This window comes from Parasphingorhabdus sp. NYA22 (assembly GCF_976973735.1).
Genome location: NZ_OZ333477.1, coordinates 3,206,340 through 3,321,682, shown reverse-complemented (window position 1 = coordinate 3,321,682; position 115,343 = coordinate 3,206,340). Strand labels below are relative to the sequence as shown.

Sequence of the window (115,343 nt, the reverse complement as noted above, 5' to 3'; positions counted from 1 at the left end):
TCCGTAACGAGGATATCAATCCTGCCCTTCTGGCGATGCAGGAAGCGGGCTTCATCATCACCGCGACCCCGCGCACCGATGCTACGGGTTCGGCGCAGGCGGATATAACGGTGAGGGCACCATGATCGACAATGCGAGAAACTGGTTTGCCGGACTCAGCCAGAGGGAAAGGATATTGGTCGGGATTGCCGGTCTGTTGCTGGCGGGACTGGTCGGCTATTATGGCATCACACGGCCGATGTTCGGAGCGATGACCGCTGCAGAAGAGCGCTATGTGGATGCGGTCGAGCGGCAGGCGCGGATTGAAGCCAAGGTTGCGGCGCTCCAGCAACCGATGGACGGGCAAGTGGCCAAGTTCAGCGGCGCTATCGACGCCTTTGTCAGTCAAAGCGCGGGTGAGACGGGTATTGCGGTGGCTTCTGTCACGCCGCAGTCGGATAACCGGGTGAACATGGTAGTCGAATCGGCCAAGCCGACGGCGCTCTTTGGCTGGCTGGCGCGGATCGAACGGGAAGGCATCGCGGTCGAATCTCTCAGCGTTAATCCTGCTGGCAATGGAGCGGTCTCGGCAACGCTGACCTTGCGATCACATTAGCCGAACGGTTTTAGACGAACCGTTTTTCGTCCGCTATTCAGCCGGTTCGATATGATGCTGCTTGGCTTTGGCCGGGAACATAATCCCACCGTCGTCGGCTGACATGGCTTCCGGTTCTGCCAAGCCTGGCATCGCGACCTTCGCCTTCTTAAGGACCCATTCGCCCTGTTCATTGCGAATATAGGCAGGCGCTCGCTGGACATTCCAGACCAGACCCATTTTCTCCCACGCATAGATGATCTGGCCGTTGAGATCGAATTCCCACCATGCGATTTTCGACGAAGCCGCGCGGGGGTGCTGGTGATGGTTGTTGTGCCAGCCGTCGCCAAAGGTCATCCACGCCATGAACCAGTTGTTGCGCGACCCGTCCTTGGTCTTGAACCGCTGCGAGCCAAAGACATGGCCGATGCTGTTCACGCCCATGACAAAGTTCAGGAAGAAGAAGTTGCGGAAAAAACCGCCGATCAGGATGGTGCCGATGATATACTCCGGCCCGCCGAATGCCAGCGCCCAGAGAGCCGGCAGGACGATGCTCGAGAAGATTGCGATCGACCAGCGATGCTTGTGACACCACAAGACCTGCGGATCGTCGATCAGGCCCTTGCCGTAGATATTCATGTCGGACGTCGCATTGTCAAACAACCAGCCGAAATGGGCAATGCCCAAACCTTTCAGCTTTCCCATTTTCTTGCCGTGGCCGTCGACATAGGGGCTGTGCACGTCACCGACATCGTCGGAAAAGGCGTGATGGCGGCGATGGTCGGCTGCCCATTTCAGGACCGAAGCCTGACAGGCCATTTGCGCCATGATACCCATGGCGAGACGCATTTTTGGCCCCGCTTCGAACGCACGGTGAGTGAAATAACGGTGATAGCCGATACCGACGCCCATGTTGATCAGGGCAAAGCCGAACAGGAACGCAGACCATTCTACCCAGCCGGTGGAATGTGTGAGGGTCCAGTACAAGGCGCCGAGAGAGCCCAGTACCATCGTCGAAAGCAATATGCCATATTCGATGCGCTTCGCCCGCGCAGCCGGTCCGCCAATGATGACGCCATGCTGTGGATGCTGTTCCGACGGTGTATATTCGTCGGGTTGAATGTCGCTAAATGCGGTCGCCATCGCCAAAATTCCTCGAAATTTTACTCGAGAATACAGGATATAGGCTATTTGCGATGATTACAATTCTATTAACTATTTGGCAGCACGGAGCGCGGCAACGCGCGTCGCCGGGCTAGTCGTCGTTGAGGGGTTTGCGCCCGTTGCCAGTGTTTTCCCGTGAATTGCGAGCAGGTTCCGTGCGCGGCGGTCTGGTGGCTCTATCCGCCCGAGCAGCCGGTTGTGGTCGGGATTGGGGCTGTTCGACCGCCCTTGTCGGGCGCCGGTCCGGACGGCCGGCTTGATCACCGCGACCGCGGGTTGGTGCTGCCCGGTCCGTCCGGTCCGGTCGTGTCGCTCTTGGCTCCGACCGATCGCCGCGTTCGTTGCGCGCGCCTCTATTGTCGCGCTCGTCGCCGCGTTGCTGGCTGCGGGTGTTGTCACGGCTCGAATCTCGCGATCCATCCCGGCGGTCATATCTCTGATCGCGGCGATCTCCGCGTCGATCGGAATTTACATTGCGATCTCTGCGATCTCTGGCGTGATGTCCGCCATATTCGGCGCGCTGGCGGGCCCAGTGGCGCCGGTGATTGTCGCGCATCGCGTGGCGCCGGCCGCCGCGATCAAAGATATAGATGCCATAGCCGGGATAATAATATTGATCATACCAGCCGCCTCCATATCCGATATTGGCAAAGCCATAGCCATAGTCGCAGGCGTAATAATCGTCGAACGGCGCATAGGGATCACAGTCATATCCGCGATTATTGACATAGCCGTCTCCATAAGCGCCGCCGCCATACATGCAGCCGCCGAGACTCCAGAGCGCGCCTGCGGCTACAGCAGACTTCAGGAGCCGGGGCGTTATAAAATTGGTCATGATCGTTCCTTTGAAACCGGTCCCGCGGCACCAGCCATACAGGGTTGCGATTGTTCATCTATTGCCCCCACCAGTAAGCCGCTGTCATTGAATAGCTTATGAATGGAGTGGCTTGCTGACATTGATGAAAGTAGCTACGATGGAATTCAAACACCAGTTCAGGAGCACTCCCGTGGCTACAATTGCAGCAAAACCGCATGGATATCCCTTTCAGGAATCGGCTAACCCGCATTGGGTGAAGCGGCCAAGTGAAGAGGATCTGGCGCATATTCCCGGCGAGAAAGGTTTGCCGGTTCTCGGTTGTACGCTGGACCTGCTCAAGGACCCGGCTGGTTTTGGGCGCCGGATGTTCGAGCAATATGGTTCGGTCTACCGTGCCTTCAGTTTCGGCGGATGGTCGGTCAACATGCTCGGTGCTGACGCGGCTGAATTGATATTGTTCAACAAGGACAAGATATTCTCGAGCGAACAGGGTTGGGGGCCGATACTCAACAATCTTTTCCCGCGCGGCTTGATGCTGATGGATTTCGAACGTCATCGGGCGGACCGCAAGGCGCTTTCAGTCGCTTTCAAACCCGGACCGATGAAGCATCACTGTCAGGTGCTGGGCGAGGGCATCTTGGATCGGGTTGCCGATTGGGGCGGGACTGAATTCAATTTTTACCCGGCGATCAAATCCCTGTCGCTCGATACCGCTGCCAGTGCCATTCTCGGCATCCCATGGGGGCCGGAAGCAGACAAGATCAACAAGGCTTTCGTTGATGAAGTGCAGGCATCGGTCGGGGTGGCACGCAAGCCCATTCCTTTTACCAAAATGTGGAAGGGCGTGAAGGCGCGCGAATATCTGCTCGAATATTTTACCCCGCAGGTAAAAGAGCGTCGCGCCAAGGGTGGCGAGGACATCTTCACGCAAATCTGTCTGGCGACCCATGAAAATGGCGAGCTGCTGACCGAGGGCGAAGTCGTCGATCATATGAATTTCCTGATGATGGCGGCGCATGACACGATTACCTCGTCGGCGACCAGCCTGATCTATCTGCTCGCCAAACATCCCGAATGGCAGGACAAGATTCGCGAAGAATGCTTGTCGGTGGCGCCTGCCGGGACGGCGCTGTCGATGGAACAATTGGGTAAGCTCGAACTGACCGAAATGGCCTTCAAGGAAGCGCTTCGGCTGATCCCTCCGGTGCCTTCGATGCCACGCCGGGCGGTGAAGGAATTTACTTTCCGCAATTACACGATTCCAGCCGGGACATCGGTCGGGGTCAGCCCCAGCTTTGTCCACAAAATGGAAAAGCACTGGCCCAATCCGGAGAAATTTGATCCGCTGCGCTTCACGCCGGAAAATTCGGTCGGTCGCCACAAATATGCATGGGTGCCCTTCGGCGGCGGCGCACATATGTGCCTCGGGCTGCATTTCGCCTATATGCAGATCAAAATTTTGATGCATGCGATGCTGACCCAGAACCGCGTCGTTTTGCAGGGAGGGCCGGATTACGAACCCAAATGGCAAGTCTTTCCGATCCCGCAGCCCAAAGACGGACTGCCGATAAGACTTGAGCCAATTTAGTCGTCGAGCTAGACGATATGCGTTCTCGGGGCTTCAAGTCTCTATGATATAGGACGTTTTCGCTTTGGAGAGAGCGGATGAATAGGGGGGATTAACATGAATATCTTACGCATTGTTACCATATTGGTCGGGCTGGTCCCGCTATTTCTGGGTATCACCGGGATTCTTTTCGGTGCCGCGGAACATAGTGGCGGGGAAGCGGTGAATAGCGCACTCGACAGCCAGTATCGCTATCTCGCCGGGGTCTATGTTGCGGTCGGTTTGATGACCCTCTGGTCGGCGGGCGATATCAGGGCGCGCGCGAGCTTTCTGCGCTTTGCGATGCTTGGCTGGTTCATTGGCGGGCTTGGCCGGGTCGTGTCATGGTTGACGGTTGGCGAGCCGGCAAGCTGGCAGGTCAGCGGCACGGCCGTCGAACTGGTAGTGCCGGTTTTGCTGCTGTTGTGGCAGCGGCGGGTTTTGAGGCGCTAGGAAAAATATTCCGGAAACCTGGCTTTGATGATTGCCACCAGATCAGGTTCCATAAATTTGTAATTGTCCGGTATGGCGAGATTGCGCACAGGCGTATGTCTTAGCTCTGTGCCAAATTTCCGGGTAATTTTCTTCTTGTGGGCGGTCTCCATCACATAGATGATATCCGCCCATTCGACCAGATCGCCGGATAGCGTCGTTTCAGCGTCGTTATTCGTACCTGCGGAAATGGCGCTCACTGTTTCCACACCATTTAGCACCGCTTCGGCGGTCGGACTGCGCAATCGGTTGCGGGAACAGACAAACAGAAGCCTTGCCGGTTCGCCGCTCACTTCGCCAGCATATCCTTCAGATAGCCGCCGGTGAAGCTGGCCTTGACCTTGGCCACCTCTTCCGGCGTACCTTGCGCGACAATTTCGCCGCCGCGGACGCCGCCTTCGGGGCCGAGGTCAATGATATGGTCGGCGGTCTTGATGACGTCGAGATTATGCTCGATCACGATCACGCTATTGCCTTGTTCAACCAGCCGTTGCAGCACTTGCAGCAGCTTGCGGACATCCTCGAAGTGCAGGCCGGTGGTCGGCTCGTCGAGAATGTAAAGCGTCTGCCCGGTTGACCGTTTTGACAGTTCCTTGGCCAGCTTGACCCGCTGGGCTTCGCCGCCCGAGAGTGTCGTCGCCTGCTGGCCGACCTTCACATAGCCGAGGCCCACTTCATAGAGCATTGCCATCTTGTCGCGGATCGGCGGCACCGCCTTGAAGAAGCTCACCGCATCCTCGACCGTCATGTCGAGAATATCGGCGATCGACTTGCCTTTGAACTTCACCTCCAGCGTTTCGCGATTATAGCGTTTGCCGTGGCATTCCTCGCAGGTGACGTAAACGTCGGGCAGGAAGTGCATCTCGATCTTGATCAGCCCGTCCCCGCGGCAGACTTCGCAGCGGCCGCCCTTGACGTTGAAGCTGAACCGGCCCGGCTTGTAACCGCGAACCTGCGCCTCGGGCAGGCCGGCAAACCAGTCGCGGATATTGGTGAAGGCACCGGTATAGGTCGCCGGGTTCGAACGCGGGGTGCGGCCGATCGGTGACTGGTCGATATCAATGACTTTGTCGCAATATTGCAGGCCGGTGATCTTGTCATGCTTGCCGGCAATCACCCGCGCGCCGTTGAGCGTCCGCGCCGCTGATGCGTAGAGCGTATCGATGGTCAGCGAGCTTTTTCCCGAGCCGCTGAGACCGGTGACGCAGGTAAATGTACCAAGCGGGAAGGATACGGTGACATTTTGCAGATTGTTGGCTGTGGCGCCGTGCACGGTCAGCTTCTTGCCATTGCCCTTGCGCCTTTTCTTCGGCACTTCGATTTCGCGCGTGCCGTTGAGATAGGCGGCGGTCAGCGATTTCTTCGATTTCAATATCTGCTTGAGTGTGCCTTCGGCAACGACCTCGCCGCCATGGACGCCGGCACCCGGCCCCATGTCGACGACCCAGTCCGCGGTGCGGATCGCGTCCTCGTCATGTTCGACCACGATCACCGTGTTGCCGAGGTCGCGCAGCCGCTTGAGCGTGGTCAGCAAGCGGTCATTGTCGCGTTGGTGCAGCCCGATGCTGGGCTCGTCGAGAACATAGAGCACGCCGGATAATCCCGATCCGATCTGGCTGGCCAGACGGATGCGCTGGCTTTCGCCGCCGGACAATGTGCCGCTGGTCCGGTCGAGATTGAGATAGTCGAGCCCGACATTGTTGAGGAAGCCCAGTCGCGCGATAATTTCCTTGAGGATCGGTTCGGCAATCTGGGTCTGCGTCTTGTCCAGCTTGGCACCCAATGTCTCGAAAAATTCGAGCGCATCGCCAACGCTCCGGCGGGTGGAGATACTGATATCCTCGCCAGCGATCTTGACCGCCAGCGCTTCCGGCTTGAGCCGCGCGCCGTGACAGGTTTCGCAAGGCGCAGCTGCCTGAAACTTGGCCAGTTCTTCCTGCATCCAGGCGCTTTCGGTCTGCAACATCCGCCGTTTGAGATTGCCGACAACACCCTCGAACGGTTTCTTTACTTCGTATGATTTGCGACCATCCTGGAAGCGGAGCGTGACCGGCAGGCCTTGCGTACCGTTGAGCACGATATCCTTATGATGTTCGCTCAATTCGTTCCACGGGGTCTCGAGATCAAATTCGAACTGCCGAGCGAGACTGCCAAGCACCTGCATATAATAAGGCGAGGGCGGGTTGGATTTCGCCCAGGGCACGACTGCGCCCTTCTTGATGCTGAGCGCCGGATTGGGCACGATCAATTGGGTATCGAAATGGAGTTTCTCGCCGAGACCGTCGCACGACGGGCAGGCGCCTTGCGGGGCGTTGAACGAGAACAGCCGTGGCGCGATTTCCTCGATCGTGAAGCCGCTGACCGGGCAGGCGAAGCGCTCGGAAAAGACGATCCGGTTCGGGGGAAGGCCGGTGCCTTTCATCTTCTTGCTCGTAGGTTCCGGTTTGAAATTCGCGCTGGCTTCCGCGACGCCTGGTGCTTCGACAAGCTCAGCACGAACGGGTTGCTTTGTCGCACTGGTATCTTCAGCACCCGTTCGTGCTGAGCTTGTCGAAGCACCATTGGCGAGCGCTTCCTCGACCGTACCATCAGCCAGATCGACAAAGGCCAGTCCGTCGGCCAGCCGCAGCGCGGTCTCGAAACTGTCGGCGAGCCGCTGCTCCATGCCTTCGCGCACGACCAACCGGTCAACCACGACCTCAATGTCATGCTTGTATTTTTTGTCGAGCTTCGGCGTTTCCTCGATATCGTAAAATTCGCCGTCGACCCGGACCCGGGTGAAGCCGGCCTTCTGCCACTCGAGCAATTCCTTGCGATACTCGCCCTTGCGGCCGCGCACGACCGGGGCGAGCAGGAAGAAGCGGGTCTTTTCGGGCAAGGTCATCACCCGGTCGACCATCTGCGAAACGGTCTGCGCGGTGATCGGAAGGCCGGTCGCCGGCGAATAAGGCACGCCGGCGCGCGCCCAGAGCAGGCGCATATAATCGTATATCTCGGTCACTGTCGCGACGGTCGAGCGCGGATTGCGGCTGGTGGTCTTCTGCTCGATCGAGATCGCGGGCGAAAGCCCTTCGATATGCTCGACATCGGGCTTCTGCATCATCTCGAGAAACTGCCGCGCATAGGCGCTGAGGCTCTCGACATAGCGCCGCTGCCCCTCGGCATAGATGGTATCGAACGCAAGGCTCGATTTGCCGCTGCCGGACAGGCCGGTGATCACGATCAGCTTCTCGCGCGGAAGCTCGATATCCACGCCCTTGAGATTATGCTCGCGGGCGCCTTTTACTTTGATGTGGGTCAGACTCATGCGGGTGCTTTGCAGAAGATGCCGGAGAGAGTCCAGCGGGCCAAAAGAACAGGGTGGTCCCCGTTATATGTTCAATGTTTGTTCTGTTTTCAAGGGGGAGTTTTTTGGGGAGCGTGATGGGGGTCACGGGTGTTGGAGAGACGTGTGGGGCATTGGGTATCTCATCTTAAAGAAACTCGAGGGGCAATATCATGAAAAAGCAAATCGTATCCATGTTGTTGGTTTCCAGCTTGCTAACAGGCTGTGCATTCAACGAACAGTTGCATGGTGTAGCCGTTAATCACAATAAGCTGGTAGCTGATACAGCAAATGAAATTACGCTGCTCAATATAGTTAGAGCCAAAAATCGCCAGCCAATGCACTATACCTCCATGAAGACGTTGCGCGGGAATATGTCGGTTAGCACAACTGCTTCTTTGGGCGCTGGAATTGTGGAGCAGACAATTGGATCAACCTTCACTGATCCGGGGACGCCGTTTTCGGGAAACCTTCGTGAAACATCTCGGACAATGAATAACGGACCAGAGACTTTTTCTCCGAGTTTGGCGGCAAATATTGCAACAAATCCTAATTTTGAAATTTCGATTTACGACAACAAAGCTTTTCAAAGCGGGATCATGACACCCGTATCTCTGGGCCTTTTCAAGTATTTCTTGTCGAACGGTTGGCCGGAAGACTACTTGGCTCAGTTGTTTGTTGAGCGCATCGACTTTTATGATTTGTCTAATGGTTCCAACATTGGTGACCTTGACAATGATCCTGACCAATACGAAAAACACGAAGCCTTTTTGGCATTTCTCCAGCAGTATAATCTAGCTATTGTATCGAAAAAAATTGACCCAACTGCGCTGTTCCCACTCAGTAAATTAGAAGGTGCATTGTCATTGAAAGACATCAGTGTTTTGGATGGGAAAAACTTTGATATTGGTTCAAGCGGCGGAGTAACCAGTGTACATCGTAAAAACGGATCGCAAGATCTAATCGGTTTCGTTCCAGAGGATCAGCTGAGTTTAATAGATCGGCCTGCTTATGTGTGCCTAGATGATAAAAATCTGAATCCAGATGATGAATTCCAGAAGCAAGTAATTTCTGAAGCGAAGGCGAAATCGGCAAACGGGAAATCAAAAAAAGAGCAAATTTTTCCATCGAGATCATTCGGCTTTTCTGACGTCGACGAGAAGGCGCGGTTTGTTACAATATCGGAACTTGGTCCGATTTGCTATTTTGATCGAAAAGGAGTTTACGTTGAGGTTAGCGCGCCGATTGTGACTATTCGTTCTCCAGATGGAATTTTATACTATCTTGGAGAATATATTCGCGAACAAGAATCACGTGGATCTCACGACGAAAAGGTTATTGCCGTTTACACGGAAGGATCGAATAAGAAGCCACTTATATCGACGGTATACCGGGGGCAGCGCCATTTTATTGCCGAGGACGCGTTGCATGTACCTGGAGCAAGCAGTAAGAAACCTAAAGACCGCAGCGCCCAAACATTGGGGTTAGTGCAACAACTCATTAATTTGCATAAAAGCGCTGAAGATTTGCCAGCCGCATCTTCTGTCGTGGTTGCGCAGTAATGAAGAACCTGTCCTGAAATTGAAACGCTATCTAAGTAACCGAAGTGCGACGCTATCCTGCACTCAATGAAGAGAGGTTCAAGCTTTGATGATTGAAGTCCTCCAAAGGTCCTAACCCCCGATCTCGTTCTGCTGCAGCAAACCTAAGGGCAAAGGTCGATTATGAAATAAGCGCACGGGGTACTCAATATTGGTGAATGGTTTTAACGTGTGGAAAATCAGAAAAATTCCATCGCGTCTAACCACCCCTAACCCGCCCAAAAACCTCCCGATAGCGCTCAAAAAACCCCACCATCTCGGGTGACCGCTTGCTCTTCATGTCGCAGAAGAACTTGCGGTTCCAGCCCTTGGCAGTCCCCAGATGGATCATCGCGTAGACGTAGGTGAGTAAGCCGCTGGAGAAGGCAAACGCCGCGTTCATGCCCGCCGCTGCCCAGACGATTGCCGCTACCAAAGGATAGGCCAGCACCGGAAAGCTGATCGCCTTGCGGTAATTGAAGATCTCCTTGCTCTCTCGTGTCGGCAGACCGAATTTCCCGACCAGCGTCGAGGTGAAGGGCAGGCGGTTGTGGATGATGGCTGCCGGTATCTTGACCCACCATGGCATGGGCGCGAGCAATATTGTGGCGAGTGCGAGCAGTTCGAAAAACGGGTAGCGGATGACCAGCAGAGCCAGCACTTTATAGTCGTGATATTGTTTTGCTGTGTGGGTGAGCAGCTCGCCGACGCCTTCCACTGCATAACGTCCGGTCTCGCGGAAGCGGAAAACGTTGTTCGGGAACATATAATATTTCATCAGGCCCTTTATGCCGGGCGTGTCGCTGCGTTTGGGGCGGATGCCGAGTAGCTTGGCGACCTCGTCGGTATAAGTGCCGTACCAGACCAGATGGTCGGTCTTTTTCGCCGGCCGGTTGGCATAATAGGTCGCATTATAGTCGCTGATCCGCTGGTCGATATTGGCGTTGATGCTGTCGCGGAATTCCGGCTCGGCGATCATCCGGTGGACCAGCAGGCATTGCATCTCGCTGATATTGTTCAGGCCGCCAGTGAACGGGCGGGTGAAGCCGATGGTGAAGATATTGTCGAGTCTGGGTGAAACCACGCCCAGAAATTGCTCGCGGGTTTTATAACTGAACGCTGCGGGTTCGCCATCACCATGCACCCGGATATCGGGGATCGCGGGTACTTCCTGATCGCCGTCGATGATCATATCGAAGGTCGCGCTCTCGGTGCCTTCGCTGATCAGCTTCGCGTCATGATCGATGGTGGCGACCGACTTGTCCCATAGTTTCACATGGCCGTGCTCGAGAAAGAAGGGCAGGTCGTTGATCAGATAGCCGGCGCTGATCTTCTGCTCCAGCGTTTCCTCGCAATAGAGCTTGTAAACATCGATCGGCCAATATTTGATCGCGATATGCCCGTTCTCGACCGGTGCCTTCGCTTTGAAAAAGCTGCGGATATCCTTGTGCGGCCGGACGCTTTTGGGATGGCGTACGCCCAGGCTGTTGCGATCGAACAGCTTCGCGAAGCCATGATGGATCAGGCCGTGGATATAGCCGCCATCGATGAAGGCGCGGTAGCTCCATTTGCTGGCTTCGGCAAAATTATGGCATTCCAGCTGGTCGAGCGGTACGAAGCGCGGGCCGTCGTCGAACGGCGAGAAGGTCGCGAACATCTTGTCGAGCATGATGAAGCCATTGGTCACCAGATGCACTTTCGCGCCATAAGCGACCAGCTTGGCGATCAGCAGGTTGGAGCTGTCGCCGGTCGAGGTGATTGCCACGCTCTTGCCGGCGAAACTCTCGTCGATGGTGAGTTGCTTCAAATTCGCGTTCATCTTCCGCCGGAAAGCGGTGGCAACGACGACATGCTTGGCGCGAAACTGCTCGCCGCTTTCGAGACGGACGATGCTGTGATCGGAATGATTGTCGATATTGTCGACGCGTCCGTTATGAATGTGATCGGCATAGCGGGAGGCATATTTCTTGTGGATCGCGTAAAATTCCCGGGCAGTCGGGAAGCCGTCGGTGAAATCCTCGCCCTGCTCCCGGAGCATGTCGACCAGTTCGAACGAATAGACGCTGCTCTGCAGGGAACTGACCAGATCGAAATCGAGCGCATCGGCCGCTTCCAGCTGCTGCCAGATCGGGGTCATCGGCGAAACCATCAGCCAGCCGATACCACTGGCGTCCAGTTCCCGGATCAGCGGCATGGTCGAAAAGCCGCCGCCGACGATCAGGACATCAATTTCCCGTGTTTCTGTCATATTGCCCCTTGCTGCGCTCCGCCGTTCCCGCCTTTGGTAACCGGTCGGGGCAGCAAAACCAACGCTCTTTTGCGGGTGATGGTCGGGAGTGAGCGAGCAGACCGTCCGGGCAGGTGCGCAGAACGCAGCGGACTCGCCTTTTCATCGATGGTCAATTGCCGTTGGTCGAACGGAAACCGGAGCAGCGCGCCGATATGCTATCCGGTTAGCAGCTGGGTGATGATCCTGAATAGCGCCATAAGCTATCGGGTCGCATCAGAGCTCAATCGGGGGATGGTGTCAGGATGCGGATTAGCAAAATGCTCGCCCGGGATATATTGCCTACCGCATGGGCAAGCTCCTATTCCCGGACAAGCCGGTCTCGCGCCCGCCCCCTATTGGGCGCGGCCAATGCAACGCTTCTGATGCCATCCCTTTTGATTGTGCCCGCCCATGGGTAGCAGACAACGACAGCCGCTTCGAAGCCCCCATCACCCTTTGCTTCTGATCATCGCGCGTTCAATTTCTGGATCGGGGTCTGGGATGTAAGCGCCGCAGGGCGGATCAGCCGACCGCGGTGAACAGCATAACGCGCGAACATGGCGGCAGCGTTCGGCAGCATTGGCAGGCATCATCCGATGATGGCGCAAGCTGGACGACGGTCTTCATTTCAGACAGGCTTCGCAGCCGGCAGCCTGATCACTCCGCCATCAAGTCCCGGACAAATCCGATCAGGCCGGTTTGCCGCGCACGGCGCATGCGCTCGGTGGCGAGAATCTGCTTCACCTTGGTAAAGCAGGCTTCGAGATCATCGTTGATCAGGACATAGTCATAGCCGTCCCAGTGGCTGATCTCGCTGGCTGCGCGCTGCATCCGGCTTTCGATGACGTCCGATGCGTCGGTATTGCGGCTTTCCAGACGGTTGCGCAACTCGCCAAGCGAAGGTGGCAGGATGAATACCCGCACGACGTCCTGACCGGCGCGCTGGTATAATTGCTGTGTGCCCTGCCAGTCGATGTCGAACAGGACATCCTGTCCTTCTTCCAGACTCTGGTTAACCGGCACCGATGGTGTGCCGTAACGGTTGCCGAATACGGTGGCATATTCGAGGAAGCTGTGGTCGGCGACCATTTCTTCAAATTGGTCGCCACTGACGAAATAATAGTCCTTGCCATGTTCCTCGCCAGGACGCTTGGGGCGGGTGGTGACGGAGACGGACATGGCGATCTCGTCGTCGGCTTCCAGCAACATTTTCGCCAATGTTGATTTGCCGGCTCCAGACGGAGAGGACAGCACGAACAGCAGGCCCCTGCGGTTCAGTTCGCGGTGATCATTGTCGATATTCTGGGAAGCTATATTGTCGGCCATAGCGGCTATTGGCCGAGAAGGGCGCATCGCGTCAAGATGCTTGTCCCGATGTTTTTGCACAGCGCCTGCATGATGCAATCATGCTGATGACAGTCCGGTATATTCCGGCTATCCCGAAATCATGATTCAGGGACGCGTCAGCACCATATTTTTTGCGATCGGCATTACGATCATGGTCGGCTGGCTGTTTTACGTCGGCAAGGACATCATATTGCCGATCGTGACCGCGATCATATTGCTACAGATTCTCTATGCCGCCAGCGCCACGGTTGCCCGTATTCCGGGACTGGGCCAAACGCCGTTGTGGCTGCGCGCGACGCTCGCCCTGATCGGGGTATTGGCGCTGCTTTTTGCGATGACCCGGATGCTGGTGGCCAGTTTGCAGAACCTGGTGCCATCGCTGCCCGTCTATCAGCGCAATCTGGAAAATCTGTTCGCCGCATGGTTCCCGATGCCGGGGAATGAAACGATCGGCCGGCCGGAAATGTCTGAGCTCATGGCTTCTCCGGCGGCGATATTCGACCGTGGCACCGAAGCGGTGGCCAAAGCGATCAGCGAATTTGCGACACGGTTTTTTACCGAGATCGATATCGCCGCGCTGGCGCAGTCGGTCCTGTCGTCGCTGACCAGCTTTGGTGGATTTGTCTTCATCACGATATTATATGCCTCCTTCCTGCTCAGCGAGATCACCGGCTTTCCTGAGAAGGTGCGCCGGGCTTTCGGGTCGGACAGCGATTCCACCGACACGCTGAACATGATCACCCGGATGAACCATGATATCGGCAGCTATCTGGCGACCAAGACACTGATCAACATCATCCTCGGCATCGTCTGCTGGGTGATATTGCTGATATTGGGCGTCGAATATGCCGCTCTCTGGGCGATCATCATCGGCCTGCTCAACTATATTCCCTATATCGGTTCTTTCGTCGGCGTTGCGTTTCCGGCGCTTTTTGCCGTGGCCCAGTTCGGCAATCTGACGATACCGCTGATCGCTACCGGACTGATGACGACGGCGCAGGTTATCATCGGCAATGTCGTGGAACCGAAGATGCTCAGCAGATCGGTCAATCTCAGTCCGATGGTGGTGCTGGTCTCGCTGGCGATCTGGAGCAGCCTCTGGGGTATTCCCGGCGCGATATTGGCGGTACCGTTCACGACCATATTGATGATTGTGCTGGCCCGCCGGCCGGGAACCAGACCGATTGCGGCGCTGCTCTCCAGCGACGGCAATATCTAGGAATTTGATCCTAGGCTGGCGCTAGCGGGGGCTTCATCAGAAAGGCGCCGATCAATCCGGCGACCAGCAGTCCGATCGCAATGGCAAAGGCGATATCATAGCTGCCGGTTGCCTCGAAAATATAGCCCGCTCCGGCCGGTGCCGCAGCGGCAAAGGGCAGCATCACCGGTGCCAGCACCGAATTGATGATCGGGAAGGCGCGCTCGCCGTAATAATTGCCCGTCACCACCGGCCCGAGCACGAGCAATCCCCCATAGCCAGCGCCGAATAACATGCCCATGATCGAGAGCAGTATGACGCCATGGCCGAGCCAAAAGCCTGTCATGCCGAACGCCATCAGCGCAATGAACCCGAACACCGTCCAGCGCAGCTCGAACTGGTCGCCCAGCCAGCCCGCAGGGATGCGCGCCAGGCCGCTGCCCAAAATCGCGAGGCCGAGGATCGAGGCGGCTTCGAGGCTGGAGAGACCGTTGTCGGTGAGGTGCAATATCCCGTGGTTGAGCAGGAAAAAGAATGTGCCCAGATAGCCGAGCGTGATCAGCATGACGAGATAGAGCGTCGGCGTTCGGACGATCTGTTTCATCGTCCAGTCATGGCCGGTCCGGTGGGTCCTGGGCCGCAAATTCCTGGCCAGCGGATCCTGCGCGGCCAGACCCGGATCGACATTGTCGGGAAACTGGCCAATGTCTTGCGGACGGTTGATGATGAACCGGGTCGCGATCAGCCCGATGATGACCATGGCACCGGCAATCAGCCAAGCGGCCCGCCAGCTATCATATTGGTCCATCATGGTCGAAAGCGCCGGCTGCGCCAAGGCGCCGCCCAGCGCGCCCCCGGTCATGACAATGCCGATAGTGGTCGATCTTTTGATGCTGAACCAGCTGATCATTGCGGTTTGCGAGCAAATCGGACCGGTGAGGGCAAAGGACAGGCCCATGACGCCGCCCCAGATCATGATCCATTGCCAGATTTCGGTTACTGCAAATACCAGTAGCATCAGACCGGAAAGCATGACCAGTAGCCCGATGGTGACCGTCTGGCGCACGCCGTATCGATTGAGCAGATAGCCGGTTAACGGATAGGCCAGGCCCAGCATGATCAGCGCGACCGTTTGTGCCAGAGATGCCGTGCCGCGGTTCCAGTCCATCGTCTCGACCATGACCGGGAAGACTACCGAATAGGCAAAATAGACGAAGCCGGATGCGGCAAATTGAATGAAGAAGAACAGGCTGACATTGGTCCAGCCATAGAATTTACGGGGAGAATGCCCCGTTTGCGCGGTCGTCGCCAATATGCTCTCCTGTACCGCTTGAAATCTGCGGCTTGGGCTCAGCTTACAGCAATGTCAGTTGCAATCAATATTGCAATTGGACGGATTTGCTGTTCTCACGCGATCACTGCGTGAGAGGAATTACATGATGAAATGGCCACTCAGGATCAGCAAAACCAGCGCGCTGATCGCCTTCATATTGTTCGTCGTCTTTGCGCTGATCCTGTTTGGCATGGGACGCCCTCCGATCTGTAGCTGTGGTACGGTCAAGCTGTGGCAGGGCGTGGTGCAATCATCGGAAAATAGCCAGCAGCTCGCCGACTGGTATTCGATGAGCCATATCATTCACGGTTTTGTTTTTTTCGGGCTGGGACATCTTTTGCGCCAGCGCTTTCCGAAGCTGTTTCCGCTCGGTGTGATCCTCGCGCTGTCAATATTGGTGGAGGGCGCGTGGGAAGTGTTGGAAAACTCCCCTGTCATCATCGACCGCTATCGCGAGGCGACCATTTCTTATGGCTATGAGGGGGACAGTATCATCAACTCGATGGCCGATATCGCGTGGATGATCGTAGGATTTTTCCTCGCCTCGCGCCTGCCGTGGAAGGCTACGCTAGCGATAGCCGTGATTTTCGAACTGTTTACCGGCTATATGATCCGCGACAATCTTGCGCTCAATATCCTGATGCTGACTGTACCAATCGAAGCGGTGAAGGATTGGCAGGCGGCTGGCACCGGTTACTGGTTAACCGGGAAGCCGTAGCGCCGGTTCGGCCGTGGTTTCGCTGTCTACAGGAACCGGTCGGCCTTCGATTTCGATAACTGCCTCGGATGCGGGCAGGGCTTCGGCCTCTTTTTTATCATCATAGAGTTTTTTCGCGATCAGCGCTCCGCCGACCAGTAGCGCGCCGGGGATCGACCGGGTGGCTATGCGAGCGGCGAGCATGCCGAGGCCAAAGTTGCGCAAGCCATGACCCCTAGTGTGCTTGCGCGCTTCGTAACCCACTGCGGTGGTGAATATATTTCTGATTATCGACATGTTCTTGTTCCCGGATCAGGAATGATTTCCGACCATATTCTCAGGCCTTACATGGGTATCGTAGGTTTCTGCGTCAACCAGACCAAGCTCCAGCGCGGATGCCCGCAGGGTCTGGCCGGTCTTATGGGCATATTTGGCAATCGCGGCGGCCTTGTCATAGCCGATCACCGGGGCGAGCGCGGTGACGAGCATCAGACTATTGTCGACCAGTTCCTTGATCCGCGCTTCATTAGCCTCCAAACCTTCCACGCAACGTTCGGAAAAGCTCGACATGCCGATGGAAATAATCTCGATCGAGCGCAGCACATTGGCGCCGATCAGCGGTTTGAATACATTGAGTTCGAGATGGCCCTGCAGCCCGCCAACGGTCACTGCCTGATTATTGCCGATAACCTGCGCGGCGACCATGGTCAGCATCTCGCATTGAGTCGGATTGACCTTGCCCGGCATGATCGAGCTGCCCGGTTCATTGGCGGGGAGGTCGAGTTCACCGAGACCGGAACGCGGGCCGGAGCCGAGCAGGCGGATATCGTTGGCGATCTTGGTCAGCGACACCGCCAGCGTGTTGAGCGCGCCGGACAATTCGACCATCGTGTCATGCGCCGCCAGTTCGGCGAATTTGTTCGGGGCGGAGGTAAATTTCAAGCCGGTAATCTTGGAGATTTCCTTGGCGATATTCTCGCCGAAATTCTCCGGTGCATTGAGACCGGTTCCCACCGCCGTGCCGCCCTGCGCCAGTTGGTGCAACCGAGGCAGGACGCTCTCGACCCGGTCGCGCGCGGCCACCAGTTGCGCGGCATAGCCGGAAAATTCCTGTCCGAGCGTCAGCGGCGTGGCGTCCTGCAAATGGGTGCGCCCGATCTTGACGATCGATTTCCACTTCTGCGCCTTCTCCGCCAACGCATCGTGCAATTGTTCGAGCGCCGGGAACAGCTCGACTTCCAGCGCCCGCGCCGCCGCGACATGCATGGCGGTCGGGAAGCTGTCATTGGACGATTGCCCGCGATTGACATGGTCGTTGGGATGGACCGGATATTTGCCACCGCGCGTGCCGTATATCGCCTCGTTGGCGACGCCGGCGATCACTTCGTTGACGTTCATGTTCGACTGGGTTCCGGACCCCGTCTGCCAAATGGTCAAGGGAAACTGGTTATCATATTCGCCGGTGCGCACGGCATTGGCCGCTTTCTCAATTGCCGCAGAAATTTCCGGTTCCAGACCATGGATGCCATTAACGCGTGCCGCCGCCTGCTTGACCGCCGCCAGCGCATGGATCAGCCGGATTGGCATGCGCTCCTGACGCGGGAAAGGAAAATTCTCGATACTGCGTTGGGTCTGTGCGCCCCAATAGGCATCGGCTGGCACTTCTATTTCGCCAAGGGAGTCGGTTTCGGTGCGGGTCCCGCTCACTTTTTCTTGCCGAAGTCCACCGTTACCACGTTGGATCCATCATCGACTATCTCGACTGCTTCCGTCTCGCCGTCATTTTCAGCGGGGTCATGGCTATTTATGTCGCCTTCGACCTCGTCAACGTGGAACTGCAGTGCAAAATCCACCGCCGGATCGACGAACGAGGTGATAGCCGCGAACGGGATATGCAGCATCGAACTGATCTGGTTGAAGCTCAGGCCGACTTCGAAACGGTCTTCGTCGACCTTCAGGTCCCAATAGCGGTTCTGGATGACAATGGTCATCTCGTCCGGGAATCGCGCGATAAGGTGATCGGGTATGTCGACGCCGGGCGCGCGGGTTTTGAAGGTGATATAGAAATGATGTTCGCCGGGCAGGCCATCTCTGACAACCTCTCCCAGCACCCGGCCCACCACGGCGCGCAGGGCTTCCTGTACGATCTCGTCATATGGAATCAGGCTATCGGGTGCATCATCACTCATTTGCACTAGGTGGCGCGTAGCGGGCATCGGGTCAAGAGCGTAAAATGAATTTCGCGTCGACCAAAGGCCGCGAAATTCTTGCCTGATTTGTCCAAGCCATTATAGGCCTGTTGCATGAGAACAGCGACAATCGAACGAAACACCAAGGAAACCGAGATTTTTGTCGAGTTGAACCTTGACGGAACCGGTCAATATGACGTGTCCACCGGCATCGGTTTTCTCGACCATATGATCGAGCAATTTTCGCGTCATTCGCTGATTGACCTGAAATTACGGATCAAGGGCGATCTTCACGTTGATCAGCATCACACCACCGAAGACAGCGCCATCGCGCTGGGCCAGGCGATCAACCAGGCGCTTGGCGACAAGGCCGGCATCGTTCGCTACGGCAGTGCCTATTCGCCGATGGACGAGACATTGAGCCGGGTCGCGCTGGATATCTCCGGCCGGCCCTATTTCGTCTGGAACGCCGGTTTCACGCAGGAGCGGCTCGGCGAAATGGATACCGAATTGTTCAAGCACTGGTTCCACAGCGTCGCCGATTCTGCGGGAATTACGCTGCATATCGAACTGCTCTATGGAGAGAATAACCATCATATTGCGGAAAGCATTTTCAAGGGCTTCGCCCGCGCGATGCGCCAGGCGGTAGAACGCGACCCGCGCAAGGGCGATGCGATTCCTTCGACCAAGGGGCAGTTGGGTGGTTGAGTTGTGCTTCCCGCGCCAGCGGGCTTTTTGTAATGAATTTATCACGCGAAGCCGCGAAGGCGCAAAGAAGGTGCGGCTTGCGGATAATCTTCGTGACTTCGCGGCTTCGCGTGAAACCGTTAGCGGGTTTCCTAATGTGAGCGCCTTCGGCGGTTGATTTGCACTATGTCTGAAACCATCGCTCTCATAGATTTCGGCGCCGGCAATTTGCACAGCGTCCACAATGCTCTGATGGCCGCAGGGGCCGGGGATGTCTCTGTGACTGCCGACCCGGAATTGGTGGCGCGAGCGGATCGTATCATATTGCCCGGTGTTGGCGCTTTTGGTGCCTGCCGCGACGCGTTATTTGCTATCGACGGTATGATCGATGCTCTTGAAGCACGGATCCGAAAGGAAGGCGTACCTTTCCTTGGCATCTGTGTGGGGATGCAGATGCTGGCGGACAAGGGCATTGAATTTGGCGCGCATGAAGGTCTCGGCTGGATCGGCGGGACGGTGAAGGCGATCGAACCAGCTGATGACACAATAAAGATTCCGCATATGGGCTGGAATGATGTGACCCCGACCGAGGGCCACGATCTGCTCGAGTCCGGCGAAGCTTATTATCTGCACGGCTATCATTTTGATGCCGCGAATGAAGCCGACATATTGGCGAAGACCAGCCACGGCGTGCCGCTGGTATCGGCGGTCGGTCGCGACAATATTGTCGGCGTGCAATTTCATCCGGAGAAAAGCCAGGCTTATGGACTGGCCTTTCTCAACCGTTTTCTGGAGTGGAAACCATGATCGTATTTCCCGCAATTGACCTCAAATCGGGCGAAGTCGTGCGCTTGGCTGAAGGCGATATGGATCGCGCCACCGTCTATGGCGATAATCCGGCAGAACAGGCCGGCATGTTTGCCGCCGCCGGAGCCGAGCACATCCATGTTGTTGATCTCGACGGTGCATTCGCCGGATCGCCGCAGAATGCGGAAGCGGTGGAAGCGATTGTCGCCAGCTTTCCCGGCTATATCCAGCTCGGCGGCGGTATCCGCAATCGCGAGACGGTCGAACGTTGGTTTGAGCTGGGCGTCGCCCGGCTGGTGATCGGGACCGCAGCGCTCAAGGACCCCGATTTCGTCAAGGATATGGCCAAGGAATATGAAGGCGGTATCGTCGTCGCTGTTGACGCGCGCGACGGCATGGTCGCGACCGAAGGCTGGGCCGATGTGTCGGATGTCAGCGTCCGTGATCTTGCGCGTAGGTTTGAAGACGCCGGCGTTGCCTCGATCCTGTTCACCGATGTCGGGCGTGACGGGATGCTTACCGGCTGCAACATCGAAGCGACAGTCGATCTGGCGCGCGGCGTCGATATTCCGGTGATCGCCAGCGGCGGCGTCAAGGGGCTGGATGATATCCATATGCTCAGCCAGTTTGCCAAGGACGGGATTGAAGGCGTAATTACCGGTCGGGCGCTTTATGACGGCCGGCTGGACCTGGCGACCGCGATTGCGTTGGCCAACCGTGGTTGAGCGGGTTTCGATATTGTCATCCCCGCGAAGGCTGGGACCTAAACCACATTTGCGGCATCCATTGATATTGGCTTGGGCCCCCGCCTTCGCTGGGGTGACAAGCTCATGACCGTCCGTATCCGCGTCATTCCCTGTCTTGATGTCGCCAATGGCCGTGTGGTCAAGGGCGTCAATTTCGTTGATCTGCAGGACGCCGGTGATCCGGTCGAGCAGGCTCAGGCTTATGATGCCGCTGGTGCCGACGAGCTTTGCTTCCTCGACATCACTGCCAGCCACGAGAATCGCGATACGATTATCGATGTTGTCCGGCGCACTGCAGAGGTCTGTTTCATGCCGGTCACCGTCGGTGGTGGTGTGCGCACTGCCGATGATGCAAGGGCGCTGCTTATGGCCGGAGCGGACAAGGTCGCGGTGAATAGCGCGGCTGTGTCCCGTCCCGAAGTGGTCAGCGATATCGCGACCCGTTTCGGTAGCCAGTGCATGGTTGCCTCGATCGACGCCCGCCGGGTGGCTGAAGGACGCTGGGAAATATTCACCCATGGCGGTCGCACGCCGACCGGCATTGATGCGCTGGAACACGCCGTCCGCATGGCCGATCTGGGGGCAGGGGAGTTGCTGGTCACCTCGATGGACCGCGACGGCACTCGCGACGGCTATGATTTGGAGCTGATTCGGACGATCGCTGATGCGGTCTCTGTTCCGGTAGTAGCCAGCGGCGGGGTCGGGAATCTCGATCATCTGGTAGAGGGTGTGACAAAAGGTCATGCCAATGCAGTGCTCGCGGCCTCGATATTTCACTTTGGCGAACATACAATAGCCGACGCCCATGCCGCCCTGCGGGCAGCAAGACTTCCCGCCCGGATCTGATCGTGGCCGCAATTGTAAGAATCGCCTGAATCCGGCCTGTGCTGCCGACGGTTAATGTCGGCTTCCTTTACATTCTGCAGATTCACGAAAAACCGTTAACCAAGCTGTCCGTCTGAATCCGCGGGCTTTGCCTTTCTGGCAGGAATATTGCGTAACTATATCCATAAGCTTTCGGGCATGAAAATGGAAAATGGTCGTGACGTTATTGAAAAGTGCAATTTTGCTAAGCGCCGCCGCAATGGCTGTTGCCAACGGCGTTCCCGCCGAAGGAGCAGGGAATTCGGACAATCCTGGATCCGTTCATGATCTCGTTAGCACCGACTGGGGATCATCCGGCAATGGCAGCACCGCCGGCACGCCGGAAGCGTCTGCGGTCAAGTCAAGCAGCTTGCATGGAACATCCGGCGGCAGAACGCAGGTGCCCGAACCGTCCAATCTCTTGATGCTTGGTCTTGGCGTGATTGGTCTGATTGTCGGCCGCATGGTAGCCAAGCGCCGTCAAAAAGCCTGAAATTCGTGATTCCGGGGCTGCCCGCCTTCCTTGTCTTGTGCAGCCGGAACCGGGCCGCCAGCGGGGGATCTGGCGGCCCTTTTTTATGGTCGGGCAAACTTCTATCGCTAGGGCTTGACGAACAGGTGATCTGTCGCGCAAACCGCCAGAGATGACCGATATTCTCAAATCCCTCGAACACACGATTTTGGCACGCCGCGAAGCGGAGCCTGAAACCAGCTATGTTGCCAGCCTGCGCGCTAAGGGCCGCGCCAAAATGGCCGAAAAGCTGGGGGAAGAGGCGACCGAAGCGGTGATTGCCGCAGTGCTTGATGACAAGGCGGCGATGACCGGAGAGGCAGCGGACTTGCTGTTTCATCTGATGGTGCTGCTCGCGGACATGGACCTGTCGCTGGACGATATAATCGCAGAACTGGCGCGCCGCGAAGGCCTGTCCGGCCTGGAAGAAAAAGCCGCAAGAGGAGCAAGCTGATGGCGATCGACCCGACCGTGCCATATGACGATGACAATATTTTTGCGAAAATCCTGCGCGGGGAAATTCCCAACAAAACCGTCTATGAAGACGAATGGGTGCTCGCCTTTCACGATATCAACCCGCAGGCGCCCGAGCATATCCTGGTGATCCCGAAGGGCCGCTATGTCAGCTGGGATGATTTCTCGGAAAAGGCGAGTGAGGCCGAAATCGCCGGATTTGTCCGCGCCGTCGGCCATGTTGCGCGCGAAGCCGGCATGGTCGAGCCCGGATATCGCCTGCTCGCCAATATCGGCAAACATGGCCATCAGGAAGTGGCCCATCTGCACGTTCATATTTTTGCCGGAAAACCGCTTGGCCCGATGTTGATGCGCAGCTAGTAACAAAAGTAACAAGGCCGCAACCGGCTCGAGATAACGGGGAGAATTATAAATGGCAGGCGCAGTAGCACCGGGGAGAGAGGGCTGGTCCTCGCGAACCGCATTTGTATTGGCCGCTATTGGTTCGGCAGTCGGGCTTGGCAATCTGGTCCGGTTTCCGGCTGAAGCCGGAGCGAATGGGGGCGGTGCCTTTGTCATATTCTACATTTTCTGCGTCTTGCTGATCGGTCTGCCGATTCTGCTTTCCGAAACGCTCATCGGCCGCCACGGTCAGGGTTCTGCTATCGAAAGCATGAAGCGGGTCGCGATTGAATCGCGCGCGTCGAGCTGGTGGTCGGTCGGTGCCGCTATCGGAATGCTAGGCGCTTTCCTGATCCTCACCTATTATAGCGTGCTGGCGGGGTGGATCGTGCACTTTATCGGCGTGTTCGCGGGCGACTTCGCCCATGCCATCGGTTCGGGCAATCTCACCCAAGGCGCCTTGCAAGGTTCGTCGGTCGATCAGGTCCAGGGGATATTGCCGGCCCTGCAAGCGAACAGCAGCGAGATGCTGGCGATGCACGCCATTTTCATGCTTCTTACGATAGTTGCCGTCGGCCGGGGCGTCAGCAGCGGTATCGAGAAAGTCGCTGTCTGGTTGATGCCGATCTTTTTCCTGTTGCTGATCGCTATCACCATTTACGGCGCGTTTACCGGATCATTCGGCGCGGCGCTCACTTTTCTGTTTGATTTCGAACCGGCGCGTTTGCTCGATCCGTCGGTGCAGCTGTCGGCGCTCGGTCAGGCCCTGTTTTCTCTGTCTCTCGGCTCTGCTCTTATGATCACTTATGGTGCCTATGCCGCACGCGACATAAATCTCGCGAAAACATCTGCCCAGATCGCCACCGCAGATACGTCGGTTGCCATCATCGCCGGTCTGGCGATCTTTCCCATCACCTTCGCCGCTCTGGCTCCCGCCAGTCTGACTGCGATCCTGGATGGTCAGGAACAGGTGCAAGGCGGGCTCGGCTTGTTGTTCGTCAATCTGCCGGTCGCTTTCCAAACGATGCCGGCCGGGTCACTGATTGGCTTGCTGTTCTTCATCATGGTATTCTTTGCCGCGCTGACCAGTTCGGTAGCGTTGCTGGAGGCTTCGGTCAGCTGGGCCATCGGCCGGTTCAAAAAGCCGCGCTGGCTGGTTACGATCATATTGGGCGGGCTTGCTTTCCTGATCGGTGCCTGGGCAAGTTTCTCGTTCAACAGCCAGGCAGATTTCCAGCCGTTCGACTTCATGATCTTTTCAGGACAGCCCGTCTTCGGGATCATCGACGAACTGACCGCAAAAATATTGCTGCCGGCGTCCGCGCTTCTCGTCTCGATTTTTATCGGCTGGATCGCCGACCGGCGGCTGATCGACAGTGAAAACGGGCTGGACGGCAATTTGCAACGCGTCTGGCTTTTCCTGGTTCGCTGGCTTTGTCCGCTTGTCATCTCCGCGATCCTGCTAACCGGGCTGTTCCCGGAAATTTTGGGGAAATAAGCCCTGATGGCCGGATCAAAACCCCCGAAATGTCCGGTTTGTCGCAAACCGGTAGCCGAAAAATGGGCGCCTTTCTGCAGCGCCGGCTGTAAGGATCGTGATCTGCTACAATGGCTGGGTGACGGTTATAAAATCCCCGGACAGGCGGTTTCGCCGGACGAGATAGCCGAACATTTCACCGGCGGCTCGGGCCGAAATGGAGAGGACTGAACAGCCGCAACAGAACCGCCATTTTTAGGCTGGACAAGCAGCAATAGCCCCGCCTATAGCGTCGCTTCCTAACGTGGCCAGCGCATCGCGCAGGCCCAGATGCCCGAGTAGCTCAGTTGGTAGAGCAAGCGACTGAAAATCGCTGTGTCGGTGGTTCGAATCCGCCCTCGGGCACCACTTTTTCTCGAAATTTTGGTGTTTCGCACGTAGCGAGTGGTTGCTCGGCTTTAGCCATTCGCCCCGGCCCATCGCCGGACTTGTCGCCAAATATCGTTTGCGGATGTAAGCGGCTGATCGGCAAATCGCCAATCATCCTGCATACGGATTAAGTTAAGGTCGCAAGCCCGGCGATCTAGTAAGCCACATCCACTGCAATCCGGATCGTTCGCGGACGGAGCGGCGTCAGATAGCCATCGCTGCCCGGAACGAAGGGAGTGCCTAGGGCAAAGCGATTGCCCCGCGAATCCAGCAGGTTGGTCATGGTCAGAGTCAGCCCTCGCGCATCATTGCCGATACGCGCTGCAATGCCGCTGTCGACATAATCTCCCTGCCCTTCGCCCAATTGCGGGCCGATACCGACGCGGGAACGCCCGACATAGCTGGCCCATCCCTGAATGCGGAAATCCTCGTCGCCAATGACGGTTTCATAATTGGCCGATCCGCGCACGGCGTGACTGGCGACATTGGGTATGCGACCCAGTCGTCCGACAGCGGGGACGGAAACTGGCGACAGGAAATCGGCCGGCGGACCGGCCAATGTCGCCTGAGCCAGCTGTAACCCTGCCGATAGCTGGGTGACGCGACTCTTGTTATATACCGCGCCCAGTTCCAGCGAGAGTCCGGTCACTGGCCTGACGGCCATAGAACCCGAAATGCTGGTTATTTTGCCGTCCCCGATATTGGCCGTGGTCGGGAAGCCATTGGCATCGATATAGTCTGCCTGAATATCACGCCAGCGGCTGTGCGAGATCGAGATCGTGGCATCGAACGGGGTCACGCCCTTCCTGCCGAAGCGCATGCCTGCATCATAAGTGGATACATGATCGTTGCGGAAGCGCTGGACAAAGCTGCCGTCTATCGACAGCCCGCCGGGGCGAAAGCCTTCCTGATAGCGGGCATAGAATGTTGCGTTCTTGCCCAAAGTCGCGAGCAGCGATGCTGACGGCAAGAGATCTTCTTCCTTCCGTTTGGCGGTGATCGCGCGACCGACTTGCGTCAGGGCCAGCAGTGTATTTACATCCTCGCCATCACCGCCAAGACGCGCATGGGTATAGCGCAGGCCTCCGGTTGCGAGAATATCGGGCAACAGTTCGAATGACGCTTCGCCGTAAGCGGTATATTCGGTGATCCGGTTGGTGACGCCGACAACCGCTGCGCGCATGTTTTCTCCGCCAAAGTCCCTTGTCTGGCGCGTCCGGTTGTCGACGAAGCTCGCGCCGATCACCCACCCCAGACCGTCCTGATAAGGGCGGGACAATCGTGTCTCGCTAGTCAACATCCGTGTTTCATTCTGCTGGTCAAAGATACGGGGCGTGTCGCTGACCACGCTGGCGTCGAACCGCTCTTCAAGGTTGTGATCAACATAGGCGTTGGACGACTGGAAATGGAGGTTGTCCCAGTCCTTCATGATCACCACCATTGCCGATCTGTAGCGCGCCTTTGCTCCTTGCTCGACAAGGCTGCTGCGGGTCAGCGGCGGTGCATTCTTGTCTGCATATTGTGCGTCTTCGGCCTTTATGGTCTGATAGATGCCGCCAAGGTCCACCGTCCAGCTGCTGCCGAGATCGAGGCGGAGCGTGCCGCGACCACCGCGGATATTGGTACGGTTCACATCATTCAGTCCAAGCAGCGGATTATCGATATAGCCGCCGTCGCTGATGGAATAGCCGACCAGCCGCAATGCATGACCAGTTTCGCCGATCGGAATATTGGCTGTCGCCGATATATCTCCACCGGGCGCGCCATGCTGGACCAGCGAAACGCCCGCCGACGCCACCAGCGTCGTCTCCGTGGGATCGGGTGTCTTCGGTATCATCCGGATGATACCGCCCAGCGATCCGGCGCCATATAATGTGCCTTGCGGTCCTTCAAGAATCTCGACCCGGTCGATATCATAAAGGCGCAAGTCGGGATCGGGTGCGTTATAGCTGAGACGGATGTCGCCGAGATATTGACCGACCGTCGCCTGTGTCGGTCCAGTAAAGCTGGAGTCGGCAATACCTCTTATGAACAGCTTGTTCCTGCCGCTGCCAAGATGGGTCGAGGATATGGTCGCCATGCGTGACAATATCGAATCCATGCCCCGCTCTCCGCCAAATTGCAAATCGGCGCCGTCCAATATGGTGACAACCCCCGCATAGTTGACGTAGGGCATGCTGATCTTGCTGGCGTTGACGATAATTTCTTCAACCGGACGGCTCTCGTCAGCCTTTGATCGAGATTCCGCGTTGGCTTGGGACCTTTTCCGGGGCGATTTGGATTTCCGACTGGCCAGCTGTGCACGGGACGGACGCCGCTGGATACGCCAGCTGGTTACGCCGACTTTTACTGCATGGGCATCGGTACCGGAAAGCATACGATCCAGGGCCGATTGCACGCTCATCCGTCCGCGTACCGGTTTTACCGCACTTTGCCAAAGCTTCGCGTCGGCCACACTGATGCTGATACCAGCCTGGCGTCCCAGCCGCGGGAGGCTTTGCAACAATGTCCCGCTCGGCAATTCAATCAAGCGCGATTCATCGCGCGCCGCGACGGGCATCGCGAACAAAAGCAACAACAGAGCGGAGAACAGGCGGGCGTTCATTTTAGCGGGTCAGCAACCATCCTTCAGTTTGTTTTTCTGCATTTATGCCGGCAAGCGCTGTGAGATCATCAATCACCCGCTGCTGGTCATCACTGATCAGCAGTGCGCCGCGGAACGGCAGCGATGCAACGTCGGGCGAAACAATGATTGTCAGGCCAGCCGTCCTGCCAAGATCCTCGGCGACTTGTGCGATGGACGTACCATTATAGACAAGCTGGCCTTTGCGCCAACTACCGACGCTGAGAGCGTCGATTGCCTGAACTTGCGGAGGGCCGCCTGCATCCGACGCTTCGATACCAAAACCGGCATCCAGCCGGATATTTTCGCGCTCCGGATTATAGAGGACCAGACCTTCCGAAACAGCGACGCTCAGCGCGTCACGCCGGCGAATGACATTGAAGGCGGTCCCCATGTCGACAAGCCTTGCCTTGCCAGCCTCCACCAGAAACGGATCGCCCTCGCGGTGAACCACATGAAACATCGCTTCACCACTTTCGAGCCGGGCGAAGCGTGGCCGGTCCTCGTCCAGTTCAATGACGGTTCCGCCATTGATCTCGATCCGTGAGCCATCTGCGAGCGCCACCGTCCGGTGCTCCCCGGCAGCGGTTTCGATGTGCGTAGCGCTATTGTTGAACATGGAGATACCGATAATACCGACCAGCGCAGCTGCCATAGCGCCGCCAAGCCATGTCCTGCGGTCAGCGAGAATTGGCCGCTTGGTAAACGCAATTTCCTCGGCAGGTTCGGGCAAATCGCCGGTATCCGCGTCGATGCTGGCAAGCCGGTCATAGATCGCGCTATGGTCCGTGCCCAGTTCCAGCCACGCGGTAAAATCTTCCCAATCGTCAAAGGCAGGATCGCGTTGCCGGATTATCCAGTCCAGCGCTTGCGCTTCAACCGCGAAAGGCGTGTGATCACTCATCGATTTGCCCTTTCATTGCGGCAAGCGCTTTATAGACTTTGCGCAAATCTGCCTCGACCGTGCTCAGGCTGACGCCGAGCCGGACTGCGATGTCACGCTGGCTTATGCCCTCGATGCGGAAATAGCGGAAGGCGGCGGCGGGACGTTCGCCGAGCCTGTTAATGGTTGCGTCCACGCGAGCTAGCTCCTCCCGCGAAATAAGCGATTGTTCAACCGATGGATGGACCCGGGCGCTATCATGTTCACCCCAGGCTTTCTCCCTTATCTCGGCAGCCCGTGCGGACCGGTAGCGGTCGAGCATCAAGTTGTTGGCGGCCCGGTAGAGGTAGGAAAGCGGGTGTGCCACCGGCCCGGTTTGAGACCGCGCAATCTGGACCCACAATTCCTGAAACACGTCTTCAGCGCTGTCTCCGGCACCACGGGCGACCAGAAAGCGGATCAGCTTTTCGCGATTGGCCAGAAGCACGGCCTCGATGCCACGCGCGGTCTCAACTTTTCTCTCCGCCATGCTCATGAATTGTTCGCTTCGGCCTTGGTGCTTGTTTTTCCCGACGAACCGTTGTCTGAATCGGCCATCGCGTGCGCCCCCCGCCGGCGCGATATATAGCAACCGCATTGCAGCACGCAATAGCAGCATGGACGGGCGAGCGCTGATCGAGGTAGGGGTAGCAAAAATGTCTTTCTCCATCTGCTTCTTGTTGGGAAGGTAAGGGAGGAATGGGAAATGGGGGTCTACCCTTCCTCCCTTGCGGTTTCGCCGGCGCGGTATTGTTATAGCCCGACTCGCAGACTGGCGCGCACCGCAACGGCGGCGTGGCTCTGCTGTTCTTCCACGGATATTTCTCCACCAATTTGAAAACCCGAATTTCCGGCAACGGCGCGCAAGCGTCCGATCCAGCCGCTCTTGCGTTCTTCGGGAACAAGAGTGAAGGGCGAGCCGTTTTCGAACTGCGCAACGGTAACGCCAAGCGAGCCACCGACTATCTCCCGGCGCCCGGCTTCCAGCTCAAGGCGATACCAACCGTCATATTGGTCAACTCCGCCGAGATCGAGCCCGATCGCGACTGTTCCCGAAACGGCAAGCTCGTCGCTCTTGCGGTCTGCGACAGTCAGGTCGAGCGCGTCACCGCCACCCTTTTCAGCATAGCCGTCTTCGCTCAACTTGAAATAGTCCACTGCAATTGTCGGGCGGATCGAGATATTGCCCGAGCGCATGTCACGGGCGACTGCACCGGATGCAGACCATAATGTGCCATCCCAATCAGCCGTCATCGTCTTGATGATCTCTTCGCCACTGAGTTCACCGATGAAATAGCGATAGCCGTCGAAGTCGATCTTCGCGCCGGATACACGGGCGTGCGCCAGCCAGTTTTCCGAGGTCAAACGCCAATAGCCCGCCAGTTCCCATTGTTCTGACCAGACTTCATTCCCATTGCTCTTGTTCTCGTTTTTGCCGTTGAGATAGCCGACAGAGGCACCGAAATTGCCGATGTCGGTCTTGTGTTCGGCGCCCGCCGATATGCCCCAGCCGCCGACGTCATAGCCAGCCGTGTCGCCAAGGCTTTTCGAACTACCCCAGCCAGCCTGCGCAACCCAGTAGCCCCATTTGCCTTCATCCTTGAACGGCCCTTTGGGGTCCGCAAGGAACCGTGCCATCGCGCGTGATCCCACCGTGACATTCTCGAAAATGCCGCCTTCGTGCTCTGGCAACATCTGGCGGAGCTGGCTGCGGAACTGTTCTTGGTCGGCGATCGCCAGGAAAATAGCTTCGACATCTTCATCGTCGACCAATGCCGCATATGCTGCGCCAAAGCCGCTGGCTTCGGACCGGTTGAGGCCGAGTTCTGTCGCATCCTTGCGGGCGACACTGACGATTAGCTGATTGGCGTTTGAGCTAAGCGAGCCTTTATAGAGGAAGGGCAGAAGCGTGGTGGAGGCGGTCAAATTGTCGACACCGGCAAGCGTGCCTGCCTGCACCACGACATGGTCGCCCTCGGCGCTTTGAACGTTGGACAGCTTGATCGCGAGTTTCGAGCCAGTCGCAAAGCTTGCGCCCCCCGATACCTGCAGGGCCGTGTCGTTGCTGCCGCCCAGAGTCACGCCGAGCACGCCATTGTCGGTAACCGCGAGTGAAGCGATTTGGGCAGAGCCGATCACGTCGAACGTGCCGCCTGATACTGTCACGCCGAGACCTTGTGCATTGGTAAGCGATCCGGAAAAACGGGACGTGTCGGACAGCGTCAACATGTCCGCACCGCCGCCAAAATCGGCGTTGCCGTTGAACACAGATGTCCCTGCAAGCGCCAGCGTGTCCGCGCCTGCGCCAAAGCTGGTATTGCCGGTATACACGGCATCACCCGACAAATTGAGCTGGTTGTCGCCCGTGCCGAAGCTGCTGTTGCCCTTTACGCTGCCATCGGCGATGTCGAATATGTCGTTTCCGCTGCCGAAGCGAACGTTACCGATAATCGAAGGAGCATTGGCTGTCGCGGCTACAGCGGTCTGGCGCACGGTAGCACCGGAGCCATTTGCCGACAGGTCGATAGCGACATTGCGGTCCGATGTCGCGAGCGCACCGGTGGCAGTGATTGTACCGCTGTTTTCGATGAGGCCCACGGTGCCGGATGTATCGAGAATCGCAATCGCAGTCGCATCATCGCCGCCTGCTTTGGCACCGATGGTACCGCTGTTGCGGAGGGTCTGGACGTCTGCGCCAGCGTCGATTGAAAGGGCCGTGCTGATGGATGTTGCGCTGCTGCCACCGGTCGCCTCGACGGTGCCGGCATTGCGGATTTCCGGTGTAGTGGCTCCGGAACCGAGTTGAATGGCAGTTGCCGAACCACCATTTGAGACAGCCTTGACCGAGCCAGTTGCGCCGATGCCGATGCCGCCCTCTATGGTGACCGCACCGCCAAGCCCACCGACTTGCAGACCGCTGGCGTTGATGCCGGAATAGACACCGCTGCCCAGAATGCCGCCATCGATGACCAGACCAAAGCCCGTGCCGGTTCCGGCAACCGCGCCAATTGTCACGGCGTTGCTGCTATCGCCGATACGCATCGCCGGCGCAGCGCCAAAGGAGCGGACGAGTGCGGAGCCTTCCTTGGAATCTTCGATGCCGTCATCATCTTCATCATTGTCCGTCGTGCTGTTATCCTTTGGCGGTACCGCGAGAATGATGCCGCCGGTGACATCACCTGCAATTGACAGTGCCGGACCACCTTGGAGCACGTCGTCGGCATCCAGTTTGGAGCTATCTGCAGGCGCGGTCACATAGCGGTAGCCAGAGGATTCGAGCTTGCCTTGTACAACCAGCGCGCCGTCAATATTTCCGTCGAGCCGCGCCGCTACCGCATCAACACCCTGCGCGCTGATTGTACCGGCGAGCCGGACATCGCCGTCAACATCTTGGATGCCGACGCCCAGTGCATTGTCACCCAGCACGCTTGTTGTACCGTCATGTACGAAATTACCAGTCAATGTGCCGCCCAGACGAATGCCGGCCGAGTCATTGCCTTCGATGGTGATGGCGCCGCTATTCGTGATATTGCCAGTAAAGGCGCCAGCGGTCGCAATGCCTGTCCGGCCGGTGCCGATCGCGAAAGCGCCATCAATGTCACCGTCATTGTCGGAATCGGTGGGGGCGTATGGCTCATCAAGAATGATTTTGCCGGTCGCTCTATTGGTAATCGTACCGGTGACGCCGGCATTTGCGAGAATACCGGTCGTATTGTCTGCATTGCTGATCTCTATCGTACCCTCGTTGACCAGCGTGTTGTCGCTGTCGACGGTAACGGCAACCCCCGACGTCGTCTTGACCGACCCGGCCGACGTGATCTTGATGTCGTCGGCGGCCCCGGCATCGATCGTCGAAGTGCGGACCGGTGCGGTAGTAGCCGTTTCGATGGTTGTTTCCGCCTGTGCGGGCATGGCGATGACAGCGACCAGGCAGGTCGACGCGAGTAGATATTTACGCATATAGATCCTCTTGCGATTATCGGGACGAATTTCCCTGTACAAACACAAGACGGAGTCACTCTGCCGCAGCCTTGGCCGGGACCGGTTTTTTTGTTTCAACGGGCAGCATCTGTTTCTGCGCGGAAGGTCAGGGGAGGATGACCGGCCTGTTCTGCTGGCCCACATGAGGTAAATCTGCTGAACAAGGATAGGTTATGTTTTCCTCGATTCACTAAATGCGTTACTACTCAGGGAACCCGAAGAAGGAGGCTGAATTGAAAGCGCTGATTGAAAAAGAACAGCTTTCCGCGATCTGCATAATCACTCTCAACGAACCGGAAAATTATAACGCATTATCTTCCGAGATGCTGGGCCAATTGGGACATGCGTTAAAAGGTGCTGCCGAAAACGAACAAGTCAGGGTCATTATCATACGTGCCAATGGCAAGGCATTCTGCGCAGGGCATGACCTTCGCGAGATGGCAAGGGCGACGAAAGATGCGGATGGCGGTCGCGCATTTCATCAGGAGCTGTTTTCCAATTGTTCGACTTTGATGCAATCAATCGTGGAACACCCCAAGCCGATAATCGCCCAGGTCCAGGGGGTGGCTACCGCGGCCGGATGCCAGCTGGTAGCGAGCTGCGATCTGGCGATCGCTGCCGATGTTGCGAAATTCGGCGTTAACGGCATTGATGTCGGCTTATTCTGTTCAACGCCGATGGTGGCTCTGACCCGGAATGTCGGGAAAAAGCAGGCGTTTGAATTGCTGGCAACCGGAGGCTTCATCAGTGCTGGACGAGCGGCGGAAATCGGGCTCGTCAATCGGGCTGTTCCAATGGAAGAGCTGGAAAATGAAACTTTGGCCATGGCTCGGATCATTGCGCGGAAATTGCCATCTGCAATCGCCTTGGGAAAGAAGGCATTCAACCATCAACAGGGCATGCATTTAAGTGACGCCTATGATTATACCGCCAAGGTCATGACCGAGAACATGCTCGAAGCCGACACGGTCGAAGGAATAAACGCGTTTCTCGAAAAACGGAAACCGAGCTGGTTGGCCGACGAATAGAGCACAGTCAAAGGATAGGGCTATCCACCACCTTGCGACTTTTTCTTTACCGTTGGAGAGGCCGGCCTCTCGCGTTATGTCAGTCCGCCTTAATCTTCGGGGCTGATTTGCCGGCGAAGGCCGCGAGACGTGCTTCTGACGCTTTCTGACCTTTGTAGATGCGTCCGGTCAGTATCTTTCACGAAATGGCTGGTGAAAGTTCCAGGTTTTGCTTGATTGACTCGACCAGAACATGGTCCGATCCGAATTTCCGCATCCAGTTGTCGCCAAGAACCAGCGCGATGGTTCGATCGTGCAAAAAACCCTCGAGCTGGATAGCGGAGACGCCTTTGGTCTGATGCGACCGCGGCGCAACGGTAATCCCCAGATTGGCGCGCACCATGGCGATGACTCGGTCATCATGAGGTGATCGCAGACTGAAGGGCGGGCGAGCGCCGTGCGAAGTGAAAAACTTGCTCGTTTCGGCCAGAAGTTCGCAAGAACGTCGGGCGATCATTGTCTCGCTGCTGACTTCCTCCGGTGATACGATTGGCCGGTCAGCAATCCTGTGCAAGCTCGACACCATCAACAAATAGGGTTCTTCGAACAGGGGAATTATGCGTCCTGTCGAGATGTTTGCCGGTGAAATGGTGATGGCGGCATCGATCCTTCCTTTTGCAAGAGCGTTTTGTAGTTCGGAGACATTGCCTTCCAATAGGGAAAGCGGATTATCATGCTCCTGGCTCTGGTAATCCGCGATTATCGGTTCCAATATGTGCGAAGCGATGCTCTCCAGAACCCCGAGCTTGATTGCCTTTTGCGGAGGACTGGATTTTACGGTCTCGTCTTCGGCAAGCCTGAACTCCCGCTGGATTTTGCGGGCGTGAACCAGAAACTTGGCTCCGGCTTCGGTCAATTGAATGCGCCGCTTTTCGCGAATGAAAAGCTTTGTACCAAGATGCTTTTCCAACTCGCCGACACCGGTAGATAATGTCGGTTGCGTGACATTGATCAGCGCGGCCGCTCGCGTGAAGCTACCGCCGTCGACGACAGCGAGGAATTGCCGAACCTGGGTGCGTGTGATCATAAAACTTTCCTATACCAAATTCTCATAAAATCAATTTTATGCATGGATAGATAAAGGGTATGTGAGGGACTCTGGAAATTGCCAGAATAACCAAAGGATGAGGATCCCATGCTCGCAACTCCCCAGTTTGATTTTCAGCTTGGCGAAATGGCCGATCACATCCGCGATACGGCGCGCCGGTTTGCCGAAGAGAAGATCATGCCGCTGGCGCAAAAAATGGACCGGGAGGACTGGTTTCCGCGCGAGCTATGGACGCAAATGGGTGATCTTGGCCTGCACGGGATCACGGTCGAGGAAGAAGACGGCGGGTTGGGTCTTGGCTATATAGAGCACGCAATTGCTGTGGAAGAAGTGAGCCGGGCCAGTGCTGCTCTGGGCCTGTCCTACGGAGCGCATAGTAATTTATGCGTCAATCAGATCCGTCGCTGGGCCTCGCCGGAACAGAAAGCCAAATATCTTCCGAAACTCATTTCCGGCGAGCATGTCGGCGCGCTGGCGATGTCGGAAGCGGGCGCGGGGTCGGATGTTGTTTCGATGAAACTCAAGGCCGAAGCCGTGCAGGGCGGCTATGTCCTGAACGGGACAAAATTCTGGATCACCAATAGCAGTTGTGCCGATACACTGGTTGTCTACGCCAAGACCCGCCCCGAAGCGGGGTCGGGCGGAATTACAGCATTTCTGATCGAAAAAGGCATGAAGGGGTTCTCCATCGGGCAAAAAATCCAGAAAGTCGGCATGAAAGGGAGTCCTACCGCAGAGCTGGTATTTGACGATTGCGAGGTTTCCGAAGAAAATGTCATGGGACCGATCAACGGCGGCGTTGGCGTGCTTATGTCGGGTCTCGACTATGAACGCGCCGTATTGGCCGCGATCCCGCTCGGGCTAATGCAGGCCTGTCTCGACACGGTCATTCCGTATGTTCGTGAACGCAAGCAATTTGGCAAACCCATCGGAGCATTCCAGCTGATGCAGGGCAAGATTGCCGACATGTATGTGCGGCTGAATAGCGCGCGCAGCTATGTATATAATGTCAACAAGGCCTGCGATGCCGGGCAAACCACACGCTTTGATGCGGCCGGTGCGGTGATGCTGGCGAGTGAAAATAGCGTTCGGGTGGCGGAGGAGGCCATTCAGGCCCTTGGCGGCGCCGGATATACCACCGACTGGCCGGTCGAACGTTATTGGCGCGACAGCAAGCTCATGGACATTGGCGCCGGCACAAATGAAATCCGCCGCATGCTGATCGGCCGCGAATTGATCGGGGGGGCATAGACGCCATGACTGCGCCGATCATCCCGACCAGAATAAGCGCTGAAAACGAGACTTTTCAGCAATATGCCGCGCATAACAAAGCGCTTGTCGAAGAGCTGCGCGCCAAGGTTGCGACCAATGCGCTGGGCGGTTCGGAAAAATCCCGCGACCGCCATGTTTCGCGCGGGAAGCTGTTGCCGCGGGATCGCGTAGAACGGTTACTGGATCCGGGCTCTGCATTTCTGGAAATCGGCCAGCTCACAGCCAATGGCCTTTATGATGACGCCGTTCCGGGGGCCGGAATGATTGCTGGCGTGGGGCAGGTGTCCGGTCGGCATGTGATGATCGTCTGCAATGACGCTACCGTTAAGGGTGGTACCTATTATCCGCTTACCGTGAAGAAACATTTGCGGGCACAGGAAATCGCGCTCGAGAACCGGCTGCCCTGTATATATCTTGTCGACAGCGGCGGTGCGAACCTGCCCAATCAGGCGGAAGTTTTTCCGGACCGGGACCATTTTGGTCGCATATTCTTCAACCAGGCCAATATGAGCGCGAAGCAAATTCCGCAGATTGCCTGTGTCATGGGGAGTTGTACCGCAGGCGGTGCCTATGTTCCAGCCATGTCGGAAGAGACCGTCATTGTCCGCAATCAAGGCACGATTTTCCTCGCCGGCCCGCCGCTTGTGAAAGCGGCTACTGGAGAAGAGATCAGTGCCGAGGATCTGGGTGGTGGCGATATGCACGGCAAGAAGTCCGGCGTCGTCGATCATGTTGCCGATAGCGATGAACATGCCCTGACGATCGTCCGTGATATTATTTCCACTCTGCCGGAAAACCGTGCACCCGACATCTCGTTGAAGGATAGTCGAGCGCCAAAATATGAAGCGTCTGATTTATATGGCATCATCCCCGACGATGTCCGCGCGCCTTATGAAGTGCGGGAGGTGATCGCTCGCCTGGTGGATGGCAGCGAGTTTCACGAGTTCAAGGCACTCTATGGTACAACCCTGGTGTGCGGCTTTGCCCATATCCACGGTATGCCGGTTGCCATCCTCGCTAACAACGGCATTTTGTTCAGCGAAAGCGCCCAAAAAGGCGCGCATTTCATCGAACTGGCCTGTCAGCGTAAAATCCCGCTGCTGTTCCTGCAAAATATATCCGGCTTCATGGTCGGGGGTAAATATGAACAGGAAGGTATCGCCAAACATGGTGCGAAACTGGTTACTGCGGTGGCGACGGCCCAGGTTCCAAAAATCACCATCATGATCGGCGGCAGTTTCGGAGCCGGCAATTACGGCATGTGCGGCCGCGCCTATTCTCCCCGCTTCCTGTTCAGCTGGCCCAATAGCCGGATCAGCGTGATGGGTGGTGAACAGGCCGCCAGCGTGCTCGCCACCGTCCACAGGGATGCCAGCAAATGGTCCGAAGAGGAAGTCGAGGCCTTCAAAGCGCCTGTGCGGCAGACCTATGAAGATGAAGGCAATCCCTATTTTGCAACGGCCCGGCTCTGGGATGACGGCATTATCGATCCGGCACAAACCCGGGACGTACTGGGTCTGGCCTTCGCCGCAACCTTAAACGCGCCAATAGAGGACAGGGCGCAATTCGGCCTGTTCCGGATGTAGAGGCCAGACATGATCAAATCTCTTCTCATTGCCAATCGCGGCGAAATTGCTTGCCGGATAATCAAAACCGCCCGCAAAATGGGCGTCCGCACGGTTGCGGTCTATTCCGATGCGGATGCCAGTGCATTGCATGTGCGCCAGGCCGATGAGGCGGTTCATATTGGGCCGTCACCGGCGGCAGAATCCTATCTGATCGGCGAAAAGATCATCGCTGCAGCTATGCAAAGCGGCGCAGAAGCCATCCATCCCGGCTATGGCTTCCTCAGCGAGAATGCCGACTTTGCAAAGTCAGTGATCGATGCCGGTATGATCTGGGTGGGACCGAAGCCCGACAGCATTCGCGCCATGGGCCTTAAAGATGCTGCCAAAAAACTGATGGACGAAGCCGGCGTGCCGATAACGCCCGGCTATATGGGTGATAATCAGGACCCGGACCATCTCGCACAGGAGGCCAAGAAAATCGGCTATCCGGTGCTGATCAAGGCGGTTGCGGGCGGCGGCGGAAAAGGCATGCGCAAAGTCGATGCCGCCGACAGCTTTGCCGACGATTTATTGTCCTGCCAGCGCGAGGCTAAGGCGAGCTTTGGCAACGATATCGTGCTTATCGAGAAATGGATTGAAAGTCCGCGGCATATAGAAGTGCAGGTCTTCGGTGATGGCCATGGCAATGTTGTACATCTGTTCGAGCGTGACTGCTCGTTGCAACGGCGCCATCAAAAAGTGATCGAAGAAGCGCCGGCACCCGGCATGGATGAGTTAACGCGGGCGGCGGTCTGCGGTGCAGCGGTCCGGGCAGCGCAAGCGGTTGACTATGAGGGCGCCGGCACGATCGAATTTATCGCCGATGGCCGTGAAGGCCTGCGTGCCGATAAAATCTGGTTCATGGAAATGAATACCCGTTTGCAGGTCGAGCATCCGGTGACGGAAGAAATTACCGGCGTTGATCTGGTGGAATGGCAATTGCGTGTAGCTGCCGGTGAAACACTCCCGAAAACGCAGGATGAACTATCAATAACCGGCCATGCCGTCGAGGCGCGCCTCTATGCGGAAGATCCGCTGAACGGTTTTCTTCCCAGCACCGGGCGATTGGAATTGTTGAGCTTTGCAAGCGGTGATGCGGGTTCGCGCATGCGCGTTGAAACGGGAGTCGAGCAAGGCGATGAAGTTTCGCCTTTCTATGATCCGATGATCGCAAAGCTGGTAACGTATGGGGATGACCGGGATGCCGCTTTGGATGCGCTGTCGGAATGTCTGGATGGACTCAGGATTTGGCCGGTCAAATCCAACGCCGGCTTTCTGATAAATTACTGCAATCATCCGGTATTTCGCAGAGGGGAGATGACTACAGGCTTTATCGAGCAATGCGCCGATGATCTGCACCCACCTGTTTTGGCATCGGACGATTCATGGCTTGCTGCGGCGAAAGCGCTGGCACTGGACAAGCATTCTGACAATTTGTCCTTGTTTGGTAGTCTGTCCGGGTTCCGGTTAAATGCCTCGCCTAAATCGGCGATCATGATTTCCGATCAAACAGATCGTCGACTGGTGGATATTTCCAACGAGGCCTCGTTGGAAACTTTTGCAGTAAGTGCAGGGCATCTGGTTTTTCAAAACGGACAGCCGTTTCTTTTCACTATTCCCCGATTTGACAATGATAGCGAGGCCGAAGCGGGCGCAGGGGAGATATTCTCTCCGATGCCGGGACAGGTAATCTCCATCGAAATCGCCTTGGATGAGACCGTAGCATCTGGACAAAAGCTGATGGTGCTGGAAGCGATGAAGATGGAGCATAGCATCACCGCTCCCTTCGATGGCATTGTGCGCGAAATAGGCCCGGCCCTTGGCGATCAAGTGTCCCATGATGCTCTGCTTGTCCGCATCGAGGCTCCGGAGAAGGCGCCGGAGGAGTAAAGGTCACTGGGTGCTTTTCTGGATTACCGATCCCGTCAAGCGCAATCGAAGCGCGAGGATATGGTCTCCTTCAGAAATCAACGCATCGCTGCGGCGACGATGGCATCGCAATTCAGCGACTTCGGTTTTTGAATGAAAGCCTTTTTCTGTTCGTCGCTGTCGCCGATCCCGAGGGCGCTGCCGATAGACTTTGTCGCGACTTTCAGAACATCGCCGAGTGACGGCTTTTCGGCATCCTTGGCCTTGCCAAGCCCGGCTACGGAAACGTCCGGAGCGTTGAGGGTTCCGGAAATCCTGATCGGGTCGACAATCCGCAATGCGCTTTTTCCCTTCGCGCCGCCGCGCAATATCAGAGAAATGGTTTCGCCTTTCAAAGTGATCCGCCCTTCGCCGCGTCCGATCGATACTTTCGTATCAATAGCCAGAGGTGACGGGGTCAGAATCCCGTTGCGTGCGTCGAAATTGGCAACCAGACAACGCAAAGGAACCCTCGCTTTCGGATCGCCGATGATTTCCTCGACGGCACCTCCAAGATTCTGTCCAAGAACATGCGCGACAGTGGCGCGGACACTGCCGTCCGAGGCGACCATCGCGGCTTTGCCGTCGGCTTTTTCCAAAGCCTCCCTGAAGGTGTCGCCGGTACCGGATAATTTGATCCGGCCCCGCATGGTTGCCGTTATGATGTCGCCATTGCCGATAAGGTCGGAGATGGAAGCGCCCGTCAGCGTCAGATCCGTCGACAATTTCGGTGCGCCGCTGCGGTGATCGACCTGGACGCTGCCGGTCATTCGACCGCTTTTCAGCCCGATAACCAGATTTGTGATATTGATAAGCTTGTGATCCAGTGACAATTTGCCCTGCACGCGCCGAAATACAGTATCTCGCCGGGAGAGCAGGCGGTCGACCGCGAAGACCATCTGCCCGTCAGTCGGCCCCATTTTCGATAGATTGATACGGGTGTTGGGAAGCACCCGGGGACCGATGCGCCGGGTCAGAGCCGCCGCTTTTGCGAGGCCGGCATCATCGGCCAGATCGTCGAAATCCAGCGTGGCGAATTTTATATTGGCGTCAATCTTGGTCCGGCCATCGCGTTTGAAAATATCTGCTTTGCCAGACAGGTTCGAGTGCCCGATCGACCCGCTCAATTTATCGACAAACCAGTCCTTGTCTTTGTGACGGATATCGGCGCGCAGATCGATCTTCTGGGTCCCGAACAGGCCTGCTTCGATAATCCGGTCAAGATTTTTGAGCGTTGGCGCTCGGGCAGATAGCGAGGCGGAGAAAAGGTCGGTGTTCAATACGCCCTGCATGTTGCCCTTGGCCGTCAGTTTCAGGGCTGGTGATTGTAGTGAAACCGCAAAGGGATAATCAGCCTCGGGATCAATACCGGCAATGGCGCCACCGGTGAACAACATGGTTGCTTTCGATTTCAAGAATGTCCCGCTGCCCTCGGCGCGCAGGCCGTGTTTTAAACTGACGGAGATTGGACCATCAAGCGACAGGTCGCGTTTGTGGTCTGTAAAACTGAAATGAGAATTGGTAACATCGAGATCGGTTAAGACGGGGCCGCGATCATTTTTGTCGTCATCGCTATCCTCATCATTCCAGTTGCTGCGGCCCTCCTTGTCCCGGATTAGCGCTATCTCGAGCCCGTTGACCTGAAGACGATCAGGCCTTGCGCTACCCGTGAGCATATCCAGCACGGAAACCCGCGCCGATATGGATTTCAATTTGAGAAAATCGCCTTCTCCCGCCCAAGCCGGTTGCGCGACCCGCACATCGTGGACGGTGATGACGGGGGTGTAGGAGAAAAAACTGTCCCTGCTGACAGAGCCGATTGCGACTTCGCGATCCGAGGCGCCCTGCAGTTTTTCGCTGATCACGGTTTTGAATATGCTCGCTGGAACGGCGCCCAGCAGCAATGTTGCCAAGATCAGGATGACGAGGATTACTGCGACAATATTGCGCATTCGCCGATAGGGAGATGCGGGAGATCCCTGTGCCGTATCGTTCATGGATTAAAGATCCGCCGATTTTGCACGGAAGCAATAGTTCGCGACTATATCAATGTTTGCCGGTTTGTCCGACGTTCGCGATATGGATTTATTATGCTTCATGCCCACCCGTTTGATGCCTGCATCTATGGCCGATTGTTGGCACATAGTCCTGCATTGTGTGAATTACGTCCTGAACAGGCAAAGGTTGCGTAAAGCCCGATTGCTCCAGATTGTCCCGCTGTTCAATCGACCGCTGCTCGAGTATCGGGCGCTCCGCCGACTGCCTGATACAGGCCGATTATCGCATTGATCTGGTCGGCTTCCAGTTGAACCAGAGACAGCTCAACGCCAAGCAGGCTGCGCTGCGCATCAACTTGCTCGATATAGGGCGTGTAGCCGGCCCGGTAGCGGTTCCGTGCGTGCCGCAGGGCATCGGCCACCGCGGCGCGCTGGGCTTCCACGGCGCGTTGCTGGTCGCCGAGGCGGGCGACGACTGCTAGCCGGTCTTCGACTTCGCGAAAGGCGTTCAACACGGTCGAGCGATAGGCGAAGGCGGCCTGGTCGCGCCGTGCGGTTGCGGCGTCAAACTGTCCCTGTAGCCGGCCGGCATTGAAGATTGGCGCGAGCAGGCTGCCACCGATCGACCATATCGAGATCGGGTCGCCCAAGAGATCGGAGATTGCCGCGCCAGCCGATGCGCTGAGTCCAAGGCTCGGCATGAAGCCTGCCCGCGCCGCTCGCATTTGTGCGTCAGATGCCGCCAGTTGATATTCCGCCGCCGCGATATCGGGGCGCAGCCGCAAGAGCTGAGATGGGATGACATCGGGAGCGGATGGTTGCTGCAAGTCGGCAAGCGAGCCACCGCGAATGATGTCACCGGGCATCTCACCGGTCAGCACAGACAAGGCGTTTTCCTGCCGCGCGATTTGCGCCTCGATCTGCGGCACCAACTGCGCGGTCGCCTGATATTCCGCCTGCGCCTGGCGCCATTCGAGCTGCGATGTATAGCCCACTTCCGCCCGGTCTCGGGCGAATTTCAGTGCCTGTGCGCGCAGTTCCAGCGTATCACTCAGGACCTTGCGGCGGGCATCGAGCGCCAGCAAACTGACATAGCTGCTCGCCGTCGCGGCACTGACCGACAGCAATGCAGCTTCCCGGGCTGCCTCGCTTGCAGCGACACCCGCCTGCGCCGCATCTATATTTGCGCGGTTTTTGCCGAACAGATCCACTTCATAGGATGCGCGGAAGGCGGGCTCTGCGACCAGCGAGTTCTGGCCTTGGCCAAAGGCCGACACTTCACGTTGCGCGCCTCCCGCCACTCCGGCTTCAAGTGTCGGCAATAACAGTGAGCGTGACACGGCTTCCGTCGCCCGGGCTTCCTCCACCCTTGCGGCGGCCAGTAGAATGTCGGGATTATTCTCTCGCGCTTTCTCGACCAGCGCCACCATCCGGGCATCGCCAAATCTCTGCCACCAACTATGCTCGAGCTTTTCTGTGGCCGGTAGTTCGGTCCGCCATTCGAGAGCCGGTTGCACGGCGGCTGACGCGGGCACAGGACTCAGAGTGGGCGCACAGCCGCCGAGCGCGAGTGCACCAGCCAGCGTGGCTGCAGCCAGAACGAGACGAGATGACAGGATCATCGGGTCACTTCCCTTTTTGCGTATGCACTGTGGCGATGACCGACATTCCGGGCCCCAGTCGCTTGACCAGATCCTGATCAGGATCGAACTTTATCCGCACTGCAATACGCTGCGGGACCTTGACGAAATTGCCAGCGCCGGTGTCGGGCTTGACCAGGCTGAACTCGCTGCCCGCGGCGGGCGCGATGCTTTGCACCGTGCCGGTCAGCTCCTCTCCGCCGAGCGCATCGACCGTCAATGTAGCCCGTTGGCCAACAGCCATTTTGGCGGTCTGGGTTTCCTTGAAATTGGCGGTGACCCAGAGATCGTCGGGGACGAGATACATCAACTGGGTGCCGCCGGTTACCAACTGACCCAGACGGGCTGAAATTTCGCTCAGTCGACCATCGCGGGGTGCCCGGATATTGGTGCGGGACAGTTCGATTTCCGCCAGCTCGACCGATGCATCAGCGCCTTGAACCTGCGCTTCGAGCGCGCCGCGCCCGACCTGAACCGATCGCACCTGCTCGGCCGCAATCGCGCGCTGTGCTTTGGCCTGCAGAACGCCCGCTTCTGCCTGCTTCAGCGCTGCCCACGCCTGATCCCTTTCGCGGAGCGACACTGATCCTTCACCAACCAGTTCTTCGATCCGCCGCATATCGGCCTGTGCTTTCTGCAGACCTGCCTGGGCGGCGGCAACAGAGGCATCTTGCAGACGCATCTGTGCTTGACCCGAGCGCAGGCTCTGCTGGCTGTTGGCAAGATTGGCGGCCTGGGCTGCGGTATTTGCTCGCCCCTGCTGCAGACGCTGACGATAGGGCGCCGGATCGATCCGGGCGAGCAATTGCCCTTTCTTCACCCGCTGGAAATCCTTCACCGGCACTTCAGTGAGATAGCCGGAGACCTGCGGACTGATCACTGTGGTCATACCGCGGACATAGGCATTGTTGGTCGTTTGATTGCCGCTGTTGAATGGGGTCAGTCCCCAGGCAAAGAGCGCTATCAATACGCCCGCGAATATCACGAATATGCCCAGCGCGAGTTTTTTTCGGGAGACGTTGGGTTTCCAGCCACCCTCTTCTTCGGGAGCAGATTCGGGCACGTTGTCCGTAGCGGGACTATTTTCCATCTCCGGATCCCCGGCGCCAGGATGGCCGTTATTTTCTTGCTGATTCATCGTTTGCTCCTGGCGGTCATATTCTCGAGAAAAACGAGTTCCTTGCTTAGTGGGTTTCGTCCGCGGACGCGATTGATCACCCAGGGCACTAGCACCACAACAAAGGCGATGGAAGCGAGGCTCCCGATCAGGAAAAAGACATCGTTAAACGCCAATACCGCTGCCTCACGGCCGACTTCCTGGGTGATGCGCGAAGCAGCCGCCTGCTGCTGTAGCACCGGATCAGAAATAGTCGCTGCAAAACCTGTCGATAATTGCCCGATTTCACCGGCAAGCTGCTGGTTCGTCGCAGTAAGCGTCGCACCGGCGTCGATCAGGTGCGTCTTGAGCCGGATCGTGTGGAAGGCCGAGAGCGCAGATACGCCCGCCAGACCACCCAAGGTCTGCGAGAGGGAAAATACCGCGATAAAGCTGATGACATAGGCCGGGCCAGCCGCAAGGGCGCGCAACATGCCTTCCATCATCACCGGACCCATGGCGAAAACCGCAGCGAAACCGATGGCGGCCTGGGTCCAGTAAAGGTCGCTGGGACGGGACATGATACCGGTTCGCGTATCCGCAAATGCGGCGATCGCGATGACCATTATGGCAAACAGGATCGGCCGGGTCAGGTCTTTTGGATCCAGGCGGACGAGCGAAAGGATGCTGCCGGCAACGGTCGCTCCGGCCAGTATAAAATAATAGCCGGTCAGTTGCTCGTTGCCATAGCCGAGCGCCGAGAACAGCCCGCTCGCGCCAAAGCTCTGCTCGGCAACAAGTACCCGCACTCCCGCGCCGGTGATCGCAAGGGACAAGATTGCCCGGCTCGAAAGCCAGCTCGTGTTGAGCATCGGGCTTCGCCGGTTCATCTCGATCATCAGGCAACCGCCCAGACACAGGATGGCGACCGCAAGTGCCCAACCGAGCCAGCTGGCGTCCCACCACTGAATGCGTCCCTGAATCAGGAAGGCCAGCAATGCTGCCACGCCGATCAAGAATAATGTGATGCTGGGAAAATCAAGCTTCTCGAATGTCTGCTTCCGGAAACCAATGGGAAGGCGCAACAGGTAGACCGCGCCAAGCGAAATTATCGACAGGCCGAATTGCAGCTGGAAAGCGCGGCTGATATTGCCGTCAACGAGCAAATAGGGGGATATGGCGCGCGCTAGCGGGAAGGCCGTCTGGACAAGCCCGATACCGAGAATGAGTGAGCCGATCCGGGCAGATGCCGGCAACCCCTGCATCAGATAATAGATCGACAACGCGGAGAGGCCGCTAGCGGCGATCCCGGCCATCGCTCGTGCGCCAATTTCGGGATAATAGCCGAGCTCCAGCACCTGAACGAAATTGGCCGCGACCAAACCGATCATGGCATATTTGACAAACGGCTGGATGCCGAATTCCTGCCGGACGCGGAACAGCAACATACTCATACAGGCATAGGTCGAATAAAAAGCCACGCTAATCCACCCGGCTTGCACCGGGGTCAGCGCCATTTCGCCCTGAAGTGCGGCGGTGTTGGCCAGCAGGAAGCCGTTCTGGGCTCCTCCGACGAGCCCCAGAAAAAGACCTATGACCAGATAGGCCAGTTTGCGACGTGCGGGATGGTCCGGGTTGGCAGGCGACCCCGGCAGGATCGGCAATTCGTGCTGCTTGAACTTATAGCCCGCACTATCGTCCGTCAGACCCGGGTTGTCAGACACCGACCTAGACAGACTGCATCAGCAGGGCCTTGCCGGTCCATTCACTATCGTCCACCGCATTTGCCAGCACAGCAGCAACATCGCCGCGCGCTGCCTTCCCCTTTGGATCGACGTCATCGCCAAACAGCATATCGCGGTTGCCGTCATCGTCGGTCAGGCTGACAGGGCGAACGATGGCATAGCTGAGGCCGGAGGCTTTCAGATGCTCGTCTGCCTCGTGCTTGGCTTGCAGATAATGCGCAAGGTCGCTTTCGGGATCCGGATTGTCCGCGCCGACACTGCTCAGCATGACAAAGCGCGAAACACCCGCGTCGGCGGCCAGATCAATCAGCCGTTTGGCTCCATCGCGGTCGACCTTGTCGGTCATTTCAGGGCCGGTGGAACCGCCCGATCCGGCAGCGAAGATCACTGCGTCACAACCATCGCAGACGCCGCTTTGCAGGTCGGTCAGGTCGCCCTGGCGTTGCGCTACGTCCGCAGGCAAGGAACTGGTGTCCGAGGATTCGCGGACCAGCGCGATTGGGGAATGGCCTTTGGCTTTCAATTGTTCGACAAGCCGTAGCCCGGTGTTGCCGGTCGCACCGGCGATAAGAATATTCATAAGTCGCTCCGTTTATTTCGGTTTATAGCAGGTCAAGCAGCTTGCGCGCGGCTTCTGCCGATGATGCCGGGTTCTGGCCGGTCACGAGCTTGCCATCGACGACAACGAAAGAGGCCCAGTCATCACCCTTGCGGTAGTCGCCGCCATTTTCTTTCAGCATGTCCTCGACCAAAAATGGCACGACATCGGTCAGGCCAACGCCTTCTTCTTCGGTATTGGTAAAGCCGGTCACTGTCTTCCCGGATACCAGCGGCTTGCCGTCTGCATTTTTAGTATGTTTGAAAATCGCCGGCGCATGACAGACCGCACCGAACGGACGGTCGCTTTCGGCAAATGCCTCGATCAACGCCTTGCTGTCTTCATCTTCCGCCAGGTCCCAGAGCGGTCCGTGACCGCCGGGATAGAATAGCGCGTCAAATCCGTCAGCAGAGACAGCAGACAGCACCGCCGTATTAGCAAGTTCTTCCTGCGCGGCTTCGTCCGATTTGAACCGTTTTGTGTCGTCGGTCTGGGCGTCGTCGGTGTCGCTGGACGGATCGAGCGGCGGCTGGCCACCCTTGGGAGAGGCCAGTGTGACATCGGCGCCGGCATCCTTGAACACATAATATGGCGCGGCGAATTCCTCGAGCCAGAAACCGGTCTTTTTTCCGGTGTCGCCAAGCTGATCGTGCGATGTGAGAACCATTAGGATTTTCATGATTTTTGCCTTATTTTTTTGTTTTGATCGCTCTTCTGGCAGACAACGCACTTCTAGCGGTTAAGTTGCGCGGCCGGGAGTCTGTTGATCGTTCCTAGGTTCCGGGCCGCGCATCATATCGAACCTGTCTATTACGAATAGGCGCCGTCGGAATAGGTCAGTTCATAGCTGTGGGTGTAAATTTCGAACACGATACCGAACGGGTCCTCGACATAGCACATGCGATAGGGTTTCTCTCCGGGAAAATATTCGCGAACCGGCATGCGTTGTTTTCCTCCGGCGGCGACAATTTTCTCGATCAGTCCTTCAACGTCCGGATCCTGAATGCAAAAATGGAAGGTCCCATGCCGCTTGTGATCCAGATTATTGTCAGGCGCGTGGTTTTCCGGAAATTCGAATATCTCGATTCCAACACGATCGGCGGTGGCGAGGTGGGCGATGCGCAGGCTACCCCATCCAGGACCGAAAACATCGGTGCACATGACGCCGACTGCACTGTCGTCTTCGGTAACATCGGTCGGTTGCATTATTGTGTAGAGACCGAGTACCTCGGTGTAGAATTTAACTGCGGCATCAAGGTCAGGGACGGATAAGCCAATATGGGAAAAAGCGCGGGGTGTAGGTAGCATGGTGGGGTTCCTTTCATTCTCTGTGGTGATGAAAATAGGGCGACCATTTCATTATGTGAAATAATCATTTCAATATTTAATCATAACAGATAGTAATGAACAATGTTGAATTCTCAATGGCTGGAAAGCTTTGTTGTACTTTGTGAAACCGGTCATTTTACCAAGGCCGCGAGCCTGCTGAATATGACTCAGCCGGGCGTTTCCCAGCATCTGCGGAAGCTTGAGGCGCAAGTCGGTCAATCGCTGATCTCGCGTCAGGGCAAGAGCTTTAGCCCCACGCCGGCAGGCGAAGCTGTTCTTGCCGTCGGACGGGCAAGGCGCGACGAGGAACAGATGCTACAAGAGACGGTCCTGCGCGACGATCCTGAAGTCGGAGAGGTGAGCATCGCTTGCTCCGGCAGTTTTGCGATGCTGCTATATCCCCACATCCTGTCGGCGATGCAGGCCTCCCCGAGCCTGACCATTAGGCTTGAGGCAGCCCCGCAGGACAAGGTACTGGCCGGTGTGCTGGAGGGGCGCTTTGATCTTGGTGTTGCGGATCATGATCCGCGCCATCCGCGGCTTGAGGCCGCGCATTTGGGGCAAGAGGAACTGTGCCTCGTGATTCCGAAGGGGGCGATGACATCGCCGATCAGCTTCCAGGCGCTCGAAGAGCTCGGCTTCATCGCGCATCCTGACGGGTTTGCCTATGCTGATGATCTGTTCTCGATGAATTTTCCGGAAGAGTTCCGCGGATCCGATCGTCTGCGCATCCGTAGCTTTGTCAACCAGATCAGCCAGATTCCTTCACCGGTGGCGCATGGTATCGGATATACTCTGCTGCCACGCAGCGGCGTCGACAGCTATCCTGATGCAGACAAGCTTCGCGTCGCTCCGCTTCGCCAAGGGCTGCATCACGATCTATGGATGATTTCTCGACGAGGTCGTATGCTGCCCGCTCGAGTTGTGCGCATCGCGGAACTCTTTCAATCCGTTTCCGGAAATCTTGAGAGCGAATGAACGGCTGCGGGGCGACGGGTATATTCAGTCAAGCTCGTATCTGTCTTTATAGTCGCTCACTAGCGCCTTGTTTTGCTGATCTTTGGTCAGAACAAGATTGCCGATTACCAGCATGTCCAGCCCCGTGCCCATCAAACAGTAGAACGCATCTTCGGGAGTGCAGACGATCGGTTCACCGCGCACATTGAAAGAGGTGTTGATCAGGACAGGACAGTCGGTCAAATCATGGAAGGCAGACAAAAGGGCATGGAAATCCGGGTTGGATCGTGCGTCTACGGTCTGGACGCGGGCGCTATAGTCAATATGGGTCACCGCCGGGATATCCGAGCGTTTCGCATATAGTCTCGCCAGGCCAGAGTCGCTCTTGCTTTTCGTCTCCGGTTTATGCCGCCGCGCTTTCGTAACATCTGCGGTAAACAGCATATAGGGGCTTTCGCCATCCAGATCGAAATAGTCCTGAGCGTGTTCGATCAGCACACTGGGGGCGAAGGGGCGAAAGGATTCGCGGAATTTGACCTTCAGATTGAGCTGTTTCTGCATCTCGGGACGGCGCGGGTCAGCCAATATGCTGCGCGCCCCCAAGGCTCTCGGACCAAATTCCATGCGCCCGTTCATCCAACCGATGCATTGGCCCTCTGACAGCGCCTGCGCCGTGCGCGTGATCCGCTCTTCCGGCGACAGGATTTCGAATTTCGCACCTATGGCTTGCAGTCGTGAGGCTGCATCTTGATCTGCGAAGTCGGGCCCAAGATATGCGCCTGACATGCTGTCCTGCCCCAGCGTCACCGCGCGCGGATTCTGCAAATGCATATGATGACAGACGAGAGCGGCACCCAGCGCGCCGCCGGCGTCGCCCGCAGCAGGCTGCACCCAGATATTTTCAAAGAGATCCGCTTCGCGCAATTTGCCATTGGCTACACAGTTCAAAGCCACGCCCCCGGCGAGGCAGAGGTTCTTTTGGCCTGTCTCACGAGCGATTTCGGTACAGATTTTGAGGACGATCTCTTCGGTCACCGACTGGATAGAGGCTGCAATGTCCATGTCGCGTTGGCTTGGTTCGCTTTCCGCCTGGCTCGGCGGCCCGCCAAACAGGGTATGGAAATGCCGGTTGGTCATGGTCATCCCTGTGCAATATGAAAAATATTTCATATCCAGCCGGAAAGAGCCGTCGTCCTTGATGTCGACCAAAGTGGATTTTATAAGCTCGGCAAATCTCGGCTCGCCATAAGGCGCGAGACCCATTAATTTATACTCCCCCGAATTGACCTTGAAGCCAGCATAGCTGGTGAATGCGGAATAGAGTAAGCCCAGCGAATGCGGGAAGTGAATTTCCCTTTCGACCGAGATGGAAGCGCCTCGCCCGATCGCGACTGAACTGGTGGCCCATTCGCCGACCCCGTCCATCGTCAAAATGGCGGCTTCTTCAAACGGGGAGGGGAAGAAAGCACTGGCGGCGTGGCTGAGATGATGCTCCGAAAACAAAAGCCTGTCCCGCCAGCAAATTTCAGACGTCAGAGTCTCGGCCAAAGCTTCACACAGCATTTTTTTCTGGAATAATTTGTCTTTGACCCAGAGCGGCATGGAGGCTGCGAAGCTCTTAAATCCACGCGGCGCGAAGGCCAGATAGGTTTCGATAAGCCGTTCAAATTTCAAAAACGGTTTTTCATAGAAAGTGACATGATCAACCTGTGAAGGTGATATCCCTGCCTCGGCGAGGCAATATCGGATAGCATTTTGCGGGAAAGCGTCGTCATGTTTGATCCGCGTAAAGCGCTCTTCCTGCGCTGCAGCTACAATCACCCCGTCTTTCAGCAGGCAGGCCGCGCTGTCGTGATAAAAAGCAGATATTCCCAGAGAATACATGTGTCGCTAAAATAGCGTGTAGATAAATGGAGCAATCACAGAGCCCTGGGCCAGATTCATCAGCCCACCCAGAATGACCATCACCAGTATGATTGGTACCAGCCACAGTTTTTTCCGTACCTTCAGAAACGTCCAAAGCTCTTTCAAAAAATCCATGTCCGGACCTAAAACTGGTTCTTGAATCCGTGCATGTCCAGATCTTCCGGACTGCGCGGTTTCCAATAGGTTGTCGATGAAGGCGAGTCCCTCAACGATAGTTCGTCACGTCCGAATAGCCGCAAAACGAGGGCAAGGGGAGTGAAAACCAGTAGGAAGATTAGACCCAGAACAATCGGGCTGACAATTTTACCGAGCCACAAGCCAAGCGTCATCCATGCCACGTTAAACGGTCGCAACGCTTTTGGGTATAGCCAGGCCAGGCCGATCATGAGCAGCGCGAGCGACGCGAAAATATATGCTGCCGGGGTCAGGCTTTGTGCCCTGTAAAAAGCAATAATGGCAACGAGCGCAAACAGGCCAGAAAATATGGTTCCGAATTTTCGGTCCGAAGGCAATATTAGGTCCGGCTTGTGCGGTTGGATACTGGAATGAGAGTTCCCGTTTTGCATATATACCACCCAGATCGTTAATATTGGAAGATTGGAGCTTGCCTGTCGCAATTCACAACGGCTCGAATCCAGAAGAGTAAGTCTATGCTATTCTCTTCATATCATGCGGCAACGCTGCCGTATAGCAAGCTGGAAAACTGACTATCGCAGTCAAAATCTGGTGCTGGAACCATTCTGCTCTCGCCTAAGCAGGCGTTACATCCTAAGCGTAATCCATGAATGGAAATAGCGAGGCACTTCTAATATCTTTGAGCAGATATTTGCGTCCTGCCCTATCATTACCGCCGGTGAGTGGTTCCGAACCGATCAGCGAGGAGCTCGCAACTTTTGCAGATAGCCGGCATCGGGTAGGCCCGTTGTTACATATAGCGAGGCAAAGCTGCTCCGGTATAACGGCAGAAGCCAATGCTTCTTCGATATTGAAGTCAGCATATCAGCAAAATGTATATGCCGGCCTAAGGCAAAAAGCTGCCGAAAAAAAAATATCGACTTTGCTGACAACCCATTCTGTCCCTTTCTCTTTTCTGAAGGGGCGAGGGCTGGCGGAGCAGCTGCACGATGATTCAACGGCCCGGCAATCTAAAGATGTCGACATCCTCATCCCGACGGATCAATCTCGGCAAACCATAGAGCTAATGAATCAGGAAGGATATATCTTCAAGGCCAATACATTAAAACGCAGAGAAAAGCCTGAGCTGGCGCGTCAGGATATGGAACTCAAGCGTTTCAAGGACATTACCTTTGTGGATCCGGCCTATTCGGTGCCGATAGAATTGCATCATAGATTGTTCAAATTTGAACCGAAAACTCTGACAACTGCTTTTAACGAATCCGTCCAATTCAATGCGATCCCGTCGCTTTCAAACAGTTTCTATTGCCTTTATCTTGTCTTGCACGGCGCTCTTGCAATGTGGCCGAGATTGAAATGGGTGGTCGATTTGTCAGTCATGGCAAGACATATGCCTGCGCATATTCGACTGGAAATGATGGACATCGCGACATCATATGGCTGTGACAAGGCAGTCGCCGCGAGCTTGCTGATGACCGAAGAAGTCTTTCCTGACAGCCTGGACGATGAATGGCATCTTCTTCTCAATCCCTATCGAAAAGACAAACAGGTGAAAGAGATGGCAGCCCTGTTCTATGAAACTCTGACTGCCAATGCCAATGGCAGACCTTCTTTGCCGGTGAAGAGTTTCATACTCTCGGGCTCTGCGGATATCGTGTTTTCAGGAAAAATAGGTGTGATTGACATCGTGCTTGCGCGTTTCCTGAACTCTGTATTCGTCCGGATATGATAATTATCATTGGTCGAAATCAATCGACTCGAACAGAGCCACTTTCGTTCCGGAAATCATAACCGGTTCGCCATTTTTGGTTTTTGATCCAGAGTATAGCCGGCCTGGCACTGAACCATTTTGCGCTCGAATGGCAATTGCCAGGGCTGGCAGGGCGACAGACGCCTTTCGATTGATTAGTTTAGGACTTCTACTAAACGGTCATCATGCTGATTCTGACTTATCTGAAAATGATGTGGCGATTTTCGCGGTCGCGCTCGCTGCTTTTTGCCGGACTTTTGGTTCTGTCGAGCGTTACCCAAAGCATCGGGCTGGTGCTCCTGGTTCCACTTCTGGCAGCGCTGCAGAAATCCCAGACTGAAACGTCGGGTGTCGTCGGTATGATTGTCGACGCTCTATCCTTCGTCGGTATTCCCATCACCCTTATCGGGCTTTTGAGCACATTTCTCGCACTGAATATTCTTCGCGCGCTTATAAACTATAGCCAAACGATCGTTTCTGAACGTTTCCGGCTGGAGTTGCTGGACGATCTTCGCACGAAAAGTTTCAATGCGATGCTCGAGGCGCGCTGGGAATGGCTGACAACCCAGAAAAAGTCCGACATGTCCAATCTGCTGGTAACCGAGATCGGTCGATTGGGAAGCGCTTTGATGTTTTCGGTTCGCTTCATCGTGTCGACCTTTTCGATCGCAGCCTATATCATAGTCGCCTTCAGCCTCTCCTTTCCGCTCACGCTTGCAGCAATGGTTCTGGGCGGCGGCCTGTTCTTCGCCATGCGGCGACAGCATAAGCTTGCCCATGACCAGGGGAAGCTCTTGAGCATCGCCAACCGGCAGGTGCAGCAGACGGTTGAGGAAGGTTTGTCCGGGATCAAGCTGATCAAGATTCTAAGAAGCGAGAACCGCCAGAGTCAGCTGATGCTGGAAATCCGCAGCCTCTTGCGCAAACGGTCATTGCAATTCACCCATCTGAATGCGGCGATGACCTTTATTTTCCAGATTCTGGTCGCTGTGTTCATGGTGACGCTTCTCTATATCGGGGTTACGTCATTCGATCTGACATTGCCCACCTTGCTTATTCTGGTTCTGATATTTTCGCGGCTATCCCCCCAGATTCGGGAGGTTCAGACCCAGATCAACAATATCCTCCATTCAGATTCCGTCTTGTCAAATTATACGAATTTGATGCGCGACGCCGGTGCCGCGCGGGAAGAAACGTTATCCCAGAATCTGGGCGATAAAATCCAGTTTAACAAGTCCATCAAATTGTCCGGCGTCTCGTTCAGTTACAGGACTCGCGGCATACCTTCGCTCCGTGACATCGACATCGAAATCCCGAGCCGGCAAACCACTGCAATAATGGGGACATCGGGATCAGGGAAATCGACCTTGGCCGATCTGATCATGGGGCTGCTGACCCCAGACGCGGGCACCATCGAGATTGACGGGGTTTTGCTCGACGAGGAAAATCGTCTGAACTGGCGCAAATCCATCGCCTATATGCCGCAAGATGTGTTCCTGTTTCATGACACGATCCGCAATAATCTTTTGTGGGCAGACGAGAATGCCACGGATGAGGAACTTCAAAAGGCGTTGAAATTTGCATCTGCAGATTTCGTTTTCAACCTGCCCGAACAGCTTGATACTGTGGTCGGCGATGCCGGACAACGCCTGTCGGGTGGCGAAAAACAGCGGATTGCCTTGGCGAGGGCGATGATCCAGAAGCCGGAACTCATTATCCTCGACGAGGCAACCAGCGCGCTCGATATCGAGAATGAGGCCCGCATCCGCGATACGATTGACAAGCTTCACGATGCCATCACTGTCATCGTGATCGGTCACCGGCTCCCAACGCTGGAAAATTCCGATCAGCTGATCATATTGGAAGACGGGCGCGTCAAAAAAGCCGGGAAATGGGCGGATATCATGGACACCAACGGTTAAAGGCCCGGCGAACGATACGCCAGTGAATATCGCTCCAAAAAGAACCTAACCCTTCCAGAGCACCCGATAGAGATCGAAACGCCGGTCTTTGAGATTCTGCACAGCGCCCGATTGTCGGCTGGTCAGCAGGCTGGACATAGACAGGTCGGCAATAGCGATAGTCTCGGTATTGGGCGCGGTATCTGCCGCGACGCCGTCCCGCGCAAACGGGAAGTCGGATGGCGTCAAGATCGCGCTTTCGGCATAGTGGATGTCCATATTTTCCACATTGGGCAAGTTGCCGACCACGCCTGACATCACAACATAGCACTGGTTTTCCACCGCCCGTGCCTGGCAGCAATAGCGCACCCGCAAATAGCCACGCCGTTCATCGGTGCAGAAGGGCACGAACAATATCATCGCGCCCTGATCGACCAGATGGCGCGCCATTTCCGGGAATTCGCTGTCATAGCAGATCATCACGCCGATTGGCCCGCAGTCGGTCGGAATGGCTTCCGCGCCATAGCCGCCCTTGATATTCCACCAGCGCACTTCGCTAGGCGTCGGATGTAGTTTGTCCTGCGTGTAGATTGCGCCGTTGCGCAGGAAGACATAGGATATGTTGCGAATATCGCCATTTTCCATGCGCGTCGGGTGGGAGCCGCCGATGATGTTGATATGATAGGAAACCGCCAGCTTCTCCATCACTTCCTTGAACCGGTCGGTATATTCGGCGATTTTTTCTATCGCCTGCGCCGGATCCAGTTTCTCGCCCTCCAGCGACAGCAATTGCAGCGTGAACAATTCCGGGAAGGTCACGAAGTCCGCACCATAATCGGCTGCGACATCGACAAAATATTCGACCTGTTCTTCAAATTCGGTCTGCGAGGCAATCTTGCGCATCTGGAATTGCACGGTCGCGACGCGCACCGACTGGGGCAGGCGGTCATGCGGCGTCTGCGTCACCAGCTTGGCTTCGGCTGCCAGCGGATTTTCCCAGAACATATGAACCGCATTACCGCCGGAAGGCTTGTCGGTCGGCATATAGTCTTTCAAAATCCCCAGAGGGACAAAGCCCTGATTAAGCTGAAAATTGATCACCGGGTCGCGGAACTGCTTGTCGACCACCGCCGCCAGATAATCCGCAGGATCAGGATATTTGCGCTTGCGCCGGGCATAGCCGGGCAGCCGCCCGCCGAAGATGATCCCTTTCAGTCCGAGATGCTGGCAAAGCTCGCGGCGGACCTTGTAGAAACGCAGCCCGATGCGCAGACGCCGGTAATCCGGATCGACGCTGACTTCCATGCCGTAGAGTATCTCGCCGTTCGGATCATGCCGCGCGGCAAAACCGCCGCCGGTGATTTCAGCCCAGCTATGTGCAGCACGAGCGGTTTTCTCGGAGATCTGGAAGGTCGCGCAGTGGCCGACAATCTTGCCTTCATATTCCGCGACCAGCTGGCCATCAGCAAAATTGTTGATCTGGCCGCGCACTTCCTCCGCAGTATAGCCTTCGCCCTTGCCATATACCTTGCGTGACAGGGTCGATATTTTCCTGGCGTCTTCCAGTTCCGCCATGCGGATGATGAGCTTTGGTTTTTCTGCGGTCATCCGCGCCCATTAGCGGGCTTTTAAATCTTGGGAAACAATTGTTGTGCACCTCGCCTGTAATTGACCGCGAATATGCTGGTTTCAGAAACCTTGTACCGAGCCCCCATCGACCTGAATCGACGTTCCCGTCATATAGCTGGCAGCTTCCGATCCCAGAAACACCGCCAGATTGGCTATCTCTTCGGGCTGGCCGATCCGCTGCATGGGGATTTGCGCGGCCAGGGTAGCGGAAATTTCCTCGATGCTCTTGCCGGAGGCTGCGGATTGCTGCTCGAAAATCTGCGCGATGCGATCGGTCTGTGTAAATCCCGGGCACACCGTATTCACCAGCACATTGTCAGCCGCCACCTGATTGGCGAGTGTCTTGGCCCATCCCAGCACCGCCATCCGGATGCTATTGGACAGGGTCAGTCCGGGAACAGGCTGCTTCACGCCGGTCGACGAGATATTGATGATCCGGCCCCATTTCTGGGCTCGCATATGTGGCAGTACAAGGCGGGTTGCGCGGATGACGGATTTCAGCGTCAACTCGACGGCTTTGTCCCAGTCCTCGTCCGACAGATCGACAAACAGGCCGGGCGGCGGTCCACCTGCATTGTTCACCAATATGTCGATACCGCCGAATTCTTGAGCCGCTGCTGCAACGACCCGTTCAATGTCCTCCGCTCTGGATACATCTCCGGTCAGCGCCAGGCATCCCGGCATCTGCGCAGCTGCAGCGTCGAGCGCATCCTGCGATCTTCCACAAATCGTGACCTTCGCGCCGCATTTGTGAAATCCCGACGCGGTTGCCAGTCCGATGCCCTTGCTGCCGGCCGTAACCAGCACATTCTTGTTTTCGAGTTTCAGTTCCATAGCGGGAATGTGGCGGACCAAGGCGCAGATGTATACTATCATTGAAGCTAGACGATATCGGATGTCGGCGCATCAGCAATCGCGATTTGACCATTCCAGGCGCGAATAATGCAGCGCGTACCTGCAGCGTTTGCCAGAATTCGCTTCCTGTAAGGAGGAAGTGAATTCTGGCAAAGTCATAGTAGCTGCGGCATTGGGCCAAACCAATCTAGTTACGCGATGGATATATCCCGACAGTTGCGACGCACCAGCGGATCACCAGATAGGGTGACTGCTTTTGGACCATTTGATTGCCGCCGGTGTTGTTTATGGTAACCGTGCCGACATCCATATTCACCGCCGGCGATCCGGTATGATATATCTTTTCTGCGCCCGTTGTTGCCAAACTATTGTCATTCGGATTTGCTGTGTCGCCCGGCATATTGCTCGCTCTCGACGCACCGATATGATTATGATTGGGCAAATTATTGGTGGTCAGCGTAAATTCGGCCGAACCAGCTTTTTCGCCAATGGTATAATTGCCAATTCCCGGACCGTTGCCGACACTGACCGGACGCCGTCCGCGAAGATCGGGCAAAGCAAAGGTGCTGGTTCCGTTGCCTCCGTAAAATGTTCCATATAGCGAAAACAGAGCGGTGTGTGAACTGATGGGCAGCAAGGTGCCATCCGCCCCCATCCAGCCTCTTGGACAATAATTGCCAGCAAATGCTGATACTTGTCCAACATATTGGGTGCCCGCTTGGGCATTGGCAGGCGCTGTTGACACCAGCGATATGCCGCCAATTGTCAAGGCGACCGAGATCGTTTTATATAAATTCATGAGGAATTTCCTTTCACTCGAAAAAAACATAAGGTCATCAAAACCTTCTGTATTAGTTGCGTGAAGGGAACACACCTTGCATGGCTACGCACCAGCGCATCACCAGATAGGGCGATAGCTTGTTAACCGGGATATTGCCGCCAGTATTACCAAGAATAACGGTGCCGATATCCATGTTTACCGCCGGAGCACCGGTATGGTATATATTTTCACCTGCGGTTGTTGCCAGGCTATTGTCGTTCGGATTCGCCGTGTCTCCCGGCAAATTGCTGGCTCTCATCGTGCCGACATGGGTGTGGCTTGGCATGGTGGCACTGGTCAGCGTAAAGCTCGTCGAACCGCCTTTGGCACCCTGAGTGGGATAGGACGGCAGCCCTGGCCCTGCGCCCATGCTGATTGGCGCGCGACCGCGCAGATCAGGCAAGGCGAATGTGGTACGTCCGTCACCGCCATACATGGTGCCCAGCAATGAAAATAATGCCGAATATTGGCTGATGGAAAGCAACGTTCCGGAAGCATCTCCCCAACCGCGTGGGCAGAAATTACCACCAAAAAGCATCATTTGACCGAGTAACGGGTCGGCTTGTGCATGAGCCGGCGCCGAAACGGTGTATGTGGATGCTATGGCGACCGCGCTTGCTGCTAATAGTTTCAATCTTTTCATGATTAACCCCTCCAATAGTCTGTTGACAACAATGCGACCCCATCGCGGTTGATATAGTATATTGGAAGATTCTCCAAATATAGGAGATACATATTTACATCGATATAAGCGCGTTTACATTAATATAGACGCATTGTTTACAGTGATTTATCACATTAAGATATTGTAAGCGTATGTATCACGCTGGCAAATATTGGGCTATGCTGCCCGGACAAGTGTGAGGATTTTGGCGCCCTGTTTGGCGGCGTATTTATTCTATAGAAGAAGCGCTGGCTGACGGGCGCCCTGGCGCTGAAGGTGCCGCCATCTGGCTATATTGACCTCCAAGGAAAACGCCCTGGCTAGCCCATTGCTGTCGGTAGCTTTAGCGGGTCGCTGCTGTCAATCGACCGTTAAAGTCGGTAGCATCGCTGATAAAGTTACGGACTTCTGCTGCAAGATTGCCTTGCGCCAGGCCTTGGTCAGCAACGATGATCCGCGTCATATAGGGACGACCATCTTCCAATATTCCACTATTTACAAATAAATGACTGCGCTGAAACTGCGGCATCATATCCTGCAAATCTACTTCCCGGCCTTCCAGACTCCAGCTGGTCAAAAGTTGCAGCGCTTTGCATTGGACAGGTTCCTGTTCATTACATTGACGAAAATGGACGGTGAATTGCAGGCCATTTGGCGCGAAGGCGGTTATGATATTTTCGCCTGAGGGCATGACGGTAGCAAGATGGTTGCCGGTGACGGTCTTGAGCGTTGCATCGACCGTATCCGCATTAAAATGGGGAAGGATTTTTGCTGAATCGATGGTTTGATCCGGCAATGGCTGCGCGGCAAGCGGTGTTATGTTTGCAATACCAAGTACCAATATTGTTGAAATCAGGACTTTCCGCATGCAAATTTCCAATCTTCTATTCGAATTGATCGACTTCTTTATAACGGGTTCAAGGTTGAACCTAGTCTGTTGATCTGATGAATGGAATAGGTCTGTCTAACTATTCCAAGCTGTTGGTAACCGAGCAACTATAAAAAGCTGTGATATGCCCTGGCTGGTTTACGAAGAAGAAAAGGTGGATTGGTACTTTGTATCGCGCTGATTAACTGATTGCACCGTTTCCTGTCGATGCTGTTTGGTTCGACATCGCCCAGTTCTGCAGCGAAGTTTTCAAATTGTCGAACATTACCGGTTTGGCAATATGACCCTGCATGCCAGCTTGCAGGCAACGTGCGATATCTTCGGGATATGCATTTGCCGTTATTGCCAATATCGGTAACTGTTCCTTCGGATAGCCCTTCTTCCGGATAGATTCCGTCGCTTCATAGCCGTCCATAACCGGCATTTGAACATCCATAAGCACTAGATCAAAAGGCGTATTTCCTTCTGCGGCCGCTTCCACCTTTGCAATGGCGTCCTCACCGTTGACCGCCAGCACCGGCTGATAACCGAGCTTCTTGATCATCTCGGCTATCAGGATCTGATTGATGTCATGGTCTTCGGCGATCAAAATCTTGCCGTTATCGGCTTGAGCTAAAGGTGTCTCGATCGGATTATTTATAGAGGGCATTGGTTGTGTTCCTGTTGTTTTTCCGGTGCTGGCGGAGGGGGCTAATACTATTCCCGCCGGGAACTGGATGGAGAAAGTGGTGCCTTCCCCTTCGATACTCTCGACTTCGATCGTTCCGCCCATGAGCGAGGCCAGCTGTTTGCTGATTGTTAATCCCAGGCCGCTTCCTCCGAACATCGTCGACGTTTGCGGATACGCTTGTTCAAACGGAGAAAATATGGCCTCAAGACGATTGGATGGGATGCCGATTCCGGTATCCTTGACCATCACCTGCATTTGGATCGTCTCGGCACCGGTCAGGCTGGCGCTGGCCGAAACCGTGACCGCACCGTTGCTGGTGAATTTGATGGCGTTGCCCAGAAGATTTAATACGATCTGACGCAAATGATTTGCGTCTGCCATCACCATTGCGGGTACATTATCCATAACTTCGAGCTTGAGATCGAGCCGCTTTTGATCGGCGATCGGGGCCATCAGATACACACAACTCTGCAGCACATGCTGCGTGGACATGGGGGCAATGTTGCAATTCTCCTGACCAGCCTCGACCTTGGAAATATCAAGAATATCGTTGAGCAGCCGCATCATGGCTTTGCCGGAATCCAATATCATCTTGGCGTGGCTGTCCTGCTCCGGAGGGAGATCGGCGTCGAGCAGCAACTGGGTGAACCCCAATACTCCGTTCATCGGCGTCCGTATTTCGTGACTCATATTGGCAAGAAAGCGCGTTTTGGCATCTGCCGCCTCTTCGGCGCCTACTCTGGCGGCAACCAGATTTTGTTCCATTTGCTTGCGTTCGGTTATGTCTCTGATGCTCCCGACAATGCCGAGAAAGCTTCCATTCTTTCCAGCCAATCTGGAAAAGCTCAACTCGACGGCGAGGATAGAACCATCTTCATGAGAGATGGAGCCTTCAAATCGAGCGCGCTGGATCGCGCCGGATTGGACGGGCCCAAGCTGTGTTTTAAGAGCCTCAAAATCGTCGACAGCAAATATCTCGCCCATATCCCGTCCCAAACTGTCTTCGATCGAGCGGCCCGTCAGCTTCTGCCAGGCGGGGTTCAGAAACAACCACTGCAGATCGCTATTTGTCCGAAAGAGAACCTCGGTCATATTTTCCAGCATGGAGTTGGAGACTTCGCGGTGGACGCTAAGGGAACGCCGGATCGACGCCTTCTCGGTCAGCATTGCCGCTGTGGGCATCCCCACTGCAAAACAGCTCAGCAGAAAAAATTGCAGGATGAACAATTTCGCGGTCAACGTTAGGTCTACGGAATAAAATGGACCAGTCTCGAAGGCCGCGCAAATAACCACGACGATAGCAATCAATACGATGGAAACCGAGGTGCCGGGTGTCCCCAGTCTAAAGGCATTGAGCAGCACCAAAGGCGCGACCAGGAAGAAGACCGGAAAGCTGAGAAGCTAGAAAATTGTAGCTGCGGCAACCAAGGTAAATGCCTGAATTGCCAGCCACTCCCAGCGGTTGGCATTAAACAGCAACACGCTTCGCCGACCACCTGGCTTGTCTGCGGGCTTGATCGCATCTATCGCCACCATGACCGCCGGCCCGAGCAAAATCATACCAAGGCCGTTGGTCGCGGTCCACTGAAGCCACGACATTAAAAATAATTGCAGGGTGCCAGCAGAGAATAGCAATCCGGCTAGCAGCCCGGATGCCAGCGGAGCCACAAGCCCGCCAACCAGACAGAATTTGCCCAGGTCCCAAATCCTCTGCATGTCCGGTTTGGCTGCGCCGAGCCGTTGCATGAGGAACCAGATCAGGATCATCTCGAACTGGTTGATGGCGGCCAATGCTGTCCCACGGATCGCCGTATCTCCTGTCAGGAGATTTGCGGCAATATTCGCGATAAACGCGCCAGCGAGATAATAAGGTACATGCCTTTTGGCTGACCGCAGAATGACGGCTACCAGAAAGGCATTGGCCAGCCAGACGACCGCAATTCTGCTTTCGTCTTGTGTGAGACTGACGCCACCCCAGGCAAGCAATCCGAAAATTGCCGACACCAGAAGAATGGTCGACACAGAAGGGAAGCGCCTCTGCCGGGCTATGCGGGCTGTCATAGGCAGCCGAAGATAATTAGTTTGTCCATCTTAGCGTAAACGGAGCAAAGTCTGATTAACTAAGAAAAAACTGGCTCATCGGCTGAATTTTCGCTTCGGTTACCTTTCAAGTCCGGTTCCAAAACCGGGCGCTGGCTAAAAAAACATGCCTGACTACCCGATCAGATTGGGCATTCGCATCAGTGACAAATCGTCCCGGTCATTTCGATCCGCTGCATGCTTTCGCCACATCATGGCGTAAATCGAAGTTTCAAGGGCTGTCCCAACTTGCGAATTGCCTGTTGCCCACGAAGCCGACTTCTTCAACGCCGGCTCGTTTGATCATCGCCACGAGTTGATCAAATCGTTCGTACCGGGCCCGGGCATCGCTTTCGAAATGTAGTTGCGGCTTTGCCGGATCCTTCGCCATTATTTCCAGCCGACCGCGCAAACGGTCGCTGTCCATCGGTATGCCGTTCCAGATCGCCGTGCCAGCCGCATTCAGGAACAGTTTGTTGACTATAGGAGCGCTGGTTCCCGGAGCTCCGCTTGGCAGATCGACTGCGACTTTGTGGGTGACAGCGGGGATCGACAGCATCATCATCACCAAAAGAACCAGCAACACATCTATCAGCGGCGTGATGTTGAGTTCCGCAAATGGCTTGTCCACAGTGACGGTGGCGGCTTTTTGACGAAGAAAGTGCTTCCTGCTGCGCATTTTTTCTCTCCTGATTTATGATACGATATAACATCTAGCATAACATCGGGCGGATTACAAAAAGCCGCTTGCCTTATTGACGGAATGGGCCAAAACTGCGGCTTATGTCGGAAGAACTGGAAGCCATGGGAACCGCCATCGAAGGCGGCTTGATAGCCAAGGCGGTGGAAGATGAAAACACCGGCGCATCGGGGGGCAAGGGCGGAACATGCCTTAATTGCACTGCGGTCGTAACCGGTCGTTATTGCGGCAATTGCGGCCAGGCGCTGCATGTCCACCGCTCGATCGGCGCTTTCTGGCATGATATCTTGCATGGCGTTTTGCATTTCGAGGGCAAATTCTGGCGCACTTTGCCCTTGCTGGTCTGGAAGCCGGGTGATCTGACCCGGCGCTATATTCATGGGGAGCGAGCCAAATTTATCTCGCCAATGGCGCTGTTCCTGTTTTCCGTTTTCATGATGTTTGCGGTCTTTTCCTTTCTGGGAGATCCCTTTACCAGTGCTGATGTCAGCATCGCGGACGATGAAGTCAGCGCGGGGGTGGTTGTTCAGGCCGGGCAGATGGATGGCCAGATAAAGGCGAAAGCCGCGCAACTCTCGCAAGCAACGGGGGACGATAAGGTCCGGCTGGAACAGGAAATTCTGGACCTGAAAAAGAGCCGTAACTTGATGTCGACCTTCACCGATGAGAAAACGCCTTATCCGGATGTCAATCTGAGCGATGGCGATCCCGTCGGCAATTTCACCGAAGGGGATCTGGATCAAATTGAAACTGGTCTGGAAGATATCAAGAAAGGCACCGCGCTCACCGAGGGCAGTAGTGTCAGCACCGGATCGTCCGCGGCGGACAAATGGATCCGCGACGGGTTCAAAAAGATCAAGGGCAACCCCGATCTGCTGATCTACAAGCTCAAAGCCAATGGCTATAAATTTGCCTGGTTGCTTATTCCAATCTCGCTGCCGTTCGTCTGGCTGGCAACTGTCGGCAGGCGCGGTTATCATTTTTATGATCATGCGGTTTTTGCCACCTATTCGATCAGCTTCATGTCTCTCCTGTTTATCACCTGCGCGATACTGATGGCGGTCGGGGTGCCGGAATCAATATGGCTGATGCTAGCGATATTCTACCCGCCATTTCACATGTATAGGCAATTGCGGCACGCCTATGGTCTCACCCGGGTAGAGGCTTTTTTCCGGTTGATCGCGTTGCTCATCTTCACTGTCATCAGCCTGTCTCTATTCTTCGCTATTTTGCTCGCACTAGGCATTTTGGGATAAAATCATGACCATGAATATCGATCGCCGCCAGTTAATGGCTCTGGGAACCTTTGGGCTTGGAGCGCTGAGCGTGCCGGCTTCGGCGTCGCTGATGGGCGCAAAGGGATTTACCCATGGGGTTGCCAGCGGTGAACCTGCGCCGGACTCGGTGCTGTTGTGGACCCGCTATGTCGGCAGTGGTGATGCCAAGCTGTCCGTCGAGATATCGGGTAATGCGGATTTCACCGATGCCAAAACGGTCGGGGAAGTGCAGGCAAAAGCCGAGCGGGATTTTACTGCCAAAATCACGGTGCAAGGCCTCAACCCCAACCAATGGTATTTCTTTCGCTTCATCGGACCTAACGGCACGAAATCCGTGGTCGGCCGGACCCGGACTTTGCCGCAGGGCCCGGTGCAAAAGTTCAATATCGGTGTTGTCGGATGTTCCAACATGCCCTTCGGTTATTTTAATGCTTATGCCCACGCCGCGCAAAATCGCGATCTTGATCTGATCATTCATACTGGCGATTATCTCTACGAATATCCGATCGGAACCTATCCGTCGAAAGAAGAAACAGTGGCCGGTCGGGTGATTGATCCCGCCCATGAAATGGTCCAGCTTGCCGATTACCGCTTGCGCTATGCCGCCTACCGCAGCGATCCCGACCTGCAACGCATCCATCAGGTATTGCCGATGATCCCGTCGTGGGACGATCATGAATTTGCCAATGATGCCTATAAGGACGGTGCGCAAAATCATGATGCAAGCGAAGGTGACTGGGAGGTACGCAAGCGCGTTGCTGAGCGCGTCTATCGGGAGTGGATGCCGGTTCGGGATATGAAGTTCGGCAACCCGCGCTGGCGGGAATATCAGATCGGTGATCTGGCGACCCTGTTCTTTACCGAAAGCCGGATTGGCGGCCGTGACAAGCCGGTAGATCTGGCGGAATCGATCGAGGGGAAGCAAGATGTCGCAGCGGCGCTCACGGCGTTTCGCGATGATGTCTGGCAGGACCCAACGCGTTCGATGCTGGGCTCCGTTCAGGAGCAATGGTTCGGCGATGCGCTGCAGAAATCCAAAGCTTCTGGAACCAAGTGGCAGGTCTGGTCACAGCAGTGCGTGATGGGCGAGCTGGTGCTGCCACAGGACGCGAAAAACTGGGTGCCCGAAGATGCTCCTCCTATAGCGCAGGCACGTGTAGCGGTGGGTGCATTGGCAGCAAAAATCGGACTGCCGATCAATTTTGACAGCTGGGACGGCTATCCTCAGGCTCGCGCCCGCTCGCTGGCTGCCGCGCAACAGGCTGATGCAGATTTGATCGTCCTGTCGGGTGACAGTCACAATGCCTGGGCGTTCGACCTCGAGACCCAGGATGGCGCCGCCGGCGTGGAATTCGCTGGCCATAGCGTCAGCTCGCCGGGCTTTGAAGCCTATACCAAAGGCGTCAATCCCGATCTGGTCGCCAAGGCCGTCGTCGGGGCCAACAAACAACTGCAATGGGCAGACACCGAGCATCGCGGCTATATGACCGTGGCGCTTACCCCTCAAAAAGCGACTTCGACCTGGCATTTCCTGGATACGATCCGGGCGAAGTCCATTGTAATGACTGGCAGCAAGAGCCAGACGGTTTTCCGAGGGGTGAATCGGCTTCAAGCGTAATCGACTGGTGCTTATAGGCACTGCCGATGGAGAGCGGGGCCGATTGCTATCAGCACTCCACGGCAGGTGTTGTGCACAAATTGCGGAAACCACCTGCTAGCCCTCGACATTGATGATAAAATTACGCAAAGCAGGGGCCCTTTAACATTTAACGCAAGAAACGATCCATAATGTCCGAAGAGTTTTACCGCATTAAGCGCCTGCCACCCTATGTGATTGCTGAAGTCAATAACATGCGGGCAGCGGCGCGAGCGGCCGGCGAAGACATTATCGATCTCGGTATGGGCAATCCCGATCTGCCACCGCCGCAGCATGTCATCGACAAGCTGTGCGAAGTGGCGCAGAAACCCGATGCGCACGGCTATTCCGCATCCAAAGGAATTCCCGGTCTGCGTAAGGCACAAGCCAATTATTATGGCCGCCGCTTTGGCGTGGATCTAGATCCCGAAACGGAGGTGGTCGTAACACTCGGGTCGAAGGAAGGCCTGGCCAGTCTGGCGACGGCGATTACAGCGCCAGGCGATTGCATCCTTGCGCCCAATCCGAGCTACCCTATCCATACGTTCGGCTTCATCATTGCCGGAGCGACCATCCGCAGCGTGCCGACAACGCCCGATGAACATTATTGGGAATCGCTGGAACGGGCGATGGCCTTTACCGTGCCGCGCCCGACGCTTCTCGTGGTCAACTATCCGTCTAACCCGACCGCCGAAGTCGTCGATCTCGCCTTCTACGAGCGGCTGGTAGCCTGGGCGAAGGAAAACAAGGTCTGGCTATTGTCCGATCTCGCTTATTCCGAACTCTATTACGACGGCAATCCGACGCCTTCGATTTTGCAAGTGCCGGGCGCGAAAGATGTCGCGGTAGAATTTACCTCGCTCAGCAAGACTTATTCCATGGCCGGCTGGCGGGTCGGTTTCGCGGTCGGCAACAAGACGCTGATCGGAGCCCTGACCCGGGTGAAGAGCTATATTGATTACGGCGGCTTTACCCCGATCCAGGCAGCTGCCTGTGCGGCGCTCAATGGTCCGCAGGATCAGGTCGCCAAGAACCGTGAACTCTATCACAAACGGCGCGATGTGCTGGTGGAAAGCTTTGGTCGGGCAGGCTGGGAAATCCCGCCACCGGCCGCATCGATGTTCGCCTGGGCTCCCTTGCCGCCGCAGCTCGCGCATATGGGCAGTCTCGAATTTTCCAAGCAGTTGCTGACCCAAGCCGGTGTCGCGGTCGCGCCCGGTGTTGGCTATGGCGAGGACGGCGAGGGCTTTGTCCGGATTGCGATGGTCGAGAATGAGCAACGCATTCGTCAGGCGGCGCGCAACGTGAAGAAATATCTCCAGAAAATGGGTGTGAATACGCCGGGACAGAGCGAAGCGATTTGATCGATCTCTATTTTGCTCCGACACCGAACGGGTGGAAAATCTCGGTCATGCTCGAGGAGAGCGGGCTCGACTATGATATCAAATGGGTGAACATCGGGGCAGGGCAGCAGTTCGAGCCGGATTTTCTCGCTATAAGCCCGAACAACCGGATCCCAGCGATTGTCGACCATGATCCTGCCGATGGCGGGGAACCTGTCTCCGTCTTCGAAACCGGTGCGATCCTGCTCTACCTTGCAGACAAAGCGGAGCAATTTTTGCCGCATGACCTGCGCGGACAGATTGCCGCGACCGAATGGCTGATGTGGCAGATGGGCGGGCTGGGTCCGATGATGGGGCAGCACGGCCATTTCAAACTCTATTCACCGGAACGGATCGAATATGCCACCGAACGCTATCGCAGGGAAGTGTTACGGCTGTTCGGGGTAATGGATCGGCGGCTGGCGGATCATGACTATCTTGCCGGTGAAGATTACAGCATCGCCGATATGTCCTGCTTTCCCTGGGTGCAGACCTACAAACGTCAGGAAATCGATCTCGACGAGTTCCCCCATGTGAAGCGCTGGTACGAGACGCTGAAGCAGCGCGAAGGATTGCGGCGCGGGATGGCCGTCGGTCGCGACAAGATCAATCGCAACCCGCAGGATGATGCGCAGACACGCAAGACATTGTTCGGGCTGAAGGAATAGTGCACCTGCGCAGGCGGGTGCCCATCTCCTGGAATTGCGTCGGCATCCGGTGTTAGCCAAGGAATTTGATCTTGCGTGCAGCGCCGAACATGACCGATGCTTGTTAGTGATGATTCAGGAGATGGACTCCCGGCCTTCGCCGGGGCACAGGAAGGATTAATACATGCCACTAACAGTAGAATTCTATTTCGACCTCTCCTCCCCATGGACGTGTCTCGCATTCCACAATATTCAGCCAATCATCAAGGACAATGGCGCCGCAATCATCTGGAAACCGTTTCTTGTCGGCGGCGTGTTCAACGCGGTCAATCAGGATGTCTATGCGGCGCGGGAAAATCCGGATAATCGCAAATTCGTCCACAGTTTTCGCGTGCTCAAGGACTGGGCAAAACTGGCCGGGCTACCGATGAATTTTCCGAGCGAACATCATCCGGTAAAGTCGGTGCATGCGATGCGGGTCTGTTGTGCGCTGGAGGATGATCAGGCGGCATTGCACAAGTTCGCTACCGCTGCGTTCGACGCCTATTATGGGGAGCAGCGTAATCTGGACAACCCGGAAGTGTTGATAGCGATTGCCAATGAGGTCGGCCTGGACGGTGCCGCGCTGGCTGCGCGGACGCAGGAGCAGGAGATCAAGGACCGACTACGCGCCAATACCGAAGAGGCCATTGCCCGCGGTGCTTATGGGTCCCCCAGCATTTTCGTACCTTTTGGAGAGGGCGAAAGAATGTATTTCGGCAATGACCAGTTGCCGCTGGTTAACTGGGCGATTAAACAAGGTTCATAACTGCCCTTCGAATCGAGAAAACCGGAGCCTCGCCATGTCAGAACGCGTTACTATCACCGTCAAAGATCATATCGCCGACGTCCGGTTCAACCGGCCGGAGAAGATGAACGCGCTCGATGCGGAGCAGATTGATGCAATCGTCGAAGCCGGCGAAAAGCTGGCAGCGATGGAGGGCATTCGTGCCATCGTTCTTTCCGGTGAAGGCAAGGCTTTCTGCGCCGGCCTTGACATGGGTAGCTTTGCGGCGTCGGCCGCTGCTGCCTCTGAGCCAGGCAAGGATGGCGACAAGTCACCACTCGCCAACACCCTGACCGAGCGAACCTTTGGCAACGCCAATAAATATCAGCATATTGTGTTGCTTTGGCGGAAGCTGAAAGCGCCAGTTATTGCCGCCATCCACGGTCCGTGCATTGGCGGCGGTCTGCAATTTGCCAGCGCCGCCGACATTCGTGTGGTCGCGCCGGATGCGAAAATGTCGATCATGGAAATGCGCTGGGGTCTGATTCCGGATATGGGAAGCTACACCACCTGGCGCAGCTTTGTTCGCGACGATATCTTGCGGGAACTCACCTATACCAACCGCATTTTTACCGGCGAAGAAGGCAAGGATCTGGGCTTTGTTACCCATTTGTCCGACGATCCGCACGCGAAAGCCATGGAAATCGCCGACGAGATCGCAAGCAAACATCCGCAAGCGGTGCAGATCGCCAAAGACCTGATCAACAAGCTGCCCGATATGAACGAAGACGAAATACTGATGATGGAATCGGTCGGTCAGGACAAGGTCAGCCGCACACCCAATCAAGTGGAAGCGGTCATGGCGTTCATGCAGAAACGGAAAGCTAATTTCACGGACTAATTCGCTGCTTTCGGATTAGCGCCGTTCGTCCTGAGCTTGCCGAAGGACCTTCCAATGCTTCCAAAGATTTTGCCCGAACGGCAAGGCTGACGCGAAGTCAGCAAGTGGTTCGCATCTTCTCGAGCTCATCAACCACTGCCTGACGCAGCGGCTTGCCTTCGCCATCGGTGCGGCAGACGATGATGGAATCGCAGGTGGCGATACAGTGACCGTTCTGGAACATGGCCTGCGCGATCACATAGCTTGATATGCCGATCCTGCTGACGCCGGAGCTGACTTCGACGTCATCGGGATAATGGCCTTCGCGGAGATAGTTGATCGTCACCGCGGCGACCATACTCCGCTCGTTCCTGGGGCGGTCGCCCCAAGGCCTTAGCGCACGGTTCAGCCGAACCCTCGCATTCTCGAACATTGCCGCAAAGGCGACATTGTTGAGATGCCGGTTGGGATCAATATCCTGAAAGCGTGTCTGCATGACGACGGATACGGGATAATTTTCGGCAAGCAATTGCCATGGTTCAGGGCGGGCCATATTGCTTCAGCTCATCTTCGCGACAAGGTCTTTTTGCAGCGTCTTGCAGGCAAAGATATAGAGGCCGCCCGCGATGAAGAATATACCGACGATGTATATCATCGACCAGCGCAGCCCTTCCGCGCTTGCCGTCAAGCAGGCCCCGGCCTTGGCTGCACCGAGGGTTGCTATCAGGTCTTCTGGCCTGCCTTTGCAGATCTGGCCGGTCAGTTCTGCGGCGAACTGCGAACTGGAAAGATTGGCGTTCATCAGCATGTCGCTGGCAATGCCCATTACCAGTGGACCGCAGCCATAGCCGATGAGGTTGACGATGAACAGAAACAGGGCAACGGCGGTTGCCCGCGACTGCGGGCTCGCAACGCCTTGGCAGATTGTATATTGCGCACCAAGATATCCATAGTGAAGGACGGCAGCGAACAGCAACGCCGTCAAGGCGAAGGGGACGCTATCTGTGGTGAAACCGAGCCAGTAAAGCGGCACGCAAATGATCAGCATGACGCCCGGTAACCAGGCCACCACATTGGGATGGCGACCGCTCATCTTCTCGGTCAGATATCCCGTAAAGAAAGCGCCGACAGATGCGGCCAGCCCCAGCGGGACGGCAATCTGCAGCGTCACTTCCGAGATCGACATTTCGTGCACACGCTGGAAAAAGGCGACCTGAAAATTGCTGACACCATAGCCGACAAAGGCGACCAAAGCGGCTGCGATCATGTTGATCCAGAAGCTGCGCTTGGCCGACAATTCCCTGACCGTTTCGCCGATACCCATTTTCTTCGGTTTGGTTGCGGTCGGCGGGTCAGCATAGCCGCGCGGAGGCTCCTCGACGGTGAAGAGGAAAATTACGCCGAAAATCACGCCCGGTACACCCAAGGCCAAAAACGCCTCGCGCCAGGAAAACAATTCGGTGATCGGCCCGCCGAAGGCATTGGCCAGGACGCCGCCCAATGTGATGCCCATGGTATAGATGGCGATTGCCCTGGCGCGGCTGCGAGGCGGGAAATAGTCGGAAATGATCGAATTGGCCGCGGGTGTTAGGCCCGCTTCCCCGATGCCGACGCCGATGCGGAAAACCAGCAGTGCGATGAAGCTGCCAGCTATCCCGCACAATGCGGTCATGAGTGACCACAGGATGACACTGGCGGCGATGATTTTAACACGGTTCATGCGCTCGGCAAGCCGGGCGATCGGTATGCCCATTACCGTATACATCAGGGCAAAGCCGAAGCCGGACAGCAAGCCAAATTGCCAGTCCTGCAGCTTGAATTCTTCGATGATCGGCTGGGCGACGACGCCGATCAATATGCGATCGATGAAGTTCAATGTGTAGAGAAGCATCAACGAGATTATCACATAGTTCCGATACCCATCGGATCGATATGCCAGTCCGGTATTCGTCAGCGGCCCTGCCTGTGTCGCGGTCATGCTCTCTCCATCGTTTTCTTTGATTGATGGCCTGAACCTGTGGTCAAGTCCAGCATACTTTGTGTTTCAAGCTATGCTCCGTGATCCAGAAATTTTCTCTGGAGCCAAGCTGTTGGCTCAGCTTTCAATAATATTTCAAAATTATCCAAGTATCTGTTAATGGTCATACAGAAAACCATGGAGCTAATTGAAAAATTAGGGGGCCTCAATGGCAATAGGGTGGTCAATTTCGACCATATTTGAACAAGACTGGTCACGTTGTTATTCGTGTTTGGGAACTTGCGGGTTTCCCCAATGCCGATTCGATTGGTTTTCTTCGAGATGACGGCTGGCAATATTGACAAGTTGAATGACGGGCAGCGCGATTGTTTGCGGCTTGTGCTTGCGCATCTCAATTCCAAGGAAATTGCGCGCGAACTCGGCGTGTCTCCGCACACTGTGGATCAGAGATTGCGCACGGCCATGCGCATTTTGAATGCACAGTCGCGTTTTGAGGCGGCACGAAAATTTGCCGCTGAAGATCAGCAACAAGCGTATCAACCATTGATATATCAACCGTCGACGGTTGAGCCGGTCCGGGAAAACAGGGAACAGGAACCGTCATCCGGGAGAACCAGAAACAAAAGAACTGGTAAAACGGATGATGGTGCGAATGCGGATAGCGGCAGTGCTATCATGGCTTTGGAGCAATCCGAAATCCGGCATCGGCCGCTTCCCGTTCCACGCTTTCGTGGCGAGAAAAACAGTCTTGCTACGGTCGAGCGGTTGGTGTGGATATTGGCCATTGCGATTGGGTCCGCTTTATCTTTCGGCGGACTTGTAGCAGGACTGGAAGCGCTTTCCCGGCTAAAAGGATAAGCGACACCCCCTCCGGCCAACGCATTCGCCCGTTGACGATATTACACGAATGCACGTGTGATGTTGCAGCCTTAGGAAAGGAACGATGATGCTAAAGCAACGACGAGACGCAGCCGAGAATGTGGCGAAAAGACTGTTTGCGGCGGAACAGGCCATTGATGATGCAATATATAAAGTGTCTGATTTGGCGGGATATATGCCGATTGCACGGACGAACGCCAAACTCTCGGCCGTTGTCGGCCAGGATGCGATTGTTCAGGCAGCGGAGACATTATCTGCATTGGTTGCGGCCAGAGGACATCTGGTCGCAACCCACAACCGGCTGGCAGAAGTGCGCGATCAAATTGGATTGCGGGAAATGGCTATGGGAAGCACTGGTGCAAAGCCATCGGAACTTGCCCAGAAGCAGGATGAGACCATAGTCAATATGGCCGACCATGCGGCTTAGGTACCCTCGAGCTTGATTGTCACGATCACGAATGAACCAGAGCCAGAATTGGGGGTGATGCCGTGATCTTCCACACGATCTGGGCTTATCTATACTATATATTCCTGTTCGCTTGTTGTGGATATGCAATTTTTCGTGGCGCTCGTTCGGAGTATTTCGGGGTGATGATTATGATATTGGGATCGTTATCTACTCTGGTGGTTGCCCGTTCGTTCGGAACCTCATGGGCTAGATTAGAAGTCGGCATTTTTGCCATCGATATTGTTGCGCTCCTTGCGTTGATTTCGCTGTCGCTCAAATCCGATCGCTTCTGGCCGATATGGGCGACCGCCTTCCACCTACTGGCGGTAACCATTCATGCGGCGATGATGGTGGCGCCGCAGATCAATCCATGGGCATTTGGCACAGGAGCGGTGTTCTGGGCCTATCCGATGCTGTTGGCGCTGGCGATCGGATCCCGTGAAAACCAACCTTTGCTAACGGAGCGCAAAATAAAGTCTGGTTAACGTCGGCGCGCAGCGAACTATTTGTATTTTAGTCATTCTAGAAAATATTTCGCAGAAGTCCGCTTCTGCACACACCCGGAGTATGTTCATGGCGAGCGATCAAATTTTGCCGTTTCTCGACTTCATCCAGAAGGAATTGCTGCTGTTCGCCAGCTTGTCCTTTCTGATCGGGTCAGCCGACGATCTGTTGTTCGACGGCTTGTGGCTTTTTCACCGCCTGAAACGCAGACTGTTTGTTTATTCACGCTACGAGCGGGCAACCGTCGAAAGCCTCGACAGTCCGTCACCCGAATGCCGCATGGCGATATTCGTGCCGGCCTGGAAAGAGGCGGATGTCATTGGCGCGATGCTGCAGCGCTGTTTACGGCAATGGACCGCGAGCGAATACCGAATTTACGTGGGTTGTTACCCCAATGATGCCGAAACGATTGCGGCTGTGGCAGCGGCATCCGCCGGTAGCGCGAAAATCAGGCTCGTTATATGTCAACGAGACGGACCGACCACCAAGGCGGATTGCCTCAATCATCTCTGGGATGCCCTCTGTCGCGACGAGATCGAGGAAAATCGTAATTATGCTGCAATCATATTGCACGATGCGGAGGATATTGTGCATCCCGAGGCATTGAGACTTTTCAAACATCTGATTGGACGCGCTGCATTGGTTCAATTGCCGGTCATCCCCCGACGGGCGAAAGGATCGCGCTGGATCGCCGGCCATTATGGCGATGAGTTTGCCGAATTGCATGGCAAGCAAATGGTGCTGCGAGAAGCGCTCGGCGCGTCCATACCCTCCGCCGGTGTCGGCTGTGCCTTCGCCCGGGATGGTCTGCAAAAACTGTCGGTCAAAACCCGGGGGAAACCGTTCGATGCGGGCAGCTTGACCGAAGATTATGAACTGGGGCTCCATCTGACTGGCGGAGAGGCTCGCGGCATTTTTGCCCGGTTGCGAGACCAGTACGGCCAGCTGGTTGCAACCCAGGAATTTTTCCCGGACAAACTGGAAGATGCCATTCGTCAGAAAAGCCGGTGGATGGCCGGTATTTCCTTGTCCGGATGGGACCGGCTGGGCTGGAAGAACAGCTGGCGGGAGAACTGGATGCGCCTGCGTGATCGCAAGGCCAGCTTTGCCGCCATTATCGTGGCAATCGCCTATGTAGCCGTAATTTTGATGGGCATATTGCTTCTTGCTGAATTGATCGGGATTTACCGTGCCCAGCCGGTTTCCCGTTTTCTAAAGCTATTGCTGTTTCTCAACGGCGGATTTCTGATGTGGCGGCTGTTGATGAAATTCTATTTCGTTTTTGCTCTATACGGCCTGCGCGAAGCATCGTTGTCGATACCCCGAACAGTTGTCGCCAATCTGATCAACATCATGGCGGTCTGGCGCGCCCTCAGCCAATATATTGGTCAACTGGCCGGACAACCTGCCCATTGGGAAAAGACCAGTCATTTTTATCCGGACGCCCGGAATATCAAGCAACTCAGGCCGCAAAATACAGCGGGCGGCAGGGGCTGACCTTTTGCCGGCGACCCCTGCCGGTGCGCCGTTACGGGCAATGGCCAGCCTGACGGCGGTCTGGATATTGGTGCGCGTCATTTCATGGCACAGCTCGCCAGATCTCATGCCCAGGCCGCCGGAGCCGGTCCTCACCAACACGGCGCATCAAGTTGTGAACAACCAAGTGCAAGTGGGCCTCGGCCAGTCCTTGATTCCCCCAACCGAAGAGCGGCAGGACGTAGGAGAAATACACCGATATCAGTTAGTCCGTATTGCGGAGCGCAGAGCGGGCCACGTACCCATTGCGGATCAGCGAGCAGCAATTGTGCCCGACCGGTCCCGATTGCAGTGGCAGGACTCCGACGAAGTTCGCAACTTTTTTCTGCAGACATCCTTCACCCGGTCTGGCGCTATTTCAAATGATGACGCCAGAACAGGCCCGCCTGTTCCAAATCCGCCCGACTTGTACAAAAGCAACAGGGTAGCCGCCTATTTCTGGATTTTCGCGCGGCAAAATTCCAGCGCCAATGAACGGGCTCGGAATGATGGAGGGCGATCGGTATCCAACGGCCAATATGGTGGCAGTCAGGCTGGAGCAATATTATCCTATCAAATACTGGACAGGCCGGTGCCGGCGATTTCGGTTTATGGCCGTCTCTCAACTGCGCTGGATCCGTGGAGCCAAAGGGAGGTCGCATTGGGCACCCGTATCCAGCCGGTTCGGAACCTTCCTCTCGCTCTGCACGCGGAACAAAGGTTTGATATAAGCCCGGGAGGCGCTTCCGGAACGGCTTTTTATGCGACTGGCGGGACCGGCCCGGATCAGATCGTAGAAAAATTCAAGCTCGAGACTTATGCGCAGGGGGGCTATGTCCTTGGTCCGAATGAAACCTATTTCTTTGACGGGTCAGCGACCTTGCAGCGCCCGGTAGCGGAACTGGGGCGGACCAAACTCTCCGTCGGTCCGGGAGCCTGGGCCGGTGGCCAACGCAAGGTCAGCCGAATGGATATCGGACCGCGGGCAGATTTGATTGTTCCGCTAGGTACTATGTCAGCGCGCATCGCCCTTGACTGGCGGGTGCGGGTAGCTGGTGACGCAAGGCCCGGAAACGGAGCAGCCATAACCGTTTCTACCGGCTTTTGAAGGGCCGGAGATTTGATCCTGTTCGGTGACCGGAATTATTTCATAGCTTCGAGACAGCAACGCCCTTTATCCCGTAACAAAAAGAGATTAGTCCGTTGGCTATATGGACATATATCTGCCAATCGCCAATTTATCGGTTAATGCGTTTGTCATCATCCTTCTCGGCGGGCTGGTGGGCATATTATCCGGTATGTTCGGCGTCGGTGGCGGGTTCCTGACCACGCCGCTGCTAATTTTCTACGGAATACCGCCAACCGTCGCCGCCGCATCAGCATCTACGCAGGTTACCGGAGCCAGCATTTCGGGTGTCGCCGCCCATATGCGCCGCAAGGGAGTCGATTTCCGGATGGGCGCGATACTAGTGGCCGGTGGCATCGTCGGCACGATAATCGGCACCGGGCTCTTCCAGATTTTGCAAACCTGGGGTCAGATCGATACTGTCATCAACGTTCTTTACGTCTTGATGCTGTCCAGTATCGGTGGTTTGATGTTCAAGGAATCTCTGCAGAGCGTGCGTGCGCTGCGCGCCGGCAAGCCGATGCCTGCCCGCAAGAGACGTCATCATCCGCTGGTCGCCAATCTACCCTTTCGCTGGCGCTTCTACCGGTCCGGCCTCTATATTTCACCGATTGCTCCATTCATCCTCGGCCTTCTCACCGGCATATTGACCATGTTGCTGGGTGTCGGCGGCGGCTTCATCATGGTGCCGGCAATGTTATATCTGCTCGGCATGGGCGCGCAGGTGGTGGTCGGAACCTCGTTATTCCAGATCCTGTTCGTCACCATTGCATCGACGATGATGCATAGCATGACCACGCGGGCAGTTGATATCGTTCTGGCTTCGCTGTTGCTGCTTGGCAGCGTCACCGGGGCGCAACTCGGCGCAAAATTTGCGCAGCGGATGCGACCAGAGTATCTGCGGCTGGCACTGGCATCCATGGTGCTGCTGGTTGCTATACGCATGGCATTGGGATTGGGATTCCAGCCAGCCGAAATCTATACGGTGCAACTCCTGTGAGGCAGCGTCACAGTCTTTTGACCCGCTTGCTAGCAGTTTTCGGCATTGCTCTGCTGACGGTGGCCGCGACCCCGGTGTTGGTTCCCGAAGTATCGCAGGATCGGATCAGTATCAAAGGCGATTTTAACGGCGCACAATTGCTGCTTTTTGGTGCTATCACCTACCCTCCGGGTACCCGAAATACCGATCAGGCTGATATCGTGGTTGTACTGAAAGGACCGGTTGAATCGATAGTCGTGCGCGAGAAGCAGCAGATCGCCGGTATCTGGATTAACGCGGCGAGTAGCGAATTTCGCTCCGCCCCCGGCTTTTACGCGATTGCTTCCTCCAAGCCGATTGACGAGATCGTCGATGGCAAAACTGCAGACATTTACGAATTGGGGCTGCACCATTTACAGCTTTCTCCAGCCGGTGCGATTGACAGCCGCGAACTCGATCGTTTCGTTGACGGACTCGTCGACCTGAACTCCCGGGGAAATCTGTTCAAGAACCTGCCCAATAGCGTCAAGATCACCAATAGCGTGCTGTATCAGGCACGGATCAACCTGCCGGCCAGCGTGCCCGTTGGTGATTATACCGCGGAAACATTTCTTGTTATCGATGGCCGTGTGGAGGCTGCCGAAGTCAAGGAGATTACCATCGAAAAGACCGGAATGGGACGGTTCATTACAAATCTTTCCCAGAATAACGGCTTTCTATATGGCCTTATCGCCGTGTTTATTTCGGTATTTCTGGGCTGGTCAGCGGGCTATCTGTTCCGCAAGATGTGACGCTGATAGACGGCGACCAGCTTCGGGTTGGCTTTCTGGAGCCCCAGTAAATCTTCCTTAACCATGATCGACTAGTCCGGTGCCCTGACCAGCAAAACAGGAAAAACGCCAATGTCCGATATGGGTTCTCATGATTTCCCCGCCGCAAGGCCTCTCGCGGATACCGAAATTGAACCGCAAGAGGATGAGAACCGGGGGGCCGTTTCAAGGCGTAGCGAAGGCCACAAAATTGGCGAAGTCATCGAAATTGCCGGTTCCGGTTCCAAAATTGTTATGGACACGGCAATTCTCGGGGCACTACTCGACCATGTCGATCCGACTGTCAAAATGGCCGGCCAAGTGGGCAGTCAGGTTAAAATCCGTGTCGGCCAAACCTGGTTGCTGGCCAATATCCGGACCCAGCGGCTTTATGAAGGTCAGTCTGGACTGGTGGTTGCCGAGATTGATTTTCTCGGTGAAGGCGACGAGGAAAAGCTGACCGGCCAGATTTACAATTTTCGCCGCGGCGTAACCCGATACCCGACACCGGCATCGGTGGTCTATGCCGTGACGACAGCCGACCTCAAACAAATTTACGCTTCGGATGGCCGCGCCAATGTCGAAGTCGGTACAGTCTATCCAACCAACGATATTCGCGGTGCGCTCTATGTCGACGCGATGCTCGGCAAGCATTTCGCTCTTTTGGGATCGACCGGTACCGGCAAGTCGACCGCAGCAGCGCTGATTCTCCATAAAATCTGCGATCTTGCGCCCGAAGGCCATATCCTGATGATCGATCCGCACGGTGAATATTCTGCTGCTTTCAAGGATAATGGCAAATTGTTCGACGTGAATAATCTCAACCTGCCATATTGGCTGATGAACTTTCGCGAGCATTGCGAAGTGTTTGTTCAGTCCAAAGGCGATGCCAAGCAGATGGACTGCGATATTCTCGCCAAATGCCTGCTTGCGGCAAAAGCCAAAAACCAGGGTTCTGCCAATGTCTCGAAGCTGACCGTGGATTCGCCGGTGCCCTATTTGCTTTCGGATCTGACAACGATCCTGCAGAATGAAATGGGCAAGCTCGACAAGGCAACCAACAGCGCGCCTTATCAGCGGCTGAAATCGAAAATTGACGAGATCAAGGCCGATCCGCGTTACAGCTTCATGTTTTCCGGCATGTTGGTCGGTGACACTATGGCGGCTTTTCTAACCAAGATTTTCAGACTGCCGTCCGAGGGCAGGCCGATTTCAATTATCGATGTCTCGGCGATGCCGTCAGAGATCACGCCGACCGTGGTTTCCGTACTCAGCCGGCTGGTGTTCGATTATGCAATCTGGGCCCGCAACGAACCGCAACGGCCTATGCTGCTGGTTTGCGAGGAAGCGCACCGCTACATCCCCAATGATGATGTTGCCGAGGAAAGCGCCGTCCGCGATATCCTTAGCCGGATCGCCAAGGAAGGCCGGAAATATGGTGTTTCGCTGGGGCTCATCACGCAACGACCATCCGATCTTGCCGAAGGTGTGCTCTCGCAATGCGGTACGATCCTGTCGATGCGTCTCAACAATGACCGCGATCAAGCCTTTGTGAAGGCGGCGATGCCGGAAGGCGCGCGGGGGTTTCTCGATTCCATCCCCGCCTTGCGCAACCGCGAAGTGATCTGCTGTGGTGAAGGCGTTGCGATACCTATCCGCGTCTCGCTGGATACGCTGGCCGAGGAACGCCGTCCGGCATCGGAAGATCCGATATTCTCAGATCTGTGGCGCGAAAATGGTGGCGAGGAAGAGATTGTCCAGCGGGTTATCAAGCGCTGGAGAGCGCAGGGCCGGTAATTATCGGCCGGACCGCTGGTTCATATTCCGCGGCTGTTGATCGGGTGGCGGCATATAAAATGCCGTGCGGGGTTAACGATTAATCGACATAGCAAAAGCTGGGCTCCTGCCTGAACCGAGGGCTTATCATCCCAACCGATCAATGGCTTCCTGCAACCGTTCTGCTTCCGCTTCTTTTTCCGCCAGATCAGCGCGGGCTTTCTCGACCGCTTCCGGTTTGGCCTTTTCTACGAAATTTGGATTGCCTAGGCGGCCGGCAAGCGACTTGGCTTCCTTCTGAGAGGCGTCGCGCGCTTTGCTTAACCGTGCCTTTTCTGCTTCGAAATCGACCGCACCGGCCAGTGGCAGTACATAAGTTGCACCATCGACGACGATTTGGGCCGTCGCGCCTTCCGGGGCAGCATCAAAGGAAAAGCTTTCCAATCTGCCAACGCGTTCCAGCGCAGAGCTTTGCCGGTTGATACGCTCTGCCAGCGCATCATCGCCATCGCGCACATGGGCGGACATTTTGGTTCCGGGCGGAATGTTAAGTTCGACTTTTGCCGTGCGGGTTGCCGAGATCAGACGAATGAGCCAGTCGACTTCGGCTTTGGCGTCCTTGTCGATTTCCGCTTTCGGTTCCGGCCATTTGGCGACGATCAGATCATAGGTTCTGTCGCCCATGCTATGCCAGAGTTCTTCGGTGATAAACGGCATGAACGGGTGGAGCATGACGATAATCTGGTCGAGTACCCAGCCGGCAACGATACGGGTCTCGTCCGCCGCGCTGGCATCCTCACCCTGCAAAACAGGTTTGATGAGTTCGAGATACCAGTCGCAGAAGCGATCCCAAGTGAAGTGATAGATGGTATTTGCCGCTGCATCGAAACGCAGGTCGGCCAGCGCCTTGTCAAGCGCCTGCTGAGTTTCGATCACTTCGGAAATGATCCAGCGATTGACGGGCAGCGTAGCTTCCGGCGCAGCCAGCGTTTTGCTTGCGCCGATGCCGTTTACTTCACAGAATCGCGAGGCATTCCACAGCTTGGTCGCGAAATTGCGATAACCTTCGACGCGCTTGTCGTCCATCTTGATGTCGCGACCCTGGCTTTCCATTGCCGCCATGAAGAAGCGCAGCGCATCGGCACCATATTGGTCGATCAGGCCGAGCGGATCGACAACATTGCCCTTGGACTTGGACATCTTGGAACCATCTTCTGCTCGCACCAGCCCGTGCAGATAAAGCCGCTTCCACGGCACTTCACCCATCATCTTGATGCCCTGCATTGCCATCCGCGCATCCCAGAAGAACAGGATGTCAAAGCCGGAGATCAGCAGGTCGTTGGGGTAGTGGCGTTCAAGGTCTTTGGTCTTCTCCGGCCAGCCGAGCGTGCCGAAAGGCCAGAGCGCCGAAGAGAACCATGTGTCGAGAACGTCGGGGTCCCGAGTGAGCGCGACACCTGCGCCAGCTTGCGCCTGTGCCGATGCTTCATCCATCGCTACGTAGATCTTGCCGTTTTCGTCAAACCATGCGGGAATACGGTGTCCCCACCAAAGCTGCCGCGAGACACACCAGGGCTGGATATTCTCCATCCAGTTGAAATAGGTTTTTTCCCAGGTCTTGGGCACAATCTCGATACTGCCATCGCGCACCGCTTGGATAGCGGGCTGTGCCAGCGTTTCCGCATCGACATACCATTGATCGGTCAGCCATGGCTCAATCACCACGCCGCCGCGATCGCCAAATGGTGTGGCGATGGTGCGAGGCTCCGCATCATGTTCGACTTCTTCGCCGTCTTTGTTCTTGCTGACATGAGGGATCAGGAAACCCTGTTCCTTCAGCCGTTGCACGACCAGCTCCCTGGCGCCGTTAACGCCATCGCGTTTGAACCGGTGGAGCCCGATATATTCGTCCGGCACCAGCCCGTCGGCGGTCTGGCAGACATTGGCTTCACCATCGAGCATATTGAGCATCTCGCTGGCCGCAAAGCCCGCGCGCTTGCCGACTTCGAAATCGTTAAAGTCATGGCCGGGCGTGATTTTCACCGCGCCGGAACCCAGCTCGGGATCGGCATGTTCATCGGCGACGATTGGAACGCGCCGTCCGGTAATCGGCAGGACAACTTCCTTGCCGATCACGCTTTTATAGCGTTCATCGCTCGGATGCACGGCAACCGCCATATCGGCCAGCATCGTTTCCGGCCGGGTCGTGGCGACTTCGATATAGTCCTGCCCGTTATCCAGCGTGACGCCATCGGCCAACGGATATTTGAAATGCCAGAAGCTGCCTTTTGTATCGACGGTTTCGACTTCCAGATCGGAAATCGCGGTTTTCAACGCCGGGTCCCAGTTCACCAGGCGTTTGTCGCGATAAATCAGACCGTCATTATAGAGATCGACAAAGACCTTGAGCACGGCCTCGTTCATGCCCTCGTCCATGGTGAAGCGTTCGTTCGACCAGTCCATCGAACAACCGAGACGACGGAGTTGTCCGGTAATCGTCCCGCCGCTTTCCTCTTTCCACGCCCAGACTTTCTCGACAAATTCCTCGCGCGTGAAGTCGGTGCGCTTTTCCTGGCGCTCGTTCATCTGGCGCTCGACCACCATCTGGGTGGCGATGCCGGCGTGATCCATGCCGACAACCCACAGTGCATCCTTGCCCTTCAGCCGTTCGTGGCGGATGATGATATCCTGCAGCGTATTGTCGAGTGCATGGCCGATATGCAGGCTGCCGGTGACGTTGGGCGGCGGATTGACGATGGTAAACGGCTCGCGATCATCGCGCTCCGGACGGAAAAGGCCCTTGGTTTCCCAATGCTCATACCAGCGCGTTTCGATGGCGGCGGGGTCGAAATTTTTATCTAATGTCATGGGTCGTCTTTGGCAGCGGTTTGACAGCGGTTCAAGGCGCAAACCGCGATATCGTCATCCTGAACTTGATTCAGGATCCAGCGAAGGGGAGGGATGCCTTGGCTGAATCCAGTTCAGCGGGACGCTCAAGAAGCCAATATAGCATCAATCTCGGCATTTGCCTTGGCCCGCAATTGCCGTTTGCAGGCTTTGAAACCCGGTTGTGCCGCCAGTTCCTGAGCGCACGCGACGGCCTTGTCCAGCAATTGAGCTGGATCCGCCAATTCGTCAGCCAATCCGGCGCTCAACGCTTCTATTGGCGTCAGCAAATGCGAAGACAGAGCGAGCCGCCGTCGCCAGACAGGGTCGAGCCAGTGATCGAGGATCGCTTGTGGAACGGGAGGGAAGGGCAGCCCAGCCTTGGCTTCCGGCAGGCCGATTTTGTAGTCGCCTTGCGCGGCGACAATCCAGTCGGCTGCGAGCGCCATGATTCCGCCCGCGCCAATCGTATTGCCGTTCAGCGCAACCACCACCGCGCAGGGCAGGCGATGCAGCGCCGCCGCAAAGGCGTCAATCGCCGCTGCTGCTTGTTTCTGGCCCGTTTTGTCCAGCGTCGCTGCGATTTTTGTGTCCATGCCGCAGGTAAAATGTTCGCCGGCACCAGTCAGAACAATGCCGTTTTCGGGCGGATTCTTGGCCAATGTCTGCAAGGCCGCTATCCCTTCTTCCAGTAGCGCCGGATGGAGCGTGTTGCGTTCGCCGTTCGTCAGCGTGATGATGATAGTGCCATCACGGTCTTCGGTCGGGAAATAGCTCACTAGTCTTCACCCTCCTGGCCGCCGGCCGCTGTCCATTTTCCCATCCAGTCAAACACCGTCCGATACCATTGTACGCTGTTCTTGCCTTTCAGCACCCAGTGGTTTTCATCCGGGAAGATCAGCAATTTGGAAGGAATCTCCATTTCCTGTGCAACGGTGAACGGCATGATGCTCTGTGTGTAGGGGATGCGGAAATCCTTCTCGCCGTGGATGAACAGCGTCGGTGTCTTCCAGTTTGCGATCTTGTTTACAGGGTTCCATTTTTCCGGATTGGGCCGTGTCCACCAGTTGCCGCCATGGTCCCATTGGTCGAACCAGAGTTCTTCGGTGCTCAGCGCCATCGCGCGCAGGTCAAAAACACCGGCATGGTTGATCAGGCAATCGAACCGGTCGGGCCAGTTGCCCGCGATCCAGTTCATCATATAACCACCGTAGGAGCCGCCCAGAGCACAGGAACGTTCGCCGTCAATCTGCTGGTCTACCCTAAGCGCCGCCGCATAGCCGAGCTTCAGGTCTTCCAGCGGCTTGCCGCCCCAGTCCTGGTTGATGCTGTCGGTAAATTTTTGCCCGTAGCCGGTAGAGCCATGAAAATCGACGGTGACGACTGCATAGCCCGGTGCTGCCATTAATTTGGGATTCCAGCGGGTAGACCAGCTGTTGCCGAAACTGCCCTGTGGTCCGCCGTGCACCAGAAAGGCCATTGGCAGCTTGCCGGTTGCGCCTTCCGGTTTGATGATCTGTCCCCAGACTGTGTCGCCATTCGCTCCGGCAAAGTTGAAGCGCCGGATATCGACCTTGTCTATTGCAGCCAGTTCGCGGCCATTGATGTTGGTCAGCTGCGTGACCGTGCCATCCGCCGCGCGGCGATACAGGTCTGTCGGTGCCTGCAGGCTGTTCATCGTGTAAATCAGCGAGCCGTCGCGCAACGGAATGGTTGTCCCGACATTACCGCCCGCCGTCAGTCGCGTGACCTTCCCTGTCTCGACTTCCACCGCGAAGGCCGGATGATCGAGCACGTCCTGTGCGGTTACGATGAGATATTTATCGTCAGGCGTCCAGACGATCGAGCCTGCCGAGCGATCCCAGTCCTCGGTCAATGCAATCGCTTCGCTCTCATCGCTGCCTTGTTTGCGCAATTTCACGACAAGCCGATCAGCCTCATAGCCCGGCCGCTCCATCGCTGCCCAGGCCAGCCATTCTCCATCTGAGGAGAAAGCCGGCAATGTGTCTGTAGCTTTGTTTTCGCTGGTGAAATTTACGGTTTTCTTACTATCAATCTTGGTGCCGTATATATCAATATTGGTCGACTTGGGCTCATTGCTGTCCGCGATCCTCAGCGCGAAGAACACACCGTCTTCTCCGGGTACCCAGGTGATTTCCTCACCTCCGCCAAATGGTTTGGACGGACTGTCGCCGACCAGATCGCCGTCCAGCGCCGTGCCGTCTCCAGCGATTTTACCGTCCTTCAGTCCGAAGGCGAATATCCGGCTGTAATTTCCCGGTGTTTCCCAGCTCGACCAGTGGCGGATGAAAAGCTCGTCATATTCGCGACCGGTTCCCGGTCCGGGCTCGGCCCGGTTTCCATCTACCTCACAGCCAAAAGTCGGGCAGTCTCTGGCAATGTCTCCCCAGAGGGCAATCTGCTCGCTGGTCGGCGACAGCTTGAAGCCGGCAATATCGGCTTTCAAATCGCTCGCCTGCACAGGTGCTCCGATATCATCGCCGGTTTTTAAATCCGCATGCCAAAGCTGTTCTGAACCGCTGGCGTCGCTCAGATAATAGAGGCTGCCATCCGGCGCGAACGCCGGGCTGTGTTCGCTTTTTCCAGCCTTGTCGACAATACGACGGGGAACGGCATTGTCTATATGGACGTCCAATAGATAAATTGCGCTGGACCGCTCATAGCTTTCAGGATCGGTTTCCGTGACGTCAAAGGCTGCCCATTTCTCGTCCGGAGAAACCGCAACCGAGCCCATGCGTTTCAGCGTGGCCAGGTCTTCCACTGTCATCGGTTTTGCCGAGGCGATGGTTGGAACTATAATCCCTGAAGCGAGCAGGGCGGTGGTGAGTGTTTTGAAAAATTTTGTCATGGTCAGCAGTCTAGCACGGCTGTCCGACAAGGCAATTGGGATTAGGTCGGCGGGTTTATTTCTCGTTCAGCCGCTGAATTTCGCGCGCCACCAGTTCTTCGACCAGATCCGGCAAATTTGCATCCAGCCATTGCTTGATCATCGGTCGCATCAAGTCGCGGGTCATGTCTTCCAGCGAAGTGCCGCCGCTTGCTAGCGCTGCTGGTCGACGCTCCATCGCTTCTTTCTCGACCAGGGCCGAGAGCGACTGGCGCATGCTGTCCAGCTTGTTGTCGTCGATCAGCCGTTCTTCCTTGCGGCGGTCGCCAAACACGCCGCTCGCGGACGACTGTTGATGCTCCGGCAATTCATCAGTCAGTTCTAGTATTTCTTCATTCCGGTCTGCCGGCGTTATGTCGGGAACGGCCTGCAGAGCCGGTTTCAAAGGGGTTTTACGGCGAGGCAAAGGGCGATCCTCATCGATCGCCTTGTCTTCGGCGATGATGCGTTTGATCGAGGAGAGGATTTCCTCCATCGATGATTCCCTGTTCTGTTCAGCCATGTGCGAAACCCCCCAAACTTATACTCGGTTGCCGGAACTGATCGATGCCATTCATTCTACTTGCGCGTCGGTGTCGCGGGCAACGGCTCTATCTCCGCTTTTTGCGCTTGTGTGTCAACGGTTCTGGTAGCTTGTGGTTGCGGATTGGGATCACTCTGATAGTCGTAGAATATACCGTCGACCCGATCATAATTGAGGTCGGGATCATAAAGCGGTCCGCCTTCCAGCCCGAGATCGCGCGCTTCCGCCCGGCCCATGGCGGCGAGTAGGGAAAAACCCGCGACATAGCTATTGCGGCGAGCGGTCACCAGCTGCACTTGGGCGTTGAGCAATTCCTGTTCGGCGTTCAAAATGTCCAAGATCGTGCGGTTGCCGACCGAATTTTCCGCGCGCACACCTTCCAGCGACAGGCTTGCGGCAGCCACGGCCCGCTCGGAAGACTGTATCACCCGTTCCGACGCGCGCCAGCTGGAATAGGCCGCGCGGGTTTGCGAGATTACATCACGCTCGATCGCGATCAGTTGTTCATAAGCTTGGCCAGAAAGTGCTTGTGCCTGACGAATTTGCGCCGCTGGACGACCGCCTTGATAGATCGGCATGGTCGCCCGAATCCCGACTTCTGCAGTGGATTGCTCTTGGACAAAAACGCTGCCCGGGACATTTCCGCCGAGTGTGCCGTGATAATTTAGATAACGCCCCTGGGCGTAAGTGCTGACCTTGGGCTTGTTGCCCGCGCGCGCGGTCTTGATATCAAATTCGGCGGCATCGCTGCGTTCCTTGGCGGCGAGCAAATCCGGGTTATAGGTCAGCGCCAGATCAACGGCCTGATCTGGCGTTTCCGGCAAGTTCGGCAAAGGTGGAGGCGGCTCCAGATCACCGGGCTCGTGTCCGACGAGAGCGATATAATTTTCCTTGCTGCGGATCAGGCTCGCGCGGACGGTTTCCAGATCGCCTTTTGCAACTTCCAGACGTGATTCGGACTGGGCGACATCGGTCCGCGTCAAATCGCCGATTTCGAACCGGTCACCGGTTGCTTCCAGATTGACAGAAAGCACGCCGACATTGGCGCGGTTGAGTTTGACAATCGCTGTGTCGCGAATGACGTCCATATAAGTGGCGACGACATTGCTGAAGATGCTCGCCTCGGTGGCACGGAGGTCATATTGGCCTGCTTCCACTCTGGTGCGAGCGGCACGGATAGCATTTTTTACAGCTCCGCCGGAATAGATCGGAACATCTACCGAGCCTCCCGCCGTAGACTGGCGGAGCGGTGCGGTAAAACTGTTGGCGCTGCGCAGGAAATTTTCCTGGAAGCCGAAATCGGTGGTGGCACTGGGGCGCCCGTCGGCTTTGGCAATGGCAACGGATTCGTCGGTTGCCCGCTGGGCTGCACGCGCGCCGGACAGGGTCGGGTTGGTCTGATAGGCGGCTTCGAGCGCATCACGCAGGGTGTCGGCTTGCACTGGTGCAGACAGCAACGCCACGATAGCTGTTCCGAGGAAAAGGCGGCGTCTACTCATCTCATCACTCTCCCGGACGGCTTAAAATTTGAAGCTTTTTGCTTTTTCAAAGCCGGGCAGGGGACAGGCCCCGCAATCGGCAAAATATTGATAGCCAATATGTTCTCCTGCCGTGCGGCCCAATGCAAGGCGGGACACGCCGTCATTCATGACAGCTGCGACAATGCGGCCATCGGGCGCGAGTTGATCAACCAGAGCTTGTGGGATCTCGTCTACCAGTCCGTCGACGACGATCGCGGAATAAGGTGCCGATTGAGCCCAGCCGTCCGCATGATTGCCGGTTTCAATCTGGACATTGTCAAACTCCGCCAGATTTTTAACAGCCGTTGCCGCCAGCTTCGCATTTTGTTCGATCGCCACAACAGACCCGGCGAGTTGCGCCAGCGCCGCTGCCGTATAACCGGTAGCCGCGCCGATTAGCAGGACATTGTCCTCCTTCTTCGCATGCGCCACATTCAGCAGTCGCCCGGTGGTAAGCGGCGGGTTCAGGGCCCGGCCTTCGCCAATTTGTACGCCGCGGTCGGCATAAGCAAAACTGCGCTGGGCAGCGGGGACAAAATCTTCACGAGCAATGTGGCTCATCGCCGCGATAACCCGCGGATCGCTGACTTCGGTCGTGCGCAACTGGCTGACAACCATGGCTTTGCGCATTTGTTTGAAATTTTCCTGGCCCAAGCGTTGATCCTCGCAATGAATGTTCTGCGTCCATGCCATTTCTGTATTATGAATACAATACACTATGGCGGAGATTTTGTCGCTTCTAGACCGGCTTGCGCCTTGCGCCAAGATGGATTCCGGTGATTTTCTGCTGACTGCGTCTTTTGCGCGACATACGGGCATTTTCGCCCTATCTATGGCATTAGAAATAGAGGACGCAACTTTGGGTTGACTTTCGCCGCAAAGCGAAGCAATTCGCGCCCTCTCTCCGGCCCGATGGCGGAGTGGTGACGCAGCGGATTGCAAATCCGCGCACCCCGGTTCGATTCCGGGTCGGGCCTCCAGAGACTATCCCAATCCTCTATCATCGATTCAATCGTCAACGAGTCGCGTGCGTTTAGGCATGTGCAATGGTCCTGTGCGTCAGTACCCGCCCCGAAACATACTGAAAAGGTCGGACAACAGCCGCGTAGCACCGCAGCGACTGAATATTACAGTTTTGTTGCAGTTATGTTGCATTCATCGTCATATAAGTGTAACAATACGATATTGGTAGAGGAGAATATGCTATGATAACCGCTAAAATACTGGGATCTGCAGCTGGAATAATCTTGATGGGCAGCGCCGCTGTTGCCCAACCCTCCGGCGAAATTGGCTATGCGCAAGGTGCGCTGGGCTACGACGCGCTGGTGTCCGGCAACAATGAACTGGCTCTGCAGCAATTGCAGGCTTCCGAAGAGGCCCATGCAACGGATCCGGCCCGCCTGATCAATCTTGGCCAGACCTATGCCCGACTGGGTCGCACAGGCGACGCCGCACGGATGTTCACGGCTGCCATGCAAAGCAACCGCAATTTTGACCTGGTGCTCGCCAATGGCAAAGTAATCAATTCCCGCGATGCCGCTGAACTGGCTTTGCAGAATCTGAACCATCAGATTGCCGCCCGCTAACCGGAAGCAAGTTCGGGGAGCTATTCCCGCACGCTATAGATTTTTGAAAGGTGGCCGTTTTCGCGGCCATCTTTTTTTATGCATCCTGTAAATCTGTTGGGTTTAAAATTCGGGCAAGCCCTGCAAAGCTGCTAGCCCGGAGGCGTTGAACAATATTCGTCATAATTGAGTCTTCAAACCGTCATGCAAACAGCATCGCGGGGTCATTTCCTGTCCCTAGTGCCCTTCCCTGAGGGCGATGGGGGCCGGTTGATTCGAACCGCATCGTTTGATTCGAAAGTATCAAATCAGTTTTTTGCGGAGACCAATCCCATGTTGAATAAGCAATTTCGTTCCTTTCTGTTTGCAGGCGCTGCAGCTGTCGCGGTAACCGCTTGTGGCGCCGACGATGTCGCATCGCCGGGAGAAGGCAATATCGTTGTGCTGCCGGCACCGACGCCAACGCCAACGCCTACTCCGACGCCAACTCCAACGCCGGGCACGCCAGCTGATGACTGCCCAACAGGCTTCACCAATGCCGGTGTTCTGGCGAACAACCGGGTCTGCCAGATCCCTAACAGCATTCAGACCGCTTTGACGGTCCCGGAACGTGCCGGTACTATTTATTCGATGAGCGGACGTGTCGAGGTCGGCACCGACGTTGGCGGTAACGGCGCAGCAGCTGGTGGCGTATCCAGCAGTCTCACAGTGGAGCCGGGAGTGGTTGTCTTTGCCCAGAGCGCAACAACATTCCTGATCGTCAATCGCGGATCGACATTCAATGCGCCCGGTTCGGCAAACAACCCGATCATTTTCACCTCGCGGCAGAATATCGAAGGCACAACAACCGATACTGACTCGAACCAGTGGGGCGGCATTCTGGTTCTTGGCCGCGCGCCGATCAGCAACTGCATTGGTGCAGTGGTGGGCGGCACGGCAGGATGCCAGCAACTGGCGGAAGGTGCTGGCCCATCCGATTTCTATGGCGGAGACCAAGCTGCCGACAATAGCGGTACCATCAGCTACCTGCAGGTTCGCTATACCGGACGCGCTGCGTCAGCCAATCAAGAACTTCAGGGTCTTACCCTGGGTGGCGTTGGTGCGGGTACCAATATTTCCTATGTCCAGATTCACAATAGTGGTGATGACGGTGTGGAAATCTTTGGTGGTACGGTAAATCTGAACCACCTGATAATCACAGGTGCCGACGATGATTCTCTTGACACCGATGTGGGTTACAAGGGTGCTATCCAGTTCGTTATCGGTGTTCAGAACACCACTGGTGGCGACACGTTGTGGGAAGTTGACTCCGACGATGACAGCGGCTTCGATTTCACCCCGCGTCAGGACGTCAAGCTGGCCAATTTCACCTTTATCCAGCGGAAGACAGGCGACAAGGTCATTCACCTTCGCGGCGGACCGGACGCAGCGATCCTCAACGGCGTTCTGGTTGGACCAGGAACCTGCATAGACATCGATCAGGCCGAAACGGTTCAAGCTGCGAATGCTGCGCTTGACGAGCTTGGGCCCCCACGGATTCAGTCGGTTGTTGGCAGCTGTGCAACGGGCGATTTTGACGCGGACGCTGATACGTTTGAAGCCACTGCAGTGAATGCAGCGGGCAATGTGAACAATGACTTCAACTTCGTTTCCAGTCTCGTCTCCCTGTTCATCAATGGCGCAAACGAGGCAGCGGTGACGCCGGTTGCGAATATCACAAGCTTCAGCCCGGACTTCGTGCAGGTCGATTATATCGGTGCCGTACGCGACATCAACGATCTCTGGTACCAGAGCTGGTCCTGCAACGCGACTTACGCCGATTTCGGTGCGCTCCGCAATTGCGCCAGTTCGCCGGTCTCCTGATCGCTCAGACAAGTTCAGGAGGTGGCGGCGCATGCCGCCACCTCCCTTTCTTTATTTTCGAGGGATTATAAATGTCCAAATCTGTTCCACTCGCTAGCCTTCTTCTCCTTTCCACCGCCCTCAGCCCGTTTCCGGCTTTGGCGCAGGCAACCCCGGCCGATACGGATCAGCCTGCTGAGACAGATCCGGCTGAAGACAGCAATGTTGAAGATGACGTCGACATTTCTGCGCCAGGCGGGGGTTTTAGCGGCGAGATTATCGTCCGCGGGCGTTATATTCCCAATTCCATACGCAATAATTCGAGCGTGATTTCCGTTCTTTCAACGGAAGATATTGCCAGATCGGGCGATGGCGATATCGCTGGCGCACTGGAACGGGTTACCGGCCTTTCGGTCGATAGCGGCGGCTTCGTTTATGTTCGCGGTCTCGGCGACCGCTATTCACAGGCCTTGCTGAATGGTACACCCATTCCTTCACCCGAACCACTCAAGCGCGTTGTACCGCTTGATATTTTTCCTGCTTCGGTGCTGGCCAGTGCCACGGTTCAGAAAAGCTATTCGGTGAACTATCCCGGTGAATTTGGTGGTGGCCTGATCAATTTGACCACTGCCGCCATTCCCGATGAGAGCTATTTCGATTTTGGAATGGGCATCGGCATGAATAGCGAAACAACCGGAAAGCTTGGCTATACCCATTTCGGCAGCGATAGTGACTGGACGGGTTTTGACGACGGTACCCGCGACGTGCCGGCCGGACTGGCCGCGGCATTTAACGCCGGGTCCCGCATCGAACTGGGTCCTGATTTCACCCAGGAACAATTGCAGGATTTCACTGCCAGCCTGATCAACGCACCGACCACATTGGTTCAGAGCAATAACGATATTCCGGTCAACTGGAGCGCCGATATGAGCGCAGGTCTGGTCCAGGATATCGGTGCCAGCCGTCTGGGCGTGATTTTCAACGCGTCCTACAGCAACAAGTTTTTTACCCGCGATTCCATCGAACAGGGCGGTACCACCAGTATCGTTGCTGATGACGGGCGCAACGTGCGTACCGATCACAATATCGTGGTTAGCGGACTTCTCGGTCTGGGTCTCGAGGTGGACGAGCATGTAATCCGCTGGACCAATCTCTACATTCGGGACACTCTCAAACAGACGAGCCTCAAGGCGGCGGACAATATCAATACCGGCGAAATTGATCCGACGACGCCGGCTGATGAAATGCGGCAGCGAACCAACTGGATCGAGCGTCAGCTGATTGACACTGTGTTGGTTGGCGAATTCAAATTTGGCGATATATCGCTTGATGTTCGCGGTGGTTATGCGAATTCACAGCGCGAAGCGCCCTACGAACGCTCATTTACATATTTCTATGACCCGGTTGCGGAGGATTATGTGAATAACCTGCTGACCAACCCGCAGTCGGCCACTATCGCATTTAGTGATCTGAACGAGAATGTGTGGAACGGTGGCGTCGATCTGGCCTATGCCCTGCCAACGTCGCGCAACATAACATTGTCGACCGGCTATAGCTATGTGAACACGAGCCGGAATGCATTCCGGCGCGACTTCCGTTATTTCCCGACAAGTAGTTTGCCATTTGCAGTGAGCCAGGAGCGCCCTGATTATCTCGTTTCCGATTTCAATGTCTATGGCGGTTACACACAAGGCATCACCACTGACGGCATTTTCCTGCAGGAAGACCAAACCAATGCAGGGTCGCAGGCCTATGATGCAGAGCTGACGGTTCACGGTGCTTATGTAAAAGCGGATGTGGAGTTGCTTGACTTCGTTCAGGCCGAATTGGGTGTTCGCTATGAATCGGCAGAGCAGTCGATAACGGCGCTGGATATCTACAATGACGGTACGCTGGTGCAGACGGCGCCGCTCGAAAATGACTATTGGTTGCCCGCTGGCACGCTAACGTGGAATTTTGCGGATGACATGCAGTTCCGCGCTAGCGCTTCGAAAACCATTGCTCGTCCGCAATTTCGCGAATTGGCCCGCCCGCAATATCTTGACCCGGATTCCGGTCGGGTATTTTCGGGTAATCCGTTTCTTCAGGATAGCGAACTGTTCAATGCCGAAGCGCGCGTGGAATATTATTTCGGCGATGGTGAACGTGTATTGCTTGCGGGCTTTTACAAGAAGATCGACAATCCGATCGAACCGGTTGCATTCATCCCTGCCGGCAGTTCGGATTTCCAGACCACATTTGCCAATGCTCCGGAAGCCCAGCTTTATGGTGCTGAAATCGAGCTGCTGAAATATTTCCCGATGGACGGGCTGGGGGATTCAGACTTTTTTGCGGATAGAAGGTTCGTTGCGATTGCCAACTATACCTATACCGACTCCAAGCTGAAGGTTGGCGCGAATGATACGACTATATTGGACGATACGCTTGGCGTTCGTCCGGCAAATCAGGTTTTCATTGATGGCGCGCCATTGACCGGACAATCGAAGCATCTGGCGAATTTTCAATTCGGTATAGAAAATACAGAACGGCTTTCGCAATATACCTTCCTGCTCAGCTATGCGAGCGACCGGGTGACGACGCGCGGCCCGATTACGGGCGGCCAGCCTGATCCTGATCTGGTGCAGGATGCCAGTCTGAAGCTCGACTTTGTCGCAAGGGAGGCTGTCACCATTGCTGGTCAGGAACTGGAAATCAAATTCGAGGCCCGCAATCTGACCAATGAAAGTTTCCGGGAAACCCAGTCCGGCAACGTCCTTATTATCAACCAGCAATATGATCTGGGTCGCAGCTTTTCTCTCGGCATCAAGGCGAAATTCTAGTTTGCGGTGTGAGCGTAACCTATATGTCACCTAAGAGTCGCGGAGGCGTCACCATAGCGATCTAGCCAGTGTAACGGGCAAGATAGGACGGGGACTTCGTGATACTTGGATTTCTGATACTGGGCTGTGAGAATATGTCAGAACAGATCGCGTGTTGCGCTCGATCCAGTCGCGGATACATGGCATGAATGTGCCTGATCTGGCCGAGGGGGTAGCCATCGGGCAATCGTCTCGGTCGTTTCATGGCAGTGAAGCGCCGCTGCTCGACCTTCCTTACAACTATGCCCGTGATCAAGGCGTGTTAATCTGTTCGATGGAAGGCGATCGCGCTTCGATCGCGATGCGCACGGGATCCGACCCATCCGCATTGCTGGAAGTGCGGCGCTATCTGGCGTTGCCTTTCGATGTGGATATGGTGGATGATCCGGCATTCGAGAAGCTGCTCAGCGCCCATTATCCGATGGACGGCTCCGCTGCCACCATGGCCAGCGATATGGCGCTGGCTGGCGGGGGGCTGGACGATATTGCCGGTGATATCCCGAGCGCAGAAGATTTGCTGGACAGCGCCGATGATGTTCCGACGATCCGGTTGATCAACGGGATCATTGCAGAGGCCGCAAGACAGGGTGCCTCGGACATCCATATCGAGTCCTATGAGGCCGGACTTGTTGTCCGCATGCGGGTCGACGGCGTGCTGACCGAAAAGCTCCGTATGCCGCCGCATGTCGCGGACGTGATTGTCCACCGGATCAAGCTAATGGCGCGGCTGGATATTGCTGAACGAAGAATCCCGCAGGATGGCCGGATCAGTCTGACATTGGGGCCCAAGCTGTTCGACGTGCGTGTTTCCACACTGCCGAACCGGGCGAGCGAGCGCGTGGTGATGCGGATACTGGACAAGGAAAGCACCGGCATTTCGCTCGATCTGCTCGGCATGTCGGAGAGCACCCATGCGATCCTGACCGATGCGCTTAGCGAACCCAATGGCATTATTCTCGTCACCGGACCAACGGGTTCGGGCAAGACCACCACGCTTTACGCCGGTCTCAAGCAGCTCAACGACGGCAGCCGCAATATTCTGACCATCGAGGATCCGGTAGAAGATGCGATCGAGGGCATTGGCCAGACCCAGGTGAAAACAAAAGTCGGACTCACTTTTGCTGCCGGACTGCGCGCCATTCTAAGACAAGATCCGGATGTGGTAATGATTGGTGAGATACGTGACCGGGAGACCGCAGAAATCGCGGTGCAGGCCAGCCTGACCGGCCACCTCGTCCTGTCCACGGTGCACACCAATGATGCGGTCAGTGCGATCACACGGATGCGAGACATGAAAGTGGAACCGTTTCTGCTGGCCTCGACATTACGCGCGGTTGTGTCCCAGCGTCTGGTCAGAAAACTCTGCGAGCATTGCCGCACGCCGATACAGGCCGATGGGAGCCTTGCCTCTCTACTCGGTTTTGATAATGGCACGGTGGTCTACCGCGAGACCGGCTGCGATCAATGTAACCAGACCGGCTTTCAGGGCCTGATCGGGGTGTTCGAGGCGATCCGCGTTGATGACACGCTCAGAAAGCTGATCAACGATGGCGGGGATGAAGCGCGCATTGCCTCCCATGCCTTCCTGCGCCAGCCGAATCTCGGCTCCGCTGCCAGAGCCCTCGTCCGCGAAGGTCTTACCACCGCCGAGGAAGGCATCAGAATATCCCGCCGAGAAAGCGAGACTGTAGGTTAGGCTGACTCTTCCCATAAGCGCATTGCGGCGTTACTATCTCGCATGACCGATCAATCGACAATGACCTATGCGCGCTATCTGGCGCTCGACACTCTGCTCGACGCGCAACATCCCCGTTCAGATCTGGACGACGAGATGCTGTTCATCATCATCCACCAGACCAAAGAACTCTGGCTCAAACAGATTATCCGCGAGATGCGCTTTGCCAAGCAGCAGATAAGCACTGATGCACTGGTACCTGCCTATAAAGCCCTGGCGCGGGTCAGCCGCATCCAGGCGGTCATGACGCTCAGCTGGGATGTATTGTCGACGATGACACCTAGCGATTACACGCGGTTCCGTCATGTTCTGGGACCGAGTTCCGGCTTCCAGTCCGACCAGTTCCGGACCGTTGAATATATGCTTGGCCTCAAGGACAAGGCATTCCTGAAATATCAGGAGGATAGGCCGGAAGCGCAAGCGGCGATGCAGGCTGCGCTCGATCAACCGAGTATCTGGGATGATGCGATAGCGGCCTTGGCACGTGCCGGCTTTGATATTGCTCCGGACTTGCTGGCCCGCGACTTTGCCGTCTCGCATCAACCGTCGGAACAGGTCGAGGCAGCCTTTTTGGAAGTTTACCGCAATCCCGAGAAATATTGGGAACTCTATCAACTGGCGGAAAAGCTGGTCGACCTTGATGATGCCATGGCGACCTGGCGGCACAAGCATGTGCTGACCGTCGAGCGGATCATCGGCGGGAAAATGGGCACCGGCGGAACGGCGGGCGTTTCCTATCTGCAGAGCACGGTCGGCAAGCGCGCCTTTCCCGAACTTTGGTCGCTGCGTACCCAATTATGAGCTGGAAACATCTGTTTTCCAGGTCTCTGGCCGCGAACCCCGGGCGGCTGCATTTCGCTGCCCACAGCCATCATCTCTGGCCCGATGCCAGCCACGACGGCCATATGGCGGCCTGGCAGGACGCGGCGGCGCTGGCGGATCACAAGTGGGCTAAGATTATGGGGCCGATTTGGTCCGAAGCGCAAGAACATGTCGCTAATGAACTGAACCTGCCCGATCCAGCGACGCTTTGCTTTGCTCCCAACACGCATGATTTTATCGTGCGCATGTTGTCCGCCATTCCGGCGCGGCCGGTCAGGGTGCTGGCCACCGATGGCGAGTTTCACAGCTTTCGCCGCCAAATGACGCGCTGGGTGGAATCCGGAGAGGTTGTCCTGGAAACCGCGTCGCCGGAAGGCTTGCTTTCTCGGGCCAGGACCGATTTTTTTGATCTGATATTTGCCAGCCATGTCCTGTTCAATTCCGGCACCATCGTCTCCGTGCTGGATGAACTTGCGGCGCTGGCGCGTCCCGAGGGGCCTTGGGTGGTGATCGATGGCTATCACGGCTTCATGGCGATCGAGACCGATCTGTCGCAAATAGCGGACCGGGTGTTTTACCTCTCGGGTGGTTATAAATACGCGATGGCGGGGGAGGGGGCCTGCTTCCTCCACGCACCTCCGGGCTATGCCGAACGTCCTGTAGTGACTGGCTGGTATGCAGCATTTGACGATCTCGCCCTGCCGCCCGGAGAGGTCGGCTATGCTCCGGACGGACGGCGGTTTCTTGGCAGTACTTTCGATCCCTCCGGCCTCTATCGTTATAACGCTGTGCAGAATATGCTGAACAGCGAAGGGCTGACGACGGCGGTGATTTCAAGCCATGTCGCCGCTCTGCAGGCCCAGTTTCTGGAAGGCGACTCGCTGCCAGACTTTGAACTTCTCAATCCGCTTGGCGGCCCGCAGCACGCGCGCTTTCTCGCTTTCCGCGGGGAAACAGCATCCGCACTCCATTACAGGCTGGCCGGGCAAAATGTCGTGACAGATGTCCGCGGCGATGTCCTGCGGATTGGCTTCGCGCTTTATCAGGATCGGAACGATGTGGAGCGCTTGATAAAAATAATAGCCGAAGTGGTCTGAACGATTTGCCGTTACGGACTGTCAGCCTTTGTCCGTTATTTAGAGGATTTCGGGGTTTTGCCGACTGATATTTCCATTGACCTGAGCATTTTCAGCAATAGGCATAACCGATCAGTTAAAGCCGCCTTGAAAAGGACAGACCATGAGCATTTCCGTCGATATCCAGAATGATGTGGCGCTTATCACCTTGGACGATGGCAAGGCCAACGCCGTCAATTTCGAGCTGATGGAGGCGCTCAACGAGGCGCTGGACAAAGCCGAAACGGATGCCAAGGCAATTGTATTGGCTGGCCGTGAAGGTCGTTTTTCTGGCGGCTTCGATCTCGGTATGATGGGCAGCTTCACCCGTGACGATTCCGTCCGTTTGCTCGATCGTGCCTCGGAACTGGTGCTGCGTCTATATGGCGGGCCGCTTCCCGTCGTTGCGGCTTGCACCGGCCACGCCATCGCCATGGGCGTGTTCCTGTTGATGTCCTGCGACACGCGGATTGGAGCGGCAGGCGATTTCAAACTGGGTGCGAATGAATCGATTACCGGCATGACCCTGCCGGTATTTGCAGTCGAGCTGGCGCGGGACCGGCTCAGCCCGCTGCACCAGACCCGCGCGATGATCCAGGCCTATATTTATGATCCGAACGGCGCGGTCGAGGCGGGCTATCTCGATATGCTGGTCGAGCCGGATAAAGTCGTCAGTCAGGCAACCGCGATTGCCGGCCAACTCGCCAAGCTGCCGGGTCATGCCTATGCCTATCAGAAATCGGCAATGCGCAAACCGGCGCTGGATGCGATCCGGGCGAGCATCGGCAATCATCCTAATCTGCGGAACTAGGCTCTTATCCCTAGTCTTAGCGATGCTGGTCGATCAGGATCGGGTTGCCATCGGGATCGGTCAACATGATGCTGGCCGGACCCTTGCTGCCATCGGTCTGGCTGTCGAGCTGCACGCCCGCTGCCAGCAATGATTTTTCAATCGTCCGGATATCGTCAAAATTATCGATATTCTGTGCATTCTGATCCCATCCGGGGTTGAAAGTCAGCATATTCTTGGGAAACATGCCCTCGAACAGGCCGAGCGTTATCTCGCCATTTTTCAGGATCAGCCATTTCTGGTCTTCGTCGCCGCCAAATTTGGCAAAGCCGAGCTTTTCGTAAAAGGCCTTTGAAAGAGCGATGTTCTTGACCGACAGGCTTATTGAAAAGGCTCCGAGTTTCATCTTCATTCTCCTTCGCTGCACTTATTGCCGGACTGGCAGGATTTTCGGATTTTGCAAAACAGCAGCCGAGACGATGGCGATGATCAATCCCACCGGAAATATCTCCATGAAAGTCATCGGCATGCGAATATAGATTTTGCCGTAATCGGAGCGCAATTCTTCCAGAGCCATAATTTCCTGCGCCAGTTTTTCTGCGGTCAGGCCTGCCGCTTTTTTGGCCTCGATCGCGCTGTTCACATAGCCGTTGATATAAGCGTAATCGTTGCTCAGCGAATATAGCTCCCAGACGACCGTATACATGATCCCGGCGATCATCGCGATGGCGAGGCCCATAGCAAGTGCAGGAAAGAACCGGATAACCCCGCCGAGTTCCTGATCGCGATAGCGTTTTATGCCAATGAATATCATCGACAGCGCGACCAACATGGTCAGATAGCCGAAAAGTTCCGACGAGAGAAAACTGCTACCATTGCTGACAACGATACCCAGGATCAACGTGGCTATGGTGATAGTCCCGGACAGCACTCCATAGGTTAAGGCGATTTTCTGCATGGCATTTCCTCCGTTTGTACGGTGGTTATGGCAGCCGCCACGGCTATTGGAAATCACCCGGATGGGTGATTTCGCTATTATCATCCCTTTATATCAGCGGATCAGATGCAGGGTTCGCGCTTCCTCGATCGCCCGGATACGGCCATTGACCCGCAGTTTCGCGTAGAGCTTGGCGATATGGGTTTTGACGGTATTGGGCGAGATTCCCAGCGTCCGCCCGATCTCCTTGTTCGATTGACCGTCCGCCAATGCTTCGAGCACTTCCAGTTCCCGTGCCGATATGCCCAGCGATTTGAGCGCGGCCCTGTTCTGCTCAAATGGTCCACGCGGTTTTTTCACGGTCAGTCTGTGGCCGACCCAGATGCCGAGCGATGCAAAGGCGAGGGCGATCAGCACGACATAGATTTCAACCGAATAGGTCTTGGCGAAATATTGATATTGCAGCCACTCCAGCGCGAAAGCTGCCGCAGCCAGCGGCAGGCTGTAGAGCAACAGGATTTTCAGGACTGGTTTCGACATCGTGATCAGTGGGACTGCCGGCGTGCGCCAGCCGCCCTATTTCTCCCCCAGCAGATATTTTTGCCAGAAGATCAGGCTCGCCCAGAATTGATAGTCGGCATTGGCTTTCTTGCGGAATCCATGGCCTTCATTCTCGGCCAGCAAATGCCAGGCTGGGCGGTCATTGGCGCGGACGGCAGCGACGATCTGGTCGGCTTCGCTTGCCGGGACGCGCGGGTCATTGGCGCCGGTAACCACCATCAGCGGGATATTGATCTCGCTGGCGCGGAGTAGCGGGCTTATTTCTTCGAGCTTGGCGCGCTGTTCGGGAATGCGTTCGTCGCCATATTCCACCCGCCTGAGGTCGCGGCGATAGGCCTGGGTGTTTTCCAGAAATGTCACAAAATTGGAAATGCCGACGACCTCCAGCCCGGCCTTCAGCTTCTTGCCGTAGCGCAGCATCGACGCCAGCGTCATATAGCCGCCATAGCTGCCACCGGATATCGCGATGCGCTTGCGGTCAATGAGCCGGTCCCCCTGCAATTGGTCGAGAAACGCACCGATATCGAGCACGCTGTTCTCCCGCAGCCAGGGGCCGTTATCGAGCGTCACGAACCTTTTGCCAAAGCCGATTGACCCCCGCACATTGGGGTAGAATATCGCGATGCCCAGTTCGTTGATCAGATAGTTATTGCGACCCAGAAAACGCGGTGTGGCCTGACCTTCCGGCCCGCCGTGAATGTCGATGATCAGCGGCCGCTTGCCCTTGTACCGGGCGGGATCGGGGCGATAGAGAAATCCGGACATTTTCTCGCCGTCGAAACTTTCTATCTCGACCAGCTCCGGCGCGACATTGTCGGCGCTATCCAGCCCGCCGGTTTCGCTTCTGGTCCAGCGGGTGATCGCCAGAGTTTCGGGGTTGACGCTATAGGCATCGGTGCCGGTGCGGTTGCTGTTCAGCGTGATGCCGAGCTCCCCCCAGGGCGCGAACTTGACGCCGCTGATCACGCCATCCGACAGGCCGTCCACGACGCGGACCTCGCCGCTTTGCATGTCATAGAATTTGAGCACGGAGCGGCCGGCATGATTGACCTCGAAGGCGATCCAGCGGCCATCCTGGCTGATATCGAAATCGGTGATATCCCGGACTTTCTCGTCGATTACCGGTTCGAAGGAAGCGGTTTCCAGATTGACGAAGCCGAGCCGTTTGACGTCGCTGCCGTCATCCGATGCCGCCCAGAGCCGGCCGTCGGGCGCGAATTTCAGCCCGTCATAGCCGACCGGCTTGCTGCTGTCGGTCAGCTTGCGCGACGTGCCCTGGGCGATGTCGATCAGATAGAGCTGGTTGTCGGTGACCGAGACATAGTTGAATACCAGCAACTGTTTGTCATCCGGTGAAAAGTCGATCGGAAACCAACCGCCACCGGTGGAAGCGATCAGCATCCGGGCGCTGTCCGGGTGGGCCGGGTCCATCAGATAGATGTCATTGTAAAGCCCGGTGCGCTTGTTCGAGCCGAAGGCGACCAGCTTGCCGCTGCTCGACCAGGGGCCCAGATTGTTGCGGCTTTCGCCATCGCTGAGCAGCTCGGGCCCGCCTTTCGTCAGCGCATAGATCTGGTTGACCTCGTTGCCGCCGCTGTCCTTCTCGAACAACAAGGCGGAGCCGTCGGGCGCATAACGGGCCGAATAGACCGGTTCGCCGGCAAAGGTCAGTTGCTCGCGCTGTCCCATCGGGGTGGCAACGCGGTGCAGCTGGTTGGTGTCGGCAAAGCGGGTGGATATCAGCATGGCTCTGCTCTTCGGGTCCCAGTCGATAAAACTGGCAGTCCGATATTCCATATAGGGCCGGGTGCGGTCGACGATTTCCCGAGGAATATCAGGGATCTGGTCGGCGACCAGCGCGGCGGGTTTCGGCGCTACATCCTGCGCCAGCGCCGGTCCCTGCCATGCGATCGTTACTGCCGCGACCACCATGCTGATCAACCATTTGCCCGTCATAAACTGTTCCTGCTGTTCCGTTGTGCGATGTTTATGGACGAAGCGTAGCAAAAGCAATTAGAGGGGACCATGTTTTGTGCCGACCAACCCTTTGTCCTGCTTGATGATGTGCGGGCCGCTGATGCAGCGTCAGCGCGGCTTTACAGCGATCCGGTAGCGATCATCCGGGCGGACAAATTGGAAGAATTGGAAGCATGTTTTGAGTCCCTGTCGCGGGCGCGATTGGCGGGAAAGCATGTTGCCGGTTATCTTTCCTATGAGGCGGGGCTGGGGCTGGAGGAGCGGTTGCGGGGCAAAATGCCGGCGGATTTGCCTGCACCGCTGGCCTGGTTCGGGATTTTCAATGATTACAATGAATTAAGCCCGGATGAGGTGGCCGAGGCGCTGCCCGACCGCAACGGGGCGTGGCTTGGGCGGCTCGAGCCTCTGGTGTCGCGCGAGGCTTATGATGCGGCGTTCGAAACCGTACAAAATTACATCAATAATGGCGATATTTATCAGGCCAACCTCACGTTTCGCGCGGAAATGGACTTTTCCGGACATCCGCTGGCGCTTTATGCCGCCATAAGAGGGCGGGCGCAGGCCGGCTATGGCGGCGTCGTGTTTGACGGCACCAACTGGATGCTGTCCTTCTCGCCGGAACTGTTCTTCGCGCTGAAAGACGGAAGGATCACCGCCAGGCCAATGAAGGGTACCGCCGCGCGGGTTGCCGATCCGGAAGCGGACGCAAAAGTGCAGGCGCAATTGCAGAGCGACCCGAAGCAACGCGCGGAAAATCTGATGATCGTCGACCTGCTGCGCAACGACCTGTCGCGGGTGGCCAGGCAGGGCAGCGTCAAGGTGCCGGAGCTGTTCCACGTCGAAAGCTATCCGACCATCCACCAGATGACCTCGACCGTCACCGCGGAGCTCAGGGAGAGCCTTGATGCTGTCGATGTCATCCGCCAGATTTTCCCCTGTGGCTCGATCACCGGCGCGCCGAAAATCCGGGCGATGGAGATTATCGACGAGCTGGAACTGGCGCCCAGTGGTTCCGGCCCGCGCGGCATCTATTGCGGCTCGATCGGCCGCATCGACGCCCCCGATGAAACGGGCCGCTCCGACGCCGCCTTCAATGTCGCGATCCGCACTTTCTTCCTGCAAGAGGGCAAAGAAACGCTTTCCATCGGCCTCGGCTCTGGCATAGTGGCGGACTCGAACGGGGAAGACGAGTGGCGGGAATGTCTCGCCAAGGGGAGATTTGCGAAAGTGGATGCCAATGGGGACGGCAGTGCGGGGGGCGATGCGGGCGGGGGCCATAGAGTCGACCTGATCGAGACCATGGCCTTTGATCCCGCCAGCGGCATCGCCCGGCTGGAAGCGCATCTCGAACGGATGAAGACCAGCGCCCGCACCCTGCAATTCGAATTCGACCGCCACGCCGCGCGCAACGCGATCCAGGCGATCACTTTTCATCAGGAAGCGCCCGCGATGGTCCGCCTGCACCTCGGCCAGTCCGGCGCGCTGGCGATCGAGCTAAAGCCGATGCCCGCGCCGCAAGACGGCCCGGTCCGCTGTCAGCTGGTGTCGATGCAGGCCGAGCCCCAGGATTTTCGCCTGCACCACAAGACCAGCGACCGGCGGGTCTATGAGGTCGCCAAAGAAGACGGTGGCCTAGCGGATGGCGCCCACCCGATCTTCGTCGATGGCGACGGCTATGTCACCGAAGGCGCGATCTGGAATGTGTTCGTCGAGCGTGACGGCAAGTTGCTGACGCCGCCTTTGGCAAGAGGTGTGTTGCCGGGCGTGCTGCGCGCGGAACTGATTGAGAGTGGGCAGGCGGTCGAGGCGGAATTGCGCGCGGAGGATCTGGCGGGCGGGTTTTTGGTTGGGAATAGTGTGCGGGGGTTGGTGAGAGGTGAGGTGGCGGATTAGAGCGCTGTTATAGTAAATCTAAAATAGATTATTGATAGCAGAATATAAGTTAACACCATAGCTATCTGGATCGAAGCCTATAATCGATGTTAAAAGATCCTCGTTAAGTTCTAGTTTATGGTAATCTATAGCGCCCATGAGACGATTTTCGTTTCTTTTTTCTGAACTGCTAAGGACTTTTTTTAGAACATCGAGCATTTCAACTTGTTGTTTTATATTAGAAGAAGACTGGACGAGTAAGAGCGCTAGTTCTCTAATACGATCGGTGTCGATTAACGATGTGGTGTTGTCAGAAAGCTTAATACCCCCCCCTTCACGAATTTTTGCGTATTCATCCATATAGTTTTGATGCAAATTGAGTTTGCGTTGGATGTCTGCTGAAAATTTCTCGTCCGAGGAAGTTAATTTTTTTAACACTGCTTGAGGCCACTGATCGGCGGAGTCCGCAGCGAACGCTGCTGTTAAAATCCGATACGGGTGTTCGCTGATTAACTCTTGTTCAACGTGCAAATAATATTTTTCAAGAACCTCTGCAGCCCTAGCCTTAAACTCACCAGAACCATGTTCCGCTAATTCTTGGACGCTTTTTAAGGGGCCTCTGCCATAGCGCTTTCTAAATCGTCGCATTAAATCAAGAACACGGTCTTTTCGAGGTACATCTAACGTCATTCTCGATAGCAAGGCGCTTCCATAGATGTCTTGTAAATAAACCCCTGTCTGTTCTACGCTGTGAAGAGAGGAAGTGAAATGGCTGAAAATTCTGCTAGGAGCAGTTTCTGCTAATTTTTGTGCCCACGATAAGAGTTGGATGCGCATTAAACGAGCATTCTCTATATCAATATCTTCACCTGTCCATTTTTCGAGTCGGACACCTTCAATCACCTGATCCATCCACAATGTGGAGTTTTTTGGCGATAGTTCCAAGCTGGCCCAAAGCTCTTCTTCCGCGCTTGAGAAAATTGTGTAATCTTCGTCATTTGATGAGGACTGCGGGGAAGAAATATCGCTCAATAATTCAGATAAAATCTCTCCATATTGATTTTGCATTTTCTTTAATTCATCAATTAGTTCTTCATAAGTGTCTTTCGATACGACAATAACACTGCCGTCATCGATAATAACAAGAGGAACAGTATCCTCAATTCTATATGAATAGGAGGCGTCATGGTCAGGTGCGAGCGTTGTAAAATGATTGTCGAATTCATCGATTGGTTGGAATCCGATTATCTTAAGTCTTTCATCAGTGACCGGAATATAGATCTGATTATCGGGGTAGTGCAGAAATGATGGAATGCAGATAGCGTTATTCTGTTTTGATATGTTGAGGGCCGAGTAAAGAATGTAAGGATTGTCAGTCATTTTATGTCTTGCGCCAGTTCATATATCTTTGAGTAATATGAACTGCTTGATAGGGGGAAAAGCGGGTAAGATTTGATCTCACATCCTAGGTTAGAGAGCTTTTTTTCTATACTCGGATCTCTTAGCCACTCTTTGCAAACTATTACGGCAGCCAAATTGCCGGATGCTAATTCTATTTCTGAATCATACTGAAATTCAATCAATTTCACCCGATCATCAATTTCGGCATTTGAGGGGGAATTGTACAACTTAGCGAGTGCCAAAGGAATGAATTGAGAAGTCTCGTTCCCGATTAAGTTTCTGATGTCCTGATACGACGTGGCTGTACCATTCTGGTATTCGTCGATGCTGCCAAAGAAGTAATTTATTAGCTTTGATACAGACTGCCATGTCGGGTCAATTTCGAAGTCTTCGATCTTAAGTTTTCCAATAATTTGACGATAGCGATCAGAGTGCAGTGCTCCACTATCGAAAGGATGAATTCGTTTGGGACTTAGATTCTGGGGTCTTTTTAGAAAAAAAACGGCAGGAAGTTGCCAGAACGATGGATCATGAACGATCGAAGTTTTATATGCCGGCCTTCCCAGAAAAAAGTATGCTAGTTTCTCCCTGTTGAAGACCAGGCATTCACTTGGAATGATCTTTCCGCATTCCAATATATCCAAAAAAATCTCACCACTTGCCGTATGAATTAAACTACGCTCTTCAAGAAGCGCGCACGCTGGCTGCTGCGCTAAGAAATTTTCCAATCGTTTCATACGTCAGCGATACTTGCGCAATCGAACGTTAAGTGCAACTTGATCTTGCTGTGCGATTACAAAAACTGATTGTCTCACCTGTTTTAGCCAAAGAAAAATGGCACAAATTACAGCAGATTATCCCTATCCAAAGATTCCGGTGACAGCGCACTTCATTCCATGACCTAGGCAATTATCCCCGCTGGCTCGGTGGCCTTCATCAGTCCCGGTACCAAAAAGTAGAGCCCGGGAATATCCGGCCAATCGTCGCTGTCATTGATGATGCCCTCATAGTTTCCCATCGCTGACCGCATGACACAACATCGCAATGCATGTAAACGCCCCGGCAACGGACATAACAATCATGAGGATATTTGATGGACAAGCACGAAGATGTCATTGTCACATACGGGAAAGAAATCGTAAATATTAAATTCAATCGACCCAGGCAACTTAACGCTTTGAATGAAAACATACGCGCCGTCATCGCAGCGACGCTGAATGAATTGATGGAGAGGCCGGACATCCGGTTGCTGGTGTTTAGCGGCGAGGGCAAATCATTTTGTTCGGGCGCTGACCTGAAGACAACGTCCTATCCGAAAGTCGAGGGCGACTGGTCGACGCGGCGCAATCGTACTGCGACATGGCAGCGCTTGCTGGAACAGCTGGACCGTATTCCCCAGGTGAGCATAGCGAGTATTCAGGGTCATGTGATAGGCGGAGGCGCGCTGCTGGCGACCGCCTGCGATTTCAGGGTCATAGCCAAGAATACGATCTTCAGAATACCCGAGCTTGCGCTTGGGATCCCCAACGTATGGAACGGCACTCCGCTGCTCGCCCGAGAGGTCGGCCTGCCGGTCACGCGAGACTGGGTTATGACCGCAAGAAAAGTATATGCCGATGAGCTGATGAGCGCTCATTGGGCGCAGCGCTGCGCGGAAGACGGCGAACTTGGTCAGGCGACCGAAACCTTGATTGGAGAGCTTTTGCAGATGCCTGCCGCACCGCTGGCATTAACACGGGGCATGACTTCCAGCCTTGGTAGAGGAAAGTCGGGCATGCAACTCGGTTGGGCCGACGCCGACTTGCAGCAATGGGCGTTGAACGAAGAGGAATATCATGCTGCCGTTGAAGCCTATCTTGGTTCTATGGCCAAATAACCAGCCAAGGCCTGCGCGAAGCCAAATATTTGTCTGATGAGGGGCTGGTTCTTCTGATGGCGTTGCCGTGCTGGTATTTGCGGTTGCGTTAAGTCGGACATAAGCCGGCATCGTTATTTGCATTCCAGAAACAGTTGCGCTTAGGTGTCCCATGATCTCAATACGCGCTCGCATCGTAAATCGTCTGTTGCCACTGACTGGCACAAAGACGTTTTTCTCCAATCCGTCCGAAGTGCAGGGAAAGATAGAGAAGCTTCGTCAAAAAGGCCCGGACTTGCCCTCGAAACGCTTCAGACGGAAGTTTGCAGTGCTGGAAGAGCAGGTTGATGGATATCAACTGTTCACGATTGCTCCAGGAGCAGGCGCCCGCAAAGGCGATCACCACGTCCTTTACCTACATGGCGGAGGATATGTGATGGACATGTCCTGGGCCCATTGGAACTTTGTTGGACGGCTTGTCGATGCAACAGGGGCAAGCGTGACCGTCCCTATCTACCCGCTTGCGCCGGAGCAGAAATGTGAAAAGCTGATCCCCCAGATGCAGCATCTATTTGGACAGCTTGCAGAGAAACACGGCGCAGCGAATATGACCGTGATGGGAGATAGCGCCGGTGGCGGCCTGTCTTTGGCTCTCGCTCATGCACTGCGCGATAGCGGAAGTCTCCAGCCCAGTCGCTTGATCCTGCTATCGCCCTGGCTTGATGTCACCGCAATGCATCCTGATCAGCCTGAAATAGAAAAACGCGACCCGATGATCTCTATACCCGGGTTAAGAAAATTCGGAGAATTATACGCTGGGCCTTTAGATGTAAAAGACCCGAGGGTCAGCCCATTGTTCGGGTCGCATGATCGACTACCGCCCATGCAAATATTTACCGGATCGGCGGATGTATTATTGCCTGATTCACAAAGATTCCAGACCGCTCTGGAACGCGTGGGCGGAAATTGTGAATATCATGAATATTCAAAAATGTTTCACGTCTGGATGTTGATCCCGATACCGGAAGGCAAAAGGGTGATGCGGCAAATTGCTGATTTTATATTGCAGCCGATATAATGTCCGCGTTCGGGCTGAATTGGGCACTCGTCCTCAACCCGGCCCACCCCGACACCTCCAGCGCATCGCACGGGTGTCGAGAGCTTCCCCAAAGCTTTCTTAAACCGAGCGGTCTAAACCGGCCTTGCTTTGGCACACCATATTTTGGTTTGGATCCCGGCCTGCGCCGGGATGACGGGTGTTGGTGGATCAGCGGGCAGTGACGACGCAGCCAGTCACTGCACTTTGGAACCACCGTTCCATTCGCGGCGGAGCAGGCCATAGACCAGCAAATCGCAAAGCCCGTTGTGCGTGCGCTCATGCTCGCGCAGGCAGGCTTCGCGGGTGAAGCCCAATCGCTCGGCCAGCGCTATCGAGGCTAGATTCCGGCTGTCTATTTCCGCGAATATACGGCGATGATTTTCCCGTTCGAAGAGATGGGAAATCAGGGCGGCGGTGCAGGCGCGGGCGATGCCGCGGCCTTGCCGCTCTGCCACCGTGACATAGCCCAGTTCGGTGACCTGATCGTCATCGGTCGGAACCGCGACAAAGCGGCCGACAAGGGCGTCGTCGGATTTGTCGATGGCAACCCAGCTGCGGCCATTCCAGTCCGGATCGGTGAGCCAGTCACATAGCTCGGCTTCGCTGTCAAAATGCGGGCGCGACAGAAACCGGCACGCCTCCTCGCTCGCAAATGTCGGGAACAGGGCCGCGCTGTCCCCGGGCTGCAGTTTGCGGAGCGTGTATTTCCCGGCGTCGATCAAAACTGTGTCGGGCATTTGTTCACCATGCTGTCCTTTTGCGTATTCGCCGTTCAAGGGCGCTATTCCGCTGGCGCTGCTTTTTCAGCCTTGCCCGCAGTCACGAGGGCATCCCAACTGTCCCAGTCTATCATGCGTCCGGGATAAGCAACCTTCTCGAATGGCCATTCTGTCGCTACCCAGCGGGTTGCCCATTGATATAGCTCGGCGTCGAAACCTGCGTCATATTCGGCCTTGGTCACCCATAGGCTGACTTCCGCATCATAGCCTTCCACCTTGCCGGGACGGACGTAGAGAGAGCCGCGCTCGCGATTGCCGTCCGGCGTGAGGACGGCATAGGCAAAGGATTTGCGGCTCGAGAACCGGGCCTTTTCATTCTCCATGTCCTTCATCGCATCGGCGGCAGTGATGTCCTTGTGCGGCCAGCCAGTGCTTCGGGTGAAGGTCTTCTGCAAATGTTCGATGGACGACATATAGGCGGCGAAATCGACATCAACCAGATCTGGACCCAGTGGCACGATCTTGAAATCTTCTGTCTCGACCAATGTCGGAGCGTTGAAATCCGCCGGTATGAAGGAGGAGGGAGCCTCCGCCTCCGGCGCCGCATCCGGCTCTGCAACTTCGGCGGTGCTGGCCGTTGCGAAGGCTCCCGCAGTTGCCGGGCCGCTCGTCATCAAAAACATTGCCGCCGTCAGGCCTGCGCCCGTCATCGTGAAATTCATCATGCTTGCTCCCTGATCATGCCTGTGTCCGAGGATTGCATCCGCGGGCACCCGGCGCAACCGTTCAATTGTTCCGGGACGGATCTGGCCGGATTTCCTGCAGGTGGGGAGGGTGACCGGTGACCGCTCGGGTGCGCCGCGTGGGGCCTTTTCCCACCCTCAAAAAATTCCGGAAATATCCGGAACGATCTGCGAGGTCGTCGGTAGATTTCCTGTAGCCACATGGCAACGGCCTTCCCCCTTAATACGGGCCGCCGTGCGGCTATCCCCGACAGCAAGGGGCCCTGAAATCTAGAGGAGATGAAATGATGTTACAGGATGAGAAAAACCACAGCGTGATTGGCAGCGATCGAGTGGACGGCACCACCGTCTATGGCGCGGACCAGGACAAGATCGGCAAGGTCGACAAGCTGCTGATCGACAAGCGCGGCGGCAATGTCACCGACGTAGTGATTTCCGCTGGCGGCTTCCTTGGCATTGGCGACGAGAAGCACAGCATCCCGTGGTCGAAGCTCGATTATGACACCGAGCTCGACGGCTATCGGATCGACGTGACCAAGGAGCAGCTGATGGACGCGCCGCGCTTTGGCAGCAACGAACCGGATCGCGCCTATGACCGCGACTATCAGTCGAGTGTTTATGAATATTGGACGGTGACGCCTTACTGGTAAGCTGATCCACCAAACTGAAGAAGCCGGGCGCAGTTTCCGCCCGGCTTTTTTTGCCCGGAGTAGATTTCAACATATGTCGCAGACGGGCATTTGGTCTGGATTCCGGCCTTCGCCGGGATGACGGTTTGCTGTCTTCTCATCCCCGATATCCTGCCGACCGATTATTCAGTCTCAGCCCGGGAACCGATCACTTCGGTTCGGGTTTCTAGATCATGATAAGACGAACCCATAAACCCGCCGATATCCCGTCCGGTACGGCCATGTCAGGAGCAAACGGCCTGCTATCGCCAGATACCGATCGGCACCCGCAGGACTACGGCCTTGATCCAGCTTAGCCACAACGGCACCGAGATCCGCATCCCCAGTCTGGTCTATACCAGCGACGAGCAGCCCGGCATCTCGCGGGTGCGGCGGGGGCGGGGGTTTCAATATTTGCTGCCGGACAAGAGCCCGCTGAAATGCAGCGTGGAACTGGCGCGGATCAGGAAGCTGGGCGTGCCGCCTGCCTACACCGATGTATGGATTTGCCTGAAGGCCAATGGCCATATTCAGGCGACCGGCTATGATGCAGCGACGCGCAAGCAATATCGCTATCATGACCAGTGGCGCATCTATCGCGATCAGCAGAAATTCGGTCAGCTGGCGGAATTCGCGACGACACTGCCGCGGATCCGGCGCAAGGTGAATGCGCTGCTCGCGCCGGGGCAGGACGGTGAGGTGCCGAGCAAGGATGTGGCGATTGCCGCGCTGGTCCGGCTGATCGACCGCACCGCGATCCGGGTCGGCGGGACATCCAAGATGAGCAAGGGGGCGACCACGCTGGACAACCGCAACGTCAGCTATGGCGAGGATCTGATGCGCCTGCGCTATCGCGCCAAGGGCGGCAAGAAAGTCAGCTGCAGCCTGCGCGATACGCGGCTGCAGAAAATATTGGAACAGATCGACGATCTGCCCGGCAAGAGATTATTCCAATATGTCGGCAGCGACGGCGCGGTGCATCCGCTCGACAGCGGCGACGTCAATGACTGGCTGAAGGCAGTGTCCGGAATGGAGAGCCTGAGCGCAAAAATGTTCCGCACCTGGCACGGCAGCGTCGCCGCGATGGACGCGATCGCTTCCGAGGAGAACCCGACCATCAAGCAAGCCTGCGAAGCCGCCGCCGCGACCCTGCGCAACACCCCGGCGATTTGCCGCAAGAGCTATGTCCATCCGGCGGTGTTCGATTTGGTCGATATGGACGCGGACGAGCGGCTGGCGATGATCGAGAATGACAGCGCCAATATCACCGGGCTGCGGGTGGGCGAGAACCGGTTTGTCGGGCTGCTCTCGGCAGGCCTCTGACCAACCCGTCAGCCCGTCAGATCGCGGCCGCCATATAGCTGGCCTGATTGATCGCCGCCTTGGCGTCCAGTTCCATCGCTTCAAAGGCACCGCCGACCAGTTCGGATGAAATCCCTTCCTTCTGCAGATCGTCGTGCAGCTCGCGCAGCGGATCCTGTCCGGCGCAGATGATGATCGTGTCCGCTTCGAGAAGTTCCGGTTGGCCGCCTTGCAGAACATGCAGGCCGTCGTCATCGATTTTCACATATTCGACGCCGTTCATCATGCCGACACCGCGCCTTGTCAGCGTGATGCGGTGGGTCCAGCCGGTTGTCTTGCCCAGGCCTGCGCCGACCCGGCTGTCCTTGCGCTGCAACAGGGTGATTTCGCGATCGGATTTCACTACCTTGGGCTCGACGCCGGTGACACCGCCACGCGGATGGTTTTCGAAATCGACACCCCATTCCGCGGCAAAGACATCGCGGTCGAGGGCGCTTGAGACGCCGGCATGGCTGATCAGTTCGGAGACATCGAAGCCGATGCCGCCGGCGCCGATGATCGCGACCTTTCTGCCAACCGGCTTGTTGCCCTTGATCACGTCGACATAGCTGACGACCTTTTCGTGATCGATGCCGTCGATATCCGGGGTCCGCGGCTTGATGCCGGTCGAGACGATGACATGGTCAAAGCCCTCGGCCTTCAGCCCGGCGACGTCTGCCTTGGTGTTCAGCCGCAGGTCGATGCCATGCACCTCGATCATCCGGTTATAGTAGCGGAGCGTCTCGTAAAATTCCTCTTTGCCGGGAATGGTTTTTGCAAGATTGAACTGGCCACCGATTTCAGACGATGCTTCGAACAATGTTACCGCATGGCCGCGCTGGGCCGCGACCGTAGCATAGGCAAGGCCGGCCGGTCCGGCGCCGACAACCGCGATCCGTTTTACGTCGGTGACCGGCTCATAGTTCAAGATGGTTTCGTGGCAGGCGCGGGGATTGACCAGGCAGGTCGTCAATTTGCCCATGAACGTGTGATCGAGGCAGGCCTGATTGCAGGCGATACAGGTGTTGATCTCGTCCTCGCGGCCTTCGACCGCCTTGCGCATGAATTCGCTGTCGGCGAGCAGAGGCCGGGCCATGGAGACCAGATCAGCGTCACCGCGGGCCAGAACCGCTTCCGCGACATCGGGCATGTTGATGCGGTTGGAGGTGATTACCGGAACCCCAACCTCTTTGCGCAACCGGCCGGTCACCGAGGTGAAGGCGGCCCGGGGCACCATCGTCGCGATCGTCGGCACGGCGCTTTCATGCCAGGTGAAGTGGGTGGAAATGATCGTGACACCGGCCTTTTCCAGAGCCTTGCCGAGAGCGATGATTTCTTCCCAGCTCATGCCGCCGTCGAGCATGTCCATCGCCGCGATACGGAAGATGAGGATGAAATTCTCGCCGACCGCGGCGCGGGTCTGCTCGACGATCTCGATAGCAAAGCGCATCATATTCTCGAAAGAGCCGCCATATTCATCTTCGCGCAAATTGGTTTTGCGCACCAGAAAGGTCGATATCAGATAGCCGGCGGAGCCGATGATCTCGACGCCGTCATAGCCGGCTTTCTGCGCCATCAGCGCGCAGTTCACATGATCGTCGATCTGCTTCTGGATGCCGGCTTTATCCAGCTCGTTGGGGGGGTGTCTGGCGATCCGTGAGCGTACGGCCGATGGTGCGACCATGTCTTTATTGTTGGCCAGCGGACCGGGGTGGAGGATTTGCATGCATATTTTCACATCATCGGCAGCGCCGTGCACGGCATCCGTGACCATCCGGTGCTTGGCGGCTTCTTCATCGCTGGACATCATGGCGCCGCCCATGGATGCTTCGGCATTGGGGGCAATCCCGCCGGTGATGATCATGCCGATATTATTGGCTGCCCGCTCGGCAAAATAAGCGGCCATGCGTTCGAAGCCGCCATCCATTTCCTCCAGGCCGGTGTGCATGGAGCCCATGATCGAGCGGTTCTTTATCGTGGTGAAGCCGAGATCGAGTGGCTCTAGCAATTTTGGATATTTCATATCACGAGCCTAGCAGCATTTTATCGCGATCACATTATCCAATATGTTAAAGCGATAACGAAACCCGGTCCCGCATTTGTGGCGAAAGGGATATTTGATAGTGTATCTGCGCGCCCGCGTTGCTAGTCACTGTTGCATGACTGATTTACAAAAAACCCTCGAAGACGCCCTCGAAGAAAATGCGCTCGCCGGAGCGGTGGCCATGATTGGTGATCGTGACGGGCTTTTGGCCTCGGCCGCCGCAGGCGTCTCCGATCCCGCTACGGGCAGGACCATGGCTCTGGACGACATATTCAGCGTGGCATCGATGACCAAGGCGATTACGTCGGTTGCAGCGATGCAGCTAGTCGAACGCGGTTTGCTGGCGCTTGACGAACCGATCGGTCCTATTCTTCCCGAGCTTGCCCATCCCGATCTGCTCGAAGGCTTTGACGAGGATGGCAACGCCCGGCTGAGCCCTGCCAAGACGCCGATCACGTTGCGACATCTGCTGACCCACACGTCCGGTCTGGGCTATTCCTTTACCAGCGGCAAAATGGCGAAAGCGCAAGGTAAAGTCGCTCCCGGATCGATTGCCAGCATCTCTTCTCCGCTGATCTTCGAGCCGGGCTCGGACTGGTTATACGGAGTCAGCACGGATTGGGTCGGTCGCGCAGTGGAGTCGGTCAGTGGGCAAACGCTCGGCGCCTATATGGAAGAACATATTCTCGCCCCCCTAGCGATGCATGATACAGGCTTCTCTGTGCCGCCGGAAAAGGTCGGTCGCAGGGTGTCCCTGCTTTCCCGCACAGAGGATGGTTTTGCTCCTATTTCGCTCGAGATAGGCGGTGGTGACGATGCGGAATTTCAATCCGGCGGCGGTGGTCTCTATTCAACTGCCGCGGACTATATGCAGTTCATGCGTATGATCCTCAATCAAGGCACGCTGGATGGCGTCCGAATTCTGGATGCAGAGACGGTCGCGACAATGTCGCGCAACCATGTCGGTTCGATGAAGGTCGGTCGTATGGAAAGCGTTGTTCCATTTCTGGCAGAAACCTTTGATCCTTTTCCGGACATGGATACGCAATGGGGTCTGGGCTTTCTGATCAATCCCGAAAAAGGGCCTGCTGGTCGCGCGGCGGGAAGTCTTTCCTGGGCCGGGCTTGCGAACTGCTATTACTGGATTGATCCGGCCAGTGGAGTCGCGGGTCTGGTTCTCATGCAATTTTTCCCGTTCGGCGACAAAAGCGCGATGAAGGTCCTGGATGCAGTGGAAACAGCCGCTTACCAAGGCTGAAAGCGCCATTTGATATCTGCTTTGGGCGCAGATGATAGGTGGGTCGTGTGCCGGCCTATTGCCGCAGGCTAGTCGTCATCTTCCACCTTTTCCGGCAGGCCGTCATGATCGGTGCCGGCATAATCTTCCAGCTCCTTCTCGGTCATGCTGTCGTACATGTCCTTGGACGCGCCCTTGAGGTCGCCGACCTTGGTTTCGCCGCGCTTGGCGGACAGGGCCGCTCCGGCGGCGCGTTGCTGGGCTTTCGATTGGGCTGGCATGATAGTCTCCTTTGCTTGCTAGTGGTTGATGCTGTGCGGGATCCGTTCAGGACGACGGCTTTCCGTCTTCTTCTCCCGGGTCCCAGTGGGAGGTAAAGGGCGCACTGGTGATCAGAACCGTCAGGATGACGATGGTGATGATCACCGCCAGCCAGATTTCTCCGAAGCCGCAGATCAGGCCGATTGCGCCCGCCGCCCATATCGAAGCGGCAGAGCCGGCACCTTGAACGAAGCTGCCCTCGCGAAACATGGCGCCGGCGCCAAGAAAGCCGATGCCGGTGATCACGCCCTCGAAGACGCGGCTGGGGTCGATATCGCTTTGTGGATCACGGGTGGATTCAAGCAATTCCATCGCGCCGATCGCCAGCGCACAGGCGGCGACGGAGATGATCACGAAGGGGCGGAAGTCGATCGGCTTTCGGCGGATGAACCGCTCCAGTCCGATCAGGAAGGGGAGCAGGGTCGCAGCGCCAAGCCGCCACAGCGCTTCTGACCAGGCAATTGTATCGGGTCCGGCGAGAATATTCGTCATGGCAAATGAACGCGCTGGCAGGGCATTTGTTGCACGGGCGCCGCAAGAAAAGGCAAGGGGCCGCCGAAGCAGGACCAAAGCGGAATTGTGTCCGGCCTCAAGGGCCGGCTTCCGCTCAGTTCCGTTCTTCTGCGG

The 115,343-nt window shown here is 56.1% G+C and carries 102 protein-coding genes, 2 tRNA genes and 1 pseudogene (1 of these 105 only partly in view); 52 read left to right on the top strand and 53 right to left on the bottom strand.

Going from position 1 to position 115,343, the window contains the following annotated elements:
* On the top strand, positions 1–125 hold the 3' end of the coding sequence (locus ACWFTY_RS15815) for a hypothetical protein (RefSeq protein ID WP_447525137.1). It extends 1,000 nt beyond the left edge of the window; 125 of the gene's 1,125 nt are visible here — the last part of the coding sequence; its start codon lies off the left edge, out of view; its stop codon occupies positions 123–125.
* Positions 122–595, top strand: coding sequence for a type II secretion system protein GspM (gspM, locus tag ACWFTY_RS15810; protein WP_447525136.1), 474 nt, complete (start codon positions 122–124; stop codon positions 593–595). The genes ACWFTY_RS15815 and gspM overlap by 4 nt, the downstream gene beginning before the upstream one ends.
* A gap of 33 nt (positions 596–628) precedes the next feature.
* Here the strand turns inward: gspM and ACWFTY_RS15805 are convergent, their stop codons facing one another.
* On the bottom strand, positions 629–1,717 hold the full coding sequence (locus tag ACWFTY_RS15805) for an acyl-CoA desaturase (protein ID WP_447525135.1): 1,089 nt from the start codon (positions 1,715–1,717) through the stop codon (positions 629–631).
* 112 nt (positions 1,718–1,829) lie between these two features.
* Positions 1,830–2,573, bottom strand: coding sequence for a hypothetical protein (locus ACWFTY_RS15800; RefSeq protein WP_447525134.1), 744 nt, complete (start codon positions 2,571–2,573; stop codon positions 1,830–1,832).
* A gap of 172 nt (positions 2,574–2,745) precedes the next feature.
* Here ACWFTY_RS15800 and ACWFTY_RS15795 point away from each other — a divergent pair, with 172 nt between their 5' ends.
* Together ACWFTY_RS15795 and ACWFTY_RS15790 are read left to right on the top strand one after the other, a co-directional pair.
* On the top strand, positions 2,746–4,143 hold the full coding sequence (locus tag ACWFTY_RS15795) for a cytochrome P450 (RefSeq protein ID WP_447525133.1): 1,398 nt from the start codon (positions 2,746–2,748) through the stop codon (positions 4,141–4,143).
* A gap of 96 nt (positions 4,144–4,239) precedes the next feature.
* Positions 4,240–4,614: a DUF4345 domain-containing protein gene (locus ACWFTY_RS15790; RefSeq protein ID WP_447525132.1), complete on the top strand. Its 375-nt coding sequence runs from the start codon at positions 4,240–4,242 to the stop codon at positions 4,612–4,614.
* Here ACWFTY_RS15790 and ACWFTY_RS15785 read toward each other — a convergent pair.
* Positions 4,611–4,946 carry a low molecular weight protein tyrosine phosphatase family protein gene (locus tag ACWFTY_RS15785; RefSeq protein WP_447525131.1) on the bottom strand — a complete coding sequence of 112 codons (336 nt, stop codon included), beginning with the start codon at positions 4,944–4,946 and terminating at the stop codon, positions 4,611–4,613. The two genes, ACWFTY_RS15790 and ACWFTY_RS15785, sit on opposite strands and share 4 nt — an antisense overlap.
* On the bottom strand, positions 4,943–7,960 hold the full coding sequence (gene uvrA, locus ACWFTY_RS15780) for an excinuclease ABC subunit UvrA (RefSeq protein ID WP_447525130.1): 3,018 nt from the start codon (positions 7,958–7,960) through the stop codon (positions 4,943–4,945). The genes ACWFTY_RS15785 and uvrA overlap by 4 nt, the downstream gene beginning before the upstream one ends.
* A gap of 191 nt (positions 7,961–8,151) precedes the next feature.
* Here uvrA and ACWFTY_RS15775 point away from each other — a divergent pair, with 191 nt between their 5' ends.
* Entirely contained in the window at positions 8,152–9,540 is a 1,389-nt protein-coding gene (locus ACWFTY_RS15775) for a hypothetical protein (protein WP_447525129.1), read from the top strand.
* Positions 9,541–9,778: 238 nt separating this feature from the next.
* On the opposite strand, the gene ACWFTY_RS15770 is transcribed toward ACWFTY_RS15775, so the two are convergent.
* Together ACWFTY_RS15770 and gmk are read right to left on the bottom strand one after the other, a co-directional pair.
* Positions 9,779–11,806, bottom strand: coding sequence for a hypothetical protein (locus ACWFTY_RS15770; RefSeq protein ID WP_447525128.1), 2,028 nt, complete (start codon positions 11,804–11,806; stop codon positions 9,779–9,781).
* A gap of 678 nt (positions 11,807–12,484) precedes the next feature.
* Complete coding sequence (gene gmk, locus ACWFTY_RS15765) at positions 12,485–13,153, bottom strand: guanylate kinase (RefSeq protein WP_447525127.1); 669 nt, start codon at positions 13,151–13,153, stop codon at positions 12,485–12,487.
* Positions 13,154–13,274: 121 nt separating this feature from the next.
* On the opposite strand from gmk, the gene ACWFTY_RS15760 reads away from it, so the two are divergent.
* Positions 13,275–14,393, top strand: coding sequence for an AI-2E family transporter (locus ACWFTY_RS15760; RefSeq protein WP_447525126.1), 1,119 nt, complete (start codon positions 13,275–13,277; stop codon positions 14,391–14,393).
* 10 nt (positions 14,394–14,403) lie between these two features.
* On the opposite strand, the gene ACWFTY_RS15755 is transcribed toward ACWFTY_RS15760, so the two are convergent.
* Positions 14,404–15,684, bottom strand: a complete 1,281-nt coding sequence (locus ACWFTY_RS15755; RefSeq protein ID WP_447525125.1) for an MFS transporter — start codon at positions 15,682–15,684, stop codon at positions 14,404–14,406.
* A gap of 124 nt (positions 15,685–15,808) precedes the next feature.
* Between ACWFTY_RS15755 and ACWFTY_RS15750 the strand changes: the two genes are divergently transcribed.
* Positions 15,809–16,423, top strand: coding sequence for a DUF2585 domain-containing protein (locus ACWFTY_RS15750; RefSeq protein ID WP_447525124.1), 615 nt, complete (start codon positions 15,809–15,811; stop codon positions 16,421–16,423).
* Here the strand turns inward: ACWFTY_RS15750 and ACWFTY_RS15745 are convergent.
* Genes ACWFTY_RS15745 through ACWFTY_RS15735 form a run of 3 tightly spaced genes read right to left on the bottom strand, consistent with a single transcriptional unit; the run spans position 16,406 to position 18,591 of the window.
* The gene (locus ACWFTY_RS15745) at positions 16,406–16,699 is read right to left on the bottom strand and encodes a hypothetical protein (RefSeq protein ID WP_447525123.1); all 294 of its coding nucleotides are present in this window, start codon (positions 16,697–16,699) and stop codon (positions 16,406–16,408) included. The genes ACWFTY_RS15750 and ACWFTY_RS15745 overlap by 18 nt on opposite strands.
* Before the next feature lie 15 nt (positions 16,700–16,714).
* The gene (gene fumC / locus ACWFTY_RS15740) at positions 16,715–18,109 is read right to left on the bottom strand and encodes a class II fumarate hydratase (protein WP_447525122.1); all 1,395 of its coding nucleotides are present in this window, start codon (positions 18,107–18,109) and stop codon (positions 16,715–16,717) included.
* Positions 18,106–18,591 (bottom strand): SspB family protein, encoded by a 486-nt coding sequence (locus ACWFTY_RS15735; RefSeq protein WP_447525121.1) that lies wholly within the window; start codon positions 18,589–18,591, stop codon positions 18,106–18,108. The genes fumC and ACWFTY_RS15735 overlap by 4 nt, the downstream gene beginning before the upstream one ends.
* Before the next feature lie 114 nt (positions 18,592–18,705).
* Between ACWFTY_RS15735 and hisB the strand changes: the two genes are divergently transcribed.
* From hisB to ACWFTY_RS15685, 10 genes are all read left to right on the top strand, one after another.
* Positions 18,706–19,299 (top strand): imidazoleglycerol-phosphate dehydratase HisB, encoded by a 594-nt coding sequence (hisB, locus tag ACWFTY_RS15730; RefSeq protein ID WP_447525120.1) that lies wholly within the window; start codon positions 18,706–18,708, stop codon positions 19,297–19,299.
* A 165-nt stretch (positions 19,300–19,464) separates the two neighbouring features.
* Positions 19,465–20,085, top strand: coding sequence for an imidazole glycerol phosphate synthase subunit HisH (gene hisH / locus ACWFTY_RS15725; RefSeq protein WP_447525119.1), 621 nt, complete (start codon positions 19,465–19,467; stop codon positions 20,083–20,085).
* Positions 20,082–20,810: a 1-(5-phosphoribosyl)-5-[(5-phosphoribosylamino)methylideneamino]imidazole-4-carboxamide isomerase gene (hisA, locus tag ACWFTY_RS15720; protein ID WP_447525118.1), complete on the top strand. Its 729-nt coding sequence runs from the start codon at positions 20,082–20,084 to the stop codon at positions 20,808–20,810. The genes hisH and hisA overlap by 4 nt, the downstream gene beginning before the upstream one ends.
* A gap of 105 nt (positions 20,811–20,915) precedes the next feature.
* Positions 20,916–21,677, top strand: a complete 762-nt coding sequence (hisF, locus tag ACWFTY_RS15715; protein WP_447525117.1) for an imidazole glycerol phosphate synthase subunit HisF — start codon at positions 20,916–20,918, stop codon at positions 21,675–21,677.
* Positions 21,678–21,873: 196 nt separating this feature from the next.
* The gene (locus ACWFTY_RS15710; RefSeq protein WP_447525116.1) at positions 21,874–22,188 is read left to right on the top strand and encodes a PEP-CTERM sorting domain-containing protein; all 315 of its coding nucleotides are present in this window, start codon (positions 21,874–21,876) and stop codon (positions 22,186–22,188) included.
* A gap of 151 nt (positions 22,189–22,339) precedes the next feature.
* A complete protein-coding gene (locus ACWFTY_RS15705; RefSeq protein ID WP_447525115.1) occupies positions 22,340–22,660 on the top strand; it encodes a phosphoribosyl-ATP diphosphatase in 321 nt (106 codons plus the stop codon).
* A complete protein-coding gene (locus tag ACWFTY_RS15700; protein WP_447525114.1) occupies positions 22,660–23,040 on the top strand; it encodes a histidine triad nucleotide-binding protein in 381 nt (126 codons plus the stop codon). The genes ACWFTY_RS15705 and ACWFTY_RS15700 overlap by 1 nt, the downstream gene beginning before the upstream one ends.
* Before the next feature lie 52 nt (positions 23,041–23,092).
* Positions 23,093–24,559 carry a sodium-dependent transporter gene (locus tag ACWFTY_RS15695; RefSeq protein ID WP_447525113.1) on the top strand — a complete coding sequence of 489 codons (1,467 nt, stop codon included), beginning with the start codon at positions 23,093–23,095 and terminating at the stop codon, positions 24,557–24,559.
* Between the two features lie 6 nt (positions 24,560–24,565).
* Positions 24,566–24,769, top strand: a complete 204-nt coding sequence (locus tag ACWFTY_RS15690; RefSeq protein WP_447525112.1) for a DNA gyrase inhibitor YacG — start codon at positions 24,566–24,568, stop codon at positions 24,767–24,769.
* Between the two features lie 101 nt (positions 24,770–24,870).
* Positions 24,871–24,946 (top strand) — tRNA-Phe (locus ACWFTY_RS15685).
* 175 nt (positions 24,947–25,121) lie between these two features.
* On the opposite strand, the gene ACWFTY_RS15680 is transcribed toward ACWFTY_RS15685, so the two are convergent.
* The 4 genes from ACWFTY_RS15680 to ACWFTY_RS15665 all read right to left on the bottom strand — a co-directional run bounded on the left by ACWFTY_RS15680 (position 25,122) and on the right by ACWFTY_RS15665 (position 32,472).
* Positions 25,122–27,572 carry a TonB-dependent receptor domain-containing protein gene (locus ACWFTY_RS15680; protein ID WP_447525111.1) on the bottom strand — a complete coding sequence of 817 codons (2,451 nt, stop codon included), beginning with the start codon at positions 27,570–27,572 and terminating at the stop codon, positions 25,122–25,124.
* A 1-nt stretch (position 27,573) separates the two neighbouring features.
* Positions 27,574–28,494: a FecR family protein gene (locus ACWFTY_RS15675; RefSeq protein WP_447525110.1), complete on the bottom strand. Its 921-nt coding sequence runs from the start codon at positions 28,492–28,494 to the stop codon at positions 27,574–27,576.
* Positions 28,487–29,002 (bottom strand): RNA polymerase sigma factor, encoded by a 516-nt coding sequence (locus ACWFTY_RS15670; protein ID WP_447525109.1) that lies wholly within the window; start codon positions 29,000–29,002, stop codon positions 28,487–28,489. The genes ACWFTY_RS15675 and ACWFTY_RS15670 overlap by 8 nt, the downstream gene beginning before the upstream one ends.
* Positions 29,003–29,265: 263 nt before the next feature.
* Positions 29,266–32,472 carry an autotransporter outer membrane beta-barrel domain-containing protein gene (locus tag ACWFTY_RS15665; RefSeq protein WP_447525108.1) on the bottom strand — a complete coding sequence of 1,069 codons (3,207 nt, stop codon included), beginning with the start codon at positions 32,470–32,472 and terminating at the stop codon, positions 29,266–29,268.
* A gap of 254 nt (positions 32,473–32,726) precedes the next feature.
* Between ACWFTY_RS15665 and ACWFTY_RS15660 the strand changes: the two genes are divergently transcribed.
* Positions 32,727–33,521, top strand: coding sequence for an enoyl-CoA hydratase (locus ACWFTY_RS15660; RefSeq protein ID WP_447525107.1), 795 nt, complete (start codon positions 32,727–32,729; stop codon positions 33,519–33,521).
* 178 nt (positions 33,522–33,699) lie between these two features.
* On the opposite strand, the gene ACWFTY_RS15655 is transcribed toward ACWFTY_RS15660, so the two are convergent.
* Positions 33,700–34,587 (bottom strand): LysR family transcriptional regulator, encoded by an 888-nt coding sequence (locus ACWFTY_RS15655; RefSeq protein ID WP_447525106.1) that lies wholly within the window; start codon positions 34,585–34,587, stop codon positions 33,700–33,702.
* Positions 34,588–34,695: 108 nt separating this feature from the next.
* On the opposite strand from ACWFTY_RS15655, the gene ACWFTY_RS15650 reads away from it, so the two are divergent.
* Genes ACWFTY_RS15650 through ACWFTY_RS15640 form a run of 3 tightly spaced genes read left to right on the top strand, consistent with a single transcriptional unit; the run spans position 34,696 to position 39,377 of the window.
* Positions 34,696–35,859: an isovaleryl-CoA dehydrogenase gene (locus ACWFTY_RS15650; protein ID WP_447525105.1), complete on the top strand. Its 1,164-nt coding sequence runs from the start codon at positions 34,696–34,698 to the stop codon at positions 35,857–35,859.
* A gap of 5 nt (positions 35,860–35,864) precedes the next feature.
* Positions 35,865–37,466, top strand: coding sequence for a carboxyl transferase domain-containing protein (locus ACWFTY_RS15645; protein ID WP_447525104.1), 1,602 nt, complete (start codon positions 35,865–35,867; stop codon positions 37,464–37,466).
* A 9-nt stretch (positions 37,467–37,475) separates the two neighbouring features.
* Positions 37,476–39,377, top strand: a complete 1,902-nt coding sequence (locus tag ACWFTY_RS15640) for an acetyl/propionyl/methylcrotonyl-CoA carboxylase subunit alpha (RefSeq protein ID WP_447525103.1) — start codon at positions 37,476–37,478, stop codon at positions 39,375–39,377.
* A 77-nt stretch (positions 39,378–39,454) separates the two neighbouring features.
* Here ACWFTY_RS15640 and ACWFTY_RS15635 read toward each other — a convergent pair whose 3' ends face one another.
* The 7 genes from ACWFTY_RS15635 to ACWFTY_RS15605 all read right to left on the bottom strand — a co-directional run bounded on the left by ACWFTY_RS15635 (position 39,455) and on the right by ACWFTY_RS15605 (position 47,779).
* A complete protein-coding gene (locus ACWFTY_RS15635; RefSeq protein WP_447525102.1) occupies positions 39,455–41,392 on the bottom strand; it encodes an AsmA family protein in 1,938 nt (645 codons plus the stop codon).
* Between the two features lie 224 nt (positions 41,393–41,616).
* Positions 41,617–43,014 carry an efflux transporter outer membrane subunit gene (locus tag ACWFTY_RS15630; RefSeq protein ID WP_447525101.1) on the bottom strand — a complete coding sequence of 466 codons (1,398 nt, stop codon included), beginning with the start codon at positions 43,012–43,014 and terminating at the stop codon, positions 41,617–41,619.
* A gap of 4 nt (positions 43,015–43,018) precedes the next feature.
* On the bottom strand, positions 43,019–44,170 hold the full coding sequence (locus ACWFTY_RS15625) for an HlyD family secretion protein (RefSeq protein ID WP_447525100.1): 1,152 nt from the start codon (positions 44,168–44,170) through the stop codon (positions 43,019–43,021).
* Positions 44,167–45,852: an MFS transporter gene (locus ACWFTY_RS15620; protein WP_447525099.1), complete on the bottom strand. Its 1,686-nt coding sequence runs from the start codon at positions 45,850–45,852 to the stop codon at positions 44,167–44,169. The genes ACWFTY_RS15625 and ACWFTY_RS15620 overlap by 4 nt, the downstream gene beginning before the upstream one ends.
* A 4-nt stretch (positions 45,853–45,856) precedes the next feature.
* The gene (locus ACWFTY_RS15615; protein WP_447525098.1) at positions 45,857–46,453 is read right to left on the bottom strand and encodes an SDR family oxidoreductase; all 597 of its coding nucleotides are present in this window, start codon (positions 46,451–46,453) and stop codon (positions 45,857–45,859) included.
* Positions 46,454–46,475: 22 nt separating this feature from the next.
* Positions 46,476–47,150, bottom strand: coding sequence for a type 1 glutamine amidotransferase domain-containing protein (locus ACWFTY_RS15610; RefSeq protein ID WP_447525097.1), 675 nt, complete (start codon positions 47,148–47,150; stop codon positions 46,476–46,478).
* A gap of 131 nt (positions 47,151–47,281) precedes the next feature.
* Positions 47,282–47,779: a lactoylglutathione lyase family protein gene (locus ACWFTY_RS15605; protein WP_447525096.1), complete on the bottom strand. Its 498-nt coding sequence runs from the start codon at positions 47,777–47,779 to the stop codon at positions 47,282–47,284.
* A 102-nt stretch (positions 47,780–47,881) separates the two neighbouring features.
* On the opposite strand from ACWFTY_RS15605, the gene ACWFTY_RS15600 reads away from it, so the two are divergent.
* Positions 47,882–48,778 carry a LysR family transcriptional regulator gene (locus ACWFTY_RS15600; protein ID WP_447525095.1) on the top strand — a complete coding sequence of 299 codons (897 nt, stop codon included), beginning with the start codon at positions 47,882–47,884 and terminating at the stop codon, positions 48,776–48,778.
* A gap of 24 nt (positions 48,779–48,802) precedes the next feature.
* Here ACWFTY_RS15600 and ACWFTY_RS15595 read toward each other — a convergent pair whose 3' ends face one another.
* Genes ACWFTY_RS15595 through ACWFTY_RS15585 form a run of 3 tightly spaced genes read right to left on the bottom strand, consistent with a single transcriptional unit; the run spans position 48,803 to position 51,195 of the window.
* On the bottom strand, positions 48,803–50,641 hold the full coding sequence (locus tag ACWFTY_RS15595) for a carbamoyltransferase family protein (protein WP_447525094.1): 1,839 nt from the start codon (positions 50,639–50,641) through the stop codon (positions 48,803–48,805).
* 6 nt (positions 50,642–50,647) lie between these two features.
* Complete coding sequence (locus ACWFTY_RS15590) at positions 50,648–50,797, bottom strand: DUF5989 family protein (RefSeq protein WP_447525093.1); 150 nt, start codon at positions 50,795–50,797, stop codon at positions 50,648–50,650.
* 8 nt (positions 50,798–50,805) lie between these two features.
* Entirely contained in the window at positions 50,806–51,195 is a 390-nt protein-coding gene (locus tag ACWFTY_RS15585; protein ID WP_447525092.1) for an SxtJ family membrane protein, read from the bottom strand.
* A 302-nt stretch (positions 51,196–51,497) separates the two neighbouring features.
* Here ACWFTY_RS15585 and ACWFTY_RS15580 point away from each other — a divergent pair, with 302 nt between their 5' ends.
* Both ACWFTY_RS15580 and ACWFTY_RS15575 read left to right on the top strand, forming a co-directional pair.
* Positions 51,498–52,547: a nucleotidyltransferase family protein gene (locus tag ACWFTY_RS15580; protein ID WP_447525091.1), complete on the top strand. Its 1,050-nt coding sequence runs from the start codon at positions 51,498–51,500 to the stop codon at positions 52,545–52,547.
* Positions 52,548–52,753: 206 nt separating this feature from the next.
* Positions 52,754–54,490: an ABC transporter ATP-binding protein gene (locus ACWFTY_RS15575; RefSeq protein ID WP_447525090.1), complete on the top strand. Its 1,737-nt coding sequence runs from the start codon at positions 52,754–52,756 to the stop codon at positions 54,488–54,490.
* 45 nt (positions 54,491–54,535) lie between these two features.
* On the opposite strand, the gene ACWFTY_RS15570 is transcribed toward ACWFTY_RS15575, so the two are convergent.
* The 8 genes and pseudogenes from ACWFTY_RS15570 to ACWFTY_RS15535 all read right to left on the bottom strand — a co-directional run bounded on the left by ACWFTY_RS15570 (position 54,536) and on the right by ACWFTY_RS15535 (position 62,754).
* Positions 54,536–56,077, bottom strand: a complete 1,542-nt coding sequence (locus ACWFTY_RS15570) for a nitrilase-related carbon-nitrogen hydrolase (protein ID WP_447525089.1) — start codon at positions 56,075–56,077, stop codon at positions 54,536–54,538.
* Between the two features lie 81 nt (positions 56,078–56,158).
* Positions 56,159–56,974: an SDR family oxidoreductase gene (locus ACWFTY_RS15565; protein WP_447525088.1), complete on the bottom strand. Its 816-nt coding sequence runs from the start codon at positions 56,972–56,974 to the stop codon at positions 56,159–56,161.
* A gap of 166 nt (positions 56,975–57,140) precedes the next feature.
* Positions 57,141–57,752 carry a phage tail protein gene (locus ACWFTY_RS15560; RefSeq protein ID WP_447525087.1) on the bottom strand — a complete coding sequence of 204 codons (612 nt, stop codon included), beginning with the start codon at positions 57,750–57,752 and terminating at the stop codon, positions 57,141–57,143.
* A gap of 52 nt (positions 57,753–57,804) precedes the next feature.
* On the bottom strand, positions 57,805–58,416 hold the full coding sequence (locus ACWFTY_RS15555) for a phage tail protein (protein WP_447525086.1): 612 nt from the start codon (positions 58,414–58,416) through the stop codon (positions 57,805–57,807).
* Positions 58,417–58,780: 364 nt separating this feature from the next.
* Positions 58,781–59,305 (bottom strand): YbjN domain-containing protein, encoded by a 525-nt coding sequence (locus ACWFTY_RS15550; RefSeq protein ID WP_447525085.1) that lies wholly within the window; start codon positions 59,303–59,305, stop codon positions 58,781–58,783.
* A gap of 202 nt (positions 59,306–59,507) precedes the next feature.
* The gene (locus ACWFTY_RS15545) at positions 59,508–60,377 is read right to left on the bottom strand and encodes an ATP-binding protein (protein WP_447526915.1); all 870 of its coding nucleotides are present in this window, start codon (positions 60,375–60,377) and stop codon (positions 59,508–59,510) included.
* Positions 60,378–60,524: 147 nt separating this feature from the next.
* Positions 60,525–62,000 (bottom strand): annotated as a pseudogene (locus ACWFTY_RS15540) (MASE1 domain-containing protein); the annotation flags it as partial.
* A gap of 307 nt (positions 62,001–62,307) precedes the next feature.
* On the bottom strand, positions 62,308–62,754 hold the full coding sequence (locus tag ACWFTY_RS15535) for an ExbD/TolR family protein (protein ID WP_447525084.1): 447 nt from the start codon (positions 62,752–62,754) through the stop codon (positions 62,308–62,310).
* A 104-nt stretch (positions 62,755–62,858) separates the two neighbouring features.
* Here ACWFTY_RS15535 and ACWFTY_RS15530 point away from each other — a divergent pair, with 104 nt between their 5' ends.
* The 6 genes from ACWFTY_RS15530 to ACWFTY_RS15505 all read left to right on the top strand — a co-directional run bounded on the left by ACWFTY_RS15530 (position 62,859) and on the right by ACWFTY_RS15505 (position 69,384).
* Positions 62,859–64,031 carry a DUF3667 domain-containing protein gene (locus ACWFTY_RS15530; RefSeq protein ID WP_447525083.1) on the top strand — a complete coding sequence of 391 codons (1,173 nt, stop codon included), beginning with the start codon at positions 62,859–62,861 and terminating at the stop codon, positions 64,029–64,031.
* Positions 64,032–64,035: 4 nt separating this feature from the next.
* Entirely contained in the window at positions 64,036–65,670 is a 1,635-nt protein-coding gene (locus ACWFTY_RS15525; RefSeq protein WP_447525082.1) for an alkaline phosphatase D family protein, read from the top strand.
* Positions 65,671–65,840: 170 nt separating this feature from the next.
* Positions 65,841–67,052: an LL-diaminopimelate aminotransferase gene (locus ACWFTY_RS15520; protein ID WP_447525081.1), complete on the top strand. Its 1,212-nt coding sequence runs from the start codon at positions 65,841–65,843 to the stop codon at positions 67,050–67,052.
* Positions 67,049–67,738, top strand: coding sequence for a glutathione binding-like protein (locus tag ACWFTY_RS15515; RefSeq protein ID WP_447525080.1), 690 nt, complete (start codon positions 67,049–67,051; stop codon positions 67,736–67,738). The genes ACWFTY_RS15520 and ACWFTY_RS15515 overlap by 4 nt, the downstream gene beginning before the upstream one ends.
* 163 nt (positions 67,739–67,901) lie before the next feature.
* The gene (locus tag ACWFTY_RS15510; RefSeq protein WP_447525079.1) at positions 67,902–68,525 is read left to right on the top strand and encodes a DsbA family protein; all 624 of its coding nucleotides are present in this window, start codon (positions 67,902–67,904) and stop codon (positions 68,523–68,525) included.
* 34 nt (positions 68,526–68,559) lie between these two features.
* On the top strand, positions 68,560–69,384 hold the full coding sequence (locus tag ACWFTY_RS15505) for a crotonase/enoyl-CoA hydratase family protein (RefSeq protein WP_447525078.1): 825 nt from the start codon (positions 68,560–68,562) through the stop codon (positions 69,382–69,384).
* Positions 69,385–69,481: 97 nt separating this feature from the next.
* Here ACWFTY_RS15505 and ACWFTY_RS15500 read toward each other — a convergent pair whose 3' ends face one another.
* Both ACWFTY_RS15500 and ACWFTY_RS15495 read right to left on the bottom strand, forming a co-directional pair.
* Positions 69,482–69,916 carry an acyl-CoA thioesterase gene (locus ACWFTY_RS15500; RefSeq protein WP_447525077.1) on the bottom strand — a complete coding sequence of 145 codons (435 nt, stop codon included), beginning with the start codon at positions 69,914–69,916 and terminating at the stop codon, positions 69,482–69,484.
* A 6-nt stretch (positions 69,917–69,922) separates the two neighbouring features.
* The gene (locus tag ACWFTY_RS15495; protein ID WP_447525076.1) at positions 69,923–71,341 is read right to left on the bottom strand and encodes a spinster family MFS transporter; all 1,419 of its coding nucleotides are present in this window, start codon (positions 71,339–71,341) and stop codon (positions 69,923–69,925) included.
* Between the two features lie 294 nt (positions 71,342–71,635).
* Here ACWFTY_RS15495 and ACWFTY_RS15490 point away from each other — a divergent pair, with 294 nt between their 5' ends.
* From ACWFTY_RS15490 to ACWFTY_RS15455, 8 genes are all read left to right on the top strand, one after another.
* On the top strand, positions 71,636–72,199 hold the full coding sequence (locus tag ACWFTY_RS15490) for a helix-turn-helix domain-containing protein (RefSeq protein WP_447525075.1): 564 nt from the start codon (positions 71,636–71,638) through the stop codon (positions 72,197–72,199).
* A gap of 85 nt (positions 72,200–72,284) precedes the next feature.
* Complete coding sequence (locus tag ACWFTY_RS15485; protein ID WP_447525074.1) at positions 72,285–72,647, top strand: hypothetical protein; 363 nt, start codon at positions 72,285–72,287, stop codon at positions 72,645–72,647.
* A 62-nt stretch (positions 72,648–72,709) separates the two neighbouring features.
* Positions 72,710–73,153 carry a hypothetical protein gene (locus ACWFTY_RS15480; RefSeq protein WP_447525073.1) on the top strand — a complete coding sequence of 148 codons (444 nt, stop codon included), beginning with the start codon at positions 72,710–72,712 and terminating at the stop codon, positions 73,151–73,153.
* An 88-nt stretch (positions 73,154–73,241) separates the two neighbouring features.
* Positions 73,242–74,669 (top strand): glycosyl transferase family protein, encoded by a 1,428-nt coding sequence (locus ACWFTY_RS15475; RefSeq protein WP_447525072.1) that lies wholly within the window; start codon positions 73,242–73,244, stop codon positions 74,667–74,669.
* A 4-nt stretch (positions 74,670–74,673) separates the two neighbouring features.
* Positions 74,674–75,795, top strand: coding sequence for a hypothetical protein (locus ACWFTY_RS15470; protein ID WP_447525071.1), 1,122 nt, complete (start codon positions 74,674–74,676; stop codon positions 75,793–75,795).
* A 103-nt stretch (positions 75,796–75,898) separates the two neighbouring features.
* Positions 75,899–76,813 carry a sulfite exporter TauE/SafE family protein gene (locus ACWFTY_RS15465; protein WP_447525070.1) on the top strand — a complete coding sequence of 305 codons (915 nt, stop codon included), beginning with the start codon at positions 75,899–75,901 and terminating at the stop codon, positions 76,811–76,813.
* Positions 76,814–76,830: 17 nt separating this feature from the next.
* Positions 76,831–77,583 (top strand): TIGR02186 family protein, encoded by a 753-nt coding sequence (locus ACWFTY_RS15460; protein WP_447525069.1) that lies wholly within the window; start codon positions 76,831–76,833, stop codon positions 77,581–77,583.
* A 111-nt stretch (positions 77,584–77,694) separates the two neighbouring features.
* Positions 77,695–79,398, top strand: coding sequence for an ATP-binding protein (locus ACWFTY_RS15455; protein ID WP_447525068.1), 1,704 nt, complete (start codon positions 77,695–77,697; stop codon positions 79,396–79,398).
* A gap of 126 nt (positions 79,399–79,524) precedes the next feature.
* On the opposite strand, the gene ACWFTY_RS15450 is transcribed toward ACWFTY_RS15455, so the two are convergent.
* From ACWFTY_RS15450 to ACWFTY_RS15425, 6 genes are all read right to left on the bottom strand, one after another.
* Positions 79,525–82,245, bottom strand: coding sequence for a valine--tRNA ligase (locus ACWFTY_RS15450; RefSeq protein WP_447525067.1), 2,721 nt, complete (start codon positions 82,243–82,245; stop codon positions 79,525–79,527).
* Between the two features lie 125 nt (positions 82,246–82,370).
* Positions 82,371–83,042 (bottom strand): enoyl-CoA hydratase/isomerase family protein, encoded by a 672-nt coding sequence (locus ACWFTY_RS15445; RefSeq protein WP_447525066.1) that lies wholly within the window; start codon positions 83,040–83,042, stop codon positions 82,371–82,373.
* Positions 83,042–85,132 (bottom strand): prolyl oligopeptidase family serine peptidase, encoded by a 2,091-nt coding sequence (locus ACWFTY_RS15440; RefSeq protein WP_447525065.1) that lies wholly within the window; start codon positions 85,130–85,132, stop codon positions 83,042–83,044. Before ACWFTY_RS15440 ends, ACWFTY_RS15445 begins: the two co-directional genes overlap by 1 nt.
* Before the next feature lie 55 nt (positions 85,133–85,187).
* Positions 85,188–85,673, bottom strand: a complete 486-nt coding sequence (locus ACWFTY_RS15435) for a DUF2497 domain-containing protein (protein WP_447525064.1) — start codon at positions 85,671–85,673, stop codon at positions 85,188–85,190.
* Between the two features lie 56 nt (positions 85,674–85,729).
* Positions 85,730–87,193, bottom strand: coding sequence for a TolC family outer membrane protein (locus tag ACWFTY_RS15430; protein WP_447525063.1), 1,464 nt, complete (start codon positions 87,191–87,193; stop codon positions 85,730–85,732).
* Positions 87,194–87,214: 21 nt separating this feature from the next.
* Positions 87,215–87,844 carry a protein-L-isoaspartate O-methyltransferase family protein gene (locus ACWFTY_RS15425; protein ID WP_447525062.1) on the bottom strand — a complete coding sequence of 210 codons (630 nt, stop codon included), beginning with the start codon at positions 87,842–87,844 and terminating at the stop codon, positions 87,215–87,217.
* A 276-nt stretch (positions 87,845–88,120) separates the two neighbouring features.
* Between ACWFTY_RS15425 and ACWFTY_RS15420 the strand changes: the two genes are divergently transcribed.
* From ACWFTY_RS15420 to ACWFTY_RS15385, 8 genes are all read left to right on the top strand, one after another.
* A tRNA-Cys gene (locus ACWFTY_RS15420) sits at positions 88,121–88,194 on the top strand.
* 225 nt (positions 88,195–88,419) lie between these two features.
* Positions 88,420–88,800 (top strand): hypothetical protein, encoded by a 381-nt coding sequence (locus ACWFTY_RS15415; RefSeq protein ID WP_447525061.1) that lies wholly within the window; start codon positions 88,420–88,422, stop codon positions 88,798–88,800.
* A 312-nt stretch (positions 88,801–89,112) separates the two neighbouring features.
* Entirely contained in the window at positions 89,113–90,642 is a 1,530-nt protein-coding gene (locus ACWFTY_RS15410) for a hypothetical protein (RefSeq protein WP_447525060.1), read from the top strand.
* Between the two features lie 71 nt (positions 90,643–90,713).
* Entirely contained in the window at positions 90,714–93,440 is a 2,727-nt protein-coding gene (locus ACWFTY_RS15405) for a TonB-dependent receptor domain-containing protein (RefSeq protein ID WP_447525059.1), read from the top strand.
* A gap of 184 nt (positions 93,441–93,624) precedes the next feature.
* A complete protein-coding gene (locus ACWFTY_RS15400; RefSeq protein WP_447525058.1) occupies positions 93,625–95,175 on the top strand; it encodes a GspE/PulE family protein in 1,551 nt (516 codons plus the stop codon).
* Between the two features lie 42 nt (positions 95,176–95,217).
* On the top strand, positions 95,218–96,015 hold the full coding sequence (locus ACWFTY_RS15395; protein ID WP_447525057.1) for a tryptophan 2,3-dioxygenase: 798 nt from the start codon (positions 95,218–95,220) through the stop codon (positions 96,013–96,015).
* On the top strand, positions 96,012–97,133 hold the full coding sequence (locus tag ACWFTY_RS15390; protein WP_447525056.1) for a kynureninase/PvdN C-terminal domain-containing protein: 1,122 nt from the start codon (positions 96,012–96,014) through the stop codon (positions 97,131–97,133). The genes ACWFTY_RS15395 and ACWFTY_RS15390 overlap by 4 nt, the downstream gene beginning before the upstream one ends.
* Positions 97,134–97,275: 142 nt before the next feature.
* The gene (locus ACWFTY_RS15385) at positions 97,276–97,962 is read left to right on the top strand and encodes a crotonase/enoyl-CoA hydratase family protein (protein WP_447525055.1); all 687 of its coding nucleotides are present in this window, start codon (positions 97,276–97,278) and stop codon (positions 97,960–97,962) included.
* A 16-nt stretch (positions 97,963–97,978) separates the two neighbouring features.
* Here ACWFTY_RS15385 and ACWFTY_RS15380 read toward each other — a convergent pair whose 3' ends face one another.
* The 4 genes from ACWFTY_RS15380 to ACWFTY_RS15365 form a co-directional block, all read right to left on the bottom strand.
* Positions 97,979–98,353, bottom strand: a complete 375-nt coding sequence (locus ACWFTY_RS15380; RefSeq protein WP_447525054.1) for a VOC family protein — start codon at positions 98,351–98,353, stop codon at positions 97,979–97,981.
* Between the two features lie 15 nt (positions 98,354–98,368).
* Positions 98,369–98,899, bottom strand: coding sequence for a DUF4199 domain-containing protein (locus tag ACWFTY_RS15375; protein WP_447525053.1), 531 nt, complete (start codon positions 98,897–98,899; stop codon positions 98,369–98,371).
* 93 nt (positions 98,900–98,992) lie between these two features.
* Positions 98,993–99,418 carry a response regulator transcription factor gene (locus ACWFTY_RS15370; RefSeq protein WP_447525052.1) on the bottom strand — a complete coding sequence of 142 codons (426 nt, stop codon included), beginning with the start codon at positions 99,416–99,418 and terminating at the stop codon, positions 98,993–98,995.
* Between the two features lie 36 nt (positions 99,419–99,454).
* Positions 99,455–101,395: a S9 family peptidase gene (locus ACWFTY_RS15365; RefSeq protein ID WP_447525051.1), complete on the bottom strand. Its 1,941-nt coding sequence runs from the start codon at positions 101,393–101,395 to the stop codon at positions 99,455–99,457.
* 69 nt (positions 101,396–101,464) lie between these two features.
* Between ACWFTY_RS15365 and pabB the strand changes: the two genes are divergently transcribed.
* Positions 101,465–103,309, top strand: a complete 1,845-nt coding sequence (pabB, locus tag ACWFTY_RS15360; protein WP_447525050.1) for an aminodeoxychorismate synthase component I — start codon at positions 101,465–101,467, stop codon at positions 103,307–103,309.
* Between the two features lie 18 nt (positions 103,310–103,327).
* On the opposite strand, the gene ACWFTY_RS15355 is transcribed toward pabB, so the two are convergent.
* The 3 genes from ACWFTY_RS15355 to ACWFTY_RS15345 form a co-directional block, all read right to left on the bottom strand.
* Positions 103,328–104,668: a hypothetical protein gene (locus ACWFTY_RS15355; protein ID WP_447525049.1), complete on the bottom strand. Its 1,341-nt coding sequence runs from the start codon at positions 104,666–104,668 to the stop codon at positions 103,328–103,330.
* Positions 104,665–105,426: a hypothetical protein gene (locus tag ACWFTY_RS15350; protein ID WP_447525048.1), complete on the bottom strand. Its 762-nt coding sequence runs from the start codon at positions 105,424–105,426 to the stop codon at positions 104,665–104,667. The genes ACWFTY_RS15355 and ACWFTY_RS15350 overlap by 4 nt, the downstream gene beginning before the upstream one ends.
* A 164-nt stretch (positions 105,427–105,590) precedes the next feature.
* Positions 105,591–105,719 (bottom strand): hypothetical protein, encoded by a 129-nt coding sequence (locus ACWFTY_RS15345; RefSeq protein ID WP_447525047.1) that lies wholly within the window; start codon positions 105,717–105,719, stop codon positions 105,591–105,593.
* Positions 105,720–105,782: 63 nt separating this feature from the next.
* On the opposite strand from ACWFTY_RS15345, the gene ACWFTY_RS15340 reads away from it, so the two are divergent.
* Together ACWFTY_RS15340 and ACWFTY_RS15335 are read left to right on the top strand one after the other, a co-directional pair.
* Positions 105,783–106,565, top strand: a complete 783-nt coding sequence (locus tag ACWFTY_RS15340) for an enoyl-CoA hydratase/isomerase family protein (RefSeq protein ID WP_447525046.1) — start codon at positions 105,783–105,785, stop codon at positions 106,563–106,565.
* Between the two features lie 151 nt (positions 106,566–106,716).
* On the top strand, positions 106,717–107,622 hold the full coding sequence (locus ACWFTY_RS15335; protein ID WP_447525045.1) for an alpha/beta hydrolase: 906 nt from the start codon (positions 106,717–106,719) through the stop codon (positions 107,620–107,622).
* A 215-nt stretch (positions 107,623–107,837) separates the two neighbouring features.
* Here the strand turns inward: ACWFTY_RS15335 and ACWFTY_RS15330 are convergent, their stop codons facing one another.
* Together ACWFTY_RS15330 and ACWFTY_RS15325 are read right to left on the bottom strand one after the other, a co-directional pair.
* Positions 107,838–108,380, bottom strand: coding sequence for a GNAT family N-acetyltransferase (locus ACWFTY_RS15330; protein WP_447525044.1), 543 nt, complete (start codon positions 108,378–108,380; stop codon positions 107,838–107,840).
* A 44-nt stretch (positions 108,381–108,424) separates the two neighbouring features.
* The gene (locus ACWFTY_RS15325; RefSeq protein ID WP_447525043.1) at positions 108,425–109,087 is read right to left on the bottom strand and encodes a twin-arginine translocation pathway signal protein; all 663 of its coding nucleotides are present in this window, start codon (positions 109,085–109,087) and stop codon (positions 108,425–108,427) included.
* Between the two features lie 302 nt (positions 109,088–109,389).
* Here ACWFTY_RS15325 and ACWFTY_RS15320 point away from each other — a divergent pair, with 302 nt between their 5' ends.
* Both ACWFTY_RS15320 and ACWFTY_RS15315 read left to right on the top strand, forming a co-directional pair.
* Positions 109,390–109,755 (top strand): PRC-barrel domain-containing protein, encoded by a 366-nt coding sequence (locus ACWFTY_RS15320; protein ID WP_447525042.1) that lies wholly within the window; start codon positions 109,390–109,392, stop codon positions 109,753–109,755.
* A 321-nt stretch (positions 109,756–110,076) separates the two neighbouring features.
* Complete coding sequence (locus ACWFTY_RS15315; RefSeq protein WP_447525041.1) at positions 110,077–111,096, top strand: DNA topoisomerase IB; 1,020 nt, start codon at positions 110,077–110,079, stop codon at positions 111,094–111,096.
* A gap of 16 nt (positions 111,097–111,112) precedes the next feature.
* Here ACWFTY_RS15315 and ACWFTY_RS15310 read toward each other — a convergent pair whose 3' ends face one another.
* On the bottom strand, positions 111,113–113,137 hold the full coding sequence (locus ACWFTY_RS15310; protein WP_447525040.1) for an oxidoreductase: 2,025 nt from the start codon (positions 113,135–113,137) through the stop codon (positions 111,113–111,115).
* Between the two features lie 136 nt (positions 113,138–113,273).
* Here ACWFTY_RS15310 and ACWFTY_RS15305 point away from each other — a divergent pair, with 136 nt between their 5' ends.
* A complete protein-coding gene (locus tag ACWFTY_RS15305; protein WP_447525039.1) occupies positions 113,274–114,416 on the top strand; it encodes a serine hydrolase domain-containing protein in 1,143 nt (380 codons plus the stop codon).
* 68 nt (positions 114,417–114,484) lie between these two features.
* On the opposite strand, the gene ACWFTY_RS15300 is transcribed toward ACWFTY_RS15305, so the two are convergent.
* A complete protein-coding gene (locus ACWFTY_RS15300; protein WP_447525038.1) occupies positions 114,485–114,676 on the bottom strand; it encodes a DUF3008 family protein in 192 nt (63 codons plus the stop codon).
* 46 nt (positions 114,677–114,722) lie between these two features.
* The gene (locus tag ACWFTY_RS15295; RefSeq protein ID WP_447525037.1) at positions 114,723–115,208 is read right to left on the bottom strand and encodes an MgtC/SapB family protein; all 486 of its coding nucleotides are present in this window, start codon (positions 115,206–115,208) and stop codon (positions 114,723–114,725) included.
* Between the last annotated feature and the right edge of the window lie 135 nt (positions 115,209–115,343).

What these genes read in the sequence shown, in the direction of transcription:
- gspM (WP_447525136.1), top strand. Translation starts at nt 122, where the DNA reads ATGATCGACAATGCGAGAAACTGGTTTGCCGGACTCAGCCAGAGGGAA.
- ACWFTY_RS15805 (WP_447525135.1), bottom strand. Translation starts at nt 1,717, where the DNA reads ATGGCGACCGCATTTAGCGACATTCAACCCGACGAATATACACCGTCG.
- ACWFTY_RS15800 (WP_447525134.1), bottom strand. Translation starts at nt 2,573, where the DNA reads ATGACCAATTTTATAACGCCCCGGCTCCTGAAGTCTGCTGTAGCCGCA.
- ACWFTY_RS15790 (WP_447525132.1), top strand. Translation starts at nt 4,240, where the DNA reads ATGAATATCTTACGCATTGTTACCATATTGGTCGGGCTGGTCCCGCTA.
- uvrA (WP_447525130.1), bottom strand. Translation starts at nt 7,960, where the DNA reads ATGAGTCTGACCCACATCAAAGTAAAAGGCGCCCGCGAGCATAATCTC.
- ACWFTY_RS15775 (WP_447525129.1), top strand. Translation starts at nt 8,152, where the DNA reads ATGAAAAAGCAAATCGTATCCATGTTGTTGGTTTCCAGCTTGCTAACA.
- ACWFTY_RS15770 (WP_447525128.1), bottom strand. Translation starts at nt 11,806, where the DNA reads ATGACAGAAACACGGGAAATTGATGTCCTGATCGTCGGCGGCGGCTTT.
- gmk (WP_447525127.1), bottom strand. Translation starts at nt 13,153, where the DNA reads ATGGCCGACAATATAGCTTCCCAGAATATCGACAATGATCACCGCGAA.
- ACWFTY_RS15760 (WP_447525126.1), top strand. Translation starts at nt 13,275, where the DNA reads ATGATTCAGGGACGCGTCAGCACCATATTTTTTGCGATCGGCATTACG.
- ACWFTY_RS15750 (WP_447525124.1), top strand. Translation starts at nt 15,809, where the DNA reads ATGATGAAATGGCCACTCAGGATCAGCAAAACCAGCGCGCTGATCGCC.
- ACWFTY_RS15745 (WP_447525123.1), bottom strand. Translation starts at nt 16,699, where the DNA reads ATGTCGATAATCAGAAATATATTCACCACCGCAGTGGGTTACGAAGCG.
- ACWFTY_RS15735 (WP_447525121.1), bottom strand. Translation starts at nt 18,591, where the DNA reads ATGAGTGATGATGCACCCGATAGCCTGATTCCATATGACGAGATCGTA.
- hisB (WP_447525120.1), top strand. Translation starts at nt 18,706, where the DNA reads ATGAGAACAGCGACAATCGAACGAAACACCAAGGAAACCGAGATTTTT.
- hisH (WP_447525119.1), top strand. Translation starts at nt 19,465, where the DNA reads ATGTCTGAAACCATCGCTCTCATAGATTTCGGCGCCGGCAATTTGCAC.
- hisA (WP_447525118.1), top strand. Translation starts at nt 20,082, where the DNA reads ATGATCGTATTTCCCGCAATTGACCTCAAATCGGGCGAAGTCGTGCGC.
- hisF (WP_447525117.1), top strand. Translation starts at nt 20,916, where the DNA reads ATGACCGTCCGTATCCGCGTCATTCCCTGTCTTGATGTCGCCAATGGC.
- ACWFTY_RS15705 (WP_447525115.1), top strand. Translation starts at nt 22,340, where the DNA reads ATGACCGATATTCTCAAATCCCTCGAACACACGATTTTGGCACGCCGC.
- ACWFTY_RS15700 (WP_447525114.1), top strand. Translation starts at nt 22,660, where the DNA reads ATGGCGATCGACCCGACCGTGCCATATGACGATGACAATATTTTTGCG.
- ACWFTY_RS15695 (WP_447525113.1), top strand. Translation starts at nt 23,093, where the DNA reads ATGGCAGGCGCAGTAGCACCGGGGAGAGAGGGCTGGTCCTCGCGAACC.
- ACWFTY_RS15690 (WP_447525112.1), top strand. Translation starts at nt 24,566, where the DNA reads ATGGCCGGATCAAAACCCCCGAAATGTCCGGTTTGTCGCAAACCGGTA.
- ACWFTY_RS15680 (WP_447525111.1), bottom strand. Translation starts at nt 27,572, where the DNA reads ATGAACGCCCGCCTGTTCTCCGCTCTGTTGTTGCTTTTGTTCGCGATG.
- ACWFTY_RS15675 (WP_447525110.1), bottom strand. Translation starts at nt 28,494, where the DNA reads ATGAGTGATCACACGCCTTTCGCGGTTGAAGCGCAAGCGCTGGACTGG.
- ACWFTY_RS15670 (WP_447525109.1), bottom strand. Translation starts at nt 29,002, where the DNA reads ATGGCGGAGAGAAAAGTTGAGACCGCGCGTGGCATCGAGGCCGTGCTT.
- ACWFTY_RS15665 (WP_447525108.1), bottom strand. Translation starts at nt 32,472, where the DNA reads ATGCGTAAATATCTACTCGCGTCGACCTGCCTGGTCGCTGTCATCGCC.
- ACWFTY_RS15655 (WP_447525106.1), bottom strand. Translation starts at nt 34,587, where the DNA reads ATGATCACACGCACCCAGGTTCGGCAATTCCTCGCTGTCGTCGACGGC.
- ACWFTY_RS15650 (WP_447525105.1), top strand. Translation starts at nt 34,696, where the DNA reads ATGCTCGCAACTCCCCAGTTTGATTTTCAGCTTGGCGAAATGGCCGAT.
- ACWFTY_RS15645 (WP_447525104.1), top strand. Translation starts at nt 35,865, where the DNA reads ATGACTGCGCCGATCATCCCGACCAGAATAAGCGCTGAAAACGAGACT.
- ACWFTY_RS15640 (WP_447525103.1), top strand. Translation starts at nt 37,476, where the DNA reads ATGATCAAATCTCTTCTCATTGCCAATCGCGGCGAAATTGCTTGCCGG.
- ACWFTY_RS15635 (WP_447525102.1), bottom strand. Translation starts at nt 41,392, where the DNA reads ATGAACGATACGGCACAGGGATCTCCCGCATCTCCCTATCGGCGAATG.
- ACWFTY_RS15630 (WP_447525101.1), bottom strand. Translation starts at nt 43,014, where the DNA reads ATGATCCTGTCATCTCGTCTCGTTCTGGCTGCAGCCACGCTGGCTGGT.
- ACWFTY_RS15625 (WP_447525100.1), bottom strand. Translation starts at nt 44,170, where the DNA reads ATGAATCAGCAAGAAAATAACGGCCATCCTGGCGCCGGGGATCCGGAG.
- ACWFTY_RS15615 (WP_447525098.1), bottom strand. Translation starts at nt 46,453, where the DNA reads ATGAATATTCTTATCGCCGGTGCGACCGGCAACACCGGGCTACGGCTT.
- ACWFTY_RS15610 (WP_447525097.1), bottom strand. Translation starts at nt 47,150, where the DNA reads ATGAAAATCCTAATGGTTCTCACATCGCACGATCAGCTTGGCGACACC.
- ACWFTY_RS15605 (WP_447525096.1), bottom strand. Translation starts at nt 47,779, where the DNA reads ATGCTACCTACACCCCGCGCTTTTTCCCATATTGGCTTATCCGTCCCT.
- ACWFTY_RS15600 (WP_447525095.1), top strand. Translation starts at nt 47,882, where the DNA reads ATGTTGAATTCTCAATGGCTGGAAAGCTTTGTTGTACTTTGTGAAACC.
- ACWFTY_RS15595 (WP_447525094.1), bottom strand. Translation starts at nt 50,641, where the DNA reads ATGTATTCTCTGGGAATATCTGCTTTTTATCACGACAGCGCGGCCTGC.
- ACWFTY_RS15590 (WP_447525093.1), bottom strand. Translation starts at nt 50,797, where the DNA reads ATGGATTTTTTGAAAGAGCTTTGGACGTTTCTGAAGGTACGGAAAAAA.
- ACWFTY_RS15575 (WP_447525090.1), top strand. Translation starts at nt 52,754, where the DNA reads ATGCTGATTCTGACTTATCTGAAAATGATGTGGCGATTTTCGCGGTCG.
- ACWFTY_RS15570 (WP_447525089.1), bottom strand. Translation starts at nt 56,077, where the DNA reads ATGACCGCAGAAAAACCAAAGCTCATCATCCGCATGGCGGAACTGGAA.
- ACWFTY_RS15565 (WP_447525088.1), bottom strand. Translation starts at nt 56,974, where the DNA reads ATGATAGTATACATCTGCGCCTTGGTCCGCCACATTCCCGCTATGGAA.
- ACWFTY_RS15560 (WP_447525087.1), bottom strand. Translation starts at nt 57,752, where the DNA reads ATGAATTTATATAAAACGATCTCGGTCGCCTTGACAATTGGCGGCATA.
- ACWFTY_RS15555 (WP_447525086.1), bottom strand. Translation starts at nt 58,416, where the DNA reads ATGAAAAGATTGAAACTATTAGCAGCAAGCGCGGTCGCCATAGCATCC.
- ACWFTY_RS15550 (WP_447525085.1), bottom strand. Translation starts at nt 59,305, where the DNA reads ATGCGGAAAGTCCTGATTTCAACAATATTGGTACTTGGTATTGCAAAC.
- ACWFTY_RS15545 (WP_447526915.1), bottom strand. Translation starts at nt 60,377, where the DNA reads ATGGCAGACGCAAATCATTTGCGTCAGATCGTATTAAATCTTCTGGGC.
- ACWFTY_RS15535 (WP_447525084.1), bottom strand. Translation starts at nt 62,754, where the DNA reads ATGCGCAGCAGGAAGCACTTTCTTCGTCAAAAAGCCGCCACCGTCACT.
- ACWFTY_RS15530 (WP_447525083.1), top strand. Translation starts at nt 62,859, where the DNA reads ATGTCGGAAGAACTGGAAGCCATGGGAACCGCCATCGAAGGCGGCTTG.
- ACWFTY_RS15525 (WP_447525082.1), top strand. Translation starts at nt 64,036, where the DNA reads ATGACCATGAATATCGATCGCCGCCAGTTAATGGCTCTGGGAACCTTT.
- ACWFTY_RS15520 (WP_447525081.1), top strand. Translation starts at nt 65,841, where the DNA reads ATGTCCGAAGAGTTTTACCGCATTAAGCGCCTGCCACCCTATGTGATT.
- ACWFTY_RS15510 (WP_447525079.1), top strand. Translation starts at nt 67,902, where the DNA reads ATGCCACTAACAGTAGAATTCTATTTCGACCTCTCCTCCCCATGGACG.
- ACWFTY_RS15505 (WP_447525078.1), top strand. Translation starts at nt 68,560, where the DNA reads ATGTCAGAACGCGTTACTATCACCGTCAAAGATCATATCGCCGACGTC.
- ACWFTY_RS15500 (WP_447525077.1), bottom strand. Translation starts at nt 69,916, where the DNA reads ATGGCCCGCCCTGAACCATGGCAATTGCTTGCCGAAAATTATCCCGTA.
- ACWFTY_RS15495 (WP_447525076.1), bottom strand. Translation starts at nt 71,341, where the DNA reads ATGACCGCGACACAGGCAGGGCCGCTGACGAATACCGGACTGGCATAT.
- ACWFTY_RS15490 (WP_447525075.1), top strand. Translation starts at nt 71,636, where the DNA reads ATGCCGATTCGATTGGTTTTCTTCGAGATGACGGCTGGCAATATTGAC.
- ACWFTY_RS15485 (WP_447525074.1), top strand. Translation starts at nt 72,285, where the DNA reads ATGATGCTAAAGCAACGACGAGACGCAGCCGAGAATGTGGCGAAAAGA.
- ACWFTY_RS15475 (WP_447525072.1), top strand. Translation starts at nt 73,242, where the DNA reads ATGGCGAGCGATCAAATTTTGCCGTTTCTCGACTTCATCCAGAAGGAA.
- ACWFTY_RS15465 (WP_447525070.1), top strand. Translation starts at nt 75,899, where the DNA reads ATGGACATATATCTGCCAATCGCCAATTTATCGGTTAATGCGTTTGTC.
- ACWFTY_RS15455 (WP_447525068.1), top strand. Translation starts at nt 77,695, where the DNA reads ATGTCCGATATGGGTTCTCATGATTTCCCCGCCGCAAGGCCTCTCGCG.
- ACWFTY_RS15450 (WP_447525067.1), bottom strand. Translation starts at nt 82,245, where the DNA reads ATGACATTAGATAAAAATTTCGACCCCGCCGCCATCGAAACGCGCTGG.
- ACWFTY_RS15440 (WP_447525065.1), bottom strand. Translation starts at nt 85,132, where the DNA reads ATGACAAAATTTTTCAAAACACTCACCACCGCCCTGCTCGCTTCAGGG.
- ACWFTY_RS15435 (WP_447525064.1), bottom strand. Translation starts at nt 85,673, where the DNA reads ATGGCTGAACAGAACAGGGAATCATCGATGGAGGAAATCCTCTCCTCG.
- ACWFTY_RS15430 (WP_447525063.1), bottom strand. Translation starts at nt 87,193, where the DNA reads ATGAGTAGACGCCGCCTTTTCCTCGGAACAGCTATCGTGGCGTTGCTG.
- ACWFTY_RS15425 (WP_447525062.1), bottom strand. Translation starts at nt 87,844, where the DNA reads ATGCGCAAAGCCATGGTTGTCAGCCAGTTGCGCACGACCGAAGTCAGC.
- ACWFTY_RS15415 (WP_447525061.1), top strand. Translation starts at nt 88,420, where the DNA reads ATGATAACCGCTAAAATACTGGGATCTGCAGCTGGAATAATCTTGATG.
- ACWFTY_RS15410 (WP_447525060.1), top strand. Translation starts at nt 89,113, where the DNA reads ATGTTGAATAAGCAATTTCGTTCCTTTCTGTTTGCAGGCGCTGCAGCT.
- ACWFTY_RS15405 (WP_447525059.1), top strand. Translation starts at nt 90,714, where the DNA reads ATGTCCAAATCTGTTCCACTCGCTAGCCTTCTTCTCCTTTCCACCGCC.
- ACWFTY_RS15400 (WP_447525058.1), top strand. Translation starts at nt 93,625, where the DNA reads ATGAATGTGCCTGATCTGGCCGAGGGGGTAGCCATCGGGCAATCGTCT.
- ACWFTY_RS15395 (WP_447525057.1), top strand. Translation starts at nt 95,218, where the DNA reads ATGACCGATCAATCGACAATGACCTATGCGCGCTATCTGGCGCTCGAC.
- ACWFTY_RS15390 (WP_447525056.1), top strand. Translation starts at nt 96,012, where the DNA reads ATGAGCTGGAAACATCTGTTTTCCAGGTCTCTGGCCGCGAACCCCGGG.
- ACWFTY_RS15385 (WP_447525055.1), top strand. Translation starts at nt 97,276, where the DNA reads ATGAGCATTTCCGTCGATATCCAGAATGATGTGGCGCTTATCACCTTG.
- ACWFTY_RS15380 (WP_447525054.1), bottom strand. Translation starts at nt 98,353, where the DNA reads ATGAAGATGAAACTCGGAGCCTTTTCAATAAGCCTGTCGGTCAAGAAC.
- ACWFTY_RS15375 (WP_447525053.1), bottom strand. Translation starts at nt 98,899, where the DNA reads ATGCAGAAAATCGCCTTAACCTATGGAGTGCTGTCCGGGACTATCACC.
- ACWFTY_RS15370 (WP_447525052.1), bottom strand. Translation starts at nt 99,418, where the DNA reads ATGTCGAAACCAGTCCTGAAAATCCTGTTGCTCTACAGCCTGCCGCTG.
- ACWFTY_RS15365 (WP_447525051.1), bottom strand. Translation starts at nt 101,395, where the DNA reads ATGACGGGCAAATGGTTGATCAGCATGGTGGTCGCGGCAGTAACGATC.
- pabB (WP_447525050.1), top strand. Translation starts at nt 101,465, where the DNA reads ATGTTTTGTGCCGACCAACCCTTTGTCCTGCTTGATGATGTGCGGGCC.
- ACWFTY_RS15355 (WP_447525049.1), bottom strand. Translation starts at nt 104,668, where the DNA reads ATGACTGACAATCCTTACATTCTTTACTCGGCCCTCAACATATCAAAA.
- ACWFTY_RS15350 (WP_447525048.1), bottom strand. Translation starts at nt 105,426, where the DNA reads ATGAAACGATTGGAAAATTTCTTAGCGCAGCAGCCAGCGTGCGCGCTT.
- ACWFTY_RS15345 (WP_447525047.1), bottom strand. Translation starts at nt 105,719, where the DNA reads ATGCGGTCAGCGATGGGAAACTATGAGGGCATCATCAATGACAGCGAC.
- ACWFTY_RS15340 (WP_447525046.1), top strand. Translation starts at nt 105,783, where the DNA reads ATGGACAAGCACGAAGATGTCATTGTCACATACGGGAAAGAAATCGTA.
- ACWFTY_RS15335 (WP_447525045.1), top strand. Translation starts at nt 106,717, where the DNA reads ATGATCTCAATACGCGCTCGCATCGTAAATCGTCTGTTGCCACTGACT.
- ACWFTY_RS15330 (WP_447525044.1), bottom strand. Translation starts at nt 108,380, where the DNA reads ATGCCCGACACAGTTTTGATCGACGCCGGGAAATACACGCTCCGCAAA.
- ACWFTY_RS15325 (WP_447525043.1), bottom strand. Translation starts at nt 109,087, where the DNA reads ATGATGAATTTCACGATGACGGGCGCAGGCCTGACGGCGGCAATGTTT.
- ACWFTY_RS15320 (WP_447525042.1), top strand. Translation starts at nt 109,390, where the DNA reads ATGATGTTACAGGATGAGAAAAACCACAGCGTGATTGGCAGCGATCGA.
- ACWFTY_RS15310 (WP_447525040.1), bottom strand. Translation starts at nt 113,137, where the DNA reads ATGAAATATCCAAAATTGCTAGAGCCACTCGATCTCGGCTTCACCACG.
- ACWFTY_RS15305 (WP_447525039.1), top strand. Translation starts at nt 113,274, where the DNA reads ATGACTGATTTACAAAAAACCCTCGAAGACGCCCTCGAAGAAAATGCG.
- ACWFTY_RS15300 (WP_447525038.1), bottom strand. Translation starts at nt 114,676, where the DNA reads ATGCCAGCCCAATCGAAAGCCCAGCAACGCGCCGCCGGAGCGGCCCTG.
- ACWFTY_RS15295 (WP_447525037.1), bottom strand. Translation starts at nt 115,208, where the DNA reads ATGACGAATATTCTCGCCGGACCCGATACAATTGCCTGGTCAGAAGCG.